Origin of the sequence: Pseudovibrio denitrificans JCM 12308 (assembly GCF_001310815.1) — a bacterium.
Taxonomy (GTDB): Bacteria; Pseudomonadota; Alphaproteobacteria; order Rhizobiales; family Stappiaceae; genus Pseudovibrio; species Pseudovibrio denitrificans.
This window is the reverse complement of the sequence record NZ_BAZK01000013.1, coordinates 57,672-138,487: the sequence shown is the minus strand read 5'-3', so window position 1 is coordinate 138,487 and position 80,816 is coordinate 57,672. Positions and strand designations below refer to the sequence as shown.

Annotated in this window: 65 protein-coding genes and 6 pseudogenes (1 of these 71 only partly in view); 17 read left to right on the top strand and 54 right to left on the bottom strand. The window is 50.4% G+C overall.

The window, feature by feature from the left end:
• The 13 genes from JCM12308_RS17975 to JCM12308_RS17920 all read right to left on the bottom strand — a co-directional run.
• A partial coding sequence (locus tag JCM12308_RS17975) for an SWIM zinc finger family protein (RefSeq protein ID WP_280138393.1) occupies window positions 1-1,017 on the bottom strand: 1,017 nt, incomplete at its 3' end.
• Between the two features lie 362 nt (window positions 1,018-1,379).
• On the bottom strand, window positions 1,380-1,844 hold the full coding sequence (locus JCM12308_RS17970) for a hypothetical protein (protein ID WP_054784649.1): 465 nt from the start codon (window positions 1,842-1,844) through the stop codon (window positions 1,380-1,382).
• A gap of 153 nt (window positions 1,845-1,997) precedes the next feature.
• Entirely contained in the window at window positions 1,998-3,005 is a 1,008-nt protein-coding gene (locus JCM12308_RS17965; protein ID WP_054784648.1) for a ChaN family lipoprotein, read from the bottom strand.
• 296 nt (window positions 3,006-3,301) lie between these two features.
• Window positions 3,302-5,449 (bottom strand): efflux RND transporter permease subunit, encoded by a 2,148-nt coding sequence (locus JCM12308_RS17960; RefSeq protein ID WP_208978705.1) that lies wholly within the window; start codon window positions 5,447-5,449, stop codon window positions 3,302-3,304.
• Window positions 5,341-6,474 carry an efflux RND transporter permease subunit gene (locus JCM12308_RS32400; protein ID WP_208978704.1) on the bottom strand — a complete coding sequence of 378 codons (1,134 nt, stop codon included), beginning with the start codon at window positions 6,472-6,474 and terminating at the stop codon, window positions 5,341-5,343. The genes JCM12308_RS17960 and JCM12308_RS32400 overlap by 109 nt, the downstream gene beginning before the upstream one ends.
• A gap of 3 nt (window positions 6,475-6,477) precedes the next feature.
• Complete coding sequence (locus JCM12308_RS17955) at window positions 6,478-7,659, bottom strand: efflux RND transporter periplasmic adaptor subunit (protein ID WP_054784647.1); 1,182 nt, start codon at window positions 7,657-7,659, stop codon at window positions 6,478-6,480.
• Between the two features lie 45 nt (window positions 7,660-7,704).
• Window positions 7,705-9,087 (bottom strand): TolC family protein, encoded by a 1,383-nt coding sequence (locus JCM12308_RS17950; protein ID WP_054784646.1) that lies wholly within the window; start codon window positions 9,085-9,087, stop codon window positions 7,705-7,707.
• A gap of 119 nt (window positions 9,088-9,206) precedes the next feature.
• On the bottom strand, window positions 9,207-10,499 hold the full coding sequence (locus tag JCM12308_RS17945; RefSeq protein ID WP_054784645.1) for a sensor histidine kinase: 1,293 nt from the start codon (window positions 10,497-10,499) through the stop codon (window positions 9,207-9,209).
• Between the two features lie 12 nt (window positions 10,500-10,511).
• Window positions 10,512-11,195: a response regulator transcription factor gene (locus tag JCM12308_RS17940; RefSeq protein ID WP_083416624.1), complete on the bottom strand. Its 684-nt coding sequence runs from the start codon at window positions 11,193-11,195 to the stop codon at window positions 10,512-10,514.
• 290 nt (window positions 11,196-11,485) lie between these two features.
• Window positions 11,486-12,310: an ABC transporter permease gene (locus JCM12308_RS17935; protein ID WP_014286796.1), complete on the bottom strand. Its 825-nt coding sequence runs from the start codon at window positions 12,308-12,310 to the stop codon at window positions 11,486-11,488.
• Window position 12,311: 1 nt separating this feature from the next.
• Window positions 12,312-13,130, bottom strand: coding sequence for an ABC transporter permease (locus JCM12308_RS17930; RefSeq protein WP_014286797.1), 819 nt, complete (start codon window positions 13,128-13,130; stop codon window positions 12,312-12,314).
• A 108-nt stretch (window positions 13,131-13,238) separates the two neighbouring features.
• The gene (locus JCM12308_RS17925; protein ID WP_008547990.1) at window positions 13,239-14,387 is read right to left on the bottom strand and encodes an ABC transporter substrate-binding protein; all 1,149 of its coding nucleotides are present in this window, start codon (window positions 14,385-14,387) and stop codon (window positions 13,239-13,241) included.
• A gap of 58 nt (window positions 14,388-14,445) precedes the next feature.
• Window positions 14,446-15,546, bottom strand: coding sequence for an ABC transporter ATP-binding protein (locus JCM12308_RS17920; RefSeq protein ID WP_054784644.1), 1,101 nt, complete (start codon window positions 15,544-15,546; stop codon window positions 14,446-14,448).
• Window positions 15,547-15,675: 129 nt separating this feature from the next.
• Here JCM12308_RS17920 and JCM12308_RS17915 point away from each other — a divergent pair, with 129 nt between their 5' ends.
• Entirely contained in the window at window positions 15,676-16,665 is a 990-nt protein-coding gene (locus JCM12308_RS17915; protein ID WP_014286800.1) for a LacI family DNA-binding transcriptional regulator, read from the top strand.
• A gap of 78 nt (window positions 16,666-16,743) precedes the next feature.
• Here the strand turns inward: JCM12308_RS17915 and JCM12308_RS30310 are convergent, their stop codons facing one another.
• Genes JCM12308_RS30310 through JCM12308_RS17905 form a run of 3 tightly spaced genes read right to left on the bottom strand, consistent with a single transcriptional unit; the run spans window position 16,744 to window position 19,756 of the window.
• Window positions 16,744-17,046 carry a hypothetical protein gene (locus JCM12308_RS30310; protein ID WP_208978703.1) on the bottom strand — a complete coding sequence of 101 codons (303 nt, stop codon included), beginning with the start codon at window positions 17,044-17,046 and terminating at the stop codon, window positions 16,744-16,746.
• Window positions 17,047-17,096: 50 nt separating this feature from the next.
• The gene (locus tag JCM12308_RS30305; protein WP_208978702.1) at window positions 17,097-17,561 is read right to left on the bottom strand and encodes a hypothetical protein; all 465 of its coding nucleotides are present in this window, start codon (window positions 17,559-17,561) and stop codon (window positions 17,097-17,099) included.
• A complete protein-coding gene (locus JCM12308_RS17905) occupies window positions 17,558-19,756 on the bottom strand; it encodes a polysaccharide deacetylase family protein (RefSeq protein WP_054784643.1) in 2,199 nt (732 codons plus the stop codon). Before JCM12308_RS17905 ends, JCM12308_RS30305 begins: the two co-directional genes overlap by 4 nt.
• A gap of 387 nt (window positions 19,757-20,143) precedes the next feature.
• Between JCM12308_RS17905 and JCM12308_RS17900 the strand changes: the two genes are divergently transcribed.
• The 5 genes and pseudogenes from JCM12308_RS17900 to pelG all read left to right on the top strand — a co-directional run bounded on the left by JCM12308_RS17900 (window position 20,144) and on the right by pelG (window position 25,136).
• Window positions 20,144-21,172, top strand: a complete 1,029-nt coding sequence (locus JCM12308_RS17900) for a hypothetical protein (protein WP_208608784.1) — start codon at window positions 20,144-20,146, stop codon at window positions 21,170-21,172.
• The gene (locus JCM12308_RS28375) at window positions 21,173-21,451 is read left to right on the top strand and encodes a hypothetical protein (RefSeq protein ID WP_054784641.1); all 279 of its coding nucleotides are present in this window, start codon (window positions 21,173-21,175) and stop codon (window positions 21,449-21,451) included.
• Window positions 21,452-21,465: 14 nt separating this feature from the next.
• Entirely contained in the window at window positions 21,466-22,158 is a 693-nt protein-coding gene (locus tag JCM12308_RS17890; RefSeq protein ID WP_054784640.1) for a hypothetical protein, read from the top strand.
• 1 nt (window position 22,159) lies between these two features.
• Window positions 22,160-23,682: pseudogene (gene pelF / locus JCM12308_RS33075) on the top strand (GT4 family glycosyltransferase PelF).
• 33 nt (window positions 23,683-23,715) lie between these two features.
• Window positions 23,716-25,136: pseudogene (gene pelG, locus JCM12308_RS17880) on the top strand (exopolysaccharide Pel transporter PelG).
• On the opposite strand, the gene JCM12308_RS17875 reads toward pelG, so the two are convergent.
• The 4 genes from JCM12308_RS17875 to JCM12308_RS17865 all read right to left on the bottom strand — a co-directional run bounded on the left by JCM12308_RS17875 (window position 25,133) and on the right by JCM12308_RS17865 (window position 27,420).
• Window positions 25,133-26,062 (bottom strand): MJ1477/TM1410 family putative glycoside hydrolase, encoded by a 930-nt coding sequence (locus JCM12308_RS17875; protein WP_054784639.1) that lies wholly within the window; start codon window positions 26,060-26,062, stop codon window positions 25,133-25,135. The pseudogene pelG and the gene JCM12308_RS17875 sit on opposite strands and share 4 nt — an antisense overlap.
• Window positions 26,063-26,174: 112 nt before the next feature.
• Window positions 26,175-26,375, bottom strand: a complete 201-nt coding sequence (locus JCM12308_RS30290) for a cupin domain-containing protein (protein WP_208978699.1) — start codon at window positions 26,373-26,375, stop codon at window positions 26,175-26,177.
• Window positions 26,372-26,830: a cupin domain-containing protein gene (locus JCM12308_RS17870; protein WP_208978698.1), complete on the bottom strand. Its 459-nt coding sequence runs from the start codon at window positions 26,828-26,830 to the stop codon at window positions 26,372-26,374. Before JCM12308_RS17870 ends, JCM12308_RS30290 begins: the two co-directional genes overlap by 4 nt.
• Window positions 26,827-27,420, bottom strand: coding sequence for a sigma-70 family RNA polymerase sigma factor (locus tag JCM12308_RS17865; RefSeq protein WP_054784655.1), 594 nt, complete (start codon window positions 27,418-27,420; stop codon window positions 26,827-26,829). Before JCM12308_RS17865 ends, JCM12308_RS17870 begins: the two co-directional genes overlap by 4 nt.
• Window positions 27,421-27,565: 145 nt before the next feature.
• Between JCM12308_RS17865 and JCM12308_RS17860 the strand changes: the two genes are divergently transcribed.
• From JCM12308_RS17860 to JCM12308_RS17850, 3 genes are read left to right on the top strand one after another with little or no spacing between them, the layout of a single operon-like run.
• Complete coding sequence (locus JCM12308_RS17860) at window positions 27,566-28,906, top strand: NAD(P)/FAD-dependent oxidoreductase (RefSeq protein ID WP_054784638.1); 1,341 nt, start codon at window positions 27,566-27,568, stop codon at window positions 28,904-28,906.
• Window positions 28,903-29,763 (top strand): DUF1365 domain-containing protein, encoded by an 861-nt coding sequence (locus JCM12308_RS17855; RefSeq protein ID WP_054784637.1) that lies wholly within the window; start codon window positions 28,903-28,905, stop codon window positions 29,761-29,763. Before JCM12308_RS17860 ends, JCM12308_RS17855 begins: the two co-directional genes overlap by 4 nt.
• Window positions 29,760-31,004, top strand: a complete 1,245-nt coding sequence (locus JCM12308_RS17850) for an SAM-dependent methyltransferase (protein WP_054784636.1) — start codon at window positions 29,760-29,762, stop codon at window positions 31,002-31,004. Before JCM12308_RS17855 ends, JCM12308_RS17850 begins: the two co-directional genes overlap by 4 nt.
• A gap of 38 nt (window positions 31,005-31,042) precedes the next feature.
• On the opposite strand, the gene JCM12308_RS17845 is transcribed toward JCM12308_RS17850, so the two are convergent.
• Genes JCM12308_RS17845 through JCM12308_RS17835 form a run of 4 tightly spaced genes read right to left on the bottom strand, consistent with a single transcriptional unit; the run spans window position 31,043 to window position 33,805 of the window.
• Window positions 31,043-31,480: a nuclear transport factor 2 family protein gene (locus tag JCM12308_RS17845; RefSeq protein WP_054784635.1), complete on the bottom strand. Its 438-nt coding sequence runs from the start codon at window positions 31,478-31,480 to the stop codon at window positions 31,043-31,045.
• Window positions 31,477-31,671, bottom strand: a complete 195-nt coding sequence (locus tag JCM12308_RS30285; protein WP_208978697.1) for a Rossmann-fold NAD(P)-binding domain-containing protein — start codon at window positions 31,669-31,671, stop codon at window positions 31,477-31,479. Before JCM12308_RS30285 ends, JCM12308_RS17845 begins: the two co-directional genes overlap by 4 nt.
• Before the next feature lie 8 nt (window positions 31,672-31,679).
• On the bottom strand, window positions 31,680-32,228 hold the full coding sequence (locus tag JCM12308_RS17840) for an SDR family NAD(P)-dependent oxidoreductase (protein WP_208978696.1): 549 nt from the start codon (window positions 32,226-32,228) through the stop codon (window positions 31,680-31,682).
• 53 nt (window positions 32,229-32,281) lie between these two features.
• A complete protein-coding gene (locus JCM12308_RS17835; protein WP_054784634.1) occupies window positions 32,282-33,805 on the bottom strand; it encodes a cryptochrome/photolyase family protein in 1,524 nt (507 codons plus the stop codon).
• Between the two features lie 175 nt (window positions 33,806-33,980).
• Here JCM12308_RS17835 and torS point away from each other — a divergent pair, with 175 nt between their 5' ends.
• Window positions 33,981-36,887, top strand: a complete 2,907-nt coding sequence (gene torS, locus JCM12308_RS17830; protein ID WP_208608781.1) for a TMAO reductase system sensor histidine kinase/response regulator TorS — start codon at window positions 33,981-33,983, stop codon at window positions 36,885-36,887.
• Here the strand turns inward: torS and JCM12308_RS17825 are convergent.
• Together JCM12308_RS17825 and torT are read right to left on the bottom strand one after the other, a co-directional pair.
• Window positions 36,854-37,570, bottom strand: coding sequence for a response regulator (locus JCM12308_RS17825; protein WP_054784633.1), 717 nt, complete (start codon window positions 37,568-37,570; stop codon window positions 36,854-36,856). The genes torS and JCM12308_RS17825 overlap by 34 nt on opposite strands.
• A gap of 8 nt (window positions 37,571-37,578) precedes the next feature.
• Complete coding sequence (gene torT, locus JCM12308_RS17820; RefSeq protein WP_208978695.1) at window positions 37,579-38,643, bottom strand: TMAO reductase system periplasmic protein TorT; 1,065 nt, start codon at window positions 38,641-38,643, stop codon at window positions 37,579-37,581.
• A 161-nt stretch (window positions 38,644-38,804) separates the two neighbouring features.
• Between torT and JCM12308_RS33300 the strand changes: the two are divergent.
• The 6 genes and pseudogenes from JCM12308_RS33300 to JCM12308_RS17800 form a co-directional block, all read left to right on the top strand.
• Window positions 38,805-39,292, top strand: a pseudogene (locus JCM12308_RS33300) (NapC/NirT family cytochrome c); the annotation flags it as partial.
• Entirely contained in the window at window positions 39,278-39,964 is a 687-nt protein-coding gene (locus tag JCM12308_RS33295; RefSeq protein ID WP_506344898.1) for a NapC/NirT family cytochrome c, read from the top strand. The pseudogene JCM12308_RS33300 and the gene JCM12308_RS33295, both read left to right, overlap by 15 nt.
• A gap of 39 nt (window positions 39,965-40,003) precedes the next feature.
• Entirely contained in the window at window positions 40,004-40,627 is a 624-nt protein-coding gene (locus JCM12308_RS17810; protein WP_054784631.1) for a TorD/DmsD family molecular chaperone, read from the top strand.
• Window positions 40,628-40,658: 31 nt separating this feature from the next.
• Window positions 40,659-42,275: pseudogene (locus tag JCM12308_RS17805) on the top strand (molybdopterin-dependent oxidoreductase); the annotation flags it as partial.
• Between the two features lie 164 nt (window positions 42,276-42,439).
• On the top strand, window positions 42,440-43,129 hold the full coding sequence (locus tag JCM12308_RS32800) for a molybdopterin dinucleotide binding domain-containing protein (RefSeq protein WP_306303352.1): 690 nt from the start codon (window positions 42,440-42,442) through the stop codon (window positions 43,127-43,129).
• An 897-nt stretch (window positions 43,130-44,026) separates the two neighbouring features.
• A complete protein-coding gene (locus JCM12308_RS17800; RefSeq protein WP_054784630.1) occupies window positions 44,027-45,007 on the top strand; it encodes a crotonase/enoyl-CoA hydratase family protein in 981 nt (326 codons plus the stop codon).
• A 9-nt stretch (window positions 45,008-45,016) separates the two neighbouring features.
• Here JCM12308_RS17800 and JCM12308_RS17795 read toward each other — a convergent pair whose 3' ends face one another.
• The 7 genes from JCM12308_RS17795 to JCM12308_RS17770 all read right to left on the bottom strand — a co-directional run bounded on the left by JCM12308_RS17795 (window position 45,017) and on the right by JCM12308_RS17770 (window position 60,540).
• Entirely contained in the window at window positions 45,017-47,620 is a 2,604-nt protein-coding gene (locus JCM12308_RS17795) for a hybrid sensor histidine kinase/response regulator (RefSeq protein ID WP_054784629.1), read from the bottom strand.
• Complete coding sequence (locus JCM12308_RS17790; RefSeq protein ID WP_054784628.1) at window positions 47,617-49,803, bottom strand: GGDEF/EAL domain-containing response regulator; 2,187 nt, start codon at window positions 49,801-49,803, stop codon at window positions 47,617-47,619. The genes JCM12308_RS17795 and JCM12308_RS17790 overlap by 4 nt, the downstream gene beginning before the upstream one ends.
• Window positions 49,804-50,381: 578 nt before the next feature.
• Window positions 50,382-51,722 (bottom strand): HlyD family type I secretion periplasmic adaptor subunit, encoded by a 1,341-nt coding sequence (locus tag JCM12308_RS17785; RefSeq protein WP_208608780.1) that lies wholly within the window; start codon window positions 51,720-51,722, stop codon window positions 50,382-50,384.
• A gap of 28 nt (window positions 51,723-51,750) precedes the next feature.
• Window positions 51,751-53,589 (bottom strand): type I secretion system permease/ATPase, encoded by a 1,839-nt coding sequence (locus tag JCM12308_RS17780; RefSeq protein WP_054784626.1) that lies wholly within the window; start codon window positions 53,587-53,589, stop codon window positions 51,751-51,753.
• A gap of 91 nt (window positions 53,590-53,680) precedes the next feature.
• Window positions 53,681-55,327: a hypothetical protein gene (locus JCM12308_RS17775; RefSeq protein WP_208978693.1), complete on the bottom strand. Its 1,647-nt coding sequence runs from the start codon at window positions 55,325-55,327 to the stop codon at window positions 53,681-53,683.
• Between the two features lie 32 nt (window positions 55,328-55,359).
• Entirely contained in the window at window positions 55,360-55,623 is a 264-nt protein-coding gene (locus JCM12308_RS30275; protein ID WP_208978692.1) for a hypothetical protein, read from the bottom strand.
• A gap of 78 nt (window positions 55,624-55,701) precedes the next feature.
• Window positions 55,702-60,540 (bottom strand): beta strand repeat-containing protein, encoded by a 4,839-nt coding sequence (locus JCM12308_RS17770; protein WP_054784625.1) that lies wholly within the window; start codon window positions 60,538-60,540, stop codon window positions 55,702-55,704.
• 1,057 nt (window positions 60,541-61,597) lie between these two features.
• On the opposite strand from JCM12308_RS17770, the gene JCM12308_RS17765 reads away from it, so the two are divergent.
• The gene (locus JCM12308_RS17765; protein WP_054784624.1) at window positions 61,598-62,200 is read left to right on the top strand and encodes a hypothetical protein; all 603 of its coding nucleotides are present in this window, start codon (window positions 61,598-61,600) and stop codon (window positions 62,198-62,200) included.
• Window positions 62,201-62,207: 7 nt separating this feature from the next.
• On the opposite strand, the gene JCM12308_RS17760 is transcribed toward JCM12308_RS17765, so the two are convergent.
• From JCM12308_RS17760 to JCM12308_RS17665, 21 genes and pseudogenes are all read right to left on the bottom strand, one after another.
• A complete protein-coding gene (locus tag JCM12308_RS17760; protein WP_054784623.1) occupies window positions 62,208-62,972 on the bottom strand; it encodes an SDR family NAD(P)-dependent oxidoreductase in 765 nt (254 codons plus the stop codon).
• 57 nt (window positions 62,973-63,029) lie between these two features.
• On the bottom strand, window positions 63,030-63,398 hold the full coding sequence (locus JCM12308_RS17755) for a hypothetical protein (RefSeq protein WP_054784622.1): 369 nt from the start codon (window positions 63,396-63,398) through the stop codon (window positions 63,030-63,032).
• 55 nt (window positions 63,399-63,453) lie between these two features.
• Window positions 63,454-65,538, bottom strand: a complete 2,085-nt coding sequence (locus JCM12308_RS17750) for a TonB-dependent receptor (RefSeq protein WP_054784621.1) — start codon at window positions 65,536-65,538, stop codon at window positions 63,454-63,456.
• A 325-nt stretch (window positions 65,539-65,863) separates the two neighbouring features.
• Entirely contained in the window at window positions 65,864-66,508 is a 645-nt protein-coding gene (locus JCM12308_RS17745; RefSeq protein WP_054784620.1) for a NapC/NirT family cytochrome c, read from the bottom strand.
• Between the two features lie 27 nt (window positions 66,509-66,535).
• Complete coding sequence (locus JCM12308_RS17740) at window positions 66,536-66,979, bottom strand: nitrate reductase cytochrome c-type subunit (RefSeq protein WP_208608778.1); 444 nt, start codon at window positions 66,977-66,979, stop codon at window positions 66,536-66,538.
• Window positions 66,976-67,905: a quinol dehydrogenase ferredoxin subunit NapH gene (gene napH / locus JCM12308_RS17735; RefSeq protein ID WP_054784619.1), complete on the bottom strand. Its 930-nt coding sequence runs from the start codon at window positions 67,903-67,905 to the stop codon at window positions 66,976-66,978. The genes JCM12308_RS17740 and napH overlap by 4 nt, the downstream gene beginning before the upstream one ends.
• On the bottom strand, window positions 67,905-68,702 hold the full coding sequence (gene napG, locus JCM12308_RS17730; RefSeq protein WP_054784618.1) for a ferredoxin-type protein NapG: 798 nt from the start codon (window positions 68,700-68,702) through the stop codon (window positions 67,905-67,907). Before napG ends, napH begins: the two co-directional genes overlap by 1 nt.
• A gap of 32 nt (window positions 68,703-68,734) precedes the next feature.
• A pseudogene (gene napA / locus JCM12308_RS17725) lies at window positions 68,735-71,223 on the bottom strand (nitrate reductase catalytic subunit NapA).
• A gap of 13 nt (window positions 71,224-71,236) precedes the next feature.
• The gene (locus JCM12308_RS17720; RefSeq protein ID WP_054784617.1) at window positions 71,237-71,497 is read right to left on the bottom strand and encodes a chaperone NapD; all 261 of its coding nucleotides are present in this window, start codon (window positions 71,495-71,497) and stop codon (window positions 71,237-71,239) included.
• The gene (gene napF, locus JCM12308_RS33070) at window positions 71,494-71,988 is read right to left on the bottom strand and encodes a ferredoxin-type protein NapF (protein WP_373282387.1); all 495 of its coding nucleotides are present in this window, start codon (window positions 71,986-71,988) and stop codon (window positions 71,494-71,496) included. The genes JCM12308_RS17720 and napF overlap by 4 nt, the downstream gene beginning before the upstream one ends.
• A gap of 472 nt (window positions 71,989-72,460) precedes the next feature.
• Complete coding sequence (locus JCM12308_RS32395; RefSeq protein ID WP_208978691.1) at window positions 72,461-73,024, bottom strand: carbohydrate porin; 564 nt, start codon at window positions 73,022-73,024, stop codon at window positions 72,461-72,463.
• On the bottom strand, window positions 72,966-73,613 hold the full coding sequence (locus JCM12308_RS32390; RefSeq protein ID WP_208978690.1) for a carbohydrate porin: 648 nt from the start codon (window positions 73,611-73,613) through the stop codon (window positions 72,966-72,968). Before JCM12308_RS32390 ends, JCM12308_RS32395 begins: the two co-directional genes overlap by 59 nt.
• 324 nt (window positions 73,614-73,937) lie before the next feature.
• Window positions 73,938-74,186: a hypothetical protein gene (locus JCM12308_RS17705; RefSeq protein ID WP_008552875.1), complete on the bottom strand. Its 249-nt coding sequence runs from the start codon at window positions 74,184-74,186 to the stop codon at window positions 73,938-73,940.
• A complete protein-coding gene (locus tag JCM12308_RS17700; RefSeq protein ID WP_037038177.1) occupies window positions 74,183-74,374 on the bottom strand; it encodes a hypothetical protein in 192 nt (63 codons plus the stop codon). Before JCM12308_RS17700 ends, JCM12308_RS17705 begins: the two co-directional genes overlap by 4 nt.
• A 3-nt stretch (window positions 74,375-74,377) precedes the next feature.
• On the bottom strand, window positions 74,378-76,321 hold the full coding sequence (locus JCM12308_RS17695; RefSeq protein WP_174519201.1) for a nitric oxide reductase activation protein NorD: 1,944 nt from the start codon (window positions 76,319-76,321) through the stop codon (window positions 74,378-74,380).
• 5 nt (window positions 76,322-76,326) lie between these two features.
• Window positions 76,327-77,124, bottom strand: a complete 798-nt coding sequence (locus JCM12308_RS17690) for a CbbQ/NirQ/NorQ/GpvN family protein (RefSeq protein ID WP_008552880.1) — start codon at window positions 77,122-77,124, stop codon at window positions 76,327-76,329.
• On the bottom strand, window positions 77,124-78,509 hold the full coding sequence (locus JCM12308_RS17685) for a cbb3-type cytochrome c oxidase subunit I (RefSeq protein ID WP_008552859.1): 1,386 nt from the start codon (window positions 78,507-78,509) through the stop codon (window positions 77,124-77,126). The genes JCM12308_RS17690 and JCM12308_RS17685 overlap by 1 nt, the downstream gene beginning before the upstream one ends.
• Window positions 78,510-78,520: 11 nt before the next feature.
• On the bottom strand, window positions 78,521-78,973 hold the full coding sequence (locus tag JCM12308_RS17680; protein ID WP_037038179.1) for a c-type cytochrome: 453 nt from the start codon (window positions 78,971-78,973) through the stop codon (window positions 78,521-78,523).
• A gap of 189 nt (window positions 78,974-79,162) precedes the next feature.
• Window positions 79,163-79,879: a Crp/Fnr family transcriptional regulator gene (locus tag JCM12308_RS17675; RefSeq protein WP_008552895.1), complete on the bottom strand. Its 717-nt coding sequence runs from the start codon at window positions 79,877-79,879 to the stop codon at window positions 79,163-79,165.
• Between the two features lie 151 nt (window positions 79,880-80,030).
• Entirely contained in the window at window positions 80,031-80,387 is a 357-nt protein-coding gene (locus tag JCM12308_RS17670) for a DUF2834 domain-containing protein (protein WP_054784614.1), read from the bottom strand.
• Between the two features lie 124 nt (window positions 80,388-80,511).
• Window positions 80,512-80,816 (bottom strand): annotated as a pseudogene (locus JCM12308_RS17665) (ABC transporter ATP-binding protein); it runs 501 nt beyond the window's last position.

The following is an 80,816-nucleotide window of genomic DNA, read 5'->3' as shown; positions in this document are numbered from 1 at the left end:
CAACTCTGCAAAAAACTGATCACCAACCATAAAACCGCTAGATCTCTTACCAAGGCTAGCGGGAAAGAAGTCTAGAAGAACAGCAAACTGAGGTACCTCCCCCAGAGCTATCAACCAAGTTTCCTGACTTACTAATCCGTCGCGACGGGTCGTGATTTTCTCACCAACGACCATCCAGTGCGCTTTCACTCTTGGGGCATCAGCATTTTCCAGAAGACTTTCACGGCTTTCTGAAGTCGCTACACATCGCCTTAGCTCACTATCTGAAGGATCGCGTCGCCAGACCGAAACTAAAATAGCAAGCTTGCCAAGCTCTTGAAGAGCTGCATTCAGTCGCTCCTCTCCTGAGAGTTTCATGAGCTTTCCGGGCAACTCATCCAACCGGCTAGCCAATGCCTGAGCTTTTCCATCAACCATCCGGGCAGCTATGGCCCTGCATCGCGCATTACTGTCAGCAAGAAACCCTGCAAGGCCGGTTCGCAGCTGATCAGATATCCACTGCTCCAGATCATCCGCCGCAGCGTTCAATGATGCCTCGGTTTCCTTTAAGCGCTTTTCCGCAGCAGCCTTGCTTTTTGCGAGTGACTTAGCATCTGGAGCTTTCTTCTCCTCAGATGCCATTGCTCGCGCTATGGATTTACCATCCTTGGCGTTATCTGCACTGGGCTTGGGTGTAGATTGAGTATTACGGCGGCGTCCCAGCCAATCGACAACCCAATCTGGCATTTCATCTGGCTGGAATGCATCTCCATCTTCAACGTGCATCCACATCAATGCCAAAACGTGTTTGCAAGGAAACTTGCGTGATGGACACGTACACTTGTAGCCATGATTTGAATTGTCAAAAACTGTTCGATATGGATTCGCACCAGAACCTTGGCACTCCCCCCAAACGTACGGATCTGCGGTAGAATATGCCTTCAACGGCCATTTTTTAGGCTGAGCCAGCTTATTTGCAGCTTTAAGAGAAGCTTGATCAGGAGCTAATGCAGTAATCGCGTCTAACGAAAGTGACATTTCAATTAATACAACTTAAAAATTTTAAACCCTAAAACACAACCTTAACCTTGTAATCGAAAATCATTCGTTAAACAAACGGATTAAAACTCGAAACTAGTTCTACTTATGCCTTACAACCAATACATATCCGCATATCGGGGGTTCAAGTCCCTCTCTCGCTACCATCTCTCTTCAAACGAAGATCGAGACGACAAGGCATCGCAAGGTGTCTTTTTTGTTTTAGGTTTCCTAAAAATTGTAGATCACTTGTGCTAGGCCGGCTTCTCAACTTTGGCAGCAAGTCCCCAAGCTTCAGAAGCTCACTAGTACGCACCGAGGCAACCAAACAGAAAAGCAATAGTAGGCTGTCTTTTGTTCACTCAACTTATACAACTCAATTTTACAGAGATTGGATCAGAGGTGCACATTTTGTGCACCTCTTTGATATTGATAAATCCCTTAGACTTCTCGAGTTCGCGGAATCTATTCCATTTAATGTGGTTTTGCTGTGCCTTGCACCAGTAGCTGTTAGGGTGATAGGAAACAATCAAACCGCCCCTGATCCCAACTTCAACATACTGGCGCCCAGAATACCCGCCAACCGCATTTTTTGCGTTCAAGCGACCGCAGTAACCGGTGCTCCTATTTGGAAAACGCAGCAAGTTGGAAAGTTCAGCATCCCTGATGCTGTAAGGATCGTAGAAATGCTCTTTTACCGCCTCAATCAGAAGCTTCTTATGTGCAACTGTGGGCTTTTTATCTGTCTGGACTTGTTGAACCGTCACAGTCTGACAACCTGCAATCAACAAACACAAACCAACCACAAACGAACGTGTATACTTCATTCCATAACCAAAATTTGAACTGATAAAACTCCACTATCTAGAGTTGTATAAATCAGACATGTCAATTCAAATTGTATCGGTTATGCGGGAAAATGTCTCTTTACGGCTCATTGCATGTTCTCAACGCTCTCAGCTCACGACCAAACCCAAACACTACTCCTTTTGAGTATGCTTCTTTCCCATCTTTTTCAGCTGCTCCGCGTATTTTTCACAGGGATCAATCGTTTCCACTCTGCCCGTGAACCAGACGTAGTCGAACCGATTAACATCGGCGAGGCTGTAATCACTTAATTGGAAATTATCGGAATTAACCTCGACAGCAGCAAGGCTTAAGCGACTGTCATTACTATCAAGCCACCATGGCACACCACGATCTTTGCGTGTGTGGCCCGTACCGGCAATCAAGACAGACCCTTGCTCGGTTTTCATAGCCGAGCGCATAGGCAGTCCCATGGAAGCATCTTTTAGGCGTTGCATCTCGACCAACGGTTCCAGGCTCTTACGTGGTACAACACCACAATGGGATCGCTCTAACTCATCCAGCAAACTCTCATGCTGTTCCTTGCTGAATTTCTGGCTCCACATCAGGTCTTTGGAAACATCTTCAGGCGGCACGCCACCCTTTCCGACTTTAATAAGAAGCTCACGTTCCGGAGCGCCAGGGGCTATGGTCATGCCATAGAATGCAGCTTCTTTAAAAATCGGCTCGTACATGCTCCACGCAGGCCAGCCACGCTTCTCCCATTCAAGCTTATCAGAGAGCCCGGAAACATCCTCAGGCTTCAAATCCGTCAACCACTGTTGATACTTTGGCTCGACCATCTCCATAACAATCAGCGGCTTCCTGCCAGCAACTCCCATTTGATGCACTGCTTCGGCCTGAATCTCGTGATGACGCGGATTATCATGCTTCTCGCCAACCAACAGATGATCCTGGGTAACTGCAAGTCTCCAAAAAGCATCCTGAGAAATCTGCTTGCCCGTTTTCAAATCCCAAACCGTATCCACCAACGGATGATCAGTCAGAATAAGCTCAGTTTTGGGCTTTTCGGATAGCTCATTCTGAGCACGACCGTCTTGCCCGGAAGCAGCTTCACTTGAGACGACCAGCGCACTGTAAGCTACAGCAAAGGAGAGCACATTAATGGCTTTGTTCAGCATGTTCTGTTCCTGAGGCGGGACTTTACCCACGGTTCTTATGCTCGGATTAAAAGCGTCATCAAACATCGTAATCCAAACAGAATAGACAATTACTTACTCATCATTCATGGATGAGTTTAATTTGCACATTATGCAAAAGCTGATTTGTCTTTCAAAACAAACTCCACGAGCAACCTCATAGGTCTGCCACTAAAAGCAAATGCAAGCAAACAGCTTCCACCGTTTGCTTGCATTGATCTACTTAAATCCGGCAGCCTCAAACCTCTCTAATTTGAGCAAGAAGAAGCCCTCTCTTATCACTCTCCCGCAGCAGTTACCTCCGGTGCTTCGGTATTCACCGCCTTGGGCGATGCAATCCTCAATACACCCGCTTTCAACCGGCTGAAGTCCTCGAGGATCATCATGAAGGTCGGGATCAGGAAGAGCGTGATCAGGGTTGCGAAGAGGATGCCGAAGCCAAGAGAAACGGCTGCTGGAATGAGGAACTGAGCCTGTTCCGCAGTCTCAAAGATCATCGGAGCCAGTCCGGCAAAGGTTGTTGTCGAAGTCAGGATCACAGCCCGCATACGCTGGGTTCCTGCAGCCACCAGAGCTTGACGGATCGGCATGCCCTTCGCTCGGTTGTCATTAAAGGCAGAGACAAGCAGCAGACTGTCATTCACCACAATACCGCTCAGGGCAAGAATACCGTTGATGCTGAGGATCGAGACCGGAATTCCAACAATCCAATGCCCCATGATCGCACCGGTAATGCCGAATGGAATGGCGATCATAACCACGATCGGCTGCGTGTAGGACTTCAACGGCACCGCAAGCAGAACGTAGATTGCGATGATCGTGATACCGAAGGCCGTAATCAAACCACCAATCGCTTCCCGCTGTTGCTCAACCTCGCCACCAAAGTCGACGGCAACACCCGGAAACTTCGCCTGCAGCTGAGGCAAAAGCTCTTCGTTGAAGTAGGTGACCAGCGTATCTGCCGAGATTTCGTCTTTGTTGATCTGGGCATCCAACGTCGCAACACGCTTGCGGGAGCTGCGATAGATCTCGTCAACGGTCAGATCAGAATGCAGATTGGCAACGGAAGACAAGAGGATCGGATCACCAGCAGGCGTGCGAACGTAAAGCGTTTGCAAAGCCGCAGCTGAGCTCCGCTGAGCCTCCGGGTAACGCACCCGCACCTTCACTTCTTGCTGATTACGCTGAAACTCCTGAATCTCCGCACCGCCAATAGCCTGAAACACCTGCTCGGAAATCGCGGAGGTCGTGAGACCAACAGAACGGCCATAATCCGTCAGCTCAATGTTCAGGCGGCCGCGCACAGCCCGGAAGTCATTGGTTACAGACAAAACACCTGCCTGCGTCGCCAGCATGTCTTCCACGTATTGGCTCGCCGCGATCAGCTGATCTACATCATCAAGCAGCAGTTCAACGCGAAAGTCCGCAAAGTCAAAGTCATCAGCTGCAAACTTGATGGTTTGAGCCCCTTCAACCGGCCCAACCAGCTTACGCCAACGTTCAGCAATCTCGTTGGAGGTGATGTTGCGCTCCAGCGGCGGCGTTGCAATTGCAAGAACCGTCACATTGCCATCATCACTGGCTTGCATCTCGATGCCAGTGATTGGAGAGACATCAGTGTCACTCTCTGCATCAAGCTGCGCCTTCAGCTTATGCGCGGCAGCTTCAATACGGTTCGCCTCAGCAAACAAGCGGCCATACCCAAGATCAGGCTCACCTTTGTAGGTCGCAGTCACAATCTGACGAGGAATTTCCGGGAAGAACACCACGCGCACGATACCAGACGGCACCATGTAAACCACTGCTACAAAAAGCACCACAAAGCCCAGAGCAGACAAGTACCGCATTCTCAGGCTGAGCTTCACCATTGGGCGATAAACACTCTGCTTAAACCGCTCCAACCCAGCACTTACGCCATTCTGGATCACCTTCCACCCGCGGGAAAGCGGATTGTTTGGCTTTGCATTGTGTTTGAGGTGCGCCAGATGCGCAGGCAGGATGAACTTGGACTCGATGATCGAAAAGACGAGGCAGAAGACCACCACCCAGGCAAACACAGAGAAGATCTCAGCCAAACGTCCCGTCACCAATGTGATGGGGTAGAATGCAGCAATCGTTGTTAGGACACCGAAGATCGCAGGTGTCGCAACAAGCTTCACCCCTTTGATGACATTATCAATGCCATCCCCTTCCTTCTCAGTGACACTGTGCGCACTCTCCGCCACAACAATCGCATCATCAACGACAATGCCAAGCGCAATAATAAAGCCAAAGGTCGTCAGCTCGTTAAGCGTCATGCCCCAGAAGCCATCCCCCATCAGCGCAAGCGCGCCGGCAAAGGCAATCGGCAACCCCATGGCCACCCAGAAGGCAGTACGCAGGTTGAGGAAAAGCGCAAGGGTAACAAGCACAAGCCCCATACCCATGAGGCCATTTTCAGCATCAGGGAAAGACGGTCAGAGATATTCTCACTCTCATCCTCCCAGAAATCGAACTGAATGTTGGTTGGCAAACTGCCTTCTGCCTGCACCTCGTTGATAATCTCACGCGCACGCACGGCTGCCGGAATAAGGCTGGCTTTACCGATCAGCTGAACACTCAGTTTTCTGGCAGGCTGTCCCTGATAGAGATAGATGGAGCGGTCATCTGTATAGGCATCTGTAGTCTTGGCGACATCCTGCAATCTGACCACGGTACCATCCGTTAGCGTGATCACAGGAATGCTCTCAAAGTCCTGTAGGAAGTAGCCCTGTTTGTCAGCCTTGATCAGAATGCGGCCATTCTCATTCTTCAGGCTGCCCTGCTGCGAGATGAGTGAGAAGTTACCAACCTGACGGACAAGTTCAGAGAAGCTGAGCTGATATCGCTGCAACGCATCTTCTTGCACTTCAATGGAAATTTCCTGAGTGCGCTCACCACTAATGGTGACAGACGGGATCAGTTGATCTTCCAGCAGCCGGTCTTTAATCCGCCGCGCAACCGTGTCCAGAACATCTGGATCAGCATCACCAAAAATCTCAACCTGAATGGCATCTTCAATCTCTTCAGCCCGAACAACAACCGGCTTCTCGGCTGCTGATGGCAGGGAAACGGCATCCACCTTCGTCTTCACATCAGAAAGTAGCTTATCAAGATCTGTACCTGAGGACTTTTCGATGATGATCGTGGAATTGCTTGCCGTAGACGTGCTGGTGACTTTCTTGATGCCCTCAGTACCAGTCAGAGCACGCTCAATCTTTTCCGTCACACCACGCTCAGTTTCCTGCGCAGCACCGGATTTATACTCAACGGAGATCGTAACCTGATTGGCCTCAAACCCCGGAAATCCCTCGGTTCGGATGTTCATTGCGGTGTAGACACCAGCAACAATGATGCAGACCATCAGTAAGTTTGCAGCCACCGGATTGTGCGCGAACCAGGCAATCCAGCCTTTATGAGTGTTCTGTTGCATGTCTTACTCCGCAGGCTGGGTAGTAACAATCTGCTGCGGCAGATATCGGCTGATTGGGTTCACCACGATCTCCCATGCTCCATGAGCAGGGAAAGCATTCACGTCCAACGCCACATCATCACCACGAGTAAACAGGGCCGACACTGCATGGCGTTCCAGCTTGCTGTCACGGGAAACTGTCCAGACATACCCTTGAGAGGTGATGGCAGAGGCTGGAACCATCACAACATCTGGAATCTTCCGACCAGTGAGCACAACGCTAACAAAAGTGCCCGGGCGCATCACAGTGCCCTGCTCATTGCGTGGCTCCACCTGCAACCGCAAAGACTGCTGACGCGTTTGCGCATTGGCGATTGGGCCAACAGACGTAATTCTGGCAGGCCACGGTACACCAGCCCCATTGAGCACCTGCACAGAGATATCGTTCACATCCAAAGAGCTACCGTTTTCGGTCAGCAACAACTGCCATTGCACCGGCGTCAGAGACACCTCAACCTCAAGCGCATCCGTCGAGTAGATCTCAGCAACTTCCGTTCCTGCTGTGATGTAGCTGGAAGGCGCAACACTGCGTGAGATAACAACAGCATCAAACGGAGCAACAATTCGGGTGTTATGCAGGTTCCGCTGAGCTTCGACCAAGTTGGCTTCAGCAGCCTTCAGTTTCAGCTGTTCCAGCTTCAAAAATGGCTGACGTAAAACAAGAGGCGAAGCTTCCCGGCCCTTGATGTTGGCCCGCTGCCAATCCAGTTCCGCCTGCTTCCCACGCTGTTCCTCCTGTAAAAGAGAAAGCTCAGAACTGGCAACACTCTCTTCCGCAGTTGCAAGCGCTGCGCGATAGCTGCTGTCCTCAATCTCAGCTAGCACATCCCCCTTCTTGAGCGCCAAGCCCGGCTCAAGCTGCTTTGAGAGCCGCAATACCCTTCCGGTCACTTCGCTGGTCAGCTTCTGCTGGTAATGAGCACTCACAGCCCCGAAAACCGTAAACTGAACCGCTTCAGGCTGCGCCTCTCGTTGCACGACGGATACAAGCGGTCGCGGCAATGTTGGAGCACTGGCATCTTGTGCTGCGACTGTGTGAGGGTTGGCGAGCTCTGCCAGAACAGCAAAAACTGAGAGGCTGGCAACCAGAGTAACTTTCGCAAAGGCTGCTCTACGAGCCAATTTGGGTCGAAGGGTGGTACGCATATTGGGAACTGCTTGTTTTATTGAGAGTGTAAAGATGGCGCTCGTTTAGAGCCCGATGCCGAAAGCAACAGCCAGATCAACACGGTTCTGCATTCTGCTGCTGCGGATGTTCACCACGGCCTGGCGGGCAGCAAACGCATCCCGTTCCGCAGAGAGCAAGGTCACGATGTCTGTCAGGCCATCACGATACCGCCGCTCGTACTGCTCATAGTTGCTTTGAGAGTGGTTTAGGGCACGGGTCAGGATCTGCTCACGTTTGCGCAAGATGGTTTCGTTCTGAAGCCCGTTCTCAACTTCCATCACCGCTGTCAGCAAAGTCTGTCGATAGGATAGCCAGAGGCGGGCAGCATCAAGATCAGCCTGCTTTGCCGTCAATCGGCGATTGCCACCATCCAGAATGGGCGCAGACAAAGAGCCAAGGAGACGCCATGCCGGTCCACCGTTCAACAGATCTGCAAGGCTTGCGGATTGATCGCTTGCAGTGAAGTTGACTGAAAAGGTTGGCAGCAGATCTTTGTAGCTGGCTTTATGCTGCAGGTCCGCAGCTGCGGCCCGCTCATAAGCAGCTAAAAGATCTGGCCGCCGCCCGAGAGTAGTGGCAGGCATGGCGCCCTTAGGCAGCTTGACGTTGGGGAGCAAGCTACCAGTCTTAAAATGAGTATTTGGCATCTGGCTGGCAGCAACCTGCATTTGCCGCTTCAGTTGATCGATCTGAACAGTCCGGTCAGCCAGATCAGATTGCGCATTGGCCGTCGCAGAACGTGCTGCTTCCAGATCACTCAGCTCACCAATACCGCGAGTGAACTGATCAGAGATAATCTGCTCTGTGTTGCGCAGACTGGAAATGCGGGATCGGTCCAGATTGGCTAGTTTCTCCAGAGCCGTGAGCTGAACCCAGTTCCGCATAGCCTGCGCAGCGAGAGAAGCTCGTGCAGCCAGAAGGTCATGAGCACTTGCCCTCAATGTTCGGTCAGAAGCATATGCTCGGTCAGAGAGCTTCCCCCACAGGTCCGCCTCCCACTGAACTGTGAGATCTCCACCGACAGAGTTCTGATAGGACGAGCCTTGGGCAGATTTCACACGCTGGCGATCTGCTTGACTGTTGAATGTCAGTGTCGGCCAGAGCGTGCCAGAAGCTTTATCGCGCTCCAGCTCAGCCTTCTGCAAATCGAGCACAGATTGGCGAAGCGAGATGTTGTTAGCCAGCACCGCATCAACATGCTTGTTCAGTTTCTTATCACTGCTCAAAGCAAGCAGAGACGAAAGAGCCTGCCCGTGAGAAGAACCTTTCTGGCTCCACTCGGTTGGCGTCTGGCCAACTGCCATCTCTTCCGTAAATGTGGTCCGTTCAGGACTGAGACTGGTGGTGCAGCTTGCCAGCAAAACGCCCGATGCAGCAAGAATGAGTTTGTGCGATAAAGACCGCATGTCCTATCCCCTATAAATTCTTAGGGGAGAAATGACACATTAGCGATTATCGCTAGGTAACGACGTAAATAGCTACAAAATAAAGAAAATTGAAGTTTCGTTTACCGAACGGACACCAATTAGAAAACCAAGCGCGTGGTCACACGCTCGCCCACTTGCTCCATCTGGAACTCCCAGTTCAACCGGCGTGCTATCCGTTTGATGAGCGAAAGCCCGACACCATAGCTCTCTTCAAACACAATCTCACTTTCCTGTTCTGAAAGCTCTGCTGATTGATTGCGGATGAGAATATCTCGGGCACTGATTGAGATCTCAATCGGCCCTTGCTGCGTGTGCTGAAACGCATTGCGCACCATGTTCGCCGCAACAATGCACAGCGGCACACGTGGAGCATCCACTACGGTCTCAGGAAGATCCACGTGAAGTTCAACGTCCTTACCACAAAGCAGGTACCTGTGATCCTCAATCACCTCTTCAAGCAACTCCGCGAGATCAACCTTCTCCAAATCAGGATTAGGTTCCTGCTCGCGCCCAAGCCAGAGTAGCGTAGCAACAATCGTCTGCATTGAATGGCTGGCCCGCTTGATCCGTTCCGTAACCTTCCGTTGCTTATCATCCGTTGCAATCTTCTCCATAACACTGGCATTGCCTGAGATGATGGTGATGGGTGTTCGCAGTTCATGGCTGGCATGTCGCAAAAACGAATGTTCCCGCTCAACAAACCGGCCTAATCGCCGAGCAGCATTGCTCAGATGATCACCAATCTTGTTCAGCTCATCATAATGGAAATCAGGACGCTGCTCGACCGCACTCGTCTCATTCAACGTATCCGCCCATTGCTGCAAAGCCGCGATACGCCTGTTAATCCGCCGATTGATGAACTGCGACAGCAAAAACACCAGAACCAGGATGATCGCCCCACCGACATACATGGTCCGCTCAAGCAGGTTGAAGTTTATTCGCCCTTGGTTTTCCAGCTCTTTGTTCAGTTTCAGCATACGGAGAACGTAAAGTGTCCTCCCATCCGCAATCCGATCAGCCAGAAAAAAGACGACCGCCTCTGGGCGATCCCCAACACCTCCAATAGGTTCGACTTCAGGATCTCCAAGTACAATCTTATCTTTCGGAAAAGCCTCTTTTACCTTTGGAGGCAGCTCATCATAATTGAAAGTTGAAAAGATCCTGCTCTCATCTGGAGGTTCACGTTCAGGCTGATTTTGCAGTGCTCGTTCATAGGCATGTATAAAGCCTTTCAACTCAAGCTTGTTCGACAGCTCCAGACCCGCGATCATGTAAGAAAACAGACCGACGCTGTAAACCAGCACGAGCATACCGACGAAAGCGAGCAGCCAGTATCGCAGCTCTCGTTTAAGCGTCTTGGCTTTCTTCTTTTTGCGCCAGAAAAACAACATCACCAATCAACCTCAGGTCCGCAGAGCAAAACCGTGCCCGGCAACAGTATGCAGCAACTGCGTTTCATAAGGACGCTGCAACTGGCGACGCAGCTTATAAAGGTGCACTTTAAGGCTGTCACTGGCAGGCACCTGATCTCCCCACACAGCCCGCTCCAACTCCTGCTTACTCAACACATTCGGTGTGCTGCGCACCAGCTGTTCCAGCAGGATCCAACCAGTCGGTGAAAGCTTCAGCTTCCGCCCCGCCCTGCTCGCCTGCCGCGCACTCAGGTTCACTTCCAGATCACCAATGGTTACGCTTGTCGAATGTCCTTTGCTCCGACGTACCAATGCTCGGATACGAACAGCCAATTCAGGAAACGCAAAAGGCTTGATCAGATAATCATCGGCACCAGCTTCAAACCCGGCCACTCGATCACTCACAGCATCGCGAGCAGTCAGCATCAAAATCGGGCACGTCACATTCTGCGCCCGCAACTGCTCACAAACCGTCAGCCCATCCACTTTGGGAAGGGTGAGGTCCAGCAAGATCAGATCGTATTGATTTTTCAGCGCACTATCGAGCCCCACTTGCCCGTTAAAGGCGTAGTCACACTCGATATTTTCAAACGAAAGGTAGTCACCAACCGTCGCAGCCAGATCCATGTCGTCTTCAATGAGAAGAACAAGCAGCGCATTCATTTCCATCGGCATCACTCAGCCCTGCCTGTATTCCATCACAAAACCTGGAAGAGCTTTCGATCGTAGCCGATCAAACTTAAGAGGCGGTTGAACAACGAGAAAAGCAGAAACATCCGAATACACCTATGAAGGATACATCACCCGAACATTCCATAACCTCAGTAACAAGCCGGTTATCGCGTAACTATATGATTTAAATAGCCTATATCACTCAAAACAATCAGCACATACAAAAACGGCGACCTAACAACAAGGCCGCCGCTCTCAAACATGTCTCTATCCCTGTCTCAGGACAAGTTAACTCAGCTCCCTACCTTCGCCAGCACATCTGCTTTCAGGAACCGTTCGATGAACAGCATAAAGCCGACGGATGGCACAAGCAGGATGAGGGAGGAGATGGAGGCGATTTGGTAGTTGCCTTCCATACTGGAGGTGAACAAAAGCATAGGCAGCGTCACCACATCCGGAGCACCAACAAAGTAGGTTCCGGTAAACTCATCCATGGAGATCAGAAACACAAAGATCGCACTGGCCATAATGCCCGGCAGTGCGAGTGGCAAGGTCACGTCAATAAAGGTCCGCCAGCGCCCTGCCCCCATATTCCGCGCTGCCGCCTCCAGCTCTCCATCAACCGCAGCAAAAGCCGCCGTTGCGATCCAAACAGCAAACACAAGCCCCTGACTGGCATGAACAAGCACAACGCCCATAACAGTGCCAGTCAGATCCAGACCATAGAAAATCCGTGCAACGTTCATGTGCACCGCCACAGCTGGGAAAGCCTGAGGAAGAAGGAACAACAGCATGATGAGATAGCGGAACGGCATCTTGCCCCGCGCCAGCGCATAGCCTGCCGGAATAGCAATTGCCAGACTGACAACCACGGTCAGCAGAGCGATCCAGATGCTGGAAAACAGCGCTTCCGTCGCATTACCCTCCGGACGGAAAACACGCTCCCAGAAAGAGAAACCGTACTCCAGTGGCAGCTTGTAGGGGAAGTACCAGACCTCAGCCACAGCCCATAACAGCATGTTGGTGATTGGACCAAAGATCGCAAATGCCAGCAGGCTCATGGTGAGCACGCGTGTGGTCATCCGCACCCAATTGGAAGAAAGAGTTGCCTGAACCATCTTATGCCCCTTTATCTTTGAGGCTCTGACGCAGATAGAACCACGCAACCACCCCGGTAAACAGATAGGACATGATGCCCAATGCGTTAGCGACGCCGTAATCACCGTAAGAATTGATCCGCCACGCCATATCAACGGTCAGCATGGTTGGCGATTGCGCGTTGATCATCAATGGCACAGAAAGCACCGACAGCATCACCACATAGGAAAGGATCAGGCCAACCATCAACGTGGTTGCGATCTGTGGAACCACCAGCTCAATCAGAATACGCAGGCGAGACGCCCCAAAGATCCGGCCCGCATCAATGGTGGTGCGATCGATAGAAGCCATCGCACCGGCAACGAGCAGGGCCACAAACGGTGTCTGCTTCCATACGAAGGTGATCACGATCCCGCGCCAGTCCAGATAACTCTGCGCGGCCAGCGGTTCGATGATGCCGGAGCTGGTCAGGATATTGTTCATCATCCCGTTCTTCGCCAAAAACGTACGCATTAACTGCGCACTCACAATAAACGGAATGAACAGCGGCCAGCGGTACAGCCATTTCAGGATAGCAACAGCAGTCTTGTTTTCACCCAGTGTCAGATAACCCGCGATCGCAACGGCCAGAATGCCGATGATCACCGTCGACAGACTGACGATCACAATCGTGAACAGGATATCTTTGGAATAGAACTCAACGGCCTTGGTAAAATTGGCGATATGCCAGCTGCCTTCGCCATTGTCTGTGAAAGCTGAAACCACAGAATAACCAAAGGGATAAACAAACAAAAAGCCGATCATCAACAATGCAGGCGCAACCAGCAAGATTGCTCCCATCCGACCTGGCCCAACTGACATACTTTGTCCGCTCATGGACACCACCTCTTCCCAAAACCAAACAAGCCGGGAGAGACGAGTGCCCCTCCCGGTTTCTTTCAAAAGTGCTTAGTTAGCAACCTGCTTCTCGTAACCTTCTTTGATGTCGTCAAAGTAAGGACCGATTGGGAACGGCTGACCTTTCTGAGCCAGTTCCAGAGGGGTCACATCAGTAAACAGCTTGGTCCAGACCTTCTCATCCAGAGATGCTTTCACATGGTCTGCATCAATGCCTGGGTACCAGTTAAAGCGGTTCACAATGCCTTCCGCCTGCACAGCCGGACTGGTTGCCAGTTCGATGAACTTTTCAGCCAGCTCTTTGTTCGCAGCCTTCGCAGGGGTTGCGTAATAGTAAGGCTGACCTGGCATGCCAGGAGCAATTAGCTTCAGTTTCAGGTTTGGTGGAATACGGCCATCACCCTGCCAGGAGTAGAACATATCGACCCAAACCGGACCCATTACGATCTCGCCACGGTTGAGCATATCCAGCGTACCAGCATTGCCCGGTGTAAAGGTCACGTTCTCATTGAAGGCTTTCAGATCAGCATAAGCCTGCGCCCATGTCTCTTTCTTAGCCGCATCATACGGACCGCTCTGCAGGGTCTTGGTGTCACCCGCGTAGGTGTACATCCAGCCAGTCACAAACGCGACGCCGGACATACCGTTCTTGATGCCGTTGTAGCCGAACTGTTTTGGATACTTCTTCACCCACTCACGCAGCTCATCATAGGACTCAGGTGGGTTAGGAACCAATGCTGGGTTATAGGCAATCGCGGTCTGACTATGGAACATAGGCATCACGTAGCCGCCAACGTAAATGCCAAGTGCGTTCTCGGCAGTCTCACGGGTCACCATTTTGCCGGTTTCGATGTTACCGCGGAAGTCAGCCAGCAGGCCCATTTCCTTCATCTCACCAGTCTTCTTCTGGGCCGCAACGATCACGTCGATGTCCCACTGCTCTTTGCCAGCAGCAGACTGAGCTTCAAGCTTCTCAAGGATTTTCTGGGAACCGGCATCTCCCGGGCCGGTGCCTGTGACGCGAACTTTCACGCCTGGATATTTTTCTTCAAAAAGAGGACCCAGATAATCGGTCACGTACTCGACCATATTCTGGGAACCGCCGGTAATCACGTTCAACTGAGTTTCAGCTGACGCAGGCAAAGATACAGCAATCACAGCACCTGAGATTGCGCCTGTTAGAACTGACTTAAGTGTCATCACTCAAATTCCTGGGTTAAGATCGTTGAGATAAAAAGTTCTGTTCACGTTAAAGGTGTCAGGCCGCCTCGGAATAAAGGTGAAGCCCACCAGCTGGCACGCAGATCGTCACTGCATCGCCAACTGCATACCGACAAGGATCGTCGATCATGTAGAGCTGCCCGGCGCTTTCTATTTCGTAACGAAATACCCCCCCCGGATAGCTGAGTTGTGTCACCCTACCGGCCAGAGCCAAATGCCCTTCAGGTACGGTTCCATCGGCAAGCAGATGCGCTGCACTGGAGCGGAAACGCCCCCGAACAGATCCGGCAGCTGTCGCCTGCCAGTTCACACCTCCATCACCAATCTCGTTTGAAACGCTTAAGCTGGCAGCCTTGACGGCCTCCTGCTCTGATATGCTCAAAGTTCCATTCGCACGCTCAACGTTGAGGGCAATTTCGTTTTCAGCGCCCATAAAGGTCGCCACAAAATTGGACTTTGGCTGCTCATAAACTTCCAGAGGCGTTCCCACTTGCGCAATATGCCCCGCATTCAAAATGACAATGCGGTCTGCCATCACCATGGCCTCTTCCCGGTCATGGGTCACATGCACGGCTGTCAAACCCATACGCTGTTGCAAAGAGCGGATCTCATGACGCATCGACAAACGAATGCGCGCATCAAGGTTGGAGAGCGGCTCATCCAACAACAGGATTGGGGAATCGACAGCAAGCGCACGCCCAAGCGCTACACGCTGACGCTGACCACCAGACAGGTTTGGTACTTTGCGATCACCAAAATCAGCAAGGCCAAGCAGAACAAGAAGTTCATCAACCTTGCAATTGATTTGCTCCTTGGACATGCCACGAAGCTTCAGGCCATACCCCACATTCTGGCGAACCGTCATGTGTGGCCAAAGCGCATAACTTTGGAACACCATAGCCATGTTTCGCTGCTCTGGCGGCAATTGCGCAACATCGCTTCCGTTGACGCGGATCTGCCCGGACATGGGCTTGATGAAACCGGAGAGACTTTTCAGAAGAGTTGTCTTTCCGCAGCCGGATGAACCCAACAACGCAACAAACTCGGATGAGTTGATTTCAAGATCGATGTCATGAAGAACACGGTTCTTGTCGTAACCAACACACAGCTTTTCGATTTCGATTCCTACGCCAACCATTCCGGAAACTTGCCCCCCTTTAAGCAACCAAAGCATTATGCTATGAGTTTTGGCAATCGATTGCAATAGAGGTCTTGTAAGGGACTTCTTTGAAGGTAAAATGACAATCATCCTAGATAGTAAGAAGCTATGAAAAGACTGACAGGTAAAGATGTTGCACGTGCTGCTGGCGTTTCTGCCTCTGCTGTTTCCCGCGCGTTCACAGCAGAGAATCGCCTCAACAAAGCGACTCGTGATCACATCCTCAAAGTCGCAGCTGAGATGGGCTATCGACCAAATGCACTTGCACGCTCCCTCATCAAACAGGAGTCAGATCTCGTCGCCGTCGTGTTCGGAAACACCGATGGCATGTACGATAAAGACTTCTTCAATCGCCTTTCTACTGAACTGCAAAAGCGCGGAAAATGGGCGCTGCAAATCCGCTCAGAAGAAGAAGAAAACATCGCAGAAACACTGGGCAAGGCACTCATGTATCCGGTTGCAGCCGCAATCGTCCGGGCTGGCACAGTTGATCTTCAGGTGATCGAAAACAGCAAGCAGATGCACGTGCCGCTGATCTACACCGGACTTGGCCCTACCGTGAAAGGGGCAGACTGCGTCTGGCTCAATTACAAACGCGGCGGCCAGCTCGGCACCGAACATTTGATCAAACGTGGGTGCAAGAAAATCGCCTACATCGGTGGCATCGAAGGCATCACTGCAGACACTGGTCGCCGTGAAGGATACCTTGAGGCTCTGCAAGCCGCAGGACTGCAGCCGCACAGCATTTCACAGACCAGATTCGACTTCGAAAGCGGAATGCAATCTGCACTCAAATTGCTACAAAGTGATAACCCGCCAGATGGTTTTTATTGTGTATCAGACGCAGCGGCACTTGGAGCTCTGAACGCGGCAAAATCTCTTTTGAACCTACGTGTACCGGAAGATGTGGCGGTGGTCGGTTCCGACAATATGCCCATGGCCGCCTGGCCCTGCTTCGACCTCACAGCCGCAACAAATCCTATCGACGAGATCGTCCAGAACCTCATGAGCACCCTGGAAGCCCGCCTCGCCGATCCCTCCCAAAAGGAAATGTCCGTCGTCGTAGAACCCCAACTCGTCATCCGCGGCAGCGCCTGACTGAGAGTATTCAAAACACCAATAAAACCGGCTGATGCATGTACAAAAGCATCAGCCAGAATGGGTAAGCTCAGTAGGTCAAGGGCAGTCTTCACTGCCCTCCTTGGGTTTGAGGACACAAGACAAAATATTGGCAACTCCTTCAGGAATCTCCACTTCCCGCATGTACTCATCGCGCCCATAACGTAGAAACTCACTGCGAAAGTCATAATCAGCCCACGGCTCGTTAGTCTCACGCAAGCTGACAGCCACACTCTCAGCTTGCAAAAAGTCACCGATTTCCAACAGACTATGAAAATAAGCTAGGCGCGCAGGCCAGTACTTTAGCGTTAAAGGAGCACTTTGGTGAAGCTGGGCAAGAGCAACAGCAGCCTCCTCCATCCTCTTCCCCTGAAAGTGCAACATACCAAGCCGTCCAAGCTGCTCGGGCTTCAAAAGCCCTTTAGCCCCATAGTACGTAAGTTCAGTAAGTTCTTCCTCATAAACCCCCTCAAACCGCAGTGTTGAGAGCAACTTGTCACGATCCCCTGCTTCAGGCTTAACCGCGCAATCGCCTTTAAACTCTCAACGTAGCCGAGGAAATCACCAGACAAACGGTGATAGAGTTCGATTTTTCTCAGTACCCAAAGATCATCAGGAGATTGCTGGACATAAGCCTCGTGCATCTGGTGCATCTCTTCAACAAAGCCCAGTTGCTCGGCAATCTCAGCTAGTTGAAGCAGCTCTTCAGGACTGCTGTTTGCTCGGTCAAAAGACCTCAGCAAGTCCTCACGGGCTTCGAAGTACTTCCGCTCTTTAATCTGCACGGCAACTTTCTCAGTTTGCCCCGGTACAAGCGCATACCCCACGCCTAGAAACAGCAAGTAAAGCGACAGGTATTTGAGGAACCGGATCATCGCCGCTCCTCCATTTCAATCATGTGCGCTGTCGACACCGAGTTTCTGCAGACCAGAGAGATCTCAAGTGGTTCTATGCCAGAAACAGGAAGATCGAGATGCAAATCTCCGGCCTGTGAAGCTTGGACTTTATCACTCAGCAGGACAATTCCCCCACGCTTCACTTCCAAGCGGTAGGAATGTGCAGAAAGCCCATGGAACTGAAACTCACCCATACCAAATCCAAGGCTCCGAAAGCTGATGTGGCAAGGCTCAGCCCGCCAATCATAAACCTGCCACCGCGCCTCAGAGATGCTGGAAACAGACACCGCACTAGCCGTATCTCTCTTCGTGAGCACAATCTCTGGAACACGCGCAGAAGGATCAAGCGAGACATACAGAGACGTCTGATAGTGCTTCGAACCAATAACACCAACGCTCTTTGACAGATCAACCTGCCATTGCTCCGCATCATCAAAGCGAAATGTTTGCAAGCTCCCCCGGTTGAGGACCAGCCAGCTTCGCTCACCTGTCTGATAAAGCTTCACATCAAAGAAACTGTTCGCGATCGCTGCATAGTGCGAAGCAAAGATCGGCAGATATGCTCCGTCCCGCGCTCGATCCAGATGCTTCTTCACAGCATGCAATGACGCATCATGCTCCGCTGAATAGGTGTGGTAGTAGACATTGTAAGGCCTTAACCGGATCGGGCTCTCAGTGTTATCAACTGTCTGATGTAACTGAGAAAACCCATAGAACGGTCCGGTCCAATCGTTCGTATATGTGTTCTCGTTGCTCGCAACCGCATAGATCTGCCGCTCAGCTCCCACTTGCCGTGATAATGGCGCGACATAACTGAGAGACGGCCAGTCCCGATCAAACCGCGTATCACCGCCATTCATGTTGTAAACGCCCAGCTCACGCGTATAGGCAAGCGCCTCTTCAAAGGGCTGCGTATCCCCTGACCACAAAAACAGCTTCGCCTCTTTGCCCTTCGGCGCATAACGCTCTGCCTGTCGCAGCGAACCACCAATCTCACCAATCAGTGAAAACGGTTTGCGCATGTAATAGCGAGGCATCGCCACGTTCTGAGCCAGATACTTTTTGAAGGATGATTTGCCGCTCTCTCCAAAGAACCGGCGGGACAACCAGCTCACTGGACCTTCAGCCGCCGGAGTATTGGCAACGTTTTTCTCCTGAATGAGGGCCAGTTCTTTCTCACGATCGTAGTCTCTGTAAAAGGACCAATGAAACGGATGCGAATGCGTGTGACTCGCCACTTCCACCTGAGGAAGGGCAAACAACTCCCTCACAAGACCAACACCCCGATCATCCCCACCTTCACTCTTGTCGACATCGGCAGTCACAAGACCATAAGTCACCGGAAGGTCAGGATAAGGTTCGATCAGCTTCCGCAGCATGACCTCACCCGAAAGCACCTGCTGATCCCGATACTTGGCTGCATAAGAGACGTTGTTCCAGCCATCTCCATCAATATGAGAAAAGTAAATCCGCCGCCCCATCAGCGTGGAAGTATCTGGGATTGGAAACAAGATTGGCCCGAGAGCACGCTGAAGAAACCCAATAGGATCAATCAGCCACTTATGGCGGTTAAGCACATCATCCCTGGCAATCGCAAAGCCAGATTGAACATAAGCTCCCCCTGCCCCAATAAACGCCAGCTGCGTTCGTTCTGCACCAAGCCGTTCTGGCGGGCGAACAGAAGCAACAGAAAGGCCATCTGCAGAAATCTTCGAGACCAATGAGTACCCCGGTAGGATTTTGTAAAACGGCCGTTCAAACTCCATCAGCTCTGAGTGCAGTTGGAGATCTGATGACCCACTCGTCAGCAGAACAAATCCAGTCTCAAACCGCAGACCCAAATGCTTCAGAAACGAGTTCAGAACAACCCGATCATCCCGCAGATTCTTTATCCCGGTCTCTCCAAACACCAGAAACCGTCGCCCAGCACGAGCCTGTTCCTGTGCCCATGCAAAATACCGATGAGGATCTGCCAGTGCGCCCTGAAACCACGTGACCACCGCCGTCGCATTCTCCAAGTCTCCCACCTCAGGCAACTCAGCATTTACATCCAGATAGCGGATCGAATAACCAAGATGGTTCAGAGGCATTTCTAGGAAGTTATGTATCGCCGTTGCAGATGGCTCAGCTTCTCGAAGGCTGTCGTAGATCCCGATGATCTCACGTTTCACCATGCGGCCTGCGAATTATTGATGAAACATACAAAGCCAAGCACCCCGAAACCGTACAAAATAAGGGCGCCAAGCTGCCTAGTAATTCTAGCTAAAAACAATTGCCAGATACCTTCAATATGGAAGGGATATAAAGAACAATTACTACGCACTTCACACATCTGGAAGACACCAATAAGTAAGTTAAGACTGAATACTTATTGCAAACAAATCATTCCAAATCCAACCAAGAACCTAATACCCTCACTTTCCATAGAGTTGAATATAAATAAAACAGCAAGTAAATATTTCCGACCACGAACAGAGATTAAAACTTCCGACTATACTGCATATTTTTTACAATAGGAATATTTATTCACGATGTATTCGGATCAGTATTTTTCAAGTGATATGCGACCAACAAAGAAGAAAAAGTCAGCACCGGAAAAGCGCTTTCATCTGCTGGAAGTCGCAGTGCTCTTCGCACCGTTTCCAGTTCTGGCCTCCATGCATCCCGAGTTACTAATCTGGAGCATCTCCCCCAGTCCGCTCTGGATCCCAATCATCATCGCAAGCAGCATCTTCGGAACTCGCTCCGGCATTCTCTCTGCATTAACCGCCCTCGCCCTCACGTTTTGGTACGTACCTCCGCAACCCATCGGAGGGCAGAACTTCTTTGAGTACTTCACGACCACAGGCCTGGAACCGACCCTTTGGCTCCTCACCGCAATCATCTTCGGCGAATTCAGAACCTCCCTCCTGCGCAAAAACCAGCGCCTTCAAAACCAGCTGACACAAGCGCTTGGACAGCGGGACACAATCTCAGACTACTGCACCACGCTCACCATGGAAGCAGAAAACCTGCAAAGCCGCATCGCCTCCATGGAGACAACAAGCCCCGTGAGTGTTTTCAAAAGCATCGACAGGTTGAGCACACTGAATCTGAAGAGTAATCCCAAGCAGCTGGACATTGCACTCGGCAATCTGATTGGAGCCACAAAGTTCAGCCTCTTCAGCTACACCAACGATCACTTGGATCTGGTGCACTCCAACATCGCAACATCCTCCGGAGCGGCATCTCCCAGCGCAAAGCAGGAGCAAACGTGGTTGATCAATCATCTGGAAATGACCGAAATCACCGGGAACACCCAGCAGGTCATCACGCACACCCCCAAAGGCAGTCTGGTCCTGTTGCTGAAGGCTTCCGATATGACCAACCCAAAGCCGGATCACGAGGTTTTGCAAGGCGCTATCATCTTCCACCAGCTTGAACAGCACGTATTGGAAGAAGACACCACGATCCTCTTGGAAACAATCGGTAAGTCACTGGCCCAAAGCCTTGCAATCCACAACGCGGAAAAGGCACCGGACAATCTCATCTCACTTTACTCAATAAACACACCGCCTAAGAGCAACAGGCTCGATAACACGGTGCTGTAAATGTCTGAGCCTGTCATCACGGAGAAAGCCGCCAGAGCTGCGCCTTTCAGCCTCTCTATCTTTCTGCTGCCGGTAGTCATCGCAACTGCGACACTCATTGAGGTGTGGTTCATCTGGCAGATCAGAGAGCAGCAAAGCTTAGTTCTCCCTGCAATCGGATTTCACTGCCTCGCTGCAGTGCTTTGCAAACTGATACTGAGAAACGTCCGCAGTCCAGCGTTCGCACTGTTCGATTTCAGCATCTTTCTGTTTGCCTTACTCGGGCCATTAGGAGCTTAATCGCCTCTGTTCTCATGCAGTTTGAAAAGCGCAAACCTAACGCTCACGTAGCTGATTGGCATAAAACGCTCGCGCTTGATGAACCACCCGCCTCTCAGCTGGAAGATATCTTTAGCAAAATCATGAGCAATCGCTCACTGGATATGACCAATGGTTACCTCAAGCCCTTCCAGAAGATCTTCTCCTCTGACAATATGCAGGAAATCAAACGCGCCCTCTCCATCATCACACTCAAATACAAACCGGAGCTACTGGAGTTTCTTCAGGCTGCTCTCAAGAATGACAAGCCAGAGATCCGCGTACAGGCAGCGGCTGTCTACACCAAACTCAAACAACGCTTTCAGGATGACATCTCCAACTCAGTCATCTTTCCTGAAAATGCCACTACAGAGCACCGACGAGAAGCCATCTCTCGGTTAAAGGCAGCAGGTCTTTCACAGCTCATCGATAAATCCCAGCGAGATCAAGTCACTGCAACTTTGCGCAAGCTGCTGAAAACTGATGTCCGCCCAGAAGCAGAAAAAGCTTTGACCGTCTTACGAGCCGACCGTCTCATTCAAAAGGGTGCACTGAAAGAAGCCCAGCTCTGCCTCAAGCCACTGGTGCGTATCAAAGAACCTGAAGCCACAGCGCTGAACCAGAGAATTTCTGACAAGCTCAACAAAAGAGCCGTTTTACCCGCACGAGAGCACGCTCTGATCAACTGAAATGGTGAGTAACATGCGTTCCAATCCCACAGCAGACATCTGCATAATCGTTGAGGGCTGCTATCCTTATGTGGCTGGCGGCGTATCCTCCTGGATCAACTGGCTTATCTCCGGCCTGCCTGATCTGACCTTTTCAGTGGTTGCCGTGCTTTCCAGCTCTCAAAACGGTACTCCCAAGTACAAGCTCCCCTCCAACGTCATCGAATATCAGGAGCTAGCCCTCTTCGATATTCACGATCCCCAACCTGCTCCTGATTATGGCTCAGCTAGCATCAACGAAATCTCACGCGAACTCCGGGCCTTCCTTAAGAATGGCAGCAAAGCAAGGCTTTACGATCTGGACCGTCTGGTGAACTCTACCACTCGTCCTTGGACAATAAATCAGCTGACGAACTCTGATCTCACGTGGAATGTCATTTGCCAGATGTACGAGGAAATCCTGCCGGAGACATCGTTCCATCATTTCTTTTGGGCCTGGTACACACTGTTTGGCGGGTTGTTCGCTGTACTCAAAGCTCCAATTCCCAAAGCCAAGGCCTACCACACAATCTCAACCGGCTATGCTGGCCTGTTCGCAGCAAGAGCAGCCGTAAGCACCGGTGCACCAGCAATCATCACAGAGCATGGCATCTACACCAACGAGCGCCGGATCGAGATCCTTCTTGCCGACTGGATTGAAGACAGCATCAACAAAGGCTTCTCGCTGGATGATCCCAGGCTGGACCTTCGTGATTTATGGATTACGGCCTTCGAATCCTTTGCTCGGTGTTGCTACAACTGCTGTTCAGACATCACGACCCTCTACAAAGACAACCAGCTGATGCAGCTCTCTCAAGCGCATGCCAGAGCAAGATGCAAGTCATCCCAAACGGGATAGATCTCAACAAGTTCAGCGCAGTACCGGCGAGGCAGGACAATCACAGACCTACGGTTGCTCTCATCGGGCGGGTTGTTGCAATCAAAGATGTGAAGAGCTTCATCCACGCAGTTGCTTTGCTTCAGGAAGAGCTTCCAAGTGTGGAAGCGCTCATTCTTGGCCCAACCGATGAAGAACCAGCGTACTTTGAGGAATGCAAAACACTCGTCTCTCAGCTGCAACTTGAAGAGACAATCACCTTCACAGGGCCGGTCAACATCGCTGAGTATTTACCCTCCATCGATCTTGTCGCTTTAACCAGCCTCAGCGAAGCCCAACCGCTTGTCCTTCTGGAGGCAGGTGCAGCAGGCATTCCGTGTGTTGCAACAGATGTTGGCTCCTGCCGGGAAGTTCTCGAAGGGCGCTCAGATGATCCGGCCCCGCTTGGCGCAGGCGGCATCATTACAGAACTCGTCTCCCCCTTTGCCACCGCAAAAGCCATGGCCAAGCTGCTGAAAGATCACAACTTACGCCAAAAATACGGTGCACAGCTGCGCAAGCGCATTGAACGGGATTACAACGAGCATCAGGCCCTCAGCTCCTACAGAGACTTGTACACCCGCAATTTTAACAAGGCAGTTGAACAAGAAAGCCGACTGTTCGCTTAAAGCCCAACACCAAACCTTTCCCGGAGATTTCAGATGGCAGGCATAGGCTTTGAGCTGCAGCGACTAACACACAAAGGCGACATGACATCGCATATGCGGGCGATTTTTCATGCAAGCATGGTCATCGCTGGCCCCTGGCTCATGTTCATTTTCTGCATTTTGTTCATCTCGCTCCTGACAGAGCAGAAACTCGGCCTGCCCATGCTAACCGGTTTCAGAACCAAACTGATTTACATTTTGGGCATCTCTCTGTTGACAAGCGCACCGGTTCTGATCCTTGCAATCAGAATGCTTCAGACGCCATCTACTTCGGAAAGTTCCACCTCATCCCACAGCTTTACCTGAGCACCCTCTACGCCTCCACCATCCTGACTGCCATTGTAGCTGCCCCAATTCTGTTCGTGCTGCTGAACGTTCCACTCATAGAACTGCTGGCGATTATCATCTCTTGCATCATCGCCAACCTTCTTTGGATCGCACTGGGCTTCAGTTCCAGCCTTCAAAACTACAAAAGCGTAAGCCTTTCCTTCGCAACTGGGCTGCTTCTAACAATATCATTGGTCATCTACAGCACCGCCCACCATCCCAGCGAGCTTCACTTACTACTGGCTTTCAGTCTCGGCTTCCTGCTCTGTTTCATATGGCTATCCATCCAGGTCTTCTTCACGTTCCCAGCATCCAGCTACATTTTCAAAGAGACCTGGGAGTATCTAACTGGCGCTCTCAAACGCTATTGGCCACTAGCCTTGGCTGCGACTTTTAACATCAGCGCCTTGTGGGTAGATAAGATCATCATCTGGCAAAGTCATGAGGGGCAATTGCTTCCAAGCGGCTTACGACATGCTCCTGCCTATGACAGTTCCATATTCATCGCCCAACTCATCCTCATCCCACCGCTCGCGCTCTTCCTGATCGAGGCGGAAACGAACTTCTTTCGCAATTTTAGGTCTTACATCCGAACGATCACCGGGCACGGCACACTGTTTGACATTCGCGCCAAATCACAGGAACTAAAGACAGAAGCAATCTACACCCTTGGCCGCCTCACCTTAATCCAGTTGGGCTTATGTGCACTGTTGATCTTGTTTTCACCACTGGTCGTCGAGTACCTGAACTTCGAGTATCGGCAAGCCGCGATCATTCGCATTGCAGCTGCCAGTGTTCTCTTTCAATTCGTGTTTTTCGCAGCATCAACCACACTCATATTCATCAATCGAAATATGGAGAACATGCTGCTGCAACTGGCATTTCTGCTGCTCAACGCAGTCTGCACCTATGCCACGCTATACCTGCCAGCTGAGTATTTGGGGTTTGGCTATTTCGTTGCCTGCCTATCAGCCAGTTTCCTCGCAGTAGCTACACTTCAAAATGCATTTGGCAGGCTGGACCAGCACATCTTCTTTCAGGCACGTCTCTCCTTGCGGCCTAACAGCTGGTATGAGGCACTGCGCTAAAAGGCGACCAATGTATCGAGTGGTCTGCGTGTGAAGAGGGAAATCACGCCAAGCTCGTCCAGCTCTTGCCGCGCACGCTGGCGTTTGCCGGCCTCCTCAAGGTACTCAATAACAAACACCGAAAGGCCATCATCACGCCCCTCTTTCAGGAACCCCCAACTCCAGTCAATCAGCTGAGAGCCGTTTCGTGCGCCATCATGATAAGCGCCATAAAGCAGGTCTTCCTTGCTGATACCGTCAATTTCACCACGATATTCGGGATACTTCAGAAGCTCCTCGCCATTCTGGGAAACAACAATAAATCCGGGAGCCTGCGCCTTCGCCAGCCGGGAAATTTTCCCAACAAACTCAACCATGTTCGCTTGTGCATCCGTTCGATCTTTGTAGCGCTGAAACACATCAACGCCATCCAGATACACTCCGTCATAACCAGCTGAAATTATGTGCTTGAGATAAGCCATGATCAGCCCTTGCCACTCCGGTTGCCAGAACTTGACGGTGTAATTACCGGGCCAGTTCGGGTTCTCGTCGCCAAGCCAGTCCGGCGGGTTTGCCTGCCAGCTATCCTTCCAGTAATCGCGATAATCCTCTGCTTCACCAATGCTCAGATAAGCAAGCACAAGCCGACGCGATCCATCAGGCTTCTGCTTGGCTTTCGCCACTTCATAACGGGAAAAACGCCCCAGAGCTGTACCATCCTTGGAGTAGTCAATCACCACCAGATCGAGGTCAGATTGATGGATTTTCTTGATCTCAATATCCTGAAGCTGAACGCCCCACTTTGACACGTCATTCAAGGGCGCTTGCATCTCTTCCACCTTATCGCTGGAGCAGCTTAAAAGAAAAACAAGAGGAGAGAACGCAACAACGGCGAGGACAAACCTGAGGTAAAACATCGGCGCTCCATGCAGCAGGCCCCACACCATATGCCCACCTAAAACAAAGCGCTATGCCTATTCTTTCTTATGAAAATTTCTCAGGTCTTCCCGCAGAAAAGAATGGAGGCAGTTGAACAAATCAGCCACCTCCAATCCAAAATCAAATCCGGAACAACGGCTGCAACAGTTTGGGGAGGAAGCCTTTGAACTCGAGGGGGGCGTCTGTTACGGCGAGGCAGATGCAGTCTTCTTCTGTGTCGGCGACTGGTTGGTGATGCACGTGTTCGTCGGCTTCCTGAACATCACCAATCTTGTAACGGCCAGTCTCATCGCTGAAGGAACCTTGCAGTACGAGCGTCATCTCTGAGCATGGTGCGAATGCTCAGGGGTGACGAAGCCGGGAGACAGCTTCAGCAAGCGCGCGCTTTCGCCTTCACTTGGCTTGATCGGCAAAATGAACTGGCGAATGCCCGGACCAACCATCTTCCACTTGATGTCGTTAAAGCCATAGCCAAGCACATCCCAAAGGGCTGACGGGACACCCTTCTCAGCTCTCGGCTCTACTGTGTAGGCAGCGGCTGGAACAGCAGGCTCACCTTCCACACGCGCCATTAGCAGGTCAAACATATCGTCGGAAGGCTTTTGCTGCTCCGCTGTCTGCAACATAGCCCCTGCGAGCGCTTCTGCTTCGGCAAGGCGACCTTTACATCCGTCACAAAGCTCCAGATGACAGGAAACCAGCAGGGCATGTCCGGCAGGTAGCGAACCAGTCGCATAAGCCCAAAGAATTTCATCGCTGAGGTGATGGTTGATCATAGTTCCACCCCTTCCAAAAGTTTCCGTAGTCGCGCTAAAGCAAGTCTCATTCGGGACTTCACTGTACCTAGCGGGAGTTCCAAATGCTGGGCAATTTTTGAGTGGCTGGCATCTTCATAGAAGGCCAGTTTGATTATTTTTGATTGCTCTGCTGGCAAGAGAGGAAGCACTTTCTCTACCTGTTCACTCAATTGCGATTGGTGATGATCATCCAGCTGCGATCCTTCACCAACCAACTCATTGGCAAAAAATTGATCGTCTTTGTAAAGATACCGCCGCTCTTTACGAAACCGATCAATCCGCAGGTTACGGGCAATAGTGTAAATCCACGTCGATGCGGAGGCCTTCCGGCTGTCAAACATCTCCGCTTTACGCCAGACAATGACAAAGGTTTCCTGAATAAGCTCTTCGGAAAGCTCCGCAGTTGCTCCACCTTTAAGAAAGTACGTTTTCAGGCGCGGAGCAAAGAACTCAAACAATTGCCTGAACACTTCCCGCGATCGGTGCTCGCCCAGCGACTGAAGCAAGGCGCTTAACTCCGCAGAGGTCAGGCAGTTTTCACTCTCACCGTCATTACTTTTAAGTTGCATCGTAACCATCGCTCTGCAAACCGCCGATTTGTGTCACACGTCTTTTTACCAAACAGTTTGTCATTTGGATCACTTTTTCCTGCCTAGGGTGATCCATTTCCAATCAGCGCTCCTAAAAAGAGAAACTTTAGATTGGACGAAAGCAATGAAAATAGCAGTGATTGGGAGTGGAATTTCTGGCCTTTCAGCCGCCTGGCTTCTTTCCCAAAAGCATCAGGTAGACATTTATGAAAAGGATGATCGCCTCGGTGGTCATGCCAACACCCAGCATCCAATTATCAATGATGTTGAAGTTGCTGTAGACACTGGATTCATTGTCTTCAACGAGCGCACCTACCCAAACCTCACTGCACTCTACGACCATATCAACGTCGCCACCAATCCAACAAAAATGTCCTTTGCAGTCTCTCTCAATGAGGGACAGCAAGAATACTCGGGTTCAGGATTAAAAGGGCTGTTCGCTCAAAAGACCAATCTTCTAAGGCCATCTTTCCTGCGCATGATCGCTGAAACTCTGCGCTTCTATAAAGACGCGCCTGAAGATGCAGCCAAAGCAGAGTATGAGACAACCACACTCGGCAGCTACCTTTCTCAAAACAACTACTCAGAAACGTTCATCAACGATCATCTGCTTCCAATGGGAGCAGCGATCTGGTCTATGCCGCCAGCACAACTGCTTGCATTCCCATTCCAAACCTTCATTGGCTTTTGCAACAACCACGGCCTCCTCCAGCTCAAAGACCGTCCACAGTGGCGCACGGTGACGGGTGGTTCTTGCAACTACGTGGAGAAACTGGCCGCAGAGATTTCCGGTAAGATCATCCTGAATGCCAACATCTCAGATGTTCAGCGCAAACCCGGATCCGTGACCATCTTCTCCAGAAATGGCCAGGTCGCCACCTACGATCACGTGGTCTTTGCCTGTCACTCAGATCAGGCGCTGGCAATCCTGAATGCGGAAGGCAATGCATCCAACGCAGAGCGAAAGATCCTTGGCTCAATTCGTTATCAGCGCAACATCGCCATCTTGCACCGCGATAAATCGCTCATGCCAAAGCGCAAAGCAACGTGGTCAGCATGGAACTTCATCGGCTCGCAAATGGGCAACAACGCCCTTTGCGTGACCTATTGGATGAACGCACTTCAACAGCTGAACACCACTGAAGATGTGTTTGTCACCCTCAACCCCAGCCATCAGCCAGCTGCAGGGTCCATATTGCGCACCTTCCACTACGCGCACCCTGTGTTTGATCAGACAGCGCTCAATGCTCAAAAGCAACTCTGGCAGATACAGGGCGAGCGAAGAACTTGGTTCTGTGGCGCATATCTCGGTTACGGCTTCCACGAGGATGGACTTCAGTCCGGCCTCGCTGTGGCCGAAGCACTCGGAGATGTAAAGCGTCCATGGGACTGCGATAATCCGAACGGTCGCATTGGCTTACCTGAGGATTGGCAGTTTGGCGGCCAGCAGGAGGCTGCAGAATGATCCTGACCAGACGACAGCATAAAGCAGAAAACGCACCGCTCAGAATTTATCTGGGCGACGTGGTGCACTGTCGTCACGACAAGATCAAGCATAAGCTAAGTTACAAGGCTCTGTCCTTCTCAATCGACATAGACCGATTGCAGGACATGGACCAGATGTCTTCGCTTCTGTCCGTTGACCGGTTCAACCTCTTCAGCTTCCACCCGAGAGATCACATGGAGAGCGGCCATACGGACCTGCGAGGATATGTGGAGGAAGTCCTGAAGCAGGCAAAGATCAACACGCTCCCGGACAAGATCCAACTGCTTGCTTACCCCAGATTTTTGGGACGGGCTTTCAATCCAATCAGTGTGTTCTACTGCTACTCCAAGGAGAAGCTTCAAGCGATCCTGTATCAGGTCAGAAACACCTTTGGAGACATGCATCACTACGCCGTCGAGATCAATACATCTGAAGCACAAGGCATTCAGCCAGTGTTCCGGCACTCATGCCCAAAAAACTTCCATGTCTCTCCGTTTCTGGAACTCTCCGGCCACTATCACTTCATAGCACGCCCACCGGCAGATGATGTTTCACTCATTATTCGCCTCACTCAGGCAAGCGCACCCGTACTAACGGCAAGTTTTCAGGGCAAGGAACAGCCCGCAACAACCGCTCGCCTTTTGGCAATCGGGCTTCGCTACTTCCAGAACTCCGCCAAGATTTTGGGATTAATCCATTATGAAGCGCTCAAGCTCTGGATCAAAGGCGCCAAATTTTACAAGCGCCCTCCCCCACCAACTTCCATCGTAACAGGCATGCATAAGCAAGGCCCTGCACTCAAAAAAATCAAAGCAAACTCAGGGAGACACCCATGACACTCAGAGACAACTCCTCCCTAAGTCCATTGGCAGGCGCCAGTATGACGGATCTCAACCTGACCTCCAGACTTTGGAAGTCTTTGCTGGATCCTATGCTCAGCAAACTCAAAGAAGGCCATCTCGGTGTTGTTCTGCCCAACGGCCAGTTACTGACCTATGGAAACCAAGCCAATCATGGCCCCATCGTCACCATAAAGATCCTGCGTACCCGCCTGTTATGGCGGCTTCTTTCAGGAAACTCTTTGGCTCTGGCTGAAGGGTACTTGGAAGAAGACTGGCGGTGCAGTGACCTTCGCTCCCTTTTTGATTTGCTGGTTGCGAACCAACACATCATGCAGTCTGTCACAAAACGTGGTGTTTTCTCACGAGCCTTGGCACGCCTGCGCCATCTGGCGAATGCAAACACACTTGCGGGCAGCAAACGCAACATCGCGTTCCATTACGATCTGGGCAATGATTTCTACAGCCACTGGCTGGACGAAACCATGACCTATTCTTCTGCCTACAAACTCCAACAACACGAGCCCTTGCATGAGGCCCAGCGCAGAAAATATGACCGTGTCCTGCAACTGACCAACACCAAGCCAGATCAAAAGATCCTTGAGATCGGCTGTGGCTGGGGCGGTTTTGCAGAACACGCCTGCCAGTCAGGACGAGACGTTCATGGCATCACACTGTCACAGGAGCAACTGAAGTTTGCCCAATCTCGCCTTCAGTCTCAACAAACAAACGGCAACGCTTCTTTTGAGCTGAGAGATTACAGAGAGACTGACGGCCAATACGACGCCATCGTCTCTATCGAGATGATTGAAGCAGTCGGAGAGGAAAACTGGAACAGCTACTTCGAAAAGCTGAAGTCCAGACTGAAACCAGGCGGGACAGCAGTCATTCAGGCGATCCTGATTGCAGATGAAAAGTTCCACACCTACCGCAAAAACGTCGACTTCATTCAGCGCTACATTTTCCCGGGAGGGCTGCTTCCTTCAGCTCGCGAAATGGCACGGAAAATAGAAGAACAGAAGCTGGAACTAATCACCCGCGAGTTCTTTGGCGCCGACTACGAGCAGACTCTGGTGCGTTGGAGAAAATCGTTCTTCCAGAACTGGTCGGAAATCTCAAAGCTTGGATACGATAACCGCTTCAAGCGCATGTGGCATTACTATCTCGCCTATTGCGAAGCAGGCTTTGCCCAAGGCACCATTAATGTAGGTCTGTTTCAGATTAAGAAGCCAACTTAATGGCCAAAAAGTTGGGCCACACTGGCCCAACGAACCCCTCAGATAGCAGCTCTGGACGCGATCCATTTGATCATCGCCCCAACAATCGGCAGTTTGCGATAAAAGTGCCGCGATGCATCCCAATAATCGTAGTGCGCACTCACCTTGCCTTGCGCATCAAAATGCACCTCGGTCAGCCCACGCACGCTCCAGTTCCCCAGATGCTTTTGCTTGCAGGTAAAATCCCATCGCATAAAGCACAAGTCACCGGACCACGCCAGATCGAGGATCTTGAACCGAGGCTCCTGGACATCCTCGTACATCTTGTGAAAGACCTTCTCAAAGTTCTCGCGGCCCTTCACATCATTAAACGGATCGATGAAGTGCACATCATCACTGATGAGCTCATGAACCTCTTTGATGCGCTCTGGCGTTACGTTTTCAAAGAAAAGCGCATATTGCCGGGCAGTACTCTCCAGTTCGGCTCTATCGGTCATCTCTTACTCATCCTTCTCATGACGGGAAAGTAGAGAGCGTAAGGCAACATCCGAAGCACCTTCATGATGGCACCCAGACGGAACGGGAAGTAGACTTCAAAAGAGTTCCGCTGAAGCCCCTCATAGATATCCTTAGCCGCTTGTTCGGGTGTAAGAAGAAACGGCATAGCGAACGTGTTCTTGTCCGTCATTGGCGTTTTCACAAAGCGGGGTTCACCAATGAGAGCTCAAGTCCGACCCGATCAAAATCAGGTTTCAGGCTCTCACAAAGATTGATCAGCGCCGCTTTCGTCGGTCCATAACACGCAGCCTCTGGAAGACCACAATAACCACTAAGGGAGCTGATGATCGCAATGTGCCCGTTTCCTCGCTCTTTCAGCAAAGGAAACAGCTTCTCAATCACACGAACAGCACCAAAATAGTTGGTATCCATAGAGGCCACGGAGTGCTCTTCTGTCAGCACATCAATGCCGCCGGGATAATAGAGGCCTGAACAATACACCGTTAGATCAGGCAGCTTCCCTCCATCGTGAAACTGCTGAATCACGGCAGCAACCTGTCCACTGTCAGTCACATCCAGCGGGACTACGTCGAACTGAGTTGCATCCTGAGCAAGCTCTTTAAGCTTCTGCTCATTTCGCGCACTCACCGCAACGCGCCAGCCTGACCGCGCATAAAGCTGAGCAAGACTGGCTCCAATGCCGGAACTCGCTCCAATAATCCAGACAAGCTTTTGATGTTCTGCCATAACGCCCTCTCTGTCTGCTCTTACGCTGCACAACAGTTTTCAGATCACGCCTGCTAAGCATCCAGCTCAGCAAAGAACCGTTGGCTATCCTGCTTAATCTGGTCTTTCTTCACGTCGCTCATCTTATCCCAGCTGCGATAGATCATCGAAACTCGCGGATTTCCTCGCAGCTTCTCCTGGTTCTTCTCCAGAAAATTCCAGTAAAGATAATTGAAGGGACAAGCCTTCTCCCCGGTCTTGGCAGAAACGGAATAAGAACAATGCTGGCAGTAATTGGACATGCGGTTGATATAAGCACCGCTCGCTGCATAGGGTTTGGAGGCAAAAATGCCACCATCTGCAAACAGGATCATACCGCTCACATTGGGCAACTCCACCCACTCATAAGCATCTGCATAAACAGCAAGATACCATTCACTCACTTGCTTTGGCGCTAATCCAGCAAGCAGCGAGAAGTTCCCAATCACCATCAAACGCTGGATGTGATGCGCATAGGCATTGGATTTGGTCTCTAAAATACACTGGCGCAGACAGTTCATCTGCGTCTCACCGCTCCAGTAAAACTCTGGCAGCTTTCGCGAAGCATCAAAGTAGTTCAACTCTGCATACTCAGGCATATTGAGCCAGTAGATCCCCCGGACAAACTCACGCCAGCCGACAATCTGGCGAATGAACCCCTCAACGGAGTTCAACGGTGCTCGCCCTTCAAAGTAAGCACGTTCCGCTGCCCTCACACACTCCATCGGCAGCAACAAGCCGCAATTGAGATAGAAGCTAATGTGACTGTGAAACATCCAGGGCTCCCCCTGAACCATCGCATCCTGATAATCTCCAAACTTACCAAGTCGCTCCGCAACAAACTGATCCAGCACCTTCAGCGCATCTTCACGTGTAACCGCAAAATAGAAGGGCAGCAGGTCTCCGAAATGATCCGGAAACGCCTCACCCACCAGCGCCAACACCTCTTTCGTGATTTCATCAGGTTCAGCCGCAAAGGGTTCTGGCACCTCTAACGCCTCTGGAGCACTCTTGCGATTGTCATGATCAAAGTTCCACTGCCCTCCCAACGGCTTGTCACCATCCATCAAAACCGCATGCTGGCGGCGCATATCCCGGTAAAAGTACTCCAGCCGCAAACTCTTGCGACCAGAGGCCCAGCGCTGAAACTCATCTGAGCTGCAAAGGAATCTGTCATCTTCTCGCAGCTCCACCGGAACACCCAGCCGCTCCTGCCAACTCTCCATGTCATGCAGCAGCCGGTATTCTCCCGGCTTAGTCACAATGACATCGGAGACAGCTTCTTCTTTCATCAGTCGAAGAACTTCCCCAAACAAACTGCCCGTGTTCTCAGCGCAGTCGTACCGCCTGTAAACAACGCGGTGCCCGAGTGATTTCAGCTCCTCCGCAAAGTGCCGCATGGCCGAAAACAGAAACGCAATCTTCTTCTTGTGATGCCGAACATACGTCGCCTCCTCACGCACCTCCGCCATCAAAATCACATCGACACCCGGTTCCGCATCCCGCAGACTGGAAAGCGACAAACTCAGCTGATCCCCCAACACCAACCGCACCCTCATCTCTCGCCTCCCTTCAAAGGAACTCATTGATTTCCAAAAAGGTAGGGCGCAAGGCATAAGGAGACCATACCCGAGTATTGGGACAAGCTCTCCCCCTGAGACATGTTGTCTTGCGGCTATGTAGAGAGTTGCCCTTATCCCCTCCTCGCAGATAGTCAGGAATGATGAGGAACAGGTGGATGACACGATGATCACGATGGGCATCAGAGGGCGGCTTTTATTGGCGTTTGGCGCTATCGTTTTATGTATGCTGCTTTCCGCCAGCACCGGCTGGCTCGGCTTCAGTGCAGTGGAAGACGCCAATGACCGCATCACGCAGGAAGCCCTTCCCAACCTCCTCCTGGCACAGGAGATCAGCGAAACCAGCAAAGCCGTCGTCTCCTCCCTACCCTCTCTCGCCCGCGTTCAAAATCTGGAAGAGCTCGCCCAGCAAAGCCGACGCCTCTCTCAGGCTCAATCCAGCATTCAGGATAAAATCACCCACCTCACCCAGCGCGAGATACTCGGCCCACAGCTTAATGAGGTGAATATCGCAGCCAATGCACTGTTCGATGTGACCATGAAGCAAGAGGTGCTGATGGCCGAGCGCGTGCGTGTTTCAGCACATTTCAACGGATCTTTTACAAAAGCGCTCACAACTTCTGACAGATTAACGCAAATCTCCCGAACACTGGTCGAGAACGCCTACACCCGCTCCATGGCGGCGATCGTTCGCACCTATGACTTGGTGGAAGAAACCCAGGAAGAAGAACAACTTCTGGCCGCTTTGGATGGCATTGCAGAAGACAATTTGGACCAGTTGGAGCGTATGACAGAGCTCCGTCTGCTCTCCATTCTGCTCACACATAAGCTCAACACCGTTGCCCGTGAGTTGGACATCGCGAAAATCAGTCAACTCAAGCAAGACTTCGCACAGTCCTGGCGGATCATCGAACGTCGCCTCCGCTTCGCAAGCGATCCCGGAAGACAGTCAGAGGCAACGCTGCTTCTTCAGGAGCTACAGGTCGAAACCACTGGTTCATCTGGTGCCGATGTCTTTTCACTTCGCGAGCAACTGGTGCGATTAGACAAGCAAGTTGAAGCACTTACAAAGGAAGCTGCGAAGCACAGTACCGAGCTGACAGCAGCCGTAGAGCGCATTACGTCTTCCTCACAGGACTGGATCAACCAAGCCATCACAGACTCCGGCCTCGCAATCACAGCTGGCCAGATCACGCTTGTTGCACTGGCTGCAATCTCTTTGCTCGTCACATTCGCAGTTGTGTACTTCTATGTTCAAGGCAATCTACTCAAACGCCTCTCCCGCCTCCACGAAGGCATGGCAACTCTGGCTTCCGGTAATTTGTCTTCTACCATAAACGACTACGGTTCCGATGAGCTGCACACCATGGCTAAAACCCTTGAGGTGTTCCGCCAGACTGCTGTTGTGCGAGGGCAGCTCGAAGAGCAACAAGTGAAGGTAAATCAAGAGCTTCAGCGCTATCAGAATGAACTGGAGCAACTCGTTGAAGACCGCACAGAAAAGCTGGTGGAGGTCAACCAGCAGCTCGAAGAAGAAGCTGTTCGACTGGAAAAAGCACGTAAACAAGCTGAGGAAGCCAACCGTGCCAAGTCCACCTTCCTCGCCACTATGAGCCATGAAATCAGAACACCAATGAACGGTATTCTGGGCACTACCTCACTCCTGAAAGACACTCAGCTCAACACCGAGCAACAACGATTGACAAGCACGATTGCGGAGTCTGGCAACGTACTTCTCTGCATTCTCAATGACATACTGGATTACTCAAAGATCGAAGCAGGCCAACTCACCTTCGAGCAAATCCCGTTCTCCGTACACACAATCATCGAGCGTCTGATCACCCTGTTCACGCCGCTGGCACAGGAGAAAGACCTGAGCCTCACCTATCATGTGGCAGGCAATGTACCTGATGGCAGCCTCGGCGATCCGGCGCGTCTCTATCAGGTGCTCTCCAACCTCCTCAGCAATGCAATCAAGTTCACGGAAGTCGGTGGTATCCAACTGCAAGTCACTGCAAACTCAACGCAATCAGAACTGAAGTTCTCAGTGATAGATAGTGGCATCGGCATTCCAAAAGACAAGATTTCCTCTCTGTTCGACGCGTTCTCACAAGCCGAAGATTCAACCAGCCGCCGATATGGCGGAACCGGCCTTGGTCTGGCAATCTGCGACAAGTTGATAAAGGGAATGCAAGGAACAGTTTCAGTCGAGAGTGAACTTCACATAGGCAGCACATTCACCTTCACGCTCCCGATGGAAACCTGCGAGTACAAAGCAGAAAGCCCAATAGTTTCAGAGCAGGAAGCCCTTCCCGCTGCAAAAATTCTGATTGCCGAAGACATTGAAACCAACCGCTTCATCCTCCGCAGCATGTTGATCAAACTGGGTATGTCCGTATTCGAAGCCCATAACGGATTGGAAGCTCTCGACCAGCTGCAACGTGAACGACCTGACTTAGTGCTGATGGACGTTAGTATGCCTGAGATGGATGGCCTTGAAGCCACACAACAAATCCGCAAGCTTGCAGATACGGCACTTGCGAGCACTCCAATCATTGCAACCACCGCTCACGTCATTGGAGTGGACGCAGACAAATGCAAAGAAGCAGGCATGGATGGTTTCCTCGCCAAGCCATTTGAACAAGCAGAGCTTCACCAGATTTTGCGCTCTGTCTTACAGAAAGATGGCAAAGCCACCGCCCAACAATGCGCATCTTCCCAAGTAGCGACAAACCACACTCAAGTGCTTGATCTAGAAACACTTGATCAGGATGTCGAAATGCTTGGAGAAGCTGCTCTGGCAGAAATCATTGAGCTCTTTGAAGTGGAATCCAAACAGTTGCTGAGCAACGTACTTTCCGCTCAAACATCTGAGCAGCAAAAGAAAGCAGCGCACGCCTTAAAGAGCGCAGCCGCCAGCTTAGGTCTTCAGGAACTGCGAGAGTTATCTGCTAATGTTGAAGCAGCAAAGCTCCCTCCCGAGGGGCTGCGTGATGCTCTAGAGAGAGCCATAAACGCTCTTACGGACTACGAAGCCTCAACACTCTCAGCGAAGATATAACCCTCTCCGTGAGACGTTAGGATCATGGTTGGTTTGCGCGGATTGTCCTCAAGGATCTTGCGAAGCCGCCCGACCAACACATCAATCGAGCGGTCATTGGGAGACCAACTGCGATGGCTGATATGATCCATCAGATAATCTCTGCTCAAAACAGTACCCGGCTTGGATGTAAAGGTGTTGAGCAGCTGAAACTCTCCGCGCGTTAGAGCAACACCTTCCTCACCTTCAGCAATTAATTCCCGCTTCATCAGGTTCAACGTCCAACGGCCAAACCGATGCGCATGAGCTTCATCCTTAGAAGGTTGCACCTGCCCGGATCGACGTAAAAGAGCTTTCACCCGCGCCAGCAACTCTCTGGGGTTATAGGGTTTTGTGATGTAATCATCCGCCCCCACTTCAATCCCAATAATCCGGTCAATCTCATCTGTCCGGCCAGTAACCAGAATAATCCCGATATCAGATTGCGCGCGTAATGCTCTTGCCAGATTGATCCCATCATCATCCGGTAGATTGATATCCAGCAGCACCAGATCAATCGTAAACTCTTCTAGCGCTTGATGCATCTGGCCTGCATCAGCAGCCTCCAGCACATCAAAACCTTCGGTTTGCAGATAGGCAACCAGCTTCTTGCGAGAGATCGCTTCGTCTTCAACAACGAGTATGCGGGTTTTGCGAGTATTCAACGGACCACCTAGTTGCTCTTAGTTTCTGCATTGCGTTGCGCCTCCACCGTGTAAGTCGGACTGAAAGACGCCGGAGACAACGCACATTCCAAATCGATTTCAGAAATGCTGTCTTTCGTCACCATCAAAATCTCTGGCGCATAGTGCTTGAGATATGACTTTCCTTCCAAAAGACGAATGCTCTGATCGATGGCCATCATGCCCTGCATGACTGGCTGATCAGTGGGCGAAGCAATGATTTTGCCGCGCTTGATGCCACGAAACACGCCATGGGTCAGATAACCGGAAACAACCTCAATATCCTCCGAAAGCCCACGAACTTTAAGTGCGCCAATTGCCGCTTCTGCCGAAACACCAGTTCCAATCAGATAATCCGGAGCAGTTCCACCTTCCAACTCTTCTTCTATCAGCGAAAGCTGGATCAGTTTGCCGGTATCTCCGTAGCGTGTGTTCAACAGATTGGCAGAAGACTTTGTCAGCTCTGACTTGAAGGCACTCAACTTGGTTGAAGAGATACCCGGCTTACCAGCTCCGGGAAACCAACTCACGTTTACCGAAGTTGTTCCAGCAGGATGCCTCTTTGTAATCACTTGTGCTGTTCGGCGCCCCATTTCATCCCAATCAACACCAGTAGCAGCCGCAATGAAGTCACTGCGGATATTGTTTACCAGCGCAATAACCGGCGTGTCCTTTGCAATCTCCTCCAACAGATCATGATGTCCTTCAAAGGAAACCGTGCCCAGCAGAATTGCATCCGGTTTGCTGTCTGCGCAGGCTTGCAACTGCTTCCGCTGCTGCTCCAGCTGATAATAGCCACCAGCCTCATAAACACGCAGATTGATGTTCAGTTTCTTGGCTTGTTTGACCATCCCGTAATTGACACTAAGCCAGTAAGAATCCTTCAGATGCGGATAGAGAGCACAGATACTCCAGGCCTTTTCAGCCTGCTTAAGCGGCTCATAAGAAACGTTTTTCCGCGGTGAAGTGAAATCCAGCAGCTTCTCCCATGTCACTGCAGACCAAGTTTCTGCATGCGCATACCCCGTTAGAAACACCCCAACAAGAGCCGCCATCAGGATCTTACAAATTCTTACAATTTCTTTCGGTCTGTTCATAGCAAGCCAGAACCCAGTTCATATCCGCCCGCTACCATAGAGATAAATCAGTCGCTGGGAATGCGACCAATCCGACAGCAGGATCACATTTTCCTGTAGGGCACTCAGGAACAATAAAAATGATTAAAAAGCTCTGGCAACGTATGTGGACCGCAAGTCCACTTCCTCTCGCGGTTCTTATTATCATAGGCGGTATCGGAGGCATCATCTTCTGGGGCGGCTTCAACACAGCGATGGAAGTCACCAACAATCTGGAGTTCTGTGTCTCCTGCCACGAGATGCAGCCGGTATACGAAGAATACAAAACCTCAGTTCACTACCAGAACAACTCAGGCGTAAGAGCAGAATGCCCGGACTGCCACGTTCCACGTGAGTGGGGCCCAAAGTCATCCGCAAAATTCAGGCAACGAACGAGCTCTATCATAAGTTCATCGACCCTTCGATCGACACACCAGAGAAGTTTGAAGCCAATCGTCTGCGCCTTGCCAAAAACGTTTGGCATGCCATGAAGGAAACGGACTCCCGCGAGTGCCGCAACTGCCATGCCTTCGATACGATGAAGATCGATGGCCAGCGCGAAAAAGCACAAAAGATGCACCCGAAAGCCATCAAAGAAGGCAGCACCTGCATCGATTGTCACAAAGGCATCGCCCACAAACTGCCTGACCTTTCAGCAGCTTCCAAGCAAGCATTCGAGATGTTGAAAGAACAGTCCAGAACTGTCAGCTACAACGCAGATCATCTCACCACTCTGGCAACAGCAAACATCTACCTCAACGAGGATGACAGCAAAGCAGCAGGTCGCGTCCTCCCTGCCACCACAGTTGAACCTGTCGATGCAAGTGGTGAGCGTGTCAAAGTGAAAGTGAGCGGCTGGAGCCAGAAGGGTGCAGAGAAAATCATCTATGCAATGAAGGGCCAGCGCATCTTCAACACAGCCCTCGGTAAAACAGCAGTGCCAATGGTTAAGCGCGGTGAGACCATCACTCTCGAAAGCACAGGTCAGGATTGGACTGAAGTCAGCTTCACCGGCTTCATGGACAAGAAAGACATGATCTCGGACGCAGATGCCCTCTGGTCTTACTCCGGTGAGCTTTACGAGAACTCCTGCTCAGTTTGTCACAACGCACCATCACCGAGCCACTTCCTGGCAAACCAGTGGATCGGCGTTCTGAAATCAATGGTGCGCTACACCGCACTTAGCAAAGACGAACAGCGCCTTCTTCAAAAATACCTGCAGCTCAACGCACAGGACACGGGCGGCAAAGGCCAACACTAGGCCGCTCCGCCACACCCGTCTCTGTCTAAGGAATAAGCCATGTATGATCTAACGGACATCACCACAGAAAACCTCTCAAGAGCCGCAACCTATCGCTTCCTTGCAGGTGTTTTCGGAACAGAAGTGAATGCCACCTTCCTGCAGTCAGCAACCTCTGGAGAACTCCGCCAGTTATTGGATGATCTTCAGTGCGAAGCTGACTTGAAGGATGCTGTTGATCTGTTGAAGTTCAATCTGGATCAACGCAGTCACGATGCCTCTGCAATCATGGATCTGCGCGTCATCTTCTCAAGCCTGTTCCTCGGTGCTGGTGGTCGCAAATCCGCCCCACCGTACGCTTCTTACTACGCAACCGAGAAAACCTCTCTCAGCCATGCCTGTGTTGCAGAAATAGAAACAACCTATCGCAAGCACCAGCTGGCTCCCCATCAAAACTTCTCCGAGCCTGCTGACCACATCGCAGCCATGCTGAGCTTCTGCTCCGAACTGGCGTTGCAACCAACACAGCAGGCTGAACTGAAAGCCTTCCTGCAAACGCACCTGAAAACTTTCTCGCAAGGTTTCAGCGAGGACTGCTCATCCTACGACAAAGATGGCTTTTATCTTGCTTGCGCCAACTTACTCCGCGCTCTGATTGAGCGCGACCTTAGCACCCTGCACTAAACACATAAAACTGGGAAATTGGAGGGACATCATGTCTACTCAAAATAACACGATCACCGAAAACACAAGCCCAACCAAAGGGATGACACGTAGACGTTTTCTGTCCACGCTGCTCAGCACCTCTGCCATTGCATTCATGGGCTCACCACTTTTGATGAAGGTTGCTCATGCTGCAGCAGCTGGAACCAAGGAAGTTCTCAACGGCGCGCACTGGGGGCTGTTCCGCGCTGTTGTAAAGGATGGTCGCTTTGTGGAAGCAAAACCTTTCGAACACGACATTCGTCCAACTTCAAACATTGCCAACACTCCTGAGCTTGTGTATTCCCCAAGTCGCATCAAGTACCCAATGGTTCGCCGTGGGTTCCTTGAAAACGGTCCTCAGGCCAACACGGAAGACCGCGGTAAAGGCGAGTTCGTACGCGTAACATGGGATCAGGCCTTCGAACTGGTCGCAAAAGAACTGAACCGCGTACGTGACACCTTCGGCCCTGCTGCAATTTATGGCGGTTCTCCGGGCTGGAAGAGTGTTGGTCGCTTCCACAATTGCCGCGCAGGCCTCTATCGTCTTCTCAACATGAACGGTGGCTACACAAAAGGCGTGGGCGACTACTCTACAGGTGCAGCTCAGGTCATCATGACCCACATCATGGGTAATCCGGAAGTGTACGCTCAGATGTCTAGTTACGAGACAGTTCTGGAGCACACAGACAACATCATCCTTTGGGGCTGTAACCCGCAGGAAACCCTCAACATGGGTTGGGTCATTCCAGATCACAAAGGCTTCACATATCTGGATCAGCTTCGCGATGCTGGCAAGAACGTCATCTCAATCGATCCATTGATGACTGAATCCGCAAAGCACCTGAACGCGAAGTGGTATGCACCGCGTCCGGGTTCTGACACAGCAACCATGATGGCAATCGCTCATGAGCTGATCAAAACAGAGAAAGTAGACGAGGACTTCCTCTCAGAATTCACCGTTGGCTATGAAGAACTTAAAGCCTACGTGCTCGGCGAAACAGACGGCATTGAGAAAACACCTGAATGGGCCTCTGAACTCTCCGAGTTACCTGCAAGCGATATCCGCGATATCGCAGCTCAGATGGCAAATGGCACAACCATGATCATGGGCGGCTGGTCCATGCAGCGTGCTGACCACGGCGAGCAACCGCACTGGATGATGGTCACCCTCGCAGCAATGCTTGGCCAGATCGGCAAGCCGGGCGGTGGTTTCGGCTACTCATGGCACTACGAATGTGCGGGCGTACCATCCGCAAACAACGCGATCGTCCCGGGCCTCTCTGGTGGCAAAGCGCCAGAAAACATGCCTCCTGCAATGCCAGTGGCACGCATTACTGATGCCCTCCTCAACCCGGGCGAGACCATCGACCACAATGGCCGCAAGTACACCTATCCTGAGTTCAAGCTGATCTACTGGACCGGCGGCAACCCGCTCAGCCACCAGCAAGACCGCAACCGCATGCTCAAAGCATGGCAGCGCCCTGAAACCATCATCGTTCAGGACATCTTCTGGACTGCATCCGCTAAGTTCGCTGATATCGTTCTGCCTGCAACCACTGCATTTGAACGCAACGACATGGAAATGGGTGGCGGCGCTTCCGGTAAGTACCTCTTCCCAATGCACCAGGTCGTTGAGCCTCAGTTTGAATCCAAGAACGATCTCGACATTTATCAAGGCATCGCAGACAAGCTTGGCTTTGGTGACAAATACCTCGAAGGTAAATCTGAAGAAGACTGGCTACGCGAACTTTATGGCAAAGCGCTGGCCCAGGGCAAAGCAAGAACCTTGAAATGCCTGACTTCGATGAGTTCTGGTCCAACCCGACAAGTTATGTCGAGTTCCCAACAACAGATGAAGCAATACAGTACACCCGTCACGGCGAGTTCCGCGAAGATCCTCTCCTTGAACCATTGGGCACACCATCTGGTCTCATCGAGATCTACTCCAAGACTGTTGCAGATATGGGCTACGACGACTGTAAAGGTCACGCAACCTGGATCGAGCCAGCTGAATGGCTTGGTTCTGAGAAAGCCAAACAGTATCCACTGCACATGCTTTCACCACACCCAGTTGAACGCATCCACTCACAAACCAACAACATCTCCACCCGCGACAACTACACGATCGCAGGTCGCGAGCCAGTTTGGATCTCTGAGGAAGATGCATCTTCACGCGGTATTAAAACCGGTGATGTGGTTCGTGTCTTCAACGAACGCGGTGAGACACTCGCGGGCGCATACGTAACAGGAGACCTGCGTAAGGGTGTCATTCGTCTGCGCGAAGGCGGTTGGTACGATCCGGAAGAGCCAGGCAAGATCGGCTCCCGCTGTAAGTATGGTCACGCTAACGTTCTGACCATCGACAAAGGCGCCTCAAAACTGTCTCAGGCAACCATCGCAAACACCTGTCTTGTAGACATCGCTAAGCTGGAAGGAGACGCACCAACCGTAACAGCATTTGACGCTCCTAAAGGTGCATAATTAAAATCTAAGGCCGCTCTACTTACCCCCAGAGCGGCCTTTTTCTTGCCTGCGCGAAATCGATTCATCATACATTTTTGCTGGTTATCACCTCAAACTCAGCACGTTTCAGCAGTTTTCCCCCACTTCACACCCAAATTTCAACCAAGGGCTTGGGAAAAGTCCACCTAGATGAAATTGCCGATTTTTTAGGCAAAAAACCTTAGAAGAACAGTTTTAATCTTACAAATCGCAACTCTTTAGAATAGCCACGACATAACATGCATCAAACACATAAAATGCAATTAAGCACCTGTAATAAAAAAGTATTTTTAATATAGCAGCAAAATTTTTACCACTTTAGGCAATCAACCCAAATCCAGTTTCCCAGTTTAAACTCAAGCGCAGTTTAGAATAGATCTCTATGCCTCATGCAAAACTAAAACAGAAGGTAAGTTTTCTCAGCCCATAGCAATGTGTAAACAGATCACATTTTATGTTTTATATTTAGATTTAAGTAACGCTTTAATTTTACGGAAATCCATAACTATTTATGCTTGCATCTCATTAAGCAAATTCTACTTCCAACTGAATTGTTTACTACAAACTTCAGCTTATCATCGCATTACCTATTGGTAACCCTCACTCCAGCTCTTAAGTAATCATATCTATAACTTCAGCTGATCTAACAGTTAATATTTATGGTTAACAATAAAGCTAAAATTTTAGCCACAATGCCGCTAGGTAACTACTTTACCTAAGCAGTGTGGAAACTTTTTTACTCGACATACATATTAGCATTAATATATTATTTACCATGTTTGATTGCACATAATACAGTCGGAAATAAAAAATAGACTGATCTGGGGTGTGCCATAACCACTGTAAACGCGTAGACCAAAATTTGTAGGGGCTGAGATGTCTGATCTAACGGGGCATAGATCCAACTTTCCTTCCTTTAGTGGAACCACGAAGCCATCCCTGAAGTCCAATGCGCATCCAGCAATGGATGTCTCAACTGTTTCAATTGCACAGCAATTTGCATCGGTACAGTTGAATTGGGTTGATCTGGAGTTTGACGAAACCAACAAAGCACTCTGGCTTTACATGAAGAGCGAAGGTCGTCCTTGCTTCACGCCAGAGCTATTGGGTGAACTGGCGCAGTCTCAGGCTGTGATGAAGCGCCTCTTCGAGACCTATCAGCCAGCAGATCCATGTCCGATCAACTTTAAGGTCGTCGCTTCACGTATTCCGGGCGTTTACAATCTGGGTGGAGATCTCAATCTCTTCATTCAGCTGATCCGCGAAAAGAACCGTGAGAAGCTTCACAGATATGCGGTTGATTGCATTGACGTTGTTTACCGCAACGCCGTCTCTTCCAATCTGCCAATCATCACCATCGGCATGATCCAGGGTGATGCTTTGGGTGGTGGCTTTGAAACAGCCCTCTCCTGCGACGTTATCATCGCAGAAAAGCAGGCGAAGTTCGGCCTGCCGGAAGTCCTGTTCAACTTGTTCCCGGGTATGGGTGCATATAGCTTCCTGTCTCGCATGGTAGATGGTCGCATCGCTGAGAAGATGCTCATGAGCGGCCGCTTGTACTCAGCAGAAGAACTTCACGAAATGGGCATTGTCCATGAAGTGGTTGAAGAAGGCCAGGCACCGTTTGCAGTTCAGCAGTACATCACCAAGAACTCACGCAAACACACTGCGCATTCTGCTATCTACCGCGCAGGTCGCACCGTTCAACCGGTGAGCTATGAAGAGCTGATTGACGTGGTTGAGATCTGGGTAGATGCCGCTCTGTCTTTGTCCGATCAGGATCTGAAAAAGATGGAACGCCTGACAAAAGCTCAGGACCGTCTCGGCGCTCCATCTGTTCGCAAACAAGCTTTCTAGAGTTTAGCTCTAAGAAAAATCCAAAGTGCTCAAGCGGTTGACAGGGTTATGCCCTTCCTGCTTGAGCTGCTGCAGGTAGCGACTAAGATTGTCGTGGTCTCGCTTCACCTTGCCGGACAGTTTTCGCACCATGTCTTCACCCAGAGCATGCATCTGGTGTGGAGGCATGTTCTCCATGTCATCACTCAGTTTGGCAACTTCAGTTGCCCCAAGATTGACTGAAGCAGACCGCAGCGCATGTGCACTTGCACGGAATAGCTCAGTATCGCCAGCCTCATAAGCAGCTTTGATATCGCGATGCAGCTGCGTGGTGTCTTTCAGATAATCCTCGATCACCCCAATCACAAAGTCCAGACCACCGAGCGTTCTCAGCTGAGATAGGCTTCCATAGTCAATCCCTGAAGACACTTCAGAAGAGAAACGCGGATGCTCCGCAATAGAAGTCACCTGACTGTTGGCGATTTGCCTCCGCGTGATGTTCTCATAAACACCGCTTTCAGCAATCACATCATCAATCAATGTCAGGAGTTTTTGCGGTTCAATTGGCTTCGTTGCACAAGCGTCAGCACCAGCCTCCTGGGCATTGCGGGCTGCAGCTCGGCTTGCATCTGCAGTCAATGCAATGATAGGCAGGCGATCCTGTCCGAGCTCTGTAATACGATGCAGCTTGATGGTCTCAATACCATTCAGAACTGGCATATTGATGTCCATGATCGCAAGATCGTAAGAGTTCTCTTCAAGCTCATCCAGCGCCAGCTCACCATTGCTGACGAGTGTGCAGGTGTGCCCGCCCTTCTGTAGGATTTTCTCAATCACACGCTGGTTGGTTTTGTTGTCTTCAGCAACAAGAATGTTAAGCCCGATGTAGCGGCTGAAGTAGGCCTGAAGCTCTTCCTTCAGCTCCATGCCCGATTTAGCGTCTTCAGCACCAGCCGCTCTCAACGCCCATGCGACGGACTGAGTGGTAACAGGAACTTTGATGGAAGATACAATGCTCGGCTGGAACACATCCTCACACTCTTTTTCCGAAGCAGAAGAGTACATCGGAATAAGATTGACGTTGTGATGCTGTCCGGTTGACTTCAACGCATAATGCAGGCTGTCAGAGGTCGCAGCCAAAACATCTTCACCAACAAACAGAACAATCTTGCCGCCATCAGTAGATGTCTGCTGCCGCAACGAACTAAAGGCACTACCGACTGTTTCAAAGCACTCAGGCTCAATACCACACGCCACAAGAGACTCAGCGCATACATCACGCAGATCTTTGCGTTTGGAGACGATCGCAACAGCACCATCCGTTACTTCAAGGAGTGCGGTCTCATCACCAACAGCACGACCGACTTCAAGCTCAATGGTGAACGTACTTCCCTGCCCTGGCTGGCTGGTGACCTTAACTTCACCACCCATTGCGCGAACAACTTCACGCACAATGGAAAGTCCAAGACCAGTACCGCCAAAGCGATCAACGATGCTTTCATCGGCCTGAGTAAAGCGCTCAAAAATACGACCTTGAGCATCCTCAGAGATACCAATGCCGGTATCTTTCACCTCCAGCAACAAACTGACTTTACCGCCATCCATTTCCTTGCAAGTTGCACTAATGGAAACGGAGCCCTCTTCGGTAAACTTGACCGCATTACCAGCGATATTCAGCAGCACTTCGCGGATATGACGAGCATCACCCACCAGGAACGGAGGCAACTTACTGTCCACGTAGCGCGAAATAATCAGGCCTTTACCGCGGGCTTGCCCTTGAACAATCTGAGTCACTTCACGCAGGATCGAGTTCATGTCAAAGACAGTCCGATTGACGATCATGCGTCCGCTTTCGATCCGGCTGAAGTCAAGAATGCCGTTGATCATGGAAAGCAATGAACTGCCAGAGTACTGGATGGTCTTAGCCATATCTCGCTGCTCGGGATCCAACTTGGTATCCTGAATTAGATCACCCATACCGATGATCGCATTAAGCGGCGTACGCAACTCATGGCTCACAGCAGTCAGGAACTGAGTTTTTGCCTTATTCGCGGCCTCAGCTGCTTGCTGCGCAGCTGTCATCGAGCGTATGAGTTTGCTGGCGTATAGCGGCACGACGACCAGACAACCCAGCAAGCCAAGTCCAAGGATGAATTCCCCTTGCCAATATGGCGTCGTAAGCACCACCGCAAATCCACTCACAGAAGCGATCGTCGCCAACGCCAGATAATCCAGTCCGAACCGGAATCCATTGCCGAAGATCACCCAAAGATAGATTGGGAACAAAATGGAGAGATACTCACCACCTGCGTAAAGGCCTGCAGAAACAGCTCCCACATCCAGGAAAATCGCCAGCACCCGCCGCAATGAGCTGACTTGCTTCGAATAGAGCAAATGCGCTAGCAGTGCCACGGAGCCCAACGCAAAGGTAGTCATGATAACGTTGGTCTGGAAGTTTTCGGCACTGCCAAAGGTGATGTTCGATGCCAGATACGGGGTTATCAGAAGCGTGAACATAAACCGGTTCAGAGACATCTCACCTTCACCACCACCCAGCTGAGTGATGCGGGAGTACAGCTCTTTCAGTTTGCCCAATGGAAGCATTTGCAGCTTTACTTTTCTGTTATCGTTCATAGCTCAAACTCCGCCCCTGCCAAAGCTCGTTGCTGGCTATGTCCTTGCAAGTTCGAGGATTGCTCCTCCAACAGACGAGCAAAATCTTCAGCAGGTACAGGCTTGCCAAACAGATAGCCCTGCGCCATCTCACAACCGGCATCCTTCAGGTATTCCGCCTGTTCGCGCGTCTCGACACCTTCAGCAATGATGGAGAGGTCGAGACTCTTACCCAAACCAACAATCGCTTTGATGATGACGGTGTTGTTCGGATCCGTCATCATATCCCGCGTGAAGCAACGGTCGATTTTTAGGCAGTCAACCGAATACCTACTCAGATAAGCAAGCGACGAGTAACCAGTTCCAAAGTCATCAATGGAGATCGCAATCCCCATCTCACGGATCTCACGCAAATCACGAACCGTGGCGTCAGATCCATGCAAAACGATGTTTTCAGTAATCTCAATTTCAAGCTTATCAGCTGGCAAGCTGCAGGAAACCAGCGCATCCTTCAAAAGCTGCGGCACATTCTGCTTGCGGAACTGCGTTGGCGAGATGTTGACAGCAATGCGCGGCGTTTCAAGCCCCATATCCATCCACTTTTTCGCCTGCTGACACGCAGCAAAAATCACCCATTCTCCAATTGGCAAAATAAGGCCAACTTCCTCAGCCGTACCAAGGAAAACATTCGGCGCAACCACACCATAGTCAGGACGGTTCCAGCGCAGCAGAGCTTCGGCCCCAACAATCTCATTGGTTCGTAAATCAATCTGCGGCTGATAGAACAGCTCCAACTGATCATGCTCAATCGCATTCCGCAGTTCAGCTTCCAGCGCAACAGTCTCTTTGACGTGATGATCCATCTTGGTTGAGAACAGATGAAACGTGTTCCCGCCATCAGCCTTGGATTGATACATGGCCATATCCGCACAGCGCAGCAGTTCTTCACTGTTCAAGCCGTCTTCCGGATATTTCGTAATCCCAACACTGGCGCTGGTTTGAAGCTCTTTACCACTGATGTGGAACGGTTCTTCCACCACACTCACCAGATGCTGAGCAAAGCGCATGGCTTCCTCAGAGCTCTTCAAATCAGTCTGAAGAATAGCAAACTCATCACCACCCAGTCGCGCGACCAGGTCAGAACCATCTACACAGCGCAACAAACGCTCTGCAAGCACCTCCAGCAAGCGATCACCCGTGCGGTGGCCTAATGCATCATTGATAGATTTGAAGCGGTCCAGATCGATGAAATGCAGCGCAAAGCTACGTCCGCTGTTGCGGCACTGGAAGATCTCTTCATCAATCCGCTCACCAAGCATGGTCCTGTTTGGTAGACCGGTCAGAGCATCATGGTGTGCGATATGCAGCAAATGAGCTTCAGCACGTTTGCGATCAGAAATGTTGGTCGCAGTTGTAACTACATGCGTCGTGTTCCCTTCCACATCGAGCAAAGGGCTTTTTGTGACGATGAAGTGGAAGATGTCACCCGCGTGGTTACGCTGCTCAATCTCGTAAGGTGGCAGCGCCCTGCCCGTAATAAACACCTTGCGATCCAAACGGCGATTCCGCTCTCGGGTAAATTTATCGAACTTCCCGTAGGTATCCTCACCAACAAGCTCAGCAGTCGTTGAGTTCAGAAACCGAGCCCATGCTGCATTGGAGAAAGCGCAAAGGCCATCCCGCGTACTTGTTGTGATCATTGCAGGAACACTATCGATAACCTGCGCCAGCTGCTCACGAGAATCTCGCAGCGCTTCCTTACTCTGCTGTTCTACATTGACCAGCTCTTGCTCAAGAAACCGTGCATGGCGTTTAACTGCATTTTGCTCTTCCCGCAGAGCAAGCAGATTTCGCGCTCGGCTTACAAACTCATTATGATCAACCGGACTCTGCAGGAAATCAGTTGCACCTGCTTCCAAAGCACGGATGCGGAACGAGCGGTCTGTGAAGACCGTAATGACGACAATCGGCACATCACTGCAATGCTCCAGCGCGCGTACCTTCTGCGTCAGGTCAGCCCCATCCATCTCTGGCATGCTGTAATCGGTAATGATCAAGTCAGGGACGTTGCTCTCCATATACTCGAGAGCATCAATCGGCGAGGCAAAACACTGTACTTTGACAGATGCATCTACGGCGAGTGCAAGCTTCTCAAAGATACTTCTATTAATTGCTCTGTCATCGACAATAACGATTGTTGTCATGCAGCTACCACCACGAGTCTAACTGCCGAAGGCATCAAATACCCGCAGCAGTTGAACAAATTCACCCCATGGTTATCTTCGCTTAAGGAGACAGTGTTAAGAAATGCCAAATAGTTATCATTAAATGCCTAGTATCAAACTCATGGTTCTATTTACTTATAGGCATACACGGTTCGTCCACCGTCAGTGCACAGACCCTTTAATTTCCTTCATCAACGGAATAAAGCTAACGTAAGCGGTAGTTTGCGAGGTTTTGCACCACAAAACAGTTGGGTCTTCAATTAGTTACTGAAACATTGAAAACACAATAAAAAATTTTCTTCAAATTACACTAAACAGTTGTGAATATAGATCCACACACACTCGCCTAAAGCTTGCACCTCAGCACAACCGAGCAAATAAGATTCCAGTAACAAGACTGAGTCTGACTAAAAAAGTCACTCAAACTCTTTTATTTTCCTTTGAATCATTCTTAGAAGAGACTTTCGAACATTAAACTTTCTGCCGAGAAGTATAATCCGGCAGAAAGCACCAATCATTAAATGGACTTAACGAACTGGCCTATACCACTTCAGGTTTTATGGCTCCCTGAAGGCTCTGGCCATACTGTCACGCACAGGCTCCATGAGATAATCAAAGAAGGTTCGATCTCTCGTCGTGATGTACACTTCAGCAGGCATGCCAGGGGTTGCCTTGAAGTTCAGATGCCCAGGGATCTTCTCTCGATCCAACTGCACACGCGCTTTGTATACATCTCCTGCACTGCTCATGGGATCTTCATTTCGTAAGGCGTCTGCTGAGACATAAATGACTTTGGCATCTAGCATTGGCGTAATGCGCTGGTTCAGGGCTGTCAGCCGCACCATCGCCTTCTGCCCTTCCTTCACATTGTCAATTTCCGTGGTCTGGATGGAAGCCTCGATGATCAACTCGTCTTGCAGAGGCAGTATCTCCATCAGGTCCTTACCACTCTCAACAACACCTCCAGCAGTGTGATAACGCATTCGAACGACAATGCCGCGCACAGGAGCGACAATTTCAACGCGCTGCAAGACATCTTGTGCCGCGCGAATTTGCTCACTTACATCATCAAGATCCGCATTGACCACCTGCAATTCACCCACTGCCGTTTGGGATGCTTCGTTTTCTACTTTGACAATCTGAGCTCGCGCTCGCGCAATCCGCTCCGTAGCATCGCCGATCTCCGCGAGGATACGTCCTTCCTCACCTTTCAGGTTTGCAAGTGAACGCTCTATGCGCAGCACATCTGATTTTCGAATCAGTCCCTTACCCAAAATCTTCTTCTTGGCATCCAGCTCTTCCTGGAACAACTCCATCTGCTGTTTAACGGCAACCAACTGAGATTGACCACCTTGTATGCGTTCCTTCAAAGCATCGATACCCTGCGCAAGGATATCAATCTCACTCTGTAGCTTTCTCGTTCTGGCTTTGAAAGTCAGTGACTGGTTCAGGATGATGCTTTTGATTTTCGGATCGTGTGCCGTGCTTGTCAGCATCTCAGGAAGAACAAGCGTCTTATGCCCTTTGGCCTCTTGTGTCAGTCGTGCCTGAATGGCTTGCAAACGTGCTTGCCGGATCACCAACCGTTCTAAATTTGCTTCTGCAGCTGTTTCATCTAGTTTCACCAGAACATCACCGGCAGAAACCACATCCCCTTCTTTTACGAGGATCTCTTTGATGATCCCACCTTCAAAGTGCTGGACAATCTTGTTCTGACCTGTAGCAACAAAGGAACCGGAAGCAACCACAGCACCTGCCATGGGAGCGCTTGAGGCCCAATAACCAAACCCGGCAAAAGTAAGCGCAATAATGATTAAACTAGCCAATATGGGAGAGCGAGTTGTGCGGGGCACATCCTCATACCAGCTTCCATCAAGTATAAGTGCTCTAGTAGACATTAAAATCACCAAATATCAAAAGCTTAAACTATTCAGCTGGTTGCGCCGCTGGCAGGTTATGCCCCGGGGCGTCTTGATGCTGTGAAATGCCCGGCCGTTTTCCCGTAATCAAAGGCATCACTTCATCACGGCTTCCAAACGCCGCCACAGTCCCATCTTTAAGCATCATGATCTTATCAACGCAGCGCAGAAGTGCGGGCCTCTGTGTAATCGCAATGACAGTCATTCCATCCTGCTTGGCCCGTCCAAGAGCTTCTGCCAAAGCATGTTCCCCGATGGTGTCCAGATTGGAGTTTGGCTCATCCAACACCAACAGACGAGGGTTATTATAGAATGCCCGAGCCAACCCTATCCGCTGCCGCTGCCCACCAGAGAGTGGCGCTCCATCCATAGCAACTTGCGTCTCATAGCCCTGAGAAAACTGCGAGACCATCTCATGAATATCTGCCATTTGAGCGGCCTTAAAGACGTCCTCATCATTGGCTTCTCTATTCATTCGGGCAATATTCTCTTTGATCGTACCCGGAAAGAGCTGAACATCCTGCGGCAAGTAACCGATATTCTCACCAAGCTGCCGACTATCCCAATTCCTCAAGTCCATCATATCAAGGCGCACATTGCCTGCTGTTGGGATGAGAGAGCCAACCAACATTTTTCCCAGCGTACTCTTCCCGGAACCAGACGCGCCAACAACAGCCAGAGAATCTCCTGGAGAGAGCTGGAACGAAATGCCATTCAGGATCACACGCTTGTTTGGAGGCGGTACGAATAGCAGCCGCTCAACACTCAGTCGGCCAGCAGGATTCGGCAATCGAAGCCGATGCACATTAAGCGGAGAGGTATGCAGCAATTTCTGGATGCGCCCATATGCGTTCTTCGCTCCCACATAGCTCTTCCAACCATCAATAATGCCTTCAACAGGAGCTAGAGCACGACCACCAATAATAGACGCCGCAATAATCATCCCGCCAGTAATTTCATTGGAAAGCGCAAGCCACGCGCCCCAACCAAGCATCGTGATCTGAGTAGACAAGCGGATGAATTTGGATACAGCTGAAATCAGGACATTTCGATCCTGCCCCAGTATCTGGGCCTTCAACGATTCAGCAGTTTCCTTACCCCAGATAATCACACCTTCAGGGATCATTCCCATTGCGTTCATAACCTGAGCATTCCGCGCCATCGCTTCTGCCTGCAGGTTTGCACGGGAAGAAAATGCATTGGCCTTTCCAAATGGAACAGCAGTTAGTCGCTGGTTGATCCGCGCAAGAACGAGCAGCAGCAAAATAGTCGTTGTAACGATCATGCCAAGTTGCGGGTGCACCATGTAAACGACGAGCAGATAGATCGGAGCCACAGGTGCATCCATCATGGTCAGAAGCACAGAACCCGTCAAAAAGCTCCGCAACTGCTGCAAGTCAGAAAGAGCCTGAAACTCCTGACTACTGCCATTATGCGACGCCCTTGCTGCTGCACTGAGCACAGGCCCACCGAGTCGCGTCTCAACATCCACGGCAACCCGCATAAGCATAAAGCGGCGGAACATATCCAGCAGCACATGAGCCAACACAAGGCCAATGACGATAGCAGTAAGCATCACAAGTGTATCGACACTTCGGCTGGTCAACACACGGTCAGAAATCTGGAACAGATAAATGGGAACAGAAAGGATCAGAAGGCTGGCGCAGAAGGAGAAGAACCCAACATACAACAGGTTGATCTTTGCCCGTGCCAGACCATTTTGCATCAACTTCCGAAAATCAATATCTTCATAAGGGCCGCCATTTTTTCTGGAGGCAAAATTACCTTTTTGGCCTGCGAGCTTTTCTCCATGTGCAGGTTGCTGCGAAATACCATCCACCTGCAATGTTTTGCTCGCCTGCCCTCCACGCTGTCGGCTATTATTCTTAGTCTCTCGAGCTTTAAACATACATTCTCTCTATAAAAATCTATTAAAATCAAACGATTATATCTGAGACCATGTCACTCTCACCCGCGTAAGGAACAAATGCGGGAGACGATCCGGCTTCGCTACCAACATCATTGCCAGTAAACGCAACAACCTCCGAAACCAGATCAGTATTTCCATTCAATGCTGTTTCGAGATCTTCCTCTTCAGAGACTACGATATTGACTTTTATGACAATGTCTTCCTCTGAGTATTCGCCATCCAAATATTGAAAACCTGACTGACTGTCGTAATCAATGATGGTTGCTTTGTTGCTTGTCTTGTTGCTCGACGTGTCCAGATAACCATCCTCATCAGCCTCAACAACTTCACCATTGATCGTCTGCGTCAGCACTCCGCTGTCTTCAGTTTCCTTATGGATCTTCACGTAATCAGCGTCTGAAAGAACATTGATCTGTTCAATCGCATTGATCTGATAGTAATCGCCTGTGATATAAAGGACTTTCAGATCAGTACTGGGCAGGATTGGCAAACCGCCTGTCGCCGAAGAAGCGGTGTACTCATACTCTCCAGCCCGGCCATCCATCGCGTCGACCAAACCATGAACCTCAGAAGTCATGGGTTTCATCAGCGACCCACCACCAATGTTCTTAATGGTGCCTTCGTTGGTCAGAACATTGTGCCGCCCCGTACCGTTAATCGAAGTACCCGTTGTATCGACATAATCAGTATCAAGAAGGATGTTTTTCTGGCTGATGTAGTTGACGTCGTAATAGTTACCCAGCACAACAATGACGTCATAATTTTGAATGCTATCAATCAACTGCGCTGCATTCACCTGGGTGTTGTCACCGGTTTGAACATAGTAGCCGTTGTTGTTCAGCTGATAGGACACGCAATCATCATCTGACAGATAGTTTTTCTGACTAACAATATTCAGATCGTAAAAGTTGCCACTCACCACATCGACGGTAAAGGAGTAGTCTGGATTATCATAGGTTACGTGCGAGGAGATCAGATACTCCCCTTCTGAACTCACATTGGCATCATTGTAGACAACCGTGTCCGAGAGGCCTTGCCCATTGACAACATCGGTGAGTTGCTCAGTTGGCCCATAATAGAGGTTGCTCTGAATGATCGAGTTTGTAGCATAGTAATCTCCCATCACAACGGTCGAACACTTCAGCTCGCTCAGATCCACGATTGAAGCCACGTTCACGGCCTCATTGTCGCCAGTCGTCACATAGCTGCTGTCATTTTCGTCATCATCAGAACTCTCATCACTATCTTGCTCTTCTTCAGGAAGCTCACCGATGTTGTCACCGCTGGTGAATGATGGGTTCGGAGCATCATTTTCAGCACGTTGAACCAGTGCTTCACCGATAGCATCAGCTGCACTTTGAGCATCCTCCTCCTCAAAAATCTGATCAAGAGTATCGAGCTCAATTTCATTGGCAGCATCCAAAAGCTGTTCTAACACCTCATCGGCATTGCTCTCTGGAATATCATCACCAAACTCGCTTTTAGACAGCAACAGATCGTCATCTGTCAGGGCATTCTCTTGAGCAAGGTTGATTTCGATGTCTGGAGCATAAATATCGCGATAGGTGAAGGTGATTGTATAGGTGTAGTCGAGAGACTGACCGACATCACCATTTTGCGGCAGATCTGTTTCACCACCATCTTCAAAAAACACACCTTCAGAAGGCAGCGTAAAGTCCGAAGCATTTACAAGCGTCTCAACCGAATATGGGAGACGAGCCTGAGAGCTGCGCCAATCTCTGGTAGCAGTGAAGGAAGATTATAGAATTTCTCGTAGGGAAGCTCAGCGGTATCTCCGCGAGAGTAAACAACTTCCACCGGGGTAATAACAATAGCGTCTTGAGCAAACCAGGCTTCGTCAAAGCTCTGTTCGGCTGTAGCGATACTATCAAAGATCTTCATATAGCCGATAAAGTGCCAGCTTAATTCATTTATAGCCTGCGACAGCATAAAATATCCTAACAATTTCATATGGATATATAAAATGACCTGCGCGGATTGCTCCGCGCAGGTCTTGTTTAGATCTGTTTATGCAAGGTCGTCTTCGCCAACTACGTTCACGGTTGAAGAACCGCCAACAACATTGACATCAACAGCATTGGCCTGAACGTTCGCACCCATGACGATCGTCTGGTTAAAGGCATTCGCCACACCCAGAGCATCAGCAGTCGCAGCCGTAGAAGCCGTCACGCTATAATCATCACCTGTACCGAAGTCGAAGAGGCTTTCTGCATCATGGATACCATCTGCAGAGATCGCCTCACCACCATCAGCAGTCACTGTCTGATTAAGTGTGCCATGGTTGTGAACTTCAACATTGGTGATCACATCCTGATCATACAATGCATTTGCCTGCTCAGCACCGAAGATGGTGTCAGTACCGTTGGAGTCCAGCGTACCGAAGAAGCCACCGCCAACATCAGGGCTACCAGATGGAGTGATGTCCAAAGCACCCAGATCGTCATCTTCACCAGTAAAGAGAAGAGTGTCGTTCTGACCAGTAACATCCAGCTCGGTTGAGTTGACCTGCTTGTTACCACCTGAATACAGGCTCTGGTTGAAGGCAGATGTCTTCGCAGTAGCGTCTGCAGAAGCAACAGCTTCCGCAGTTACGGTGTAATCATCACCAACGGAACCATTGGCAACAAAGGTGCTCACAGGATCAGTAATGCCGTCACCAGATTGAGCATCGCCACCAACCGCAGTCACAGTCTGGTTAACGTCTTCCCAGTTCTTAACATCCATCTCATCTATGAGATCATTGTCACCCGCTGTGTTGTTTTGTGAGAACAAAGCAAGACTATCAGCGTTTCCAGCAATGGTGCCGGAGCGAACTGAGTTGTCAGCTCCACCTTCACTGTCATCTCCAACAGAGATGACATTCTTGTTGTCTCCAACAATGTCAACATCAGCAGAGTTAACCTGAGCATTGCCACCTGTAGAGATTACCTGATTGAAGGCAGAAGCTTCAGCAACAGCATCAGCTGATGACGACGCTTTACCGGTGAGAGATGCGTTATCTCCAACATTCAATGCACCTTTCACATCGGTGCCATCAATCCCACCAGAGCCAACACCAGCGCTCGCAGAACCACCAGTAGCGGTTACATCCTGATAAACTTCATGATGGTTCTCAACATCTGCATAAGAAACTTCATCACCATCATAAAGAGTATTGCTCTGATATCCGCCTAGGAGAGAGTCAGTAGAATCCACTCCACCATTATCAGCCGGACCAGTACCAGCCACAGATGCAAACGTTACGTTTGAATCTTCGCCTGCAGACTGCACATTGCTACTTCCACCGGTCACACTCAGATCAAGATCATTGCCCTGCGAGTTACCACCAGAAAACAGTTTCTGGTTCATGGAAGACGCAGATGCTGATGCATCCGCTGTCGCTTGGGTGACACCAGTGATAGATGAGTCGTCACCAACACGCGCTGCTCCAACGTCGCCACCAAACCCAGCAACACTAATGCCAGCACCACTTGTGGCTGTACCACCAGTAGCAGAAACATCCTGATCAACTAGGTCATGGTTTTCAACGTCCGGGCCAAGCAACTCATCGTTGTCACCGAGCGTGTTTTCCTGCCAGGCACCAGCAGCAGTATCAGTATCAGCTTGACCTGCCGCAGCAGCCTGGCCGAACTGGCCAAGAGTTGCATTGTCTTCACCAGATGCAGCAACGCCTGAGTTCGCACCTACGATGCTCGCATCGTAAGAGTTACCCTGCCCATTACCACCAGTGCTCAGAACCTGTTCAAACGAGGCAGCTGCAGCAGTCGCATCAGCACCAGCACTTGAAAGGCCACTAATGGTGCTATCTTCTTCAACACCAGGAGCACCCTGAGCACCAATCTGACCACCGCTGGTAGATTCAATGCCATCACCTGCAGTTGCTGTGCCACCAGTAGCAGTTACGTCCTGAACGGAATCGTGGTGGTTGCGAACATCGCTATCCCGGATGGTGTCACCATCGTATGCAGTGTTACCCTGGAGGCCACCTGAGAAGCTATCCGTGTTCGTGGTTCCAGCCCAAGTACCATTCACTTCTGCATTGTCTTGACCTGCTGAAGCAACGTTCACATCAGCGCCAGTAACAGAGACAGATGCGGAGTTGCTTTGAGCATTACCACCTGTCACTTGTGTCTGCGTGAAGGATTGAGCAACACCGGTCGCATCTGCAGAAGCCGAACTAGAGCCTGAGATGCTTTCATTGCCATCAATGTTGGTAGAACTTCCACCAGTCTGAACAATGCCAGCTCCAGAAGACGCAGTTCCACCGTCGACATCAACGGTTTGAGTGCTATGGCCCCAGTTAGCTACGTCAGCACGACTAATATTATCTACATCACCGAGCTGATTGCTTTGCTCACTCCATGAGGTAGTTGTGGTGTCGTGATCAACAGGGGTATCTGTTTCTGATCCAGCAACAGCTCCACTTTCACCAGCAGATGCTAGTGCTTTATTACCGCCAACAACGTCCACATCAACAGAGTTGGACTGAGCATTGCCACCAGTTTTGAGCGTCTGCCCAAAGTTGATTGCAGCACCCGTTCCATTTGCACTTGCAGATGTGCTACCGGAGATGGAACTATCATCACCAACAGTGTCCGGACCAAGGTTCTCACCTGGGTTTGCACCAAGAGCTTCGATACCATTGCCTGCAGTCGCATTGCCACCATCAACGGTGACAGTCTGCACTGCATCTGCCCCACCAGTATTGAGGACATCAGGACTAAATAGGGAATCTCCATCATACATCTCATTGTCTTGAGACTGATTGGAGTTGGTATTTGTATTGGTGTTACCACTGCCAGCAAGAAGTGAAACTGGTCCTGTGTCATCACCAGCACCGTCTTCACCCACCACAGATGCAGTCATTTCAGCACCTGTCACGAAGACTTCAGCAGAGTTGCTTTGCGCATTACCGCCAGATGTCAGGGACTGTGTGAAGGACTGAGCAACACCTTGAGCATTCGCAGAGGCCGCAGCCGAACCACTCATATCAAAGTTGCTGTGAACCGCAGCAGAAGTCCCGGAATCAAACGAGATACCGTTACCAGCACTTGAAGTGCCACCATCTACATCAACAGTCTGCGTGCTATCATGCTCATTCCAGACATTCGCATCATCAATATCGTCTTGATCACCAAGAGCATTAGTCTGATCGCTTGATGTACGTGTGCCTGTCTGATGGTCACCGTAAACAGATGGATCATCTGCATTCAAAGAAGCGGCAGCACCATCTTCACCAGCAGAAGCAGTAACTTGGTTTGCCCCAGTTACATCGAGGTCAGATGCATTGCTCTGCGCATTGCCACCCGTGCTAACCTTCTGCTCAAAGCTTGCAGCAACACCCAATGCATCAGATTTAGCAAGCGTAGAACCGGTGATAGAACCATCATCAACAACATGTGTCGCACCAAGACGGCCACCATTCATGTCAATGCCGTCACCAGCAATAGCATCATTGCCGAAGGCTTCAATTTTCTGATTGGCATGACCATCGTTATGAAGGCTCGGCTCAATTATCGCATCGCCATCATAGGCATCGTTAGACTGGTTGAATCTCGCATTCGTACCAGTTTCAGATTCCATGAAGCCATCATCTGCAGCGACCTTGATATCCGCAGTCGCGTCGTCTTCACCGGAAGTAGCCTGTCCGACACCAGTGCCGGTGATACCAAGACTAGCAGAGTTGGTCTGTGCATTGCTGCCAGCAGAGATATCTTGCTGGAAACCAACGCCGACAGCACTTGCAGATGCTGAAGCAGCGGCACTACCATTTACACTGCCATCACCACCAACAGAAGCGGAAGTGCCGATCTGGTCTATGGAGTTAATGCCATCTTCACTGGTTGCTTCACCAGCTTTAGATTTTACAACCTGATGAGAGTCATCAAGGTTCGCAACCTCAGGATTTGCAATGGCACCGTCAATGTTGCCGCCACCAAAACCACCGCCAACGCCGTCATTCAGCTCATTTGACTGTGTGACACGAGCACGAGTGTTTGTGTCTGAGTTACCAGAGGTGACGTCCGCACCACCAACAACAGCTTCTGCACCGGAACCACCAGCACCTGAGACATCTACGTCAGAACCGGTGATCGAGAGATCGACATTGTTGCCCTGCTCGTTGTTACCAGTTTGCAGTGTCTGGTTGAAACTACGTGCAAGACCAGAAGCATCTGCCTGAGCAGCAGTAGAGCCATTGATACTTTCATCATCGCCTACGCCAACATTAGAACCAGCAATGTCAGTAGGACCAGCACCAATGATGCCGTTACCGGAATCTGCGTCACCACCTTTAACTTTGACACGCTGTTCAAGATCACCATCATTCGTGACGGTTACATTATCCAGTGTATCAAGATCGTTTGCATAGTTTGATTGGTTGGCGCGAAGAAAAGTATCGGTATCATTGTCTTCTGCAGCTGCACCAGTTTGGTGTGCATTCACACCAGTTCCATCACCACCAACTGAAGAGGCATCAAAGTTACCACCAGTTACACTGCCAGAAACATCGTTGCTCTGTTGGTTCGCACCAGTTGCAATACCCTGATCAAAAGCGAGCGCAACACCTTTACCATTAGCAGATGCAGCCGAACTTGCATCAATGGTTAAGTCGTCACCGATCTGAAGAGCAGCATTGATATCCTGAATACCATCTCCAGCCTGAGCATAAGTCCGAACATCATCAGTACGGTTCACTTCAATGCTTTGATCTAACGAACCATCATTGAGGACCTCAGCACTACTATCACCGTTGTGCTCAACAACGTCCTTATCACCGAGTGTGTTATCCTGCTCCGCGCGGATACGTGTATCGGTGCCATCACTAAATGGATTATAACCAGACATATCGTCTCCAAATATTCGGAGAACTGCCCTGCAAAAAGCCGATCATTTACGTCAGCTGGTTGCCACAGGTTCTCCTGAGGATTGAAAAAATGTTTCATTCCATGATTTGAAGGCTGTCTTTTCGGTTCAGCGTTTCGGTCTGGGACCAAAGAGAGCATATGGCTCGCATACCCGGAAAACTCCGAATTTTGGGCGCAAAGGTCCAGCCCGCACAAACAAGGTATCTGTACGATAAACATGATTTCGGCTTCAGAAAGCGAAGGAACCGATAAAATGCTTTGGTTCTGGGTTTCCGCTCTAAATACTAACTAAATGCTCTTGCTAAAACGAATTGACTCCATTCCTTCAAACAAAGCTCCAGCAAAGACAAGAAAGAAAATTCCTCACGGAAGCGGCGGAAGCTATAACACGACCTAAAAAACAGACAAACCAAGAGTAATATTGGGTAAAAACAAACAATACATTCAATTGAACTAGATAGAAATTACTATAATTATCTAGGATATTAATAGCTAGTTAACGTTAGTATTTGCAAATTAATGTTTTAAATATCACTGAAAACTAATTGAGCACCCCTCACAGGGGTATGTTTATTGGTCTCAATAATGCCAGTCTCATTTAAATCGCCTAGCAAGCTGATTGGGAAACAGGTTTTCAAGAACTCATGCAATATGCAGTAAAATTACAGCACACCCCAAACACTGTTTCAGTGTAAAAGTTATGGATCCATAACCATACTTCGCCGACTAATAAAAGAACGCAATACTCCAATTCAGGGACACAATACGGCACTTAATTTAATTTTCTGATCGCATAAATTTCTTCACAGGTAATTCAAGAATATTTGGCTTCATTGAGATTTATAGCCCTTAAGATTTAAGCATTTCTGCTTTTGATGCTTCATATACTTCACGAAAGCATGCATCACACCCATCCTAGGAGTCGCTGGCGAAAATCAATCTGACAGCCCCTGTCAATGAACCCACAGCTTTGCTACCCTTGCGTCAGAATTTAGAGACCATGCACATCAACACATCTTCTTAGACGGGTAAGCTCCATGGATGATGATCAGATCCCTCATTCGCCTGACTTTGACGAACTGGATCGCTTGGCCCCCAACAAAGCAGGCAGGCGCAACCTGCTGTTCGCCTTGATTGGCAACATCAACTACAGTTGGTCAAACAATGAGAGCACATTCATTTACATACTCCAGCACCTGATGGAGACAGATGAACTCACCGCGACACTGGTCTTTGGCACGCTCAATACAACAAGGGCCCGCGTAGACCTGATCGAGCGCCTGGCCGATGCAAAGCTTAAAGACGATACTCTCAAAAAGAAACTTCGCCGTATCCTGCGTATCTTCAACGAAAGCACGCGCCTGAGAAACGAGTTTAGCCACGCAACCTTCAGGCAAAACCAGCAAGGTGAGATAACGCACACCCATTCAATGCGAATTCAGCGTAAAAACGGGCAAATCCAGCTCGGAGAAATCAAAGCATTGGATGACGCCCGTATCGCCCAAATGGGGAAAGCTATCGAAAAGCTGGTCAAGCTGAACCGCGAGATCTGGGCATTCATACCTGAGCTGCAACACGCTATGTCACAGGCAGCAGATAAGCCTCAACACCAAGGCTCACCGCAATTTCAGCCATCCTAAAGGCAGGTCAGCTTCGCCCTCTTTTACCTGCAGACAAACCAACTAGTCGGAAGTAAGCCCAGTAGGGCATAACTCGGAGCAGTTTCAGCGCAGTTACCAGGGGGAATGGGAATGCGATCTCAAACTTCTTTCGATCAAGACCTTTCTTGATCCGTCGCGCAGCACCTTCAGCCGCAATGATAAACGGCATAGGCAACCTGCTGTTCTCCGTCATTGCAGTTTTGACAAAGCCCGGATTGATCACCGACAGAGAGAGATTTGCCCGATCAAAGCTCGGCTTCAACGCCTCACAGAGATTGATCAATGCGGCCTTTGTTGGGCCGTAACTCGCCGCATAAGGCAGTCCGCCATATCCACTCAATGAGGATATGATTGCAATCTGGCCTGATCCCCGCTCTTTCAGTAGGGGAAATAGATTATGGATGGTACGAACCGCGCCAAAGTAGTTGGTATCCATTGCGTTGACACATACATCGTCCGTCAAAGTGGATAGTCCGCCGACATGGAACACGCCAGAACAGTATACTGTGAGGTCTGGTAGCAAATCTTCGGCTTCAAATCTTTGAACAGCATGCTCAATCTGCTTTTTATCGGTTACATCAACTGGCAAAGCTTTCACTGAGCCGTAAGCCTGCCTCAACGTTTCAAGGCGCTCAACACGTCGGCCACTCGCCACAACTTTCCAACCATCTGCAACATAGAGCTTACACAGCTCCTCACCTATTCCCGAAGTCGCTCCAATAATCCAGGCAATCTTAGTACGTGATGACATGCGTGCTCCCCCCCAAAAGTAAAACCTCTAAGGGAGAGCAAAGCATAGATCACTTTGTTACGGCAATAACTTCTGCGTGCTGATAGCACACCAGCTGTTAGAACCCTCTAGCTGAGCTTCACAGAGAGAAAGGCTTTCAGCTTGAGAAACCAAAAGCTTTCCATCTTGAAGTGCATTCAGATACACAAACCTCTCCGCTTTCTCCCCTTCGTCCTCAGCCCCCGGATGCTCAAATTCTGAGATATTTGCAGTACTTTCATGACATCCAGCGTAGTGGATCTTGAAACGTGGCTCAGCGAGAATTTCTTTAAGAGCAACAATGCCTTCCTGGCATTCTTCGTGGCTGTCTTTCTCAACATAGGAGGCACCAACCTCCCCGTCAGCCCCTACTGAACTCAGCAGAAACATGAGAAGCACAGTTTTCATTCTATTATTTCCTTATAGAAAAGCTCTGCCGCAATCACGGCAGAGCTCAAAAAACTTAAAAGATCACGCTAGCAGAAAGCTTGAAGGTCCGCCCCGGAGCAGTCAACTCATCCAGAGAGGGCTTATATTCAAGATCAAAAATGTTCTCGACCGCAGCATTCACCTTCAACTTACGCTCATCATCAAAGTCATAAGAGAACCCACCGGCTAAGTTGAGAGTTGCAAAAGCGTCTTCTGTGACCACCTCATTGCTTCGATCAAGATCAGTGTGTTTGCTAGCAAAACGAGCATACATGTCTGCGTGTGCTTCAACTCCGTTAGAGAAGCTCCAGTCTTTCTTCACACCAACAGAACCGGAAACTAACGGCGTATTGGTATGAAATGTCGTAAGATCGGCCTCTTCAAACTGACGACGCATCAATGTCAGGTTCGCATATGGTGTCAAACTCCAATCAGAAATTCTGTACGAAGCGGATAGCTCAAGCCCCCAAGTCCGTGCCTCATTAATGTTATCATACATCAGTGAGCCTATTGGGCAGGCAACATTGTCACAAGCAACCGTCGTGATGTAATCCTTTGCCTGGGTATAAAAGACAGCAGCGTCCAACATGAGCTGCCCGTCATCGTAACGCCCACCAAGCTCAGCAGTCACGGATGTTTCCGCTTCCAAGTCAGGGTTGGAGAAAACCATACCAGCTGGCGAAAAGTTAGTACCAATCATAGTCTGGATGAGTGTCGGATACACATATCCTTGGGCCACGCTCGCTCTCAGTGCGAAATCATCAAAGCCAGTGTAGTTTAGACCAACAGCACCCACGACAGCCTGATCAGTTTCATCCCGATCACCCGCTGACCCTTTGTTCTCTGTTTTCACCAAGTAGTAACGGCTGCCAGAAGTGAGTGTCAGATCATCAGTCACATCCCATTCATTCTGCACAAACGCAGAAAGTGTTGTGACTTTTCCTTCATCATCAGTACTGGTTGGAGTGATTGGTGTTGGGAAGTTCGGTGGACCAGGTGGAAATGGAATATCCATACCAGTTTGAGAGCTTTGTCTATCGAGGCGATCCTGAACAGCTTGGAAACCAACCAAGGTCACAACATTATTGAAAAGTGCTAGATCCACCTGACCATTAAGTCCCAAAGTTTGCAGCTCACTTCCGATATGATTGTCACGCTGCTTCATCTTAGTAATGGTGGGAGGATTGGTAGGGGGGAAAGCAATTTCCGGAATCGTGTAGCCATTTTCAGCAACACGGTCGATTTGTTGGAAAAATCCATCAAGATGTATCTTGGAGATGTATTCATTCACATCTTCAAAATCATAAAAAATAGAGAGCTTGGAGCGATCACGCTTAGGCAAGTCAAAAGGAAAATCTGGATCACCGGTGTATACATCAGCTTCCAACTCATAGCGCTCAGCTTTCAAGCTAAAACTATGTTGATCACCGCGGTATCCGATGTAAGCGGTCGCACTCTGCTCTGAAGATGCGCTGGGATCTAAAGTGCCAGCTGGAGTTTCCCTGTCACCATCATAGGCTCGCGAGAGAGAAACTCGATAATCCCATTTATCGATCGTACCGGCAGCAGAAGCAAAACCACTTATGCCATTGGTCGAGGAGTTAAATTTCGTGCCAACCTCTACCTCCAATGGTCTATCTGCACCTTTCTTGGTGATGATGTTTACAACACCACCAATTGCCTTGGAACCATGAAGAACGGAGCCTGGACCTTTTACAACTTCGATCCGCTCGATGTCTTCAGGCGCAATCAAAAACAGTGGACCATAAGAGGTGTGGTCAGAGATCTCCTGTCCATCAATCAGCACAACGTTGCGAATAGAAGACTCTCCTCGAATACTGATACGCTGCATTCCCGGCACGCCACTATCGATGATCTTAACACCCGGCACATCACGCAAAATCTCAGCCACACTGTTCGTGGAGGCACGCTCAATCTGTTCGCTATCGACGACAGCGACGGAGCGTGTGACCTCGTCGAGGCTTTGCTCACCGCGGGCAGCGGTTACGACGATCGGACCGAGCTCTTCTGGTTCTTTCTGTTCTTGAGAATATGCACCGGATTGCAGTGCGAGATAGCAGATTCCGGTCATCAAGCCGGAGACAAAACCCTTGGACATCCCTACACCCTTTTAATATGAGTTAATGACTCATATTATTGAGTGGCGATATCTATCAATGCAAAAATGACCACACAAAAATAAATATGAATATAAGACTCATATTTGTGTCATTTTGATCACATCCAACATAACTGCTCCCCTTCTCGTTTGATTTGGATCAAGCAAACACATCCATGCTGCGCTTCCTTCCTGTATTTCAGTTGCTAAGGCTAAATGCTGATTCGCTCATCTCACAGTGCATGAGACAACGAAAACCCACCCTCAAGGTTGATTGAAGGTGGGTTCTGCCAGTTGTCTTGTCTGACTTCAGCAAATGCTATGTTTAGTCGTAAACAGCCGAAACCTTCTCTTTGTAAGCTTCCAGAGCGTTTGCTGGCAGGCTGTGAGCTATGCCCTGGTGACAATCAATACAAGTCTTGCCTTCCTTGAATGCATCAGAGTGAGCAGCGGATGCACGGCCTTCCTGAAGAACAAAGTCCATAGAATCGAACTCGTGACAGTTCCGGCATTCGCGGCTGTCTGTCTTCTTCATTGCAGTCCAAACGTTGGTTGCCAACTCAAGACGTTTCTCTTCAAATTTCGCAGGACTATCAATGGAACCCAGAGCTTTGTGATAAAGCTCTCTGGTCGCTTGTACCTTCCGAACCACCTTATGCACCCACTCTTTAGGCACATGGCAGTCAGGACAGGTTGCCCGTACGCCTGAAGCATTGTTGTAGTGCGCTGTCTCAGTGTATTCCGCGTAGACGTTTGCCTCCATCTCATGGCAGCCAATGCAGAACTCTTCTGTATTGGTCATTTCCATGGACCAGTTGAAGCTACCCCAAAAAGCCACACCAACAACGACACCAATCAGCAACAGAGCACCTGCAGAAATCGTCGCAGCAGGATGTCTCAGAAAACGCCAGATCCGTTTGATCAGGCCAGGCCCCTGATCTTTATTGGGAATTGCGCCTTGATTGCTCATATTTAGTTCCTCCAGTCAGAGTGCCATCTAGCGTTTGCTTGACGGAGTAAATTCATTCTCCACGAGCGGCTCAGCTTCGACCTGAGGAACATGGCATTGCGTGCAGAACCAGCGTGTACCAGCAACCTGATCCAGCTGACGCCCTTCACGGTCTGCATAGTGTGTCATGGAAAGGGTTGGTGCTTTTTTCTCACCTGCATTTGCCCAGTCATGGCAAGTCAGGCACTGGTTCACCTTCAGGTCCACCTGATAAGCTTCAGTCTTGTGCGGCACCAATGGTGGCTGCTGACGAAACTCACGGTTCACCCGGGTGTTTTGAGGACGAGCGATCGGTTCTACGAACACGGGCTCATCGACCTGTACACCCCGCAAGGACTTTACCCCCTCGGCATGTGCGTTCAAGGCGGCAAAGCCGGTAAGGTTCAAAACCGCCATAATGGTGATAGCCTTCCAAGGCACTCCCGTTTTCATTTGTGACCTCCCATAGCTTTGGTCGCGACCGGATCGCGGGGGCCCGGTTCGATTGAAGTAGGTTGAATAAGTTGAGTATCGAAACGATGGGTGAAACTGAAAACGTCCAGATCGCATACGTCGATACAGCGACCACAAGACGTACAGTCCCGATGTTGAATGAGCGGGGTGTCATCCCCTTTGCCTCGCAGAGCTGGTGAGATCACATGGTTCTCAGGGCAAACCTCAAAGCAGTCCATGCAGTCATCACAAGCTTCGCGGTTCTTGGCAGAGATCCGCAGCAAGCTCTTGGTATTGAGCAGTCCATACACCGCACCCATAGGGCACAGATGTCCGCACCAACCATGCCGGGAGACGAAAGTGTCAAACAGGAACACCATCAGCACCGCAGCCCAGGCGAAGCCCATGCCAAACACCAGCCCACGGTGTAGCAAGGTGACTGGATTGACCAGCTCGTAAGCCAGAGAACCAGATCCGGCAGCGACAAGCAGCGTCATCGCCAGAACCCAGTAGCGGGTGTGCTTCTTCGGTTGCCACCCCTTTTTCAGATCAAGCTTGCGATGCAACCAGTTTGCACTGTCAGTCACCACATTCATGGGACAAACCCATGAGCAGTAAAGCCGACCACCAAACACGGCGTAGGAAACAACCACAATGGCCAGACCAATCAAACCGGTCAGCTCAGGCCAATGTCCCGTCACCATTGTCTGCAATAGCAAAAACGGATCTGACAGCGGAAGGATGTTCAGCGTCATGCTGGATGTCAGAGTTCCTTTGACAATCCAGACCCCGGCCCAGGGACCAGCAAGGAAAAGAGCCAGAACCAACAACTGAGTGCTTCGTCTAAGCAGCAGAAAGCGGTTACGCAGAACCCAACTCCGCTTCTTTTCCTTAAGGCTTTGGGCGTCTAATGCATGTGTAGTCATCACTGCCCCTTCCCTGGCTGGAACACGGGCTCGAAGGCACCTGCATCCGGCACACGATCCGGCAGATCGATCACACCTGGCACCAACGCATTTCCTGCCTTGGCTTTTTCCTCCCAACCAAGCCGGTAGTGCTCAGCACTCTCAGCTCTGGCGATGCGGCGAGGAAGAACCTTGATCGCAGACTCTGGCAGAACACACGCCTTCTCACATTTACCGCAGCCTGTGCAGGCATCTGCATAGACAGTTGGCGAGAAGACAGCATGGCTGCCCGTTCGCGTGTTTGGCGTCATCTCAAGTTTGATCGCTTCATCAATCAGCGGACAAACCCGATAGCAAACGTCACAACGCAAACCGAGGAAGTTGAGGCAGTTCTCCTGATCGATCAGGACAGCCACACCCATATCAGCATCATCAATGTCGGTGAGAGAATGATCCAGTGCCCCTGTTGGACAGGCAGCAACACAAGGAATGTCCTCACACATCTCACAAGGCACATCACGAGCTGTAAAGTATGGTGTTCCGGTTGCCGGGCCAGTTTCACCAAGCTCGGCGAGCTTCAAAGTGTCATAAGGACAGTCACGAACACACAGTCCGCACCGCACACATGCACTCAAAAACTCTTCTTCAGTAAGAGCCCCGGGCGGTCTGATGGCGTCGGCAGGCAAAGCCTTGGCCTGCGCCTGATAGACCGTCAGGAACGTCGCAGCAACAGCACAGCCACACGCCGTGCGGGCTGCGTCGCCAAGAAACTGACGACGCTTTGCACTGCTGAGGCCTGTCTTTTTGAGATCAGACATGGTTCTTATCCATTGCTGCTCAGAGGGTTGCTCTAAGCGCTTTCGACTTTACAAGCGCACTTCTTGAAATCCGTCTCTTTGGAAATCGGACAAGTGGCATCAAGGGTGAGTTTGTTGGTCAGCTGACTTGCATCGAAGAAAGCCATGTAGACCAAGCCCTTAGGCACCTTGTTACGACCACGGGTTTCAACGCGTGTCTGCACTTCACCGCGACGGGTTGATACAGTGACTTCTTGCCCTCTGCGCAGACCACGCTCACGTGCATCTTGCGGATGCATGAACACGACACCGGCAGGGAATGCTCTGTGCAGCTCAGGAACACGACGTGTCATAGAACCTGTGTGCCAATGCTCAAGAACACGACCGGTGCACAGCCAGAGATCAAAGTCTTTGTCAGGCATTTCTGCAGGCGGCTCGTAAGGAGCAAAGATGATGTTCGCACGACCATCTGGCTTTCCGTAGAAGCGGACGCCCTCTCCTTTTGGAACATAAGGATCGTAGCCTTCACGGAAGCGATAGAGTGTTTCCTTGCCATCAACCACAGGCCAACGCAGACCGCGAGCCTTGTGATAGGTGTCAAAGTCAGCCAGATCGTGCGCATGACCGCGACCGAACTGAGCGTACTCTTCAAACAGACCCTTCTGTACGTAGAAGCCAAAGTCTTCAGACTCGTGGTTGTTGAAGCCTTCTTTCACTTCAGAAACAGGGAATTTGTCGACCACACCATTGGCGAAGAGAACTTCAAACAGTGTCTTACCGCGTAGTTCAGGCTTCTTGGCGAGAAGCTCTTCAGTCCAGACATCTTCTGTCTTGAAGTACTTGGAGAACTCCATAACCTGCCAGACATCTGACATGGCTTCACCCGGAGCCTTCACCTGCTGACGCCAGAACTGAGTACGACGTTCCGCGTTGCCGTAGGCACCTTCTTTTTCTGCCCACATAGCGGTAGGCAGAATAAGATCAGCAGCCATTGCAGTAACGGTTGGATACGGATCAGACACCACAATGAAGTTGTCTGGGTTCCGATAACCCGGCCAGCCTTCCTCGTTCATGTTTGGAGCAGCTTGCAGGTTGTTGGTGCACTGAACCCAATATGCATTCAGCTTACCGTCTTTAAGCATCCGGTGATGCAGAACTGCGTGGTAACCAGGCTTACCAGGGATCGTACCTTCTGGAATGCCCCAAGCTTTTTCACAGATCTCGCGGTGCTTAGGATTCTTAACCACCATGTCCGCAGGCAAGCGGTGCGCAAAAGTGCCAACCTCACGGGCAGTACCACAAGCAGATGGCTGACCAGTCAGGGAGAATGGACCATTGCCTGGCTCGGAGATCTTACCTGTCAGCAGGTGAACGTTATAGCAAAGGCTGTTGACCCATGTACACGTGAGTGCTGATTGAAGCCCATAGTCCAGAGAGACATAACCTTCCGGTTTGGATCAGCATATGCCTGTGCCAGCTTCAGAAGTTTCTCTGCAGGTACACCGGACATTTCCTCGGCATACTCAAGCGTATATTTGGAAACGAGCTGCTTATACTCTTCAAAGTCAATCTTGGAGATCTTGCCGGAACCAGCATTCTCGGCATCTTTCTCACGTTCGTCAGTTGGACGCAGACCGTAGCCGATATCTGTAGCTGTCTTGGTGATGTTGACGTGCTTGTTCACGAAGTCCCAGTTCACCGCATCATTCTCGATGATGTAGTTGGCGATGAAGTTGAGGATCACCAGATCAGTCTGTGGTGTGAACACCATGCCGTTGTCAGCAAGCTCGAAGCTACGATGCTCGAAAGTAGAAAGAACATGCACTTCACAGCCAGGCTTTGTCAGGCGTGTGTCTGTCAGGCGTGACCAGAGGATCGGATGCATCTCTGCCATGTTCGCGCCCCACAGCACAAACGTGTCAGCCAGCTCCAGATCATCGTAGCAGCCCATTGGCTCATCAATACCGAATGTGCGGATAAACGCTGCTACAGCAGACGCCATACAGTGGCGTGCATTTGGATCGATGTTATTGGAACGCAGACCTGCCTTCATAAACTTGGAGGCAGCATAACCTTCCCAGATGGTCCACTGACCAGAGCCAAACATACCAACCGCAGACGGACCAGTCTTCTTGATCGCATCCTTGAACTTGCCAGACATAACGGTGAAGGCTTCATCCCAGGAAACAGGCTCAAACTCACCATTCTTGTCATAAACGCCACCGGTCTTACGCAGAAGTGGTGTTCTCAGGCGATCCTGACCATACATGATCTTGGAGAGGAAATAGCCCTTGATGCAGTTCAGGCCGCGGTTTACAGGCGCATCAGGATCACCCTGAGTTGCTACAACGCGATCATCCTTCACACCAACCAGGAGTGAACAGCCAGTACCGCAAAAGCGGCAGACAGCCTTATCCCAGCGGATGTCGGAGGCTTTTCCCTGAGCCTCGGCGGACTTTGGTAGAGCGATGCCAGCTGCAGAAGCAGTTGCTGCAACCGCTGCTGACTTAATTATATCTCTGCGAGATGCCGTGATTGACATGGTTTGCCTCCCGTTAGGCCGCCTTCAAGTCAGGGTCGGTGTTTGGTTCGAATTGATGGTAAGTAAGTCCTGCAGACACAACGCCCGGGGTCCGGTGGAGCTCCATCACTTGCTGATCAGCAAATGTCTCATCCGTGTCTTCCACCGTGACGACGAGCTGCCTTGTATCTTCATTGGTGATATGAACTTCCACGCCCGGAAGGGCTGTGATTGCTTCGGAAACCTCTTGGGTCTTGCCCGGCTCGCAGGTCACAAGAACGCCGCAAATGTTCATAGAACCTCCTCTTGGAGTTTAATTTCACGCATTTCGATGGATCCGTTGGGACAGGCAACAAGGCAGGCACCGCAGCCGGTACAGGCTTCACTGTCCAAATCAGGAATTTGCTGGCCACCAAGGCCAAGATGAAACCGGATTGCCCTCATCTCACAAAAGTCTGCGCAGGCCCGGCACGCGATCTTTTGAAAAGAGAGGCAGTTGGAACCGATGGTAGCTTTCATCGCCCAGGGAGCCTCATCAGTCTTAACCAACGCTCCCTCCTTGCAGGCGTCGACACATTCCTCACAAAACGTACAGGATCCCATGCCGAAATCGACAACAGCCAATCTGCTCCGTTCAGAAATGAGAAGGATCTTTTCGGGGCACGCAGAAACACAATCGCCGCAACCGGTGCAAGCATCCGAAAATTTATCTATGCTAATACTGTAGGGCGGACACGGCTTATCCTCCGCATACTTGGATATACCAAGAAAACGCCGCCTCTCCATCTGCGCTTGCATGATAGAATCAACTTCTCAACTGAACTGAGAAAAATATATCAACGAGATTACTTTTGCATTTTGATTGCAATCAATTTGAAAGCTTGAGAAATACTAGTACAGAAAACTCAAGATTTAAAATTAACTTGAGTTTACATCTCACATTTCCGTGATGATTTAGCTTTCGTCCATATTTCAAATTACATCAAACCAAACTAATTTAGAGAATTCTGATGTAGAGTCAGTATGTTCCACTCAATAGGACAAAATCAGCACTCAAATACCTTTGTTTTAAAGCTGAAATTTTGTACTGCTTCACTGCAGAGCACTCCCCCATGCAGAACAGCTATCCGAGCCGCAAAAACTCCAAGTTTACAGTGGATTTCCGCGTATTTTTTCTTCCGTAAATCTACATGTTTTATGCAACTGATTTGCACTATCAGATACGGCCAAATCACGCTCAAAATCAGAGGGAAACTACTTAGAAATCGACGGACATTTCGAGGCCAACAACCCATGCATCAGAGATGTTCGTCTGTCCATTTGGGTTCACAACATACTGGCCATCCACCGTCGTATAGAACCACTGATTAAACTGAAAACGATGGTTCAGTTCGAAAACAAGTTCAAAGGTCTGACCGGGCAGGTCTTCGCTATAAATGCCTAAGTAGAAAGCACCTGCCGTGATGTCGTTATCACGGCTATCAAACAACCCTTTGTAATAGGCACCACCGCTCACACCATAAGGGAAACTGTTAATGCTCTGACGCGGCGCCAACGTGAAAACACCCCAAACGTTAAGCCCCTGATCCTCTTGCTCTTCATAGACCATTTGGTTGGCAATGAAGTAGAGCCCCCAGTTTCCTTCAATGATGTCATCTGGATCCACAAAACTGGTGTAATCGCTGGTATCATAGTACCCGCCAATCATGTAACGCCCGGGTAGATATGGACCATTGCTTTCCTGCCCAACAAGCAACCCGCCTTCAGCAATAGCCAGCACGCCATCTTCGGGATTGAACTTGAAATTCAGCTTGCGTGTCATTGTCCTGAGCATTCACATCAGCATTGTAAGCAGCAACCGAAAGATACAGGAACTCCTCCGGCTTAACCGTTCCTCGCACACCCCATTGGCTGAAGGGCGGCGTCGTAAAAGATGGTACGTTTTCAAGCAACTGAGCCGGGTTGCCATTGACCGCCGTGTTCACATAAAGCGGGAATGCTTCACTGAAGGCAAAGTCAGTACCAGCGGACAATCTGCCAAGCGCAATCTCAATCCGATCATTGGCCAATGTCTGCAGAAAGTTCATCTGCGAAATGCCAAACACATCGCCGATGAAGATCTGCGCCACATCGAAGAAATTATTGATGTCTTCACCGGAGAGATCACGCCCAAGACCTTGGTACAAACCCAAACTGAAACTGGTCCCGTTCAATCCCAGCAATGTCTCAAGATCAAGATCGACGCTGGCATCAAGCGCCCCTGCGTAAGCCAAAGATTGCCGTTCGCCCCCAACCGGGTTTGCCATGATGTCATGCGTATAGTTCAGCTCAGGATCAATGCCCATGTTGTTGAGCTTCGTGCGATATCCGCCCCAGTCTCCAGTCGCGGTTTCCCAGCTGTTCCAGTCCAAAGGCCAGCGGCCCGATTGAGCGTAAGCCTCTCCCCCTAAACCCAGGCAAAGCCCAAAGCATGCTGCTGTCAGCCAGCAACACCACCTCAGTTCCTGCGAAAATGAACGGGCAGAAAACGCTCGCAACTGCTGCCTCTCTCGATCAGAAGTCCAGGCCAGAAGGAACGCAAAACAACTCCAGCAAATCAACACTATGCTGGCACAATAATCAGCAGTCCTGAATTGACAGAATTGTCAATCAGATCAACGCAGTGACCACTTCTCACAAAAAAAGCGCGACCTGAAGAGGCCGCGCTGAGATTCAACCTTCACTGAACTGTTCAATCAGTCCAGCAATCCGTCCGATTTATCCATCAGGTATCGGATATGCTTCGCGAAGGGATATGCAAATGGATAGCCGAACACAACACCTCCAGCCATCGCGAGATAGGGCGACATAACTGGCAGCCCGACCCATGAAAAGATCAGCGACAAAAAGAAGAGGTTGATGCCAACCGCTCCAATACCCAGTGGGTAAAGATAGAGCGCCAGCCTTCTTACGCTGATGCGATTGCGGAGTTCGTCTTCAGTCATCTGCCTTTAACGACCCTGTGAACGACATAAAGTGAAACAACAAGCATAACTGTTGCCAGCAAAAACCAGAGTTCAGCAGTCGCACTTTGCGGCTGAGGCACAGGGCGCTGATACCCGGAAACCGCCGACATTGCGGACAAAGGCAGTAGACCCGCCATAAAGCCCATAACCATATAGAAAAGCTTCATAATCTAATACTCCCTTGTCAGGCTTCTGTAGATATCAGGTAGCGCGCGAGTAAGACGCTCCGGATTTGGGAACAATGTGTAACCACCCTTGCCGAAGATCCGGGCAAACCAGTCCTGCCCATCCTCATCAACAATCACGCCATGAACCGCCATGCCTTGGCGACGCGCTTCACGAACAGCCATGTGGCTGTCTTCAATGCCGTGAATGCCCTCATAGTGATCCAGGTCGTTTGGCTTTCCGTCTGTTAGTACAAGCAAAAGCTTCCGCTGTGTTTGCTGCAAGGCAAGCTGCGCGGTTGTATGCCGGATCGCAGCACCCAGACGGGTGTAATAACAAGGCTTGAGACCACCAATCTTCGCGATCACTTCGTCAGTCATCGGCTCATCAAAGCCTTTGGCTTTGTTCATGAAAACGCGGTCTCGTTTCAAGGACGAGAAGCCCCAGACGCCAAGATGATCGCCACTGGCATCAATACCGCCAGACAATGCAGCCAGAGCAGCACCAGCAATTTCGATCACGCTGGAATCGCCAACCGCACTCTCAGTGGAGCGGGATGTATCAAGCAACATCGCAACGGAAAGATCACGCTCGACAGCGCGGGCATCCTGGAAGATCCGATCGGACGCATATCCGGATGCCTTCAGATCAACTTGCGCAGTGACCAGCGCATCCAGATCAAGCTCAGAACCTTCCGCCTGACGCATCTGCATGATCCGCTTCGGACGCAGAGCCTCAAACTGGCGCTTCACCTGCCGGATACGGCGTCTGTGATAGGCATCTGTCAGCAGCGCGCTCTCGTAATCAGGCTCGGCGTCTTTCTCAAGAACGCGGCAGTGATCTTCCAAAAACTTGCGCTGGCGATGATCCCATTCAGGATAAGTGTACTTGTCGGAAAGGCGTTCGTGGTCCGCATCTTCTGGAGACAAGTCCAGATGCAAGCGCAAACGCGTCGCAGCTTTCCGCTGATTTTTGGAAAGGCTGATGTAGTCCTGATCATCAGCTGCTTTCTGCGCATTTTCCTCTTCATCATCGTCAGTACTACGATTGAGGTTCATGCTTTCTACCCAGGAGAGGATCGCCTCAAACCGGTGCAGAATAAAACTGTCTTTTCGATCCGCCTGCTCACGCTTCTCGCGCTTTGCTTTGCGTTTCGATGTCGCGTTGGCACCTTGCGGTGTTGGTGGAGCTTGCTCATCCGAGCGCTCTTCACCCCGTTCACCGTTGACCAACTCGCTGGAAACCCAGATCGGCACAGGCGCAAAGGTGCAATATCCACGCGGAGCCTGCAGCTTCCAACGCTCATCTACACATTCCATCGCTTTGCGAATAGTTGCACTTGTGCTGGTCACCGCACGCGGTCCACCAAGCAATTCCAGAACAATAGCTTCAACCGCAGCTTCCCATTCAGGAAGACTTGGACGCTTACGAGTTTGCAACAAGAACTCGCAGGATTCACGGAAGAATTTCTGCAGGCCGCTGCACTTTTCCCAAACACGCTCAATAGCTTGCTTGGCCAAAGCCAACGCCTGAACATCCGCCTGCAAAGGATCTTCCGGCATTTTCTGAACATCACAGTTGGCCGCAAAAGCAGCAAGCCAGATGTAATGCGCGCGGTTCATCTCCGCACTTGGGAAAACACCAAGAACTGGCGGAAGTCTTAAACGCTCACCATCAAACTCGGAGAGAAAAATAGTCTCAGCCGCGTTACCCAGTTTGCGTTTGACGGGCATACGGTAGGTTGAAGCGGTCGCCGGTGCTTGACTGATCTCGACTTTCGCTTCACCACCTAACCCGCGAAACACCACTTGCACGGAGGTACGAAGCTTAGCCAGCTCGACCTCCATATCTTCGTAGTGCACTGGAGCACCCAGGCTTGAAGCATAGTCATGCCACAGATTACCTACGGCTTCTTCAGGCTCTAAAAACTCCAGTATTTGCTCTTTCATCAGGCTCACCCGTAAACAACTGCGATCAAATCACGAAGCGCAACCTGAACATCAGGTTCATCACTCAGCGGTTCAACAACAGAGTATTGCAGTGCTTTGTCGACTGGCATACCACCAGCAATCAGGGATGCTGCATAGATCAGCAAGCGGGTTGAAACACCCTCTTCCAGATCCAGGCTGGAAAGACCACGGATATGGCCGGCAAGACGAACCAGGTTCTTGGTACGCTCAACATCAAGTCCGCTTTCTTTAGCAACAACCTGAATTTCAGTTTCCGCATCAGGGAAATCGAAGGTGGTTGAGAGGAAGCGCTGCCGTGTGGAAGGCTTCATCTGCTTCAGAACGTTCTGATAGCCGGGGTTATAGCTGGCAACGAGCATAAAGTTCGGAGGAGCTTGCAGCTCTTCGCCAGTTCTCTCAATGATGAGACGACGACGGTTATCGGTCAGCGGGTGCAGAACAACCGCAACGTCTTTCCGTGCTTCGATCACTTCATCAAGATAGCAGATCGCACCTTCACGAACAGCGCGGGTCAGCGGGCCATCGACCCACTCAGTCACGCCGCCTTTAAGCAGGTAACGACCAATCAGGTCTGCTGCGGAAAGATCATCGTGGCAAGCCACGGTGTAGATCGGACGACCCAGCTTCGCGGCCATGTGTTCCACGAAGCGGGTTTTGCCGCAGCCCGTCGGCCCCTTCAAAAGAAGGGGCAGACCTTTGTTAAAAGCCGTTTCAAATAATGCACATTCATCGGCGATTGGCTGATAATAGGGCACATCAAAAACGTGGTTCTGTACAGTCATTAACGACCACCTTCCAGAACTGCTTGGGCTTCAGGGTTGCTTCCGGTTACTGGTTTGGAACCAGATGTCTCGGTGAACAGTTCCTTCCGTGGTACGAGCACGGAGTAGATGAACAGGATTGCACCGAGTACAACAGCTGCACCAGCACCGAAGCGCATGATGTAGAACACTGTCAGCTGATCCTGAACGGTCATGAAGTCTTCACCGACAACACGCTGCATGTGTGTCTGGATGGTACCAGCAAATGTCAGCACGAAGGTCATGAAGGACATACCACCGGTCATGAGCCAGAAGCTGCCCATATTGATAACCTGGTTGTATGGGTTCCGACCCTTCAGCATTGGCATTGCGTAGGTGAATACTGCAAGGTTCAGAGCAACGTATGCGCCGAAGAAGGCAAGGTGACCATGCGCTGCAGTGATCTGAGTACCGTGTGAGTAGAAGTTCACACCGTGCAGAGTATGCAGGAAGCCCCATACGCCAGCGCCGAAGAACGCGACAGTTGCGGAACCGAGAGACCACAGCAGAGCTGCTTTGTTTGGATGGTTCTTACGACCTTTCCAGACCATGACGAAGGAGAAGGTCATCATCAGGAAGAATGGAATAACTTCCAGAGTGGAGAAGATGGAACCAATCCACTGCCAGTAGCCAGGCAAGCCAATCCAGTAGTAGTGGTGACCTGTGCCAAGAATACCGGAGAACAGGGCGGTTGCTACGATGATGTAGAGCCACTTCTCGATAACTTCGCGGTCAACACCGGTGAGTTTCAGCATCAGGAAGCCAAGGATGGAAGCCATCACGAGTTCCCAGGTACCTTCCACCCAAAGGTGAACAACATACCACCAGTACATTTTGTCCAGGCTGAGGTTTGCAGGGTTGTAGAATGCAAACAGCCACAGCAGGGAAAGAGCCCACAGACCGATCACCAGGATGTTGGTGATTGCAGTCTTACGACCTTTCAGCACAGTCATGGAGATGTTGAACAGGAAGATCAGTGCAGCAACAAGAATGCCGACTTTCACCCAGAGCGGCTGCTCAAGGAACTCACGACCTTCGTGAATGCCGAAGATATAGCTGACAACAGCACCCAGAGTACCAACAACCAGAATAAGCAACTGTATGTAAGCGAGCTTCACGGAATGGATTTCCCGCTCACTCTCTTCAGGAATGATGAAGTAAGCAGCACCGAAGAAGCCGAGCAGAAGCCAGACGACCAGCGCGTTGGTGTGCAACATGCGAACGATGTTGAACGGCAGCAACTCCGAAAGGAAGTTAGGTGAAACGTAAATCCAGCCGCCGATCAAACCGACGAGAACCTGGATTGCAAATAGTCCAAGCGCAGCTACGAAGTAAGCATACGCAACTTTTTGAGAACTGTATTTCATAATACCACCCCTTAACCAGCGTCGTTCGGTGGCCAGTCTTGCGTGTTGGTCTTGTCAGCCCAACGCAAGAATTCTGAGAGGCCGCGGACTTCTTCTTCTGTCAGCTTGAAGTATGGCATCTGACGACGCCCTTCGATGCCGCTAGGTTGAGATTCCATCCATGAGCCAAGAGTTTCAGCAGCATCATCTGGATCATCCAGAACACCCCAACGTGTCATCACGTTGCCGACTTCTGGTGCGAAGTAAGCACCTTCACCATGCAGTGTGTGACAGTTGATGCAGGAATGCTTTTCCCAAACGTGCTTACCAAGGACGACTTCGTCCGTAAGCGGAGCCTTAGCAGTCGATTCATTCACGACGTAAAGGTGGCTGTCGATTGAGAGCACGGCAAATATGCCTATGAAGAATAAGGATCCCCCATAAAAAATATTTCGTGCCCGCGATTTTGTAAGGAATTCTGACATCTACGGAATCCTATCGTGGTTACGGTCCCGAAGATGATAAAATTGACGCCAGTGGCGAAGTTTGTGCTAGAACAACCTATTCGGTAATTACCGGATATGTAAGAAATAATTCAAATAAAACAATGAGATACAAAATCGAGAATACTGGTACTTATGCCTAGTACCACACGCGTAAGCACCCCACTCGGCTTAGGAGTCGCCCATAGGGTCCAAATCAGCCAGAGTCTTCAGCTTACCGAGGTCTGTCACAACAACCTTCTTACGACCGCTGGTCACAATTCCCTGCTTCTCCCAAGCACTTAGCAAACGACTCACGGTGTAGAGAGTTGTGCCTGTCATCTCGGAGATATTCTGACGGGTAAGCGGAAAATCGATTTCCATACCCTCTTCCGTGTCACGATGGCTTTGAATAGCCAGACGCAGAAGCGCACGTGCAACACGCTGCTCAACCTGCTGGGTCGCCAACTCTAGAATGTGGTTGTTAGCCTCTGAGATGCGCTCACCGACGGTTTTGTAGGTCTCCGTGGCAAAGCCATCATACTTCGCTACAAACGTCTGCCAGAGGTTTGTAGGCCAGAACAGCACAAGGCAGTCATCAATCGCGACAGCACTTGCTGGGTAAGTCGTACGCCCGATTGCAGGCGCGATGCCCATCAGCTCGCCGCTGACGATGTGGCGTGCAATCACCTGATCACCAGCTGCGGTGGTGCGAATAACCCGCACATGGCCATCGAGAAGCAAAAAGAACCGCTCTGCTGGCTCATGCTCTTCAAAGATAGCTTGACCCGCACTGAAACGCTTTGGCGTTGCCGCGTCCAAAATCTCTCTAATATCAACACGTTCCAGCTTTCGGAACGGAGGAATATGCGAAATAAGATTTTCGTCAAGACTTCTCAAAGAAGACACCGTAGATAAATTAGAAAACACCCAAGCTAATCTGCGAGTGTTTCAGCTCATGTACTCGTAGGATTAAGCGGCTTGTTTATAGCAGAAAACATTAAGAAATTCACAGTGAACTCATTGGCGTAGTCTATTTTCTGCACATGAGTTCCAACTATCATATACGCGCTACGTTTTTTCCGCTAACTGCGCCTGTTTTCGATGTTTTTTCAACGTGTAATTCCCGCAGCAGCAAGAACAATGGCAGGCCGAGTGACACGCCAACGGTGAACACGGAAAGAATCGGTAGCCAAAGAAATTTCATTCCAAGTCGTTGCCCTTCGGCAAAGATGAAGCCTGTCAAAACCACAGCAGAAACCACAACATCCAGCCAGGCAAATGCAGAAATCTTGCCTGCAAAAGCCTCCGCTAAAAGCCGTGGCAGATCCGGGCCATTTTCAAGCAGCCATGGCATAAATGCCCCGTAGGGCAGCAGAAATCCCAAAATACAAAGAACGCCATAAAAGTATTTCATCTGCGGCTCCGCAGCTCATAATCCCAAAAGCAATAAGGCGATCCTAGTAAAGTTCTTGGCCCAAAACAACAAAAGCCCCACCAAGATGGCAGGGCTTTCGTAACTCATCTAACTCATTGGTAGATCAGCTGTCTCCAAAGAACTCAGCATCATATCCCATAGAGGCCTTCAGCAGTTCCTGAGTGTAGGCAGTCTCTGGTTTGGATTGGCGCATAGCCTCAACATCCATCACCTCAACCACTTCACCATGCTGCATAACCGCGATCTCATCACACATATGAGCCACCACAGCCAGATCGTGCGTCACCATCACGTAGGTGAGGTTATGTTCTTTACGCAGATCCGCAAACAGGTTCAGGATCTCTGCCTGCACGGACACGTCCAACGCTGAGGTCGGTTCATCCAACAACAGGATCTCCGGCTCCAGCA

What these genes read in the sequence shown, in the direction of transcription:
- JCM12308_RS17705 (WP_008552875.1), bottom strand. Translation starts at nt 74,186, where the DNA reads ATGACTGAAGACGAACTCCGCAATCGCATCAGCGTAAGAAGGCTGGCG.
- JCM12308_RS17685 (WP_008552859.1), bottom strand. Translation starts at nt 78,509, where the DNA reads ATGAAATACAGTTCTCAAAAAGTTGCGTATGCTTACTTCGTAGCTGCG.
- JCM12308_RS32395 (WP_208978691.1), bottom strand. Translation starts at nt 73,024, where the DNA reads ATGACACGCAAGCTGAATTTCAAGTTCAATCCCGAAGATGGCGTGCTG.
- JCM12308_RS17680 (WP_037038179.1), bottom strand. Translation starts at nt 78,973, where the DNA reads ATGTCAGAATTCCTTACAAAATCGCGGGCACGAAATATTTTTTATGGG.
- JCM12308_RS17920 (WP_054784644.1), bottom strand. Translation starts at nt 15,546, where the DNA reads ATGGTTGGCGTAGGAATCGAAATCGAAAAGCTGTGTGTTGGTTACGAC.
- JCM12308_RS17860 (WP_054784638.1), top strand. Translation starts at nt 27,566, where the DNA reads ATGAAAATAGCAGTGATTGGGAGTGGAATTTCTGGCCTTTCAGCCGCC.
- JCM12308_RS17960 (WP_208978705.1), bottom strand. Translation starts at nt 5,449, where the DNA reads ATGGGTATGGGGCTTGTGCTTGTTACCCTTGCGCTTTTCCTCAACCTG.
- JCM12308_RS17745 (WP_054784620.1), bottom strand. Translation starts at nt 66,508, where the DNA reads ATGAGCAATCAAGGCGCAATTCCCAATAAAGATCAGGGGCCTGGCCTG.
- JCM12308_RS17875 (WP_054784639.1), bottom strand. Translation starts at nt 26,062, where the DNA reads ATGGTGTGGGGCCTGCTGCATGGAGCGCCGATGTTTTACCTCAGGTTT.
- JCM12308_RS30285 (WP_208978697.1), bottom strand. Translation starts at nt 31,671, where the DNA reads ATGACGGACAAGAACACGTTCGCTATGCCGTTTCTTCTTACACCCGAA.
- JCM12308_RS17760 (WP_054784623.1), bottom strand. Translation starts at nt 62,972, where the DNA reads ATGTCATCACGTACTAAGATTGCCTGGATTATTGGAGCGACTTCGGGA.
- JCM12308_RS17970 (WP_054784649.1), bottom strand. Translation starts at nt 1,844, where the DNA reads ATGAAGTATACACGTTCGTTTGTGGTTGGTTTGTGTTTGTTGATTGCA.
- JCM12308_RS17940 (WP_083416624.1), bottom strand. Translation starts at nt 11,195, where the DNA reads ATGCCGATGGAAATGAATGCGCTGCTTGTTCTTCTCATTGAAGACGAC.
- JCM12308_RS17670 (WP_054784614.1), bottom strand. Translation starts at nt 80,387, where the DNA reads ATGAAATACTTTTATGGCGTTCTTTGTATTTTGGGATTTCTGCTGCCC.
- JCM12308_RS17800 (WP_054784630.1), top strand. Translation starts at nt 44,027, where the DNA reads ATGTCTGATCTAACGGGGCATAGATCCAACTTTCCTTCCTTTAGTGGA.
- JCM12308_RS17925 (WP_008547990.1), bottom strand. Translation starts at nt 14,387, where the DNA reads ATGACACTTAAGTCAGTTCTAACAGGCGCAATCTCAGGTGCTGTGATT.
- JCM12308_RS17890 (WP_054784640.1), top strand. Translation starts at nt 21,466, where the DNA reads ATGCAGTTTGAAAAGCGCAAACCTAACGCTCACGTAGCTGATTGGCAT.
- JCM12308_RS28375 (WP_054784641.1), top strand. Translation starts at nt 21,173, where the DNA reads ATGTCTGAGCCTGTCATCACGGAGAAAGCCGCCAGAGCTGCGCCTTTC.
- JCM12308_RS30275 (WP_208978692.1), bottom strand. Translation starts at nt 55,623, where the DNA reads ATGCTGTCGCAGGCTATAAATGAATTAAGCTGGCACTTTATCGGCTAT.
- JCM12308_RS17835 (WP_054784634.1), bottom strand. Translation starts at nt 33,805, where the DNA reads ATGAGGGTGCGGTTGGTGTTGGGGGATCAGCTGAGTTTGTCGCTTTCC.
- JCM12308_RS33295 (WP_506344898.1), top strand. Translation starts at nt 39,278, where the DNA reads ATGCACCCGAAAGCCATCAAAGAAGGCAGCACCTGCATCGATTGTCAC.
- JCM12308_RS17790 (WP_054784628.1), bottom strand. Translation starts at nt 49,803, where the DNA reads ATGACAACAATCGTTATTGTCGATGACAGAGCAATTAATAGAAGTATC.
- JCM12308_RS17740 (WP_208608778.1), bottom strand. Translation starts at nt 66,979, where the DNA reads ATGAAAACGGGAGTGCCTTGGAAGGCTATCACCATTATGGCGGTTTTG.
- napH (WP_054784619.1), bottom strand. Translation starts at nt 67,905, where the DNA reads ATGACTACACATGCATTAGACGCCCAAAGCCTTAAGGAAAAGAAGCGG.
- JCM12308_RS17915 (WP_014286800.1), top strand. Translation starts at nt 15,676, where the DNA reads ATGAAAAGACTGACAGGTAAAGATGTTGCACGTGCTGCTGGCGTTTCT.
- JCM12308_RS17795 (WP_054784629.1), bottom strand. Translation starts at nt 47,620, where the DNA reads ATGAACGATAACAGAAAAGTAAAGCTGCAAATGCTTCCATTGGGCAAA.
- JCM12308_RS17905 (WP_054784643.1), bottom strand. Translation starts at nt 19,756, where the DNA reads ATGGTGAAACGTGAGATCATCGGGATCTACGACAGCCTTCGAGAAGCT.
- JCM12308_RS17850 (WP_054784636.1), top strand. Translation starts at nt 29,760, where the DNA reads ATGACACTCAGAGACAACTCCTCCCTAAGTCCATTGGCAGGCGCCAGT.
- torT (WP_208978695.1), bottom strand. Translation starts at nt 38,643, where the DNA reads ATGGCGGCTCTTGTTGGGGTGTTTCTAACGGGGTATGCGCATGCAGAA.
- JCM12308_RS17955 (WP_054784647.1), bottom strand. Translation starts at nt 7,659, where the DNA reads ATGCGTACCACCCTTCGACCCAAATTGGCTCGTAGAGCAGCCTTTGCG.
- JCM12308_RS17695 (WP_174519201.1), bottom strand. Translation starts at nt 76,321, where the DNA reads ATGAAAGAGCAAATACTGGAGTTTTTAGAGCCTGAAGAAGCCGTAGGT.
- napG (WP_054784618.1), bottom strand. Translation starts at nt 68,702, where the DNA reads ATGTCTGATCTCAAAAAGACAGGCCTCAGCAGTGCAAAGCGTCGTCAG.
- JCM12308_RS17770 (WP_054784625.1), bottom strand. Translation starts at nt 60,540, where the DNA reads ATGTCTGGTTATAATCCATTTAGTGATGGCACCGATACACGTATCCGC.
- JCM12308_RS17945 (WP_054784645.1), bottom strand. Translation starts at nt 10,499, where the DNA reads ATGTTGTTTTTCTGGCGCAAAAAGAAGAAAGCCAAGACGCTTAAACGA.
- JCM12308_RS17690 (WP_008552880.1), bottom strand. Translation starts at nt 77,124, where the DNA reads ATGACTGTACAGAACCACGTTTTTGATGTGCCCTATTATCAGCCAATC.
- JCM12308_RS17840 (WP_208978696.1), bottom strand. Translation starts at nt 32,228, where the DNA reads ATGGCAGAACATCAAAAGCTTGTCTGGATTATTGGAGCGAGTTCCGGC.
- JCM12308_RS17755 (WP_054784622.1), bottom strand. Translation starts at nt 63,398, where the DNA reads ATGAAAACTGTGCTTCTCATGTTTCTGCTGAGTTCAGTAGGGGCTGAC.
- JCM12308_RS17855 (WP_054784637.1), top strand. Translation starts at nt 28,903, where the DNA reads ATGATCCTGACCAGACGACAGCATAAAGCAGAAAACGCACCGCTCAGA.
- JCM12308_RS32400 (WP_208978704.1), bottom strand. Translation starts at nt 6,474, where the DNA reads ATGCAACAGAACACTCATAAAGGCTGGATTGCCTGGTTCGCGCACAAT.
- JCM12308_RS17965 (WP_054784648.1), bottom strand. Translation starts at nt 3,005, where the DNA reads ATGCTGAACAAAGCCATTAATGTGCTCTCCTTTGCTGTAGCTTACAGT.
- JCM12308_RS17900 (WP_208608784.1), top strand. Translation starts at nt 20,144, where the DNA reads ATGCGACCAACAAAGAAGAAAAAGTCAGCACCGGAAAAGCGCTTTCAT.
- JCM12308_RS17870 (WP_208978698.1), bottom strand. Translation starts at nt 26,830, where the DNA reads ATGATCAACCATCACCTCAGCGATGAAATTCTTTGGGCTTATGCGACT.
- JCM12308_RS17720 (WP_054784617.1), bottom strand. Translation starts at nt 71,497, where the DNA reads ATGAACATTTGCGGCGTTCTTGTGACCTGCGAGCCGGGCAAGACCCAA.
- JCM12308_RS17765 (WP_054784624.1), top strand. Translation starts at nt 61,598, where the DNA reads ATGGATGATGATCAGATCCCTCATTCGCCTGACTTTGACGAACTGGAT.
- JCM12308_RS17935 (WP_014286796.1), bottom strand. Translation starts at nt 12,310, where the DNA reads ATGGTTCAGGCAACTCTTTCTTCCAATTGGGTGCGGATGACCACACGC.
- JCM12308_RS30310 (WP_208978703.1), bottom strand. Translation starts at nt 17,046, where the DNA reads ATGGAGGAGGCTGCTGTTGCTCTTGCCCAGCTTCACCAAAGTGCTCCT.
- napF (WP_373282387.1), bottom strand. Translation starts at nt 71,988, where the DNA reads ATGGAGAGGCGGCGTTTTCTTGGTATATCCAAGTATGCGGAGGATAAG.
- JCM12308_RS17810 (WP_054784631.1), top strand. Translation starts at nt 40,004, where the DNA reads ATGTATGATCTAACGGACATCACCACAGAAAACCTCTCAAGAGCCGCA.
- JCM12308_RS17930 (WP_014286797.1), bottom strand. Translation starts at nt 13,130, where the DNA reads ATGGGAGCAATCTTGCTGGTTGCGCCTGCATTGTTGATGATCGGCTTT.
- JCM12308_RS17700 (WP_037038177.1), bottom strand. Translation starts at nt 74,374, where the DNA reads ATGAAGCTTTTCTATATGGTTATGGGCTTTATGGCGGGTCTACTGCCT.
- JCM12308_RS30290 (WP_208978699.1), bottom strand. Translation starts at nt 26,375, where the DNA reads ATGACGCTCGTACTGCAAGGTTCCTTCAGCGATGAGACTGGCCGTTAC.
- JCM12308_RS17950 (WP_054784646.1), bottom strand. Translation starts at nt 9,087, where the DNA reads ATGCGGTCTTTATCGCACAAACTCATTCTTGCTGCATCGGGCGTTTTG.
- JCM12308_RS17785 (WP_208608780.1), bottom strand. Translation starts at nt 51,722, where the DNA reads ATGTCTACTAGAGCACTTATACTTGATGGAAGCTGGTATGAGGATGTG.
- JCM12308_RS17845 (WP_054784635.1), bottom strand. Translation starts at nt 31,480, where the DNA reads ATGACCGATAGAGCCGAACTGGAGAGTACTGCCCGGCAATATGCGCTT.
- JCM12308_RS32800 (WP_306303352.1), top strand. Translation starts at nt 42,440, where the DNA reads ATGCCTGACTTCGATGAGTTCTGGTCCAACCCGACAAGTTATGTCGAG.
- JCM12308_RS30305 (WP_208978702.1), bottom strand. Translation starts at nt 17,561, where the DNA reads ATGATCCGGTTCCTCAAATACCTGTCGCTTTACTTGCTGTTTCTAGGC.
- JCM12308_RS17865 (WP_054784655.1), bottom strand. Translation starts at nt 27,420, where the DNA reads ATGCAACTTAAAAGTAATGACGGTGAGAGTGAAAACTGCCTGACCTCT.
- JCM12308_RS17750 (WP_054784621.1), bottom strand. Translation starts at nt 65,538, where the DNA reads ATGTCCAAGGGTTTTGTCTCCGGCTTGATGACCGGAATCTGCTATCTC.